This is a genomic window from Hahella sp. CR1 (assembly GCF_029813005.1).
Classification (GTDB): domain Bacteria; phylum Pseudomonadota; class Gammaproteobacteria; order Pseudomonadales; family Oleiphilaceae; genus Hahella.
The window spans coordinates 919,356-1,033,802 of record NZ_JAPELK010000001.1 but is presented as its reverse complement, the minus strand read 5'-3'; the positions used below and the strand labels follow the sequence as shown (position 1 = coordinate 1,033,802).

Here is a 114,447-nt window from a genome sequence, read left to right as displayed (position 1 = left end):
GCTTCGGCCATGGCGGGGCTGGACAGGCGGATGTCATAGCCAACCACTACTTTCTTAGCTCCGGTCACCTCAACATAGGCGCGGCCAATCCGCTCCGCGATGTCGTTATTCAGCTGGTCAGGCACGCGGCCTCTAATGTCATAGGCTTTGAAACAGCTAAGATCCATGAATGCGTTACTCCAGTATGTGTCTGTAAATATGGACTGCAATGAATATAAGACGATTGTAAAGTGGATATCGGGCCGTTGCACTGCGCCAAAAGGAATATATTTCCGCCGTGGAAATACCCCATAAACCTCATTCATGCAGGCATTCGAAGCGTTGCGTACAGTCGCCGCCGCAGTAAGTCAGGATAAGGTCGATACAACTGTTGGCGGCGGCGCGCACGCTCTCCGCAGCCATGTCGGCATGCCCCTGAAAAATCAATAAAATCCTACGGCTCGACGGCTGTAGACAAGTCTCCCTGGATTGTCGGCAATCCATCCTGCACAGCACCCGGTCAGCAGCGTCCAGATAGGCAAACTCCCCTACTGGCGCTCGCGCCTGATCCTCACTCCCCAAAGGAGCGAACATCTCTATGCCCCGGGTGATATCCAGACGCACGCCGCCTTCCAGCCTGTCGATATCATGAGCGCCAATGGAAATTCTTCTCTCCAAGGACATCAGGTTGTAGATATCCACTACCGGGCTGATCAACGGAATATCGCCATTGCGCCGCAGGGTTCCGATCAGGTTTTCCACAGAGACCGGGAAGCGTTTCCAGGATCGCGCCACCGACTCCTTTAACCGACGATAGCCGCCAATATGGGGGTCGGAGTCCAGATCACAACCCTGATACATGGCCATCGCCTGGGCCAATTTCACTTTTCTTAGCGCATGCAGATAAGGCGTGTAGTCCTTGTTATTCACATCCTCTAACGCCACAGCGACCACCTGCAAACCTAAATGCGCGGCGGCGCGGGTCATTTGAAAATCGACCATCCCTAGACTCCTTGTTGCTGGGCGTGCGTCAACGCGACGGTTGACTGGCGCAGGCCAAAAAAAGGCAGGGGAAAACAAGCCCGCCCTGCCTGATCGCTTCAATCTTCCCGGCGTTTTACATACACTTTTTTCTGCGCTCGCCGTGCGAAGGCGGCGCGCGCCATTGCATAAGCCATCGCGCCTAACGCCAAAGCTGCAAGGACGGATGCGCCGGGGCTATCGACAAAGTTGAAAGAGGCCGTTGCGCCTTGCCAAGTACTAACCAGACCTGATTGCATTGTCCACTCCTACTATTACGGTAGTGTTTTAAGCTCAGTAAAAAGCGCCCATCCCTCAGCGCGTCGATCCACAGCATCAATGCCAAGCTTCTATAATCGTTCAGCATAAAATATGCCACACCCTAAACTGCTGATTTAAAATAAAAAGCATCAGCCTGATGAGTCACAGACATCGTTATTGACGCCCTTATTCGCGCCACTCAAACGCCTGACGACTATCAAAGTGGTGCATAAATACGCATAAATAAAAGAAGGGAGACTTCCACAACCAATTCCAACGGCCAAATCAACGCACGACCAGAATCTTCACCATGGATCGAAAGAAAAGAAGAGAAATCAAGAAAAATCGCGTCAAACGCGATTCAGACATAGACAGAAAACGACAATCTACCTATCATATGCACCCTGTTTTGTTGAGTCTTAAACGGACTCCACATCACAACCTGCCCTAAAGCGCCCGTAGCTCAGCTGGATAGAGCGTTGCCCTCCGGAGGCAAAGGTCAGAGGTTCGAATCCTCTCGGGCGCGCCATTTTTATCCTCCTTATTTTCTCAAACGTCTGCACTGACTCCATTACCGCATTTCTTATTTCAGATACGCTCTTTCGTCTGCCCTGGCGGTCGCAACATGCTGTACAGAGTGAGTTCATTTTTTATTGTTGCTTCCTTATACACCCGAAAGCCAAACCTGAGATAAAAGCTGATCGTCTCTTTTGAACACTCAAGATATACCGGTAAGCCCTGTTGATCACAATGCTGCAAAACCGGTTTTATCAATCCCGTCGCAAGACCCCTTCCTTGCACGGCGGGTTTAGTACCGACCATAAAAAGGTACCAGTGCGCATACTTGGGGCGATTCTTTTGCTGTACGAAATGGAGCTGGGCGATACGCTTGGCAGCGGGCGCTAAACGATAGAGTAAGGTTGCGCAAAGTAATTCCTGATAGAAAAGACTTTGCCAGCTAACGCAGGGCTGTTGCCATAGACAAACGCTCTGATGAGTATGATCCGCGTACATGGTCCGCTGTTGAATGATGATCTTCGTGACCACGGAAATAAGAATTTTAAGTCGCGACATCCGCTTCTCATGGTCAGGAAACAGATAGACCATCGTCGGATCAGCGTAAAAAGCCTCGGCTAAGCTTTCGATAATTTTCTCAGAAGCTATATGGGGTGAGTGACTGTCTTGAGCGGCGCCGGGAGGTTCCATTTCCTAAACAGCTTGCTTTGAGCTGGCCGGTGTCGCTCTGAATATATGCAAAAGATTCAGGCGCAGCTCGGCAGGTTTTAATGGTTTATGCAGTAACTTATATCCGCTTTGCGCAGCCTCGCTAAGACGCTCCGGGGCGGTATCGCCACTGATTAGCAGTCCTGGAATATCATCATTCAGCAGGGCTCGAATGCTGTTGATCGCGTCAATTCCAGTAAGATTTTCCCGCAGTCGAAGGTCCGCGATAATCAGGTCAGGAATAAACCCTTTGCACAGTTCAAGCGCCTCACTCTTGGATTGGCAGCTTGATACATCGCAGCCCCAAGCCGATAGCGCTTTGGTCATCGCATGTCTGATATCAGCCTCGTCATCGATGAGCAGAACCTGCTTGCCGGATAGATTCTGATTGGGGAAATAATCGACGCAAGATTCTTGCTTCACCAAGTTCGGGTCACCCAATGGCAAGCTGAATGTAAACGTAGACCCTTGATTAATCTGAGAGTCCACGTTTATTTCAGATCCAATTAATCGAGTCAGTCGCTTCACAATAGAGAGCCCCAGGCCAAGCCCTTTAGTGCGATCCCGCTCCGGGTTATTGAGCTGGTAGAACTCATCAAAAATGCTTTCAATTTTATCCGCGGGTATTCCCGCTCCCGTATCCATCACGCGAATCGTTATCTGTTTGTCGTCATTGGTTTCCAGTAAAAGCTTTACTTCGCCGGTCGATGTGTTGCGTATCGCATTACTCATTAAATTCGCAAAAATACGCTTCACATGTTTGGCGTCGGAATACACCACAAGATCCGATCTGGGCAGAGTTAGCTGCAGCTGTTTGGCGCTGGCGGCCACGGTATATTCATAATGGATTTCCTTTAATAGTGCGCCCAAATAAAAGTGCTGCTTTTCGCAATGCACAACGCCCGCATCGAGCCTGGATATATCCAGCAAAGATTTGAATAAGGCCTCCAGGCTATGGACCGAAGTATCAATGTTATTCAGGATTTTCAGGTTTTTGTCAGGAGACAGCTTCAAGGCTTCAACAAAGTAACCGAGCGCATGCAGCGGCTGCCTTAAGTCGTGACTGGCGGAAGCGAGGAATTTGGATTTAGCCGCATTCGCCTTTTCCGCAATATCTTTTTGCTTTTCAAGATTTTTCAGCATATCGATATTTTCATAACGCAGCCGAAATGAGCTGTTAACTTCTGAATGAAGTATGGAGGCCAGCTTGATGCACATCAGATAGTATATGCACATCAGCCACTCCAGAGAGTGCTGATCCGCGTCCGGCGACAGAAATAATATACCGATATAAGTTAAGACAAAGGGGACGGAAAAGAAGAAGTACAATCTCAAATAAACCGCAATGGAGTTAATACACCCCGCCAGCAAACCACAGACAAGCGCAGACATCAGAGCCTGATGTCCACTTTCATCATAAAATATGAGTACAAAAGCGGTCCATACAAGACCAGAAATGAACGCAATAACAACACAAACATTCAAAAAACTATCGGTGGAAAACTCTTCTTCGTTTAGCGCTTGCTGATAATAAATATACTTAAGCTGGATGCTGACGCTTACAATGACAAATGCCAGACAAATCCAAAAAGTCAGATCCGACACTAAGTCTTTAAACGCCCAAAGCGCAATGATTACCACCACGCCATTAGATAAGGCGTTCACAGGCGACTGCCTAAGAATGGTTCTCGCCTGCTCTTTTACAATTAAGGCGTTATAATTTTCCTCACTTCCCTCAGCGCCCGCCGTCACATCAGGACTAAATAATTCCCATTTTCTTGGCATTTAACATACATTCCATGCGGTTGCTTGCCCTAAAAACATCAAACAGAGCACTGACATGCGTCTTGATTGTGCTCTCAGTGACTCCCATACGAGCGCCAATTTCTTTGTTGCTTAGCCCATCAGCCATGTAACTCAACACTTCTTTTTGTCGAGCGCTAAGGCTTTTGTGCACCGTCTCCGGCAGCGCCAACAGCTCCCGCTGCAACTCGGGGTTTAAATAGCTTCCTGTTGCGATGACTTCCTCAATCGCCAATTTTAGCTCGCCTGACTTTCCGCTTTTATGCACAAAGCCCGCCGCGCCTAGATCCAGGAAGCGCTTGATTAAGCATTTATCGTCAGTTGCGGAAACTAATAAGACCGGCGTCATGATTGCGTTATCGATCAATAACTCCAGCAAAGTCTTATCTTTATAGGTAGGCATATAAATGTCAGACAGCACGATATCGACATTGTTATCGTGACTTAATGTGGAAAATGCGGTGTCTACTTGCTCGTGGGCTTCGATTTGCAGCCCTATATGACTGAAAGATTGGGTTAGGAGTACGGATATACCCTGAATAAATAAAGAATGGTCATCAACGATGAGGATTTTCATTGCTTTGTAAAGATCCTTTTAACCCCATATCGCTTTCAGAGCGACCCACTTCCCTGACGCCGATCCCCTCCAGCGCCATCCTAAGGCTACAATTTCAAGCCGCCAAAGCAGCTATAAATCGCCATAAAAATTTCCTCCCCCGTTAGTACTAAAGTATGAACAGAACCGCCATATGTCAAAGTAAAATCAGCCATGATATTAAGTTTATTGCATCAGAATGGGGAAAAAATTGAAGAAATAAATTAGCCGATGGATTGCATCGTTATCAACCGAAAGAAGTGGATACTTTTTATAATCCATTAAAATTAAATATATCAATATCGAATATACGACTTGAGGCGCTTTAATAAGGCTTTAAGCCCAACTTAACGCCATTAGCATGCTCGCCACCTCTATTACTGCTCAACGTTATGCTGCGGAAGTATGGAGCCCGCTATTGCGCAAGCTCCATAGGTATGAGGGAGATAATCTGGAAAGGCTGCTTACCCTTTCGTCCTCGCGAACATTTCTTCAAATAAGGTTTTGGCCGGCTTCTGACTATCGATATTGTCTTGATTCAGCTCAAGATGGTTCTTAACGCACTTCAACATGGCGACGCGCTTTTTACGCTTGGCCTGTTTCTGTGGATTTCCCGATTTATTGTAAGCAGCGATGATGTCATCAATATTGAGGACATTGCCTCCGGCTATATGCACGCAGGTTCGCACTTTTTCCGCGACCATCCCGTCCGCGCCGCCAATCAGGTCAACAGCCAGGTCGCCAAAACTGCCAACAGCGACAACCAGCTCTCTACCTTCCAAAGACCTGAGAATCCTCTCTCTGGCTGCTGGCTCCACTACCACTTCAATATCGTGAGGAAAGATAGACCGATACTCATCCACCCCTTCAGACATGTTTCTGGGCGCTCTGGCGATATGCATCCAGGCCGCACAACCGCCAACCACATACCAGCCATCCGCACCAGCCCAGGTATTCATGTATGCGAAAAATTCGGGTATTCCATTTATTCTGTGAACTGACATTCCATAGATCCTTGTTAAGTTCGTAAGTGTTATTTTTATCGCATAGAGAGATACGCGTTATTCCCTATGCTTGTACGAGGATGGCGCTTTTCGTTCCGCTATCCCTTCACACTTTTTTCAAACGCGCCTATCTATGGAAATACCGGGGAATGGTCTGCACATAGGTATATTGGCGAGCAGACACCGACGTCTTCTCAATGACCCACGTCTGGATTTACGCAGCGCCAGACGTGGTTGCGCCCGCCTTCGCAGTTAATGTCTATACTTTCCTAATAACGCCCAAATAGAGGCGCTTTAGGTTGGCGGCCGCTTTGGCTTCCTTTTTCTAACTGCACGTTGAATTAGGCAAGAATGATATGAAAGCGTTAATTGTCAGTGTTGTTTTGTGTCTAATCACTTCCTTTGCTCAGGCGGAGAAGATTACTTTGGCGAACGGTGAATGGGCGCCTTATCTGTCTGAGAATTTGAAGCATCACGGATTTATGTCCCGGATCGTCAAGGATGCATTTGCAGAGGAAGGCATCGAGGTGGATTACGTATTTCTCCCTTGGAAACGTGGTTATGAGGACGCCAAAGAAGGCAAATTCGAAGGGACGTTGATTTGGGGTTATAACGATGAGCGCGCCAAGGACTTTTACTATTCCGACACCGTCGCGACATTGGGCACCTCTCTGTTTTATAACAAAGACAATCCCATCGACTGGAGTGCGCCGGAAGATCTGGCCAAATACAAAGTCGGCGGCATCATCGGCTACGCCTACGGGATTGAAGAGCTGGAGACTCAGGGCGTCGTCAAAATTGACCGTATCGGCAACGAAGAAGGCAACTACAAAAAACTCGCCGCCGGACGCCTGGATATCGTGCTGGAGGATACCGAGGTCGGCATAGAGAGCATCACCCGTTTCGGCTTTGGGGATAAGCTGATGCCCCATCCCAAAACCCTGGAGCCGCGTAAATACTCTGTTTTAATCAGCAAGAAAACGCCTAATGCCCAACACCTTCTCGACGCCTTCAATAGCGGTTTGAAGAAGGTGATTGCAGATGGCCGTTACGACAAATATCTGCAGGAATCCCGCAAAGGCGAATACAAATAACGCCGATCTTTGGTGTATTGCATTGGCGACCGCTTTCCGCTTTGATGACCCTATCAAGCATATAACAGATGGGGTCATCTGGTGGATTTAGTCAAAGCGGTGATACATGCAGCGGTGAAACAGGATCTGGAAGGCTTACGCCAGCTGTTTCAGGAGAACCCGGAACTTGACCTGAATACGCGCAGCCCATTCGCCGCCACGGAGCGCAGCACCCCGTTGATTATCGCTTGCGCCGCCGGAGACGCAGGCATGGTCGAGTATCTGCTGACGCAGGGCGCGGACGTGAATATCCAAGGTAAGCAGGGCGCCACCGCCCTGGCCATGGCGGTGGAATGGCGGCGCCCTGAACTTGTTGAGCGTCTGATGGCGGCAGGCGCGGACGTCAACCTCGCCATGGATGATGGAACCAGTCCGTTAATGAAAACCGCCGCCTATCACCTGCCGGAACTGGCGACGCGACTGCTTGGGCAAGGCGCAGATGTCAACGCCGCCCGCCATGACGGCTGGACATCCCTGATGCTCGCCGCCCACGCAGGCAGCGAAGAGATGGTGGCGCTATTGCTGGAGCGCGGAGCCAAGGTAAACCAGTCCGAAAGCAGCGGGCGCACGCCGTTAATGGCGGCCTGCTTTAAAGGACATATCCGTATCGTGGAAAGCCTGCTCGCTCATGGCGCACAGGCCGAGTTGCAGAACGCAGACGGCGCCACCGCGATGTCGGAAGCCGCCGAACGCGGGCATCAAGCCATCGTCGCCTTGCTGCAGGCCTCCGGCGCGCCCATGCAAGAACTCCCCTCCTCTTCTCTGGATTTGGCCAAAGCAGAAGAGAGGCGTCAGTACGCCGCCTTGTCCAAAAACGCGCAGAAAGACTTTAACGCCCTATTGAAATGGCTGACGACGAAAGCGAAGACCTGGGCCAAGAAGGTCGATCCCACACAACTTGACGCGGTTGATGATGACAGTGCCGAGAATATCTGGCTTTACTACCTTGCGGACAAACTGTACGAAAAGGTCGCCGCGCTCGACGACGCAACACAGCAGGAGTTGACGGCCTACGCCCGAGCCCTTCACGCCGTCGATCATGGCGACGGGATGCTCTCTTCCTACCTGAAGACCGTGTTTTTAGACATGCTCAAAGCTCTGGCGGCGCCGCAGCGATACACCAGCCTGTATCTATAACGCCCACAAAAAAGAAAACGGCCCGCCAGGGGCCGTTTTGCAATAAGCGGTAGGCGTAATCAGCCCAGTTCGCTGATGAACTTCTCCAATTTGTCCACCATCTTCGGCGAGCCGACGAACAGCGGGCAACGCTGATGCAGTTTTTTCGGCTCGATATCCAGAATGCGCTGGCCCGGATTGGCGATAGCCTTACCGCCGGCCTGCTCGATCAGGAACGCCATGGGGTTGCATTCGTACAACAGACGCAGCTTGCCTTCCGGATAACGGCTGGAGGTGGGGTACAGGTAAATGCCGCCCTTGATCAGGTTGCGGTGGAAGTCCGACACCAGGGAGCCAATATAACGGGAGGTGTAGGGGCGCTGAGTGGCCTCGTCTTCTTCCTGACAGAACTTGATGTACTTCTTCACCCCTTCAGGGAAGTGAATGTAGTTACCTTCGTTAATGGAATAAATGGTGCCGTCTTCCGGAATGCGCAAGTTCGGGTGGGACAGACAGAATACGCCGATGGTCGGGTCATAGGTGAAACCGTTGACGCCGTTGCCGGTGGTGTACACCAACATGGTGGAGGAGCCGTAGATGATGTAACCCGCGGCGATCTGCTTGTGCCCAGGCTGCAGGAAGTCCTCTTCGGTCACATGCTCGCCTTCCGGAGAAACTCTGCGATACACCGAGAAAATGGTGCCCACGGACACGTTAACGTCAATGTTGGAAGAACCGTCCAGAGGATCAATCAACACCACATATTTGCCGCCCAGGTTCTTGGTCTCTTCAAAGCGGACAAACTGTTCTTCTTCCTCAGACGCGATACCGCACACCACGCCCCGTTGCGCCAGCGCGTTCTTGAAGCGCTCGTTGGCGTACACGTCCAGCTTCTGCTGCTGTTCGCCCTGCACGTTTTCGTCGCCTGCGGCGCCGGTAATGTCGGCAAGGCCCGCTTTGTTGATTTCACGGTGCAGAATCTTCGCCGCCAGACGGATGGAGGAAAACAGCGAGGTCAGCTCGCCGCTGGCGTCCGGGTAGTCTTTCTGCCGGTCGATGATGAACTCGCCCAGGGTCTTAATTATTTCCATGATGGTTTCTCGTATGTAGAAGGAACATTTTGGTCTCTAGAGGTGTAAGGTCTATTTTTACTAACATGGCTGCAGAGATAAAGGGCGCAGTCGCCGACTTGGCTTTTTATTCGATGCCCGCTCCCCAGTCAGTCAGTGATTACCGCTAGGGTCTATGTCGTTTTGGGATCGCCTCCGCGCGCCTGAAATAGCCCGCAGCCCCAATATCCCAACCGGTGAACCGATGATTGAACTGAACGACCTGACCATGTCCTATGCGCTGGAGAGCCGTCGATTGAACGTGCTTTCCGGCGTGGACCTCGCCATCGCCGACGGTGAAACAGTGGCCATTATAGGACCATCCGGCTCCGGGAAGACAACCCTGCTGATCCTGTTGGCCGGTCTGGAGCAGCCGGAAAGGGGTGAAATCCGTCTGGACGGAGCGGCCTTATCGACGCTGGATGCGGACGGCCTGGCGGATATGCGGCGCGACAAACTCGGCATCATTTTCCAGTCTTTTCATCTGGTTCCCAGCCTCACCGCCCTCGCCAATGTGGCGCTGCCTCTGGATATCGCCGGGCGCCCGCAATCCCGCGAACGGGCCCGGGAAATGTTGGTGAAAGTCGGGCTGGCGCAACGGGAAGACCACTATCCCTCGCAGTTGTCCGGCGGTGAGCAACAACGCGTCGCCATCGCCCGCGCCCTGGTGCACGCTCCCAAACTGGTGCTGGCGGATGAGCCCACCGGCAACCTTGATCTGCACACCGGCGAAAAAGTCAGCGACCTATTGTTCGATCTCAACCGCGAAGCCGGCGCCACGCTATTGATGGTGACTCACGACGAAGCGATCGCCAAACGCTGCAGCCGGATGCTGCGCCTGCATGAAGGCAAACTGGTGGAGGAGCCTCATGCGCTTCCTGCTTGAGCTGGCCTGGCGCGACCTGCGCGCCAGCGGTCGGTCGCTGTGGGTGTTCTGCGCCTGCCTGCTGCTGGGCGTCACATTGGTGGCGGCGTCAGGTGGACTCTATCGTATGATCAGCGCCGCCTTGCTGGCGGATACCCGCATGCTGCTGGGCGGCGATCTGGAAGTGGACAGCAACGCGCCGCTGCCGCCGGCGACGTTGGACTGGATGCGCGCCCGGGGCGATATCTCTCTGGTGACGGAACTCGACACCATGCTGGGCGGACCGGATGGGTCATTTCTGCGGGTGGAGCTGCAAAGCACGGACGCCAACTACCCTCTTTATGGCGAGTTAAGCCTGGAGCCAGCTGCGGATTTGGCGCAAGTCACCGCCTTCGCCAATGGTCATTGGGGAGCGGCGATCGACCCCAGTCTGGCGAACAAACTCAACCTCCGCGTCGGCGATAAGGTCAAAGTCGGCTCACTGACTCTGGAAGTGCGAGCACTCACACTGAATCAGCCTGACCGTAATCTGAACGCCAATTGGCGGGGCGCGCCGGTATTGTTGTCCCAAGAGGCGCTGCAGGCAAGCGGCCTGATACAACCCGGCAGCCGGGTGGATTATGAATACCGCGTGCGCACCAGTACGCCCTCGCTGGCGTGGCGCGAGCAGTTTTATCAGGCCTTTCCCGAGCAACCCTGGGAAGTGCGCACCTTTGAAGACCGCAGCCGGCGCATCTCTGAGCGTCTGGATCAGATCGCCTCCGGCTTGCTGATTATCGGCTTCAGCACCTTATTCATTGGCGGTTTAGGCGTATTCAACAGTATTCAGGCTTACCTGCAGGGCAAACTGAAGACCATCGCCACGTTACGCGCGCTGGGGTTGCGCAATGGCAGACTGGCGGCGCTGTACCTGTTGCAGACCGGCATCATGGCGGGCGGCGCCAGTCTGGCTGGAGCCACATTGGGCGGAGCAATGGCCTTGCTTGGCGCGGAAGCCGCAGCGACGGAAATTCCCATCGCCGCCTCCGCCAGCGTGTTGGCCGCGCCCAGTCTGGCGGCCTTCGCCTTTGGCCTGCTGACCGCCTACGCCTTCGCCCTGCCCGCTATCGGGAAAGCCCTCGCCGCCTCTCCAGCCGCCCTGTTTCGAGGGACCGACGCCACAACTAACAGCCCCTCCTCCCTCTGGCGAATAGCGACCCTGTTGTGCGCCGGAGCGATTATCGCGCTGGTGCTCACCGCACTGCCCGATCCCTTGTTTGGCGTCGGCTTCGTGGCAGTGGTTGGGCTGCTGCTGGTATTGCTGGATATCCTGGTGCGTTTACTCAGGCGCGGCGCCATGGCGCTGGATCGTCATCCCGCTCTCAGCGGGCGTTTTACCCTGCGGCTGGCGGTCGCCAATCTGCACCGCCCCAATGCGCCACTACGAACATCGTTGCTATCCCTGGGCTCCGCGCTGACGTTGCTGGTGGCGTCCACACTGGTCGTAGCCGCGCTGGTGCGAGCCATTCACGCCACTATTCCGGAAGAATCTCCCGCGTTGGTGCTGTATGACGTTTTTCCCTATCAGTACGATGAGGTGGTCGCCGCCATACAAGGCCCCCACGAGGCCCGTCTCGACATGGCCCCGCTGGTGAGGTCGCGTATTCTCAGCATCAACGGCAGCCCGTTGAGCGAGCGTTTCAGCCAGGATCTGGAACGGCTGCGCGACACCCAGCAGGATGAATACAAGCTCAGCTACTCCGTCGATAACATCGACAACGTTACCGTCGTGGAAGGCGCCTGGTGGGCGGACGATGCGCCCCTGAGCGAGGCGGGGCTGCCCAATCTGGCCATGGAGGACCGGGAGGCGCGACAACTTGGTCTGCAACTGGGGGACATCATCCGTTTTCAGATCGAAGGCCGCGAGTTGGAAGCGGAAGTCGCCGCCATCTTCAGCCAGAAAGGCCTGCAAACCCGCTTCTGGTTTGAAGGCATCCTTGCTGACGGCGCCTTGGAGCCGTTCATTCATCGTTATGTGGGGGCCGCCTATATGAGCGATGCCGACGCGTTATCGGCGCAAAACCATGTCGCCCAGATCGCCCCCAATGTCATCACCGTACGCACCGCCGTCCTGCTGACCACAGCGCGGGAACTGCTGGCCAAGGCTGGCGCAGGATTGGCGGTAGTGGCTAGCGTCAGTCTCGCCGCCAGCCTGCTGGTGCTGACCAGCGTCATGGCCGCCGGACGCGCCCGCCAGGTTTACGACGCCACCGTGCTGCACTCTCTCGGCGCCAGGATGTCGGTGATCAAACGCGGCCTGCATATGGAATACGCCTTGCTGGCGTTGATAACGTCACTGTTCGCCGTGGCGCTCGGTTCCGCCATCGCCTTGCCCCTGCTGCATCTGCGCCTGAAACTGCCCTCTGAAGATCTCATCTGGCTAGGCGTCGTCACCGCATTCAGCGTCAGCGCCATTACGTTAAACCTGGGAGCGCGTTACTTAATGCGGCGTCTGCAAATCAAACCGGCCAGCCTGTTGCGGGACGCCTAGCCCGTCTGCTGCGGGACACGCCTAAGCAGAGGCGGATTTCGCTTTCCGCCCGATCCAGAAGGCCGCCAACGCCCAGCACAACGCCAGCCACGGAATCCAGGCGCAAGGCTCCGCCAGGGTATCCAGGGTTAACCCGCTGATCAGGCACCAACCGCCGGGAATTGGAGTCAGCCAGCGGGCGACGCCGCCTGACATCGCCACGGTGCCCCCCAGGGTCCCTATCGCCAAAGGGTCCGGCGTCATGCCAAACACTTCCGCGGCAATGAGCGGTCTGTCAAAGAGCAGCGTCGTCAATGGATGCGCCAGCAGAGCATAGAGAAACAGACCGGCTCCCAACCAGAAGCGCTTATCCACAAGTGGCGCAAACACCACCCGGTCTCTGAAGACGCCCAGCCAGCACAGCAGGACCGCCTGCGCCACAAACGCACAGGCGACATATTGCGCCGCCCAGTTGATAGTCGCATAACGCCGCCACAGAAAGGCCCAGGCGACGAATAACCAAAGCGCCATCAGGCTCAAACTGACCGCCCTGCCGCTCCAGACCCGCGGACGCGCCATCATCGCCAGCAATCCTGCGCCCGCCAGCAGAAACAGCCATTGCCAGGGCCACCAGGCCTGGTTGTATAACTCAAATAAGCGCCAATACACCCGACTGGAAAACAGCAGAAAATGTTCCGGGCGATAGGTCCACCATTCACTCATGCGAGCCGTTTCCGCACATCGTCCGCGATACGTTTGCGCTGGTTGGCGTCCGGGAAAGGCGGCGTCGCCGCAGCGACATTCTCGCGCACATGGTCCACCCGGGTGGTGGCGGGAATCACGCAGGTGACCGCAGGGTGGGACAGAATAAACTTGAGAACGAGCTGCGCCCAGGAAGTGACGCCCATCTCCGTCGCCCAGTCCGGCAGGCGCTCGCGTCGCAGACGTCGGGTCAGGTCGCCCTGCTGAAACGGCCGATTGACGATCACCGCAATGCCCCGCTCCGCCGCCAGCGGCAACAGACGTTGTTCTGCTTCGCGATCAAGCGGGTTGTAGGTGAGCTGCATAAAATCCAGAGGACGCTGGCGCATCGCCTGCTCCATGGCGTCATGCCGGCGGCCATGGGAGGTGGTGACGCCGATGTAGCGCAAATCACCGCGCTGCTTCATGGCCTGCAACGTATCCAGATGCGCTTCCCAGGACAGCAGATTGTGCACCTGCAGCAGGTCAAAACGGGGTTTGCGCCAGTGCGACAGGGAATCCGCAATCTGCTGCGGCCCGTCTTCGGCGTCGCGCAGCCAGACTTTATCCGCAGCAAACGCCTTATCGCTCAGTCGGGATTGCGCCAGGCCGTAGCCAATGGTGACTTGAGCGGAGCCATACATGGGAGAGGAGTCGATCAGCGCGCCGCCGGCTTGCAGAAACGCGTCAATAACGGCGGCGCTTTCGTTCAGCAACTGGCGGTCATTACCAACGTTGAAAGTGATCCAACTGCCCAGTCCGACGACGGGCAGCATTTCGCCGCTGGACGGTATTGGTCGCGCCAGCGGCGCGGCATCCGGTTTACGCGCCCGGATTGACGGCATCTGCGTCATCAGCGCCGCGGCGGCCATTCCCTGCAACAGCCTGCGTCGCGTCACATCCCCTTGCGCCATGCTCCCCTCCCGGCTTACGCCTGTGGATTAAGGTTCATAACAAGAGGATAAAACAGCGCGTCCGACGTGAACAGCGACGCGCTCAGATGATGAGTACGCAGGACGCGTCAGGGGCAGCAGCGTATGCAGCGAGAGGGGGAAACCTGACCGTACACCACGATATCGTGACTTTCTTCCAGGGGGTAAACCGAATAATACTCCGTGTCCGCAACCTTGACGGACTTTTCCCCCGCTTCAAAATACGCCTGTCCATAGTCGTACTGCACATTGCCGGAGCAATTCCAGAACTTATCGATATCCAGCCAGCCGGTCTGCCCATTGTCGCCGCCGCCGAACCAGCGACAGTCGCCGGTCACACTGATACGGCCCACCGTATCGCGACGTATGCGGCCATCAGGCATGCGTCGATCACCTTGCGCGTAGATCTCCAGAGGCGGGCATACATAGACTGCGCCGGAGCCTACTTCCATATCGCTCAGCAGGTCCTCGACGTAAGCTTTCAGGTCTGTGTAGCTGCTGCGCTCCATGATCAGCCCATCCTCGCGACTGGTCCTCACTTGCTCGGCGATGCTTTCTATACGCTGACGCACCGCCCGCGGCATTTCGTACAACGGAATATCGCGATCGATCCGGAGATATTCAAACAGCGAATCCACATCGCGCTTACTCGCCATCGCCGCCTGGGTCAGGCAGACAAGGCACAATAGGAAACGTTTTTTCACACTGATTTCCTCCTGAAAAACAGATCGACGTGAGACACCCCACTTCAGAAAAGTTAGTTCATAAGAGGAAAATTTCCCAACCCAGACGCTTGATTCCCCAACGTTTTACAAACCTGAGCGGCGTTAACCGGCGCGCCTGCTACACTTTTTATGAATGTTCGCCGACATCTAAAACAAATCTAACATCCATGCCGAGGCACAGCTATGATCAGACCTTTCCTTATTGCCGTATTGATCTCTGTCTTCACTGTTTCCGCTCGCGCAGAGACGATGGAAATCCGTCATGTCGCCCTGCGAGAGGGCTCTACGTTGGATCAGTACGCGCTCGAATTGCTCAAGTTTCTTGTCGCGCAAACGGGAACTGACGCGAAATTCATCTCTTTTCAGCCTTCCAGCGCGCAGACCCGCCGGGAAATGTTGCTGAAGGACGGTTCTTACGATATTGACTGGCTGGGCGCCACGGCGGAGATAGAAGAACGGGTGCCGCCTGTGCGCTTCCCCATTTTGCGGGGACTGCTGGGTCACCGGGTGTTCATCACCAACAAGGAAACCAGCGCCAAACTGTCTAAAGACATGACCTTCGATCAGTTAAAAGAGTTCAGCGTGGTGCAAGGCCAGGGTTGGGGTGACATTCCCATTCTGGTGGGCGGCGGTTTCACCAAAATGCAGACCAACTCAACCTTCGACAACCTGTTCAAGATGGTCGATGGCGGCAGGGCGGACCTGTTCCCCCGCTCCATCATCGAGCCTTATGGCGAGCTGGGGTCGCGCTGTAATCTGGGCGCGGACTATGTCTGTACTGACAAGAACATGATGGTGGACGACAAAATCCTGGTGGTCTACAAACTCCCCATGCTGTATTTCGTGTCGCCCAAGCGCCAGGACTTGATTAACGTTCTGAACACTGCCTTCACCGACCACTACGACGCCTTCCTGGAGTTCTTCAATAATCACCCGCTGGTGAAAGACTCCTTACAGAAAATGGAAGGCCGTAAGGTGTTTCACATAGAGGAAAACAAATCCCTCAGCGACGACACCAGCAATATCCCTGACAAATACTGGCTGTCACTCTGATTCATCGTTAAAACCAGCCAATCAGACGCAACACGAATAAAGGCGGGACACCCCGCCTTTTTTACGTATTCTGGTCAGCCTGCCGACTTACTTCTCAGGGCAGGTACACATAATCCAGGCTGAAGTTGGCCACACGGGACTTTCTCGACACAATCTTGAACTTATAGGCTCCCGCAACGCCTTCCGTGTCATAGCTGAGCTTTTCCGGCGCTTCGTTAGTGGCTGCGCTGGCCACCAGTGCGCCATCGGGATTGTACAAATACAAGTCCATATCGTTGCGTCTGCCGGAGAAGCGCAGTTGCGCGTCAATCTTCCCACCGGACACCGTCACTTCGTGGTAAACCGGTTCCCAGCCAATACTCCCTTCATACGAACCGGTCGTCGGTTGCGGCGGCGTTTCACAAAGTTTGAACGTCACCGGCACAACGCCATGGTTATAGTCGGCGATAGCGATCATATCCGGGCAGCCGTCGCCATCCGTGTCCGCCACCGCCAGTCCTTCTGGATCATAGTGGCTTGCGTAGGGAATACTCACGCGGATTTCCTCACCCAAACCATCCGGTCCGTTCAGATACACGCCCAAGGTGTTCCAACCGCCATGCAAAACCAGAATGTCATCGTATCCGTTGCCGTCCAGGTCCACGGCGCGCAGGGTTTCTGGAATGTCGTGGGAAGTCAGCTGTACCGGCGTACCCATGGCTCCGACCGAGTTCTGCGTATAAACCCACAGATACGTGGGCGAGTTGCGGCCTCTGGCGATCACCAGATCATCCTTACCGTCGCCATTGAAGTCGCCGGAAGCGATGCCGCTGGCGCTGTCGTTCAGGTCCAGATAGAAGGGCATGGCGGCAGTGAACGCATCGCCCCCGTCATGCAAATGCAGTGAAAAATCCGGCCCAGAGCCCTGTCCGGACATCACCGCCAGATCCATCACTCCATCGTGGTTGAAGTCTCCCAGCGCCTGATCGTTATAACCGCTGGCGTTGGTAGCCAAGGTGGTTTGATAAGCGATGGCGCCGTCGCCAGCGCCAAAATACTGCGTCGCCGGCGCGGACCAGGGCAGCCCGATCAGATCAGGTATGCCATCCCGGTTGATATCCACTGCATCCAGTGTGTCCGCCGCCGCAGAGCCAACCAGGGAGGTCTGGAAACCGCCCGCGCCGTCATGAGAAAGAATGGTCAGGCCCTGACCATGGCCGACAATAATCTCTTCTGCGCCGTCGCCATCCAGATCGGCGATTGACAGTCCGTTACGGTTGCCGGTGGCCTGATAGCCAATACGGGTGGGTTCGCCGAGACCGGCGGTGGTGGGATGAAAGACGAAAACGCTGTAGTCATTTTCTGCATCGAAGTAAAAAGAAGAAACCGCCACCAGCTCCATGTCGCCGTCACCGTCCACATCGCCAAAGCCGACGGCGTCGATCCAGGTTTTGCCGGGTTTGTAGGCGGCGCCGACCGTGAATCCCGAGTCCTCCTCGGCGGCGAATTTCATTGCTTCGACGGTGGCGAAGCGAGGGGCCAGCATGGGCGGAGTCAGGCGATCATCGCCCAGCGGGCGGCCGTATATATCCGTAGCGAGAGGCTGCGCCAGCACCGCGCCGGCCTCCAGCATGAGCGTCAATCCTATCAGCGGGGTTTTCATAATGGGTCCTCCTTTATGCGTTGATTCTCCCGCATCTGACCCGCTTCTCTCTTGTTTGTACTTCCAAGAGTGGAATGGGTGATGCGGTAAGCTCATCCTCGCAAGCAGTACGACCTTATATGTCGGATTCAGCGCCGACTATTTCACATTCCCCAACAGGCAGCAGGAGAAAGCAGGAAGCGTGACGACGCCATTGGCAACAGTAACTTCAGAAGCAAGTAATGGCTCACTCCAGCGGTTTCCAGGCAGGGCGAAAGTCTGCGCCTGAGGCGACAGGTTAAATATCCCTAATACCTGGCTATCGCCTTCTTTCCTCAGGATGACGAACAGCTCATCCGGGGCGTTCAGCAGCTCCGTGCGTCCCAGGCGCAGCTCCGGACGCTCTTTGCGCAGGGCCAGCGCCAGTCGGGTATAACCCAGCACCGATTCCGCCGCGTCTTCCTGTCGATTCGCCGCCGCCGCAAGATGTTCTGCAGGCAATGGCAGCCAGCTCTCCCCAACGCTGAAGCCGCCGCCAGCGACATCGTCGCGCCAGGGCATCGGCGTGCGGCAGCCATCTCGACCTTTGGCGTGCGGCCAGCCATTGATGCCTTCCGGGTCCTGCAACAGCTCATAAGGCAGGTCCGCCTGCGTCAGACCCAACTCTTCCCCCTGGTACACACAGGCTTTGCCTGGCAGCGTCATCAGCAAGGTCAGCGCGGTTTTCGCCAACGTCTGTTGCTGCGCCGGGGACGCTTCCGCCGCCCAACGGGAAGTCACCCGCATCACATCGTGGTTGCCCACGGCGAAGGTCAGTTTGCCGGGCCCTACCTCCGCCAGCACCGCCGTTACAATGTCCTTCACCATACGACCGCTGATGGGCGCGCCCAACAATGAGAAGTTGTAACAGGACTGCAGGCGATCTTCGCCCGCGGTGTATTCGGCGCTCACCGCCATGCCGTCGCCGCCTACCTCGCCGAGCAGAAAGCGACCGTCATAGCGATCCGCCAGCGCCCGCAAACGGATCAGGAAAGCCACCACTTCCTCATGCTGATTGAACGAGTGTCGATGGTGCTGCAAATGGAACGGATTGGCGCGCGCTGCGGCGGATTGCCGGAATGGATCATCCAGGTCCCGCGCCGGGTTATCCCTCAGTTCAGGGTCGTAAGCCAGGGTGGCGATGGCGTCTATGCGCAGGCCGTCCACGCCCCGTTTGAACCAGAACTCCGCCTGCGCCAGCATGGCTTCCGTCACCGCCGGGTTGCGGTAGTTCAGATTGGGCTGACCCGGCAGAAAGTGATGCAGATAGTACTGGGCGCGGCGGCCGTCCCAGGTCCAGGAGGGTCCGCCGAAGTGCGCGCGCCAGTTGTTGGGCGGGCTGCCGTCCGGCTTGGCGTCGCGCCACACATACCAGTCCGCCTTGGCATTGCTGCGGTCGGAGCGGCTTTCCTGGAACCAGGGATGTTCATCGGAAGTATGACAGGGCACCAGATCGATCAGCAGTTTCAGGCCGCGCTCATGCATCGCCGCCAGCATGCGGTCAAAGTCCGCCAGCGTGCCGAATATCGGATCAACGTCGCAGTAGTCCGCCACGTCATAGCCGAAGTCCTTCATGGGAGACTTGAAGAACGGCGAAATCCACACGGCGTCCACGCCCAGGCTGGCGATGTAGTCCAGCTTTTCCGTAATGCCGTTCAGATCCCCGACGCCATCGCCGTTGGAATCGCAAAAGCTGCGCGGATAAATCTGATAGATCACGCCGCCGTCGCTCCAATCCGAAGGCCGCATTTGTCCCTGCATTGCACTACTCTCCGCCATGGCTCGCACCTCATCTGCTTGAACGTAAACGATTAACTAAAATTGTTTCAAACAAAGCATGATTTTCTATATAAATATGAATAATCATGCTTATTACGGGATTTTCAGCGGATGCTAGGCAACGTAAACGTTTACGTCAACAAACTCAATCCAAGACGTTTCAGACAAATTTAAAGCTATGAAAACCACCATCAAAGACGTCGCCAAACGCACCGGCGTCTCCATCGCCACCGTGTCCCGGGTCATCAACGGGCTGGGGGGATACTCCAACGACACACGCAAAAAAGTGCTCTCCGCCATCGACGAAATGGGCTTTCGTCCCAACGCGGTAGCCCGCGGTCTGGTCAGTAAAAAAACCCATACTATCGGGGTCATGTTACCGGACGTTTCCGGCATGCTGGCGGCGGAGATCCTCAAAGGCATTGAGACGGTGGCCAAGGAGCAGCGCTATAGCGTCATCGTCTGCAACACCAATTATTCCGGCGACCGTTCTCAGGAATACGTGCGGACGTTGAAAGAGAAACAGGTGGATGGCGTGCTCGCCGTCAGTGAGTACATGACGCCGGAGAAAAGCAAAGCGCTGTTGAGTCTGAATCTGCCCGTGGTGCTGATTTCCACCCTCTCCTATTCCTACCCTTTTCCTTACGTAAAGGTGGATGACAAGCAGGCCGCCTACAGCGCCGTCTGCTATCTCATCGACAAAGGCCACCGCCGCATCGCCATGATCAGCGGCGACCGCGCCGACCTCATCGCCGGCGCGCCCCGCATAGAAGGTTATGTTCAGGCGCTGCGGGACCATGGTCTCAGCGTGGATGAATCACTGATTCGATTTCGGGCGGAATTTGAGTCTTTCGGATTTCACAGCGGCGCGCTGTGCATGGAAGGATTACTGCGGGACAAGCCCGGCCAGTTCAGCGCCGTGTTCGCCGCCAGCGACGAACTGGCGATGGGCGCGTTGTCCTGCGCTCACCGTCATGGCGTCCGCACTCCGGATGACCTGTCGATCATCGCCTACGACGACACCCGCATCGCGGAAATGGCGACGCCGCCGCTCACCGCGCTGCATCAGCCGCTGTTCGCCATGGGCAGCCGCGCGACGGAAATGTTGTTGGACATGTCCGCCGCCGGAACCCTGGAAGCCGAGAGCGTGATCATCCCGCACAAGATTATTGAGCGGGAGTCAGTCAAAGCAATCTGAGCCACCCCACACGCCCGACCGCCAAATATGGATCAGAAAGTGGAATGGATTAAAGAGTGGAATAGTGCCGGTAGATGCGGCCAAGCACTTCCAGATCGCCCATACTGGGGTTCCAGTCGCCGCTGACCACATGGCCGGGATCAATCTTGCAACCGCCGTAGCGGGTATTGTCGACGGAATCCAGCAGCCCCACCGCCTGATCCGCATACATCATGATGGATTTGGGATCGAAGTCGGTGCCATAGGTTTCAAACTTGCGGGTGCTGTTGCGCTTGTTCAGCTTGTAGGCGTCCAACGCCATTTTGTTGGCCCCCCAGGTGTGGAGCACGCTCTCGGGCGCATCATCGCGTTCGTGCTCATGAGCCAACCCCAAAGCATGTCCTACTTCATGGGGCAGCGATTTGATATTGGCTTTGCCATTAACCCCCAGCTTGGTGCTGGCGCCGGGAAAATACCCAATATCCGCAGAGTTGCTGGCGAAATTGAGGGTGGCCACGCCGTTACCCGCCGCGCCTACTTCAACGAATTTGATCAGCTGCGTGCCCCAATATTCCAGAACGCAGTGTTCCCAGCGGCGGAAAGTCGCGCGCACGGTCTGTACATATTCCCTGTCCAGCCCCTCGGGCACAAACACCTTCACCACGCCGTTCGGCCAGGGGCCGCCGACGTTGGTTTGACTCTCAGAGAACTTGCCGTCCCAACTCATGCGGTAAACCATCGCGGTTCCGCCGTTTCTTATACATCCCAATCCCATGATCCCGCTCCTTTTTAGTTATGGATCTTCAGAGTTTAGCTCGTCTCAACTCAATGTTGCCGAGACAACGCCAATCCAATTTCAATGCGATCCAGGGAGCGACGTTGGAGACGCCCTCCAGTCATGAGTAATTGTTATTTATTGTAATTCCGTCAGCCTGCGCCGCCCCACTGGTTGAACCAGACCAGCTCCTGCAACTCCTTGCGCTGGCTCCAGTTTTCCTGTTGCAGCATAGGCGCGTCATAAAATTTATCCACATGTCCCAGACACAGAATGGCGATGGGCTCGCTACCTTCCGGGCATTGCAGCAACGCGGCTAATTCGACAGGATCAAACAGCGACACCCAGCCCATGCCGACGCCTTCGCAACGGGCCGCCAGCCAGAGGTTCTGGATCGCGCAGCTGGCGGACGCCAGATCCATATCCGGCATGGTGCGACGACCAAAAATATATTTTTCACGCCGATCCGTAAGCATCACCACCAGCAATACCGGACACTCACGCACGCCCTCCACTTTCAGGCGCATAAACTCCTGGCCGCGTTCGCCCAACGCCTCTGCGGTCAACAGGCGCTCTTTCTCCACCGTAGCGGCGATATCCCGACGCAGGCTGGGTTCGGTGATGCGAATAAAGCGCCAGGGCTGCATGAAGCCCACGCTGGGCGCGTGGTGGGCGGCTTGCAGAATACGCTGCAAAGTCGCTTCGTCCACCGGGTCCGGCAGGAAATGACGCATATCGCGCCGTTCGTAAATTGCGCGATACACCGCCTGTTTTTCTTCGGGTGAATAGCCGCTGTCCGTCATGAGTCGCCTTATCTGTCAGCGAGGGCGGCGGTCAGTCTCCCTGCGAGACCGGCGTCCTCCAAATCAAAAAGTCCAAACCGTAAATACGCCAGCTCCGCATTCACCCGCCACAGGCGAATCAACACGCCCCGCTGCGCGCAACGTTCGAAAATCCGCTCAGCCTGCGCTGTCGGCGTCAACACGGACACAAACAGCGGCGTGCGCCGGCACTCCAGCGCTTCCTCGAAAACCGGCTGCGCCAGAATAAGCGCCTGCAGGTCGCGGCTCACTGAGGAGAGCTTTTCATGCATAGCCGCAATCCAGGCTTCATCGCGCAACGCCCGGGTCGCCACATATTGCGCGGCGCTGTTCACTGTCCAAGGACCAAGCCGACGCTGCAACACCTCTAACCAGTAAGGCGCGGCCGCCACAAATCCCAAACGCACTCCCGGCCATCCGAAAAACTTGCCGAATGAGCGCAACACCACAACGTTCTCCGGCAGGGTCTCGCCCAGCAGACTGGAATCTGTCTCCGCGTCAGCGAAGGCTTCATCCACCACCATCAATGCGCCCGTGGACTGCAGGCGCAACGCCAACTCACGCAGCGCCGCCAATGGCGTCCTACGGGCGGCGGGGTTATTCGGATTAATCGCCACCAGGACGCGCAAGTTTTCTGTCTGCGCCAGACGCGCCGCCGCGCCCGCCAGATCTCCCGCAGGGTAATGAATGATTTTGAAGCCTTGACGACGCCAGTGATGCTCATGTTCGCGATAACCGACGTCCGGCAGCGCCGCCACGCCGGGCGCGCAACAAGTGGGCAAGTGTTGAATCGCCCATTGCGTACCGGGAATCGCCAGCAGGGAATCGGTCCCGTAATAGGCGCTGGCGGCCTGTTGCAGCGCCGGGTCGGGATAAGGCAGACGTCGAAACACCTCTGCCGGAATGCTTGTCAGCGGATAGGGAAAGGGACTGACGCCAGTGGACAGATCCAGCCAGTCATCAAGGGCGATACCGTAGCGTTGGCTGTACTTTTCCAGGTCGCCGCCATGGACGGGAACCGGTTCTTCCGCCTGGAGCCCTGCATGGCCAGCCCCGTTGTCGAAATCGCTCCCGTTCATTCAGACCACTCCCCACAACCACAACGCGCCCGCTCCCAAAGCGACCATCGCCGTCCACAACGCCAGAGAGCGATTGATGAGCCCACAGGCGCGTTCAATGGATTGCGCCGTGGCGGCGTCGCCGCAGCCCAGTGAAGGACGATACTGCAGACTGCCGTGATAGGTCGCCGCGCCGCCGAGTCGCACCCGCAGCGCGCCCGCGCCCGCCGCCATCACGGGTCCCGCATTGGGGCTTTTCCAGTGTCCGCCCTGGGCGCGCCAGCATCGCAGGGCGCTGTCCAGCGCGCCGCAACAGGCGTAACTGAACGCCGTCAGTCGGGCGGGAACCCAATTCAACAGATCATCCAGCCGCGCCGCCGCCCAGCCGAAATAGAAATAACGCGTGTTTTTATAGCCCCACATCGCATCCAGGGTATTGCTGAGGCGATACATCACCACACCGGGAACGCCGGCGAGCAGGAACCAGAAAATGGCGGCGAAGATGGCGTCGTTGCCGTTCTCCAGAGCGGATTCCGTAGCGGCGGAGGCGATCTCCTCCTCCCCCAGTTCCGCTGTGTCGCGACTGACAATCATGGACAGACTGCGCCGCGCCGCCGCCGCGTCATGCCTGCGCAATGGCGCGGCCACCTGACGCACATGCTCCAGCAAACTGCGCCAGCCGATGGCGAGATAAAGCACGAAGGCGGAAAAGATAATGTGTCCCCAGCGGGAAGATTCGCTCCACTCGTTCGCGAGCCAGGCGAGCGCCGCCCAGGGCAAAATCGACGCCGTCACCGCCGCCGCGCCAAGCGCGCGGGTTGCTGTTGAAGAGAAGTCGGCAATGCGAATCGCTCCTTCCACCCAACCGGCGTAGCGCCCGAAACCAACCAAAGGATGCAGCCGGCGCGGTTCTCCCAACAGGGCGTCGAAAGACAGGGCGAGGACAAGAATCAGCAATGTATCCATTGGTCAGTATGCGCCAGGCTCATGATGAGGCGGCCTATTCTCACCATGGTCCGCGCGCATTGCAACCCGCTAACTTGTTGACTTCCCCTGCGTTCAGCCAATAGCATATCCCGCTGACCAAGGTGCTCGACCGCGAGATAATCGGGAAATCTGGTGCGCGATACGCTAATCCAGTGCTGCCCCCGCAACGGTAATCGAAAGTAATTTGCTAACGCCACTGTGTCGTCAGTTTTGACATGGGAAGGCGCAAATGTTGTGTCGAAAATGCTTCGACCTTTCGTAAGCCCGGAGACCGGCCTTGCTTTATCCACTGCAGTTCGTACGGGTAGGTGCGCAGATCATGCAAACTAAAAATCTCTCTCTTCCATTGCTGGCTTCCAATAACGCAGCGCTACAACTTATCGGCGCCATGTGCTTCGGCGGACTGATTCTGTTCGCAGTGGGCTTTCTGTCCATGGATGCGGCTCACAACGCCGCTCACGACACCCGGCACGCGTTTGCTTTCCCCTGTCACTAACAGTTACTGAATTCTGAGGCCCTGCCAGGGCCAGACGTTCGCCTGTCCGTCTTGACGCCGCACCTCATGTGCGGCGCTTGCGCGCATAGCGACGTCACACCGCATTGCATGAGGAAGAGACATGTTGTTTCAGCGTATTATCCTGGCGTCGCTGCTGGTTGGCCTGTTGGCTGGCGGGCTGCTGAGCGCCGTACAACACTCCCAGGTCACCAGCATTATTCTGGAGGCGGAAACTTACGAAGGCGGCGAGGAGCCTGAGCCGGTCGTAGTGGAAGATCACCAGCATGCGGCGGCGGACGCCCATCACTCCCACGAACACGACCACGGCGGCGCCGAAGCCGGCGGCCATCACCACGGCGACGACGCCTGGGCCCCGGAAGACGGCGTGGAGCGCACCCTTTACACCCTGCTAGCCAACGTGCTCGCCGGCATTGGCTTCAGTGCGCTGATGCTGGCCTGTATGTACGCCGCCAGACTCAGCGGCAAAGGCGGCGCAGGCTGGGGCGCGGGATTATTGTGGGGGCTGGCGGGCTATGGCGTGTTCTTTGTCGCTCCCGCCCTGGGGCTGCCGCCGGAGATTCCCGGTATGCAGGCCGCCGCACTGGAAAATCGCCAGTTGTGGTGGATCGCCACCGCCTTGGTCACCGCGGTCGGTTTCGCCTTGCTGGCGTTCGCGCCGAGATGGAAAAAGCTGGGCGGACTGCCCCTGCTGATTATTCCCCATCTGGTCGGCGCGCCGCACACCAATGCACCGGAGTTCGCCGCCTCCAACCCACAGGCTCTGCAAGCGCTAGAGTTGCTGCATCATCAATTCATTACCGCCGCCACCCTGACCAACGCGCTGTTCTGGGTGATCGTCGGGCTGGCCTGCGCCTGGTTCCTGCGCCGTTGGAGCAGCCAGGACGCCGCCCTGCAGGCGCGCTGAGTCAATGGACGTCGCCGCCCAGCCCGCCCTCGCCGCCTACCCTTTCGCCGCGGTTGTCGGCCAGCAACCGCTTAAAACCGCGTTGCTGCTCGCCGCCATCAATCCCCATCTGGGCGGCGTATTGATCAGCGGTCCCCGCGGTTCAGCCAAATCAACGCTGGCGCGGGGACTGGCGGATTTATTGCCGGAGGCGGCGGACAAGTTCGTCACCCTACCTCTGGGCGCGTCTGAAGAACGTCTGATCGGCAGCATCGACTTGCAACAGGCCATGGGCGAACGACGCGTACAATTTAATCCCGGCCTGTTGGCCAAAGCTCACGGCGGCGTGCTCTATATCGATGAAGTCAATCTGCTGCCCGACCCCTTGGTGGACGCCCTGCTTGATACGGCGGCCTCAGGCGTGAACTTTGTCGAGCGGGACGGCCTCAGTCACAGCCATCCGGCGCAGTTTATTCTGATCGGCACCATGAACCCGGATGAAGGCGAACTGCGCCCGCAGTTACAGGACCGTTTCGGTCTCGCCGTCACTCTGGATGAAACCTATGACGTTGAACAGCGTATGGCTATCGTGGAGCGCCGCCTGGATTTCGAACAGGACCGCGACGCGTTTCAGGCGCAATGGCACAACACACAGCAAGAGCTGCAGACCCGCATCGCCGCCGCCCGCCAACGTTTACCACAGGTTCTCTGCCCGACGGACATACAACGGGACATCGCCAGCCAGTGCCTCGCCGCTGGCGTAGAAGGCGTGCGCGCGGACATTTGCTGGCGCCGCGCCGCCATCGCCCACGCCGCCTGGAGCGGTCGCGACGAGGTCAACGCCGAAGACGTGGCGGCGACGCGCGCGTTCGCGCTTAGCCATCGCGCCAATCATCAGGATACGCCGCCGTCTTCGACCGGTTCGCCTCCCTCACAAGGAGGCGGCGGAGACGCCAGCGGCTCAGGGGGGGCGTCACCCTCCTCGTCCTCTGGCACCTCCGGCGACTGGGGCGCCATGCCGCCGCAATTGATGGCGGCGGACAAGCCGGTAACGCCGCAACTGCCTGAGATCCCAACGCGACGTTCACCGTCCTCCCGTCGCGACAAACAGCGCGGCGGCGCGGAGCAACGCCAGGGCGCGGCCCTCGGTCGCGCGCAACGCAGCCGGCAGGCGCTGTCCTCACGCCCGGACTGGTTCGCCACGCTGGTCCATCCCGACAATCGGGACGACGGGTTGCTCGAAATACGCTATCAACCCCGTCGCCAGAGTCGCGACACCTTGAACTGCGTCCTGCTGGACACCTCCGCCTCCACCCTGAGTCAACGCGCGCTGGCGCAGGCGAAAGGGGTGATTCTGGGACTGGCCCGACAAGCCTATCTGGCGCGGGAGAAACTGGCCGTGCTGGCGTTTGGCGCGCAGCGCGCGGAGTGGGTGATCCCCTGCCGGCGCGCGCCCAAAGATATCGTCGCCCTGCTTGACGATCTTCCCGCTGGCGGCGGTACGCCGCTGCGACAGGCGCTGCTGCATGCGCGCCAACTGCTGGCGCGGCAGACCCGCGCCAACCCGCATCTGACCTGCCGTACGTTGCTGCTGACTGACGGGCGCAGCCGCGATCCGCTGGACGATCTGACCTGGGATTCGCCCCTGTGGGTGGTGGATACCGAGCAGACCGCCGTCAGACTCAATCGCTGCCGACAACTGGCGCAACGCCTCGGAGCCGCTTACGCCCCGCTGGCCGCTGTGCGCGCCGCCCTGGAACACTAACGCCTCGGAGATACGACTGATGCTGGACGAAAACGAAAAACACCGCCGTCGCATGGCCAACAAGAAGCGCATCATTGACGAGCGCATCGCGCAAGCCCAGGAAGAGCGCGGCGTGCTGATCCTGCTCAAGGGCAATGGCAAAGGCAAAAGCAGCTCCGCCTTCGGCACCATGGCGCGCTCCCTCGGCCACGGCCATCGCTGCGCGGTGATTCAATTCATCAAGGGCCGCAACGCCACCGGCGAGTACCTGTTTTTCAAAGATCATCCCCGGGTGGACTTTCATGTCATGGGACATGGCTTCACTTGGGAAACCCAGGATCGCGAGCAGGACATCGACGCCGCGCGTCAGGCCTGGGCCCTGGCGGAGCAACTGCTGACGGACGGCAGCTATGATTTTCTGCTGTTCGACGAGTTGAGCTACATGGTCAAGTACGGCTACCTGCCGGTGGAGCCGATGGTCAAGGCGCTGCAAAGCCGCCCCCAGCACCAGAATGTGATGATTACCGGACGCACGATGGCGACAGAGTTGCAGGACATCGCCGACACCATCAGTCAGGTGCAGGATGAAAAGCATGCGTTCCGTTTGGGCGTGAAAGCGCAAGCGGGTATCGAATTTTGATGATGAGTGAAGATTGATGGAGAAAGCGCACTGATGCAGGCCCGTTGTCCCGCTCTGTTTATTTCCGCCATGGCTTCCGGCCAGGGCAAAACCACCGTCACCGCCGCCCTGGCGCGCTATCATCGCAATCAGGGACGCAAGGTGCGCGTCTTCAAGACCGGTCCGGATTACCTTGATCCGCAGATTTTGCAGATCGCTTCCGGCGCGCCGGTGGAGCCGCTGGATCTGTGGATGGCGGGTGAAGAATATTGCCGCGACCAGCTCTATCGCGCCGCCCGCGAAGCCGACCTGATCCTGATCGAAGGCGCTATGGGTTTGCTGGACGGCGAGCCCAGCAGCGCCGACCTTGCGGCCCGCTTCAACCTTCCCGTCGCCGTCGTGATCAACGCCAAAGGCATGGCGCAGACCACCGCCGCAGTGGCTTATGGACTCGCCAATTACCGGCGCGATTTCCAGTGTGTGGGCATTATCGCCAACGCCCTCGGCAGCGAGCGTCATCTGTCGCTGATCGCCGAGAGCCTGCCCTCGCAGGTTCCTTTGCTGGCCGGAATATTTCGCGATGACGCCATCGCCCTGCCGGAGCGGCATCTGGGTCTGGTGCAGCCTTATGAGCAGCAGGGACTGGAGCAGCGCCTGGATCAGGCCGCCGCCGCCATCGCCCATACGCCGCTTGCCAATTTGCCCGCCGCGGCCACGTTCAAGCCCGCGCTGATGCCCGCCGTCAGACCGATGCTCACCGGAGTGCGCATCGCCGTCGCCCGGGATGCAGCGTTCAGCTTTATCTACGCCGCCAACCTGCGTCTGTTGCAGGAAATGGGCGCGGAGGTGTTGTTCTTCTCTCCTCTGGAGGACAGCGAACCCCCGCCTGCGGATGCGCTGTGGCTGCCCGGCGGCTATCCGGAGCTGCACGCCGAGCGCCTGTCCGCCAATCAGGCCATGAAAGCGGCGCTGAAACGTTTTTATATGGACGGTCGTCCAATGCTCGCTGAATGCGGCGGCATGCTGTATGCGCAGGAAACGCTCACCGATCAGCAGGATCGTATTTTCGCCATGGCCGGACTGATTCCCGGCGCAGGGGAGATGCGCGCCAAGCGCGGCTGCCAGGGCATGCAGACAGCGCCTTTGCCGGAAGGCGACGTGCGCGCTCACGCCCATCATCACTCCCGCAGCCACGGAACTCTGCCGCCCATCGCCTATGGCCGCCGTCAGCGTCATCCCGCTCCCGGTGAAGTCATTGTGCGCAGCAAAGGCCTGACCGCCACCTATTTGCACCTGTTCTTCCCTTCCAATCCCGGCGCCGTGGCCAACCTGTTCCGGCCGGGCGCGACGGAAGCCTGAGGCATGTGGCGGGAGAGCCCCGAACGCCAGCAGCCGCTGCGCACAGGCCTGACCACCGGGACCTGCGCCACCGCCTGCGCCCTCGCCGCCGCCCGCCTGCTGCTGACCGGAAAATCCTGTGACGAATGCGAAGTCACCTTGCCGAAAGGCAAGAAAGTGCGTCTGCCCATCGCCGAGTGTCGCCGCCTCGACCTGCACAGCGCTTACGCCGTTACCGTTAAGGACGCCGGCGACGACCCTGACGTCACTCATGGCGCCCGGGTGTTCGTCATCGCCAGCCTGGGAACCGGCGCAGGAGAAGTGCGCTTCTCCGCCGCCGACGGCGTCGGTACGGTGACTCGCGATGGTTTGTCCCTGGCGGTAGGCGAACCCGCAATCAATCCAACCCCGCGCCGCATGATTCGCGAACATCTGCTGGAGCTGGCGGACGAATGCGCCTACAACGGCGCTTTCGATGTGGCGGTCGGCGTGGAGAATGGCGCCGCCCTGGCGCAAAAGACCATGAATCCGCGTCTGGGCATTGTGGGCGGGCTCTCCATTCTGGGAACCACCGGCATCGTGCGGCCGTTTTCCTGCTCCGCCTATATCGCCTCCATCCATCAGGGCGTGGACGTGGCCCACGCCAACGGTTACGACCACATCGCCGCCTGCACCGGCAACGCCAGCGAAGACTACGCGCGCCGTCACTACGGCCTGCCGGACATGGCGTTGATCGAAATGGGCGATTTCGCCGGGGCCCTGTTGAAATACCTGCGCCGCACGCCTTTGCGCCGACTCACGCTGGTGGGCGGTTTCGGCAAGATCAGCAAACTCGCCTGCGGGCATCTGGATCTGCACAGCAAGGCCTCGGAAATAGATCTGGGCTTCCTCGCCGACGCCGCCGAATCCCTGGGCGCCGCGCCGGACACCCTGGCCGCCATGCGCGCCGCCAACACCAGTATCGAGGCGTTGCGTCTGGCCGGCGACCTGTCCCTGGGCGATTTGATCTGCCGTCGCGCCTGGGAAAAAGCCGCCTACACCATGCATAACAGCATGCAGTTGGAAGTGGTGGCGATCGATCGTCAGGGCCTGCCGGTAGGCGCTTACGGGGGAGAAGACTTATGACTTTGCTGATACTTGGCGGCGTACGTGACGCCAAACTCTGCGCAGACCGACTGCACGCCCAGGGCGTCCCGCTGGTTTACAGCCTCGCGGGACTCCTGGAGCGCCACGACGCCCCCTACCCGATTATCAGCGGCGGCTTTGCGCGCTTCGGCGCAGACAGCGTCAGCGGTCTGGCGAACTACCTCCGCGACCATCAGATCATGGCGGTGGCGGACCTGACTCACCCTTACGCTGCAACGATTTCTTCCAGCGCCGTCCGAGCGGCGCGGCGCTGCGAGATTCCCTGCTGGCGCTATCAACGTCCGCCCTGGCGGCCGGGACCACAGGATCGCTGGATCGAAACGGACGGCGGCGACGATCTGTTGCGCCGCCTTGAAGATTATCGACGGCCGTTTTTCACCCTGGGGCGCAGCGCCTTTCCATTGCTGGCGCAGGCGGAGTCTCTGGGGCAGCCGGCGGAGCAGCGCTGGCTCATTCGCTCCGCGTTGCCGGCGCCCGCCATGCTCGCCTCCCAGGACGACCTGGACTTCATCCAGGCGCGCGGGCCGTTCGCGCTGCAAGAAGAGAGAGATCTGTTCGACGCCTTCAACGTGGACACCCTGGTCTGCAAAAACAGCGGCGGCGCAGCCACTGAGGCCAAATTACAGGTCGCCGCGGAGCGGGGCTTGCCGGTGTTCATGCTGCGGCGTCCGCCGACACCTGCGGCGACACGGGAGTTTGACGATCTGGAGCGCTTTATCGAGCACTGCGCCGCCATGACGCTCCCGCTTCGCCCATTGGATCAAACCTATAACAAACACTCTGATAGAGGGCCTTCCTGCGCCCGAGACAGCACACGAGAGGAAAACGATCATGTCCAACAGCGATAAACCCGCCATCTTATTTGTCGGGCACGGTTCTCGCGATAACGAAGCCGTGGAGCAGTTTCATCAGCTGACCAAACATTTTCGCGAACGCTTTCCGGACCGCCTTTGCGCCACCGGTTTTCTGGAGTTCGCCCGCCCGGTCATCGCCGACGGCGTGGATGAACTGGTGAAACAGGGCGCCACCCGCATCAGCGCCATTCCCGGCATGCTGATGGCGGCGGGCCACGCCAAGAACGACATTCCCAGCGAACTCAACACGCTGCAAAGAGAGTTCGAGGGCGTCAGCATCAACTACGGCGCTGAGCTGGGCGTGAATCCCAACATGCTGCGCGCCGCCCGCGACCGCATTGAGGAGGCGGAGCCGGAATTCGGCGAAGGCTACTCCCGCCAGGATACCCTGCTGGTGGTGGTGGGGCGCGGCGCTTCCGACCCGGACGCCAACTCCAATATCAGCAAGATCACGCGCATGCTGGAGGAAGGCATGGGCTTCGGCTGGGCCATCACCTGCTACAGCGGCGTCACCACGCCGCTGGTTCCCGATGCGCTGAAGCGCGCGCACGGCTTAGGCTTCAAGCAGGTCATCGTGTTCCCCTACTTCCTGTTTACCGGACGTCTGGTGAAAAAGATCTACGACTGGGCCGACAGCTATCAGTCCGAATATCCCGACGTGAAAGTAGTGAAAGCGCCTTACCTCAATGATCATCCGTTGATCCTGGATACGTTCGCCGATCGTCTGGAAGAGATCGAAAAAGGCAGCCCGAACATGAATTGTCAGATGTGTCAGTACCGGGTGCAGATCGTCGGCAACGAACACAAGGTGGGTCTGCCGCAGGAAGGTCATCATCACCATGTGCGTGGCATCGGCACCGATGGCGAACACAGTCATCATCACGATCACCACCATCATCATGACCACCATCACGGCCATGGCCATCACCACCATGGACATCACCACAGTCATGATCACGCTGATCACAGTCATGACCATGATGAGGAGAAATCCTGAGGGGTTATGCACTTCGACTACGATAAAGATCCCCTGGCCATTGAACGGGAAAGTTTCCGCCAGATTCGTGAGCTGACCGACCTGACTTCGCTGACTCAGGACGAAGCCCAGGTGGCGATGCGCCTGATCCACAGTTGCGGCGATCCGCAGATCATGGCGCAGTTGCGCTTCACTCCCGGCGCCGTGGAGGCGGGACTCGCCGCCATTCGCGCTGGCGCGCCGGTGCTGTGCGATGTGGAAATGGTGCGCCACGGCCTCACCAAACGCATGCTGGAGACGCCCGCTCACTGCTTTTTGAATGCGCCGGAAACACCGGATTTGGCCAAGGCTCGCGGCGAAACCCGCTGCATGGCGGCACTGGAATTGTGGCGCCCTCTGCTGGCGGATAGCGTCGTGCTGATCGGCAACGCACCCACCGCCTTGTTCCGTTTACTGGAAATGGTGCGCGACGGCGCTCCCAAACCGGCGCTGGTCATCGGCATGCCGGTAGGATTCGTGGGCGCGGCGGAATCGAAGGACGCGCTCTGGCGTCATTGCGACGAACTTGGTTTGCAAGCGATCGCCTTACTGGGGCGACAGGGCGGCAGCGCCCTCACCGCCTCCGCCTTCAACGCGTTATTGCGCATCAGCCGGGGAATTTACTTCTGATGAGTCAGTCCGCCTTGCATCGCCCTTTGGTGCATGTCATCAGCCTGGGGGTCGGCGAACGCGCCCTGCTGGGCGCCGCGGCGCAGGAAGCCTTGCGTCGCGCCGATCTGATCATTGGCTCTGAACGACAGTTGCAAACCGTGGCGAGCTATCCGCGCCAAGGCCGCACTGCGCCGCTGCCTTCTCCCTTCAGCGGACTGCTGGAGTTGCTAAGCAGCGATAGCGAACAGGAGATCGCCCTGCTGGCGTCCGGCGACGCACTGTTTTTCGGCGTCGGCAACTGGCTCAACCGCCATCTGCCGCCCTCGCAGCTGCGTTTCTACCCGCAGATTTCCAGCGTTCAGGCCGCCTGTCATGAAGTCGGGCTGGATGAGCATGACATGCAGGTGATCAGCCTGCACGGACGTCCGTTCGCCAGTCTGCGCGCTCAGCTGCGCAATCGCCGCCGCTATGCGCTGCTGACGGACCAGCACAGTCATCCTCAGGCGATCGCCCAGGCCTTGCAGGCATGGGGTATGCAGGATTCGACGTTGTGGGTGTGCGAGCAACTGGGTTATCCCGAGCAACGCATTCGCGAGTTTTCCGTTGCGGAACTGCTTGCTTCACCACCGGACGTCCACGCCCTGCATGTGACGCTGCTGCAGACCGCTGGTCCGGGCGGCGTCCTGCCTGAATTTCCCGGTATGGCGGACCAGGATTTCCATACTGACGGCGAGCCCGGCAAAGGCATGCTCAGCAAGCGTGAAGTGCGTCTGTGCATCCTGTCTTTGCTACAGCCTTGCGCCGATGATATCGGCTGGGACGTTGGCGCCGGTTGCGGCGGCGTGGCGGTGGAGTGGGCGCGCTGGAACCCGCGGGGACAGGTTTACGCCATCGAGCGCCACGAAGAGCGCTTGCGCCAGTTGCAGCGCAACCGCGAACACTTTGGCGTTGTGCGTAACCTGCACATAGTGGCGGGACGGGCGCCGGACGCCCTGGCGGACCTGCCTCGCCCCAATGTCGTGTTCATCGGCGGCAGCGATGGCGAGATGGATACGCTGCTGCGCCACTGCTGGGAACAGCTTCCCCCTGGCGGACGCCTGGTGGCCAGCGCGGTCACCGAGGACAGCAAAAGCCGTCTGCTGCAGTTTCAAACGCGCCTGCAGGACGGCGACGCCGAATGGACGCAAATCGCCGTCAGCCGGGGGGAGCCCCTGGCGGGACAATTATTGATGCGGCCGCAATTGCCGGTCACGTTAGTCAAGTTCAGCAAACGGACATCTTCTTCATGACGACACCCATATCCACCGGCGTGTTTTTCGGCGTCGGCGTCGGCCCCGGCGACCCGGAGCTGCTGACGCTGAAGGCCATACGCCGTCTGCAGCAGGCGGATGCGCTCGCATACATCGTCAACAGCGACGGCCATTCCCTGGCCAAGCAAATCGCATCGCCACATCTGCGCACTGAGGCGCAAACGCAACTGCCGATTCGCATCGAAATGTGCAGCGACCGGCGACAGGCGGAACAGGCTTATGATGAAGCCGCCGCCAGCATCGCCCGCTTGCTGGATCAGGGTCTGGATGTGGCGTTTCTGTGCGAAGGCGACCCACTGTTTTACGGTTCCTTCGCCTATCTGTTGGCGCGTCTCGCATCGCATTATCCCTGTGTTTCCATTCCCGGGATCAGCTCGCCCCAGGCCGCCGCCTCCGCTACGCTGCTGCCCCTGGCGTTGCAGCACGAGAATCTGGCGGTGATCAGCGCCCGCTGTCCGGATGCGCAGCTTCTCGACGCCCTGTCCCGCTTCGATAATCTGGCGATCCTCAAGGGCGGACGCAAACGCAGTCGGGTACTGGAACTGATCGCCGCCACCGGCCGCACCCGGGACGCGGTGTATCTGGAGCACCTCACCCAGACCCAGCAGCGCGTCGTGCGCGACGTGACCACCCTGGATGACGAGCCCGGGCCTTATTTCTCCATGTTTCTGGTGTGTCGCCGCAAGGGGGCGCAATGACGGCGATTATCGCCCTGACCCCGGCGGGACGCGCCCTGGCGGAGCGATTGCAGATCTTGTCGCCAACGCCAATGGCGTTGCACTACAAGCCAAAACCCTTTCAGGAAACAGCGCAGAGCCTGTTTCAGCAGGGCGAGCCGCTGATCTTTATCTGCGCCGCAGGTATTGTTGTGCGCACCCTCGCGCCGGTATTGCAGGACAAGTATCAGGACCCGCCGGTGCTGGTGCTGGATGAAAACGGACGTTTCGTCATTCCACTGCTTTCCGGCCATGAAGGCGGCGCCAATGAATGGGGACGCCAGATCGCGGAACGCCTCAACGCCCAACTGGCGCTGACCACTGCGCAGCCCTATCTGGAGCCAGTGTATGCGCTTGGCATGGGGTGTGAGCGGCATTGTCCGCTGGAGGCGCTGGAAGATTTGGCGGATCAATGTCTCGCGCAAATGGGGCTGATCTCATCGCAGATTCAAACCCTCGCCTCCATCGATATCAAAGCGGATGAAGTGGGTCTGATCGAACTCGCCCGCCGCCGCAACTGGACCTATCAGACCTGGAGTCCGGCGCAGTTGTCCGCGTTCGAGGGACAGTTGACGCAGAAGTCCGACATCGTATTCAGGGAAACCGGCGTTTACGGGGTGGCGGAAGCCGCCGCCCTCGCCTCCGCCGCCCGACTGAGCGGCGCGCCAGCGGAACTGGCGCTGCCCAAACACAAAAACCGACGCGCTACCTGCGCCGTCGCCCGCAGCTATTCATCGCGGAAGACAGAAGAATGAAACGACTTTATGTACTGGGCTCCGGCCCAGGTTCGGAACTGATGATCACACCCCAGGTGGAGCAGGCCATCGCCGCCAGCAGCGATCTGGTGGCTTATGGCCTGTATCTGGAGTTACTGGGTGAGCGCACCCGGGACAAAACCTTGCACGACCTGCCCCTGGGCGAGGAAATCGAGCGCGCCCGGCTGGCGCTGAATCTGGCCGCCGCCGGCAAGCCCACGGCGCTGATTTCCAGCGGTGACATCGGCATTTTCGCCATGGCGACCCTGGTATTCGAGCTGCTGGAGCGTCAGCTCAGCGGCGCCGAAACAGGCGCAGACGATCATGACTGGCGTCAGGTCGACATTCAGGTCATGCCCGGCGTCAGCGCCATGCAGGCCGCCGCCGCCAGCATGGGCGCCGCCCTCGGTCACGACTTTTGCGCCGTGTCCCTGTCTGACTTGCTGACGCCCTGGGAGACTATCGAGACCCGCATTCGCGCCGTCGCGGCGGCGGATTTCGTCATCGCCTTCTACAACCCGGTCTCCCGCAAACGTCGCTGGCAGTTGGCTCGCGCCAAGGAACTATTGTTACAGCGACGTCCCGCCGACACACCGGTGATACTGGGCCGCAACCTGACCCGTCAGGACGAGCGCGTCAGCGTCTGCACGCTGGCGGACCTGGATGTGGAGCAAGTGGACATGCTGACCCTGGTGCTGGTTGGCAGCAGCGCCACCCGCTGTTTTCAGAATGGCGACAAGCAATGGGTGTATACGCCGCGAGGCTACGCCCGCAAGCTCACCCAACCAGAGAGCGTCGCGCCATGACCGTGTATTTTATCGGCGCCGGCCCCGGCGACCCGGATCTGCTGACCATCAAGGGGCAGCGCATCATTCAACGCAGCCCGGTCATTCTTTACGCTGGTTCGCTGGTGCCGGAGGAAATCCTGGCGCAGGCGGACGCTGAGGCGGAGATCACCGACACCGCGCCCCTGAATCTGGATGAAATTCTGGAACTGATCGTCGACGCCCATGCGCGCGGACTGGATGTGGCGCGGATTCATTCCGGCGATCCATCCATCTATGGCGCTATCGGCGAACAAATACGTCGACTGCAAACGCTGGCGATTCCCTTTGAAGTCATTCCCGGCGTCACCTCAACCAGCGCCGCCGCCGCCATGCTGGGCAAAGAGCTGACGTTATCCGGGGTCTCCCAGACCGTCATCCTGACCCGCTACGCCGGCAAGACGCCCATGCCCGAGCGGGAGAACCTCGTCTCTCTGGCGCAACATGGCGCCACTCTGGCGATACATCTGGGCGTCACCCGCCTGCATCAGATTGTCGAGGACCTGACGCCGCATTACGGCTCAGACTGCCCCGTCGCCGTCTGTTATCGGGTGGGCTGGCCGGATCAGCAGCATATCCTGGGCACGTTAGCGGATATCGTGGAGCAAGTGCGCGCCGCCAAAATCACCCGTACCGCGCTGATTCTGGTGGGACGAGTGCTGGCCAGCGAGGACTTCAACGAGTCTTATCTTTACGACGCAGCGCAGGCGCATATCTATCGCCCCAAGGTCAAACCGGCGACGCCGCGGAAAGTGCGCCGCACTCAGGCGTAGAACACAGTAGCGGCCTGGTCAGGCGGAAAAGACGTTCACCTGGCGACGCCGCTACTTTTCGCGGTTAAAAAATGCGACTTCCTTTAGGGAAAACGAAACATTCATCGCCACTCCCCAAACAGACTTGAAACCCACCGCCACAATGTGACAAACATCACATTTGTACATTAAACATATATAACTAACTCATCCCTGATCTCGCCTTCGTGAAAGTCTATTTTCACTTCCAGTTGTCCGTTCTTTCTTTAGACTTCTGGTCAGACAAAGAATGGACAACGCCAAGCATTTTCAGCCGTCACGAAAAAGAGATATAAATACAAAATTAATTTAATAACAGCAACTTAAACATAAATAAAACTTTTAAATAAGAAACATCTAATTAAATAAAAAGTTAATTAGTCAGGTATATTTAACGAGTACGACAAGAGTCAAACAACCTTTAAAGGTCTAACCCATAAGACCAAGCAACAATTACTTATAAGCCTCTTACCCGCCTATATTCAACGGATTTAAGAAACAGGTGTATAAATACCTAGTTCTCCAGCCAAAACAAGTTTGCTACCTTCGAAACAACGACGGATTAGTCCCGCGACAGATAACTGAACTCTATGTTTTTCCTTAATAAATACTTAGGAAAACCAACGGTGTTGGATCACAGTGGTTTGTCGCAACCAAGGAACTGAACCGCCGGACGGTATGCGGGAGTCCGCATCGCTCTGGTAATCCAATCTCATGCCGAACAGAGCGGGAGTTCTTCGTCATACCGGACCGCGCCCAGCCGCAAAGTGTAGTCGGTCCAGCAGTTTATTGATCAGTCTTGAGCGTCAGGTACGGTTGATTCGAGCGTCTTGAAAATTAGCGCCTGCAATCGGGGTCCCCTCCCCAGCGGGCGAGTTATCGCGCATTCAGCATTAAATAAGGAGAACTAAATAATGCCTAGCGATTTAATTTCGTACGACGAATGGATGAAGCGGACTGCAGCCACGGGCAAGCCACGCAGTCGCCTCCTTAAACAGCTGGACAGCCACATCAAATCCTACGAGATGTTCGGCGGCGGCGCCGAAAGATGGTATCTGAATCAGAAGCTGGAGGAGTGGAAGAAGAGCAAGGGTCCCAACGGCGAATGGCGTAATAGCGTGCGCAACCGACACGGCGCCATTGAAGAGCTCAGTAAAAAGATGGCCGGACAAGGCCCTGAGCTGAACGACCTCAAAAAGGTTTATCAACGCGATCTGGATCACGCCCGGTTGGGAGCCGTCTACCTCTGGTCCCACACACATTTGCACGACACGCTGATCAGCGCCTTCGCCGCCGGAGCCATCAACATTGCTTCCGCCGGCATGCGCATGCACTCGGAAATCCTTACTTCCCACGGCCATACAGCAGCAGCCCAGAGTTTGACCAGCAAACGGGTGAACATGGGCTACGTGATGCTGCCGGGGCAAAAGATCATCGAAGCGGTGGAAGGGTCCGGTTATCTGGCGGAAACCGGCGCCAGTCGTAATGTATTCATGAAAGCGCTGCACTGGATTGAAGACTATTGCCGCAAACTGGTGGATGCGTTGAAGTCCAAGTTCAAAGACAAGGTGTCGCTGTCCATGACCGCCATCAAAACGGTCATCAAGGCGATTGTAGTGAAGTTCGCCTCCTCCGCCGCTCCTTACGTGGCAGGCAGTATGGACGTTTTCAAAGGCCTGGTGAACACCACCGATCACGCCGTCACAGCGGTCACTACCTGGTGGCGCGGACGTGGCGTGAATGTGCTGGAAGGCCATCCCCAGGTGATTTGCGACGCCCTGCGCATGCAGATGTGCAAAGGCATGGGCGCGGGTCTTTACGATGCGCTCAAAGGCGCGTTTTCCGCTTCCACGTTCATCATCGGCGGCATTACCGGCGCGGTGATGAATCTGGTGTTCACCTGTCTGGAAACCGTCACCCTGTTCATCTTGCGTTTGCGTGAAATCGCCCATATCCGCCACTTCTGCAAAGAGGCGCGCTCACACTGGAACGTTTACATCGGCTCGGGCAAAACCCGCGGCGTGCACCAGAACCCCATCCGCTTCAAGGACTGGTTCGAAGGCTATGTGGACAAGTCCGCCTTGATCGCCGCCTTCACGCTGAACAGCGGCATTTGCGGCGACAAGATGCACTTCCTGAATATGTTCCGCGATAACGGCTATGTGATTTCTCAGTATGAGTTTGACCGTGGCGTGAAGTACGTGGATACGTTGAAAACCTTCGCAGCGGAATACATTGGCAAGCAGAGTTATCTGTTCCACTCCAGCGACAAAATGGTCAATGGGTTGCTGGATAACGCCAAGAACTTCAATAACGGCGAGCATGGCAAGTTCCGGGAAATCCTGCTGAAAGTAGCTAACGCCTGACGCTCATCAGGTCGGCCCCTGCGCCGACCTTTGTCCTCCGTCCTGTTCGCAGCAAGACTGCTAATTCACGTCCTGACCTCTCCAGATTATCGCCTGCCAAAGCCTTCCCCTACCCAGACTGTTTCATCTTGTTTATCAGCCTGTTAACGAGTAATTTTAGCTCTGCGTCGGCGCCTTCGGGTCGGTCCTGCTGTGTCCGCCGCGCAACCTCAAGTTCAGGAAGCATAATTAAAAAATAATAGGATCAAGTATGAACAAATCATTTTTGCCGATAATTCTGGGCGTATTGCTGGCCGCGCTGCATTCGCTGAGTTACGCCAGGAGCGAAGCGGGGTTCACCATCCGCGCCGGGGATAAGGAGGCGCACTGGAGCAAAAGCCAGTTACTGAACCATCCCGCCAGACAAGTGCTCAATATCCCCCTTCTCAATTATCCCGACCAAAACATCTCCATTAACGCCGTTCCCATCTCCATATTATTGCAGGACATGGACCTGACCGACGCCTCCGTGCTCATTTTCACCTGCCTCGACGGCTATTCTGGCGTGCTGGAGAAGAAGTATCTGCTCAATGACAATCCTGACGCCGCCCGCGCCTATCTGGCGATTGAGCCCGATGATAAGAAGTGGCCGCCACTGCCCAAGGGCGCTAACACGTCCAAACAAAGCGCCGGGCCTTTCTACCTCGTGTGGAGCAACCCGGAGAAGTCCGCCATTCCTCCTGAGTTCTGGCCTTATCAACTGAGTTCGCTGGACGTGGAGGATGACTTCGCGCGCATCTTTCCGGCGCTTTTGCCATCCGGCCATCTCGCCGCCAACGACCCCGCGCGCAAAGGCTTTCAGGTGTACAAAGCGCGCTGCATGCACTGCCATCAGATCAATGGCCAGGGCGCAGCGAAACTGGGACCGGACCTGAACCAGCCGATGAACCCCACGGAGTACTTCAATGAAACCGCGCTCAAGCAGTTCATCAAAGACCCCACCTCCGTGCGCAAGTGGTCCGATATGAAAATGGTATGGGTGAAGGACAACATCTGGGAAGACGAGGAAATCGACGACCTCATCGCCTATCTGAAGCACATGGCGGAGAGAAAACCGGATATGAAACAGGCCTCTAACTGAGGCCTGAGATAATCCGACGCGGGAGGGTTAGCGCCCTTTGACGATGTACATGCCTTCGCTGCCGGGACGCGTCAGCTTGAAACCAAAGCGGGTGTAGAGTTCCGGCACATCCGCCATCAGCGTGATATAAGCCCCGTCCGGGGCTTCCCGTTGCAAGTACTCCATGATGCTTTCCATCACTTTCCGCCCGAGCCCTTTGCCTTGATGCTCCGGGTCCACGGCGACGTCGACAATCTCAAAATTCAGCGCGCCGTCGCCGACTACACGTCCCATGCCGACGCAGGTTTCCTGCAGCATCACGCACACGCCGAACAAACTGCGCGGCAGGCCTTTCACCGCCGCGTCCCGGGGTCTTGGGGACAAACCAGAGATTTGACGTAAACGCATGAAATCATCCACTTCCGCGACTTTCTCAACCACTTCGTACATGCAACTTCCTTACAGATTCCTTTTAGTTTTAGACAACGTCGGACTTATCTCCCATTGCGCGACCAATGCCGAATCGTTTTGATTTCTTCCGCCGGTATGCCCAGGGATTCCAAAAAATCCTGATGCGCTTCCGGCGACATGGATTCAAACTCCACATGCCATTGCCGCATGGCCGCTTCATCCAACCCCACCGCCGCCAGCATGGCCACCCAGCCCTGCTTGTCGATAATACGGCTTTTCTTGCGCCCCCGCTCAGTCTTCAAAATAGTGGCGATGACCTGTTGCTGGGCGCGCAGGCGCTGTATTTCCCGGTTAATCGACTGTAGACGCTGCTCAAGAATAACCTGCACGCCGTCCTGGGGTTGCGCCAGCACGTCGGCAATGTTTTCCAGAGGCAGTCCCGCCTCGCGATAAAACGCGATTTTCTCCATCCTGCTGAAATCCGCCTCGGAGTACAGCCGGTAATTGGCCTCGCTCCGGGCGCTGGGACTCAGCAGCCCGATAGAGTCGTAATACAGCAATGTACTGCGTGATACGCCAAATTTACGCGCCATCTGACCAATGGTGTACATGCATCCGCCTCATCATTTTGCCGTTCAATTAAAGCGGTCATAACGACCGCTTTGTGTTTCTAGTCAGTATCCTACAGGGCCCGGATGCGGTTTATTTCCTCCGCGGAAATCCCCAACCATTCCAACAGGCTTTGATGCGCCTGCGGATAACGGGCTTCGAACTCCCGATGCCAGCGCCGCATTGCATCCTCATCCAAACCCGCCGCCCGCAGAACTTCCACCCATTGCGCTTTATTCATCACAGTATCGCTCATGATTCCTCTCCCGATAGTTCAGTGAAAAACGTACAGCTGCGCAGCCGACGAAAGCTACTTTGAGGTATGAAGTTATAGACAGGTCAAGGGAGGAGTCGGCTATTCTTTTCCTTAAATCATTTTCCGTTGCAAGCAGAGAAGATTAAACCTTGTGGACGCGCTCAACGCACTCAGTCTGAGCCTGATCATGCTCGCCCTGGCGGCGATTCCCAGCTCCAGCGTGGCGCTGGTGGTCGCTCGTTCATCCGTGTCCGGCTTTGCTCATGGCGCAGCGGTGGCGGCAGGCGTGGTTTGTGGCGATTTGATATTCGTCTATCTGGCGATTCTGGGCATGACGGCCCTGGCGGACACCCTGGGAGGGCTTTTTCTGGTCATCCGCTATCTGGCGGGCGCCTATTTGATCTGGTTTGGACTCAGCCTGATCCGCTCGCGATCGGCCCTCGACTCTAGGTTTACAGCGTCTTCAAAATCTCGCCTGACGACCAGTTTCAGCGCAGGTTTGTTGCTGACGCTGGGAGATGTCAAAGCCATATTGTTTTACTCAAGCCTGTTCCCTGTCTTCGTGGACATGTCATCCCTAACCGCGCCCGACATAACCGCCATCATAGCGATCACCGTCATTACCGTCGGCGGCGTAAAGCTCCTCTACGCCCGCCTGGCGCAAAAGATAACCGCGAGATTTATTAACAGCCCCATGGCGAGCGCGGCCAAAACCACCGCAGGCGCGGTACTTGTGGGGAGTGGGGCTTATTTGATTGTGAAGGGGTAACTCGCCAGAATTTGGCGCTCCGGGTGCAAATTACAGTGCAGGTCGACAACTGACTCGAACTGAGACATGCCCTTTAAACTCATAATCAGGTTCAGTTGAGATAATGAAGCTTAAATGTTTTTCCTGGATTAGCGCTGTGTTTTTAAATGCTCGTGTCAGTTCATCCTCAATCTTGACGCCATCCACCTCAAACTCATCCACCACCTGATAGTTAATAAGCGCACTCATACAGGTACAGGAGGCAATGCTGTCATGCAGCGCGACATCCGCAAGCAGTGTAATGCGGTCGTCGTCTTCTTGAACCTTCGCAGGCTTAAGTTCAAGACATGCCTCCAATTTATTGGAAAACTGGAACCGCTCAATGGAGAGATCCGCACGATGCCCATTAGCCTGACAGGCTCCAACGCTGCCTATGGACGTGAATAGAAAAAGTATTCGTATGTATTTACTCATTATTCTTTCTCCAATGCGGGCCCTGTTAATCCTATCAGGGCAGAGCCTTGGTTCCTCCATAGGTTGAAGTATAAGCGTACGCAATTTTCAGTTTCATACTCTCTTTAAAACCTTTTGAGGCGTACTGTTTTAAACGAGTAAAGAACCGTGTTTCTACTTCGATGCACCCATGCGAGAAACCTTTGACTGAGTCATGTAAGTAGAAGCCCCCTCGAAAAATAGGAGCACAAATGGCTTTCGTGGCACTATCTGCAGGCTCAAACCTAACTCTATGCAACCCCCAATTCGCTACATAAGGCTCGCAATCCAGGTAAGGTGTTTTCGCCGCACTCCCTCTCGGAATACTTTGGATCTTCCATGATGGTTGGAGAGCACATGTCTTGGGGTCAATACTTGCCGGAGATGAGTCCATCCATAACTTCAGGGTATATATCCCGGGAGGCACAGGCCCATGCTCTTCAACACAAACATGGGCGGTTGATTGAAAGTTCCCAATACTAGGATGGTTCATTCCCGAAGTAGCTTTATAGCTCTCAGAGGCACGCCCATCCCCCGGATCGTTCCAATGCAATTGCTTACCATCATACAAAAGTAACTCAGCCATGAGCACCTCAGAAAAACTTAGCTTAAATAATTTCTAGAACCAATTCTAACCACGAATAATAGAAAGGTTCGATCATCCAATTGCACGATAACATTACAATTTTTCCTGTATGAAGTTCTTTTGTTTATTTAAGGAGAATTCTTTCCTATCTCTGGGTATTTCATAGATATAGCCATAAAACCACTGTCGATTCCAGCTAAGCTCAAACGACAAGGATTTATACTTCGCCGACTTTTTACGGCGGTTTGAGCTACACGTTTATTACCAGGGAATCGATTATGTCACTCCAGCTTTACGCGCATCCTTTTTCTTCCTATTGCCAGAAAGTGTTAACCGCGCTTTACGAAAACCAGACGCCGTTTGAGTTCTGTCTGGTCGCTCACGACGATATGGCGGCGTGGCGACGGCTTGAAGCCCTGTGGACGATGAAGCAGTTTCCTGTGTTGGTGGACCAGGGGATAACTGTTGTGGAGTCGAGTGTGATCATTGAGCATCTTGATCTTTATTATCCAGGGCCTGCGCCATTGATACCCAAAGATCCTAAAGCCGCCCTGCCCGTGCGCATGATGGATCGCTTTTTCGATAACTATGTCATGACGCCGATGCAGAAGCTGGTATATGACCACATACGGGAAGAAGGCGCTCACGATCTACAAGGCGTTGCGGAGGCGAAGCAAAAGCTGGATAAGGCTTATGCCTGGCTAAATACCACCCTGACGGGACGTGAGTGGGCGACCGGGGATACTTTCACCCTGGCGGATTGCGCCGCCGCGCCCGCTCTCTTTTACGCTGATTGGGCGCATGCAATTCCGCCCGAACACACCAGTTTGATTGCATACAGACAACGACTGCTGACGCGTCCTTCCTTCGCCAGAGCCGTGGAGGAAGCCCGCCCCTATTGCAAAAACTTTCCTCTCGGCGCACCGGACCGAGACTAAAAAAGCGTTATTCTCCGGGCATTTACAGAATTAGCTAATCTTGCGGCGAAGAGAGTCGAGATATTTTACAACTTGTCTCCTTTCGCCTTTCTCCTATATGTAACAGACCATTGGATTTACGCCTGTTTAGGCTTTTCGGCCTAGTTTGTGCTGTATTCCGCTTCGTTGACGGAAGTCAGCAACATTGATGTTGATAAATGACAGAAAGGAGATAAAGGCATGAAGCCGAGTAAGTATCCAACCCTTATCGCAGCCACTCTGGCGCTTTCTCTAAGCGGAGCCACACAAGCCTACCTGCTGACCGGAACCATTTACGATCACGTCGCCTCTGAAGCCGACTTCGAAGACGTCGTCAGCGGCCTTAAACGAGGCATGCTGGCTTCCACATTAGGCTCAGACGGATTACCTGATTATATTGGTACGGGCGGCTACGGCGGCGTGCAGAGCGCAGCCAGCTTCGACAACTGGTGGACTGATTCCCACGGTTCCAAGTCCGTGGACTTGAATCTGGCGGACAACGGAAGCGGCATGTACTCGTACAGCAATTCCGCATTCTTCCCTATCGACGGTGAGCTGTCCGGCAATGAAGGACGCAGCCACAACTATCACTTCGCCATGCACCTGGAAGGCAAAACCTCTTTCAAGGAAATGGACCTGTTTGACTTCACCGGTGATGACGACCTGTGGGTGTTTATCGACGGCAAACTGGTGATGGACCTGGGCGGCGTACACGGCCCGACCAATGGCCATTTCAGCGGCTCTGATTTACTGGGGCTGGGTTTGGCGGAAGACACCGTTTACGATCTCGATATCTTTTTCGCCGAGCGTCACACCACTCAGTCCAACTTCAATATCACCACCAGCCTGCGTATTGAGCCGCCGACGCCTGTCAGCGAATCTTCCGTGCTGGCGTTGTTCATGACAGGACTATTAGGACTGGGCATGCGGAGATGTTTCCGCAAATAACAATGCGCGCATTCTTGCTTTCACTTAAATAACGCACTCAGGCGGGTTAGTCAGTGAAAGCCAGAAACGACAAGGGGGAGCCTCTGGCTCCCCCTTTCTTTATCCGGGCAAATATAGAAGTTAGTCCGCTAACTTACTCCGAGCTGCTAACCTCCTGCGCGAAGAGGCCCTTGGATGAATGCTGCACTTCGTACTCCACATGACTGCCTGCGCGCAGCGTTTTATAGCCGTCTTTTCTGATGGCGCTGTAATGTACAAACACATCGCCTTCGGCGCTTTCAATGAAACCGTATCCCTTTGCGTTATTAAACCATTTCACCATGCCGGTAGTTCTTTCTCCTGACTGCATGATCTCTCCCTTTCCATGTTTAACTATGCGGCTTTGGTCGCGCGTGCTTCCTTAGCCTTATTCCTGATTTCACTGCGGGAGGCGCAGAGGCCTTTCCCGCGCAACTCTGCCGTCGGCCCTTCCCGGTCCGAACGACGATTAGGAGATCGATTATACTCCCTTCCACAAAATTGGTAAGAGCCAGAATTCTTTTGTCCTCAAAAGATTGACTCACCGATTTCACAAATCCAGCATATAGATTCTGAAAATTCTTAAAACGGGATATTTTTCGGATGATCAGCCATATCGACCATATTGTCCTCACCGTTGCGGATATCGAGCGTTCCGTTGCGTTTTATCAGCGCGTCCTGCAGATGGAGCCTGTCACCTTCGCCGCGGGACGCCGCGCATTGAAATTCGGCATGCAGAAAATCAATCTGCAGACCCTGGGACAGGAAACCCGTAATCGCGCGGGCGTCGGCTCTGGAGACTTGTGTTTAATCACCCAGTGGAAACTGGAAGACGTCATCGCCCATCTGCAGGCGGAACAGGTCGATATCGTGGAAGGCCCCGTCACCAAAAGCGGCGCGATGGGCGCGATTACTTCCGTCTATTTCAACGATCCGGACCTTAACCTGATCGAAGTCAGCGTGTACTCCCAATAGGCGCTCGCAGTGGAAGCTTACTTCAGCCTGTTTTTCATCGCCTTTCTGGCGGCGACGCTGGTGCCCGCCTATTCCGAAATCATGCTCGCCGGCCTGCTCACCGCTGGCTACGATCCAGCGTTGTTGTGGGTGTTCGCCACGGTCGGCAATACTCTTGGCTCCGTCGTTAATTGGGCGTTGGGGCGTTATCTTCTGCACTTCAAGGACCGGCGCTGGTTTCCCTTCAAGGAGAAAAACCTGGGCCCCGCGCAGGGCTGGTTTCAACGTTATGGCGTGTGGTCCCTGCTCATGGCCTGGGCGCCTCTGTTCGGCGACGCACTGACCTTCATCGCCGGCCTCATGCGTATACGTCTGCCCATCTTTGTTTTCCTCACTTTCGCCGGCAAAGGCGCCCGCTACGCCATCATCGTCGGCCTGTTCGATCAGTTCGGCGCCTACTTTCAAAACACAAACTGGTTCTGAGGCCAGGCGTCGCCATAATTCGTCATTTTTCCGCTAGGTTTTCGCCCGATTAAGTAGAGATAATGCCTCACTGATATCTCTATCCTGACCTTCAGATACGCATGCCGCCAAACGCATTATCCAGAACATCCCTGTTCAGCCCGCCGCTTTATCGCATTGGCGTTCGCGTGATTATCGCCACCCTTTTCCTGTGGCTGTTCAGCCCTGTCCTGGCCTGGATAGGAAACCAGATGCTGACGCCGGAAAACGAGTTCCATGTCCTCGCCTGTCTGTTACTGGTCGGCGTAGCGATCCATGCTTACAGGAGAAAAACATCTTCTGGCCATGGGCTGGCGTTTCAATGGCGCATGCTTCCCTTCGCCCTGCTGACGACCAGCTGTTTTGCGTATCTACTCAACGAGTACGTCACCGGCATTCATATCTTCTCCGCTACGCTGATGACAACCGCCAGTTACGGCCTGCTGGGCCTGTATGTCGCGCCCAGTCTCTGGCGCAGCGCGTTGATCCCCTGCGCATTGCTGATATTCGCACTGCCCTTTGAAGGTTATCTGGATATTTATCTTGGCTTTCCCCTGCGCCTGCTGTGCGCCGATCTGGCTGGAAACTTACTCTCTGCGCTGGGCGTTCCTCCCATGTCCAACGAGTCCATCATCCTGATTGAAAACAAAGCGGCGGTGGTGGATCTGGCCTGCAGCGGCTTGAAAGGAATCTGGGCGGGTATGATCTTTTTCCTGCTGCTCACCTGGTTGGAGCGCAAGGCGCTGTCCTGGCGCTGGCTTGCCGTCATGATGCTGTTTCTCAGCGCACTGATATTCTTCAACGCGCTGCGCATTACCGCCCTGGTGTATACAGATCTGGCGCTGGATGCGCCGCAGGTTGCGGATCACATTCATACAGCCCTCGGCGCACTGGGATTCGTGCTCTCCTGCGCCCTGGCCTGGCTCGCTCTGATCTTGGCGCCGTCGCGTCCTCAGGCGGACCAGAACAATGCGCCATCATCTTTCTCCCGTTTCTCTGGATCAGCCTCGACGGAGCCATCGGTTTGGCGTCGTAACGGGGAACTCGCCATTGCCGCTCTCCTGGTTCTGGCGCTGTTCGGCTATACACCGCACCCGAAACAGACGCTGGCGGACGCATCGGTCGACCTGCCGGCGCCGCCACAGTTCGCCGCGCAGGCGGCTCCCTTATCCGACATAGAAGCCGGCTTTTTTGATCGCAACGCCGCCACTGCCCGCAAATACCTGTTTTCCTGGCGGGACATGCAGGGCAGTTTGATTCTGGTGCACAGCCGCTACTGGAAAGCCCAGCACGATCCCCGTAATTGCTATCGATCCCAGGGCGTCAGCATTGATGATGAGAAAACCTGGGTGCTGCCGGACCAAAGCGAGATTAAATATCTGCGCCTCGACCAAGGCGCCCGCTCCGCATTTTATTGGTTCCAGTCCGCCGACAGGCAAACCGCGGATTATTCCTCCCGCGTCTTTTCCGCCTGGCGTGAACCAGAACAATCCTGGGTGATGGTCTCCGTCGCCTGGAACAGCATGATTTCTCCCGACCTTGCGGCGCAGGCGACAGCTTTACTGCGCCAACATGTTCAACACATCCTGACCGGAGCTGAGGCTTCCGGCGCTGAACGGAGCGACAATGGAAAATAAGAAGTTACCTGTGTGGATAGCGGTCTGCTGCTACCTCCTGTTCTGGTTCTGGAACCTGACCTACGCCGTGCTTGCGGGCGTCCTGATCATTCCCCATTTCACCATGCCCGCGATCACCGGCGCCTTCATCGGGCTGCACAGCGGGTTCACCGCATTGTTCGCCACCCTGTTGGTGGCGATACCGGCGCTCTGTATCGGATTGGGTTTCACGCGTTTCCGGAAAAATCCCACCGCGCTGATCAAACTGTTTTACGGCGTGGAAATGCCCATCATCTTTATCATGCTGAGCACAATGTTCCTGCTGCGCGAGCTCAATCCGGGCGTCACGCATGTGCTGATCAATATACTGATCGCCCTATTCGCCTATCTCGCCTGTCTGTGGGGCGGCCTCCACACTCGTTTCCCCATGTGGCTGCGACTCAGTCTCGCCATGACCATGCTGTTGACTGGACTGTATTGCGCGCTGCTGCTCGCGCCGTTCTTTATTCCCGCCACCGCAGGCTTCTTCGAATTATTGGGAGAGATCAAACTAAGCCACCTGGGTGATATTTTTAACTATCTACTCTTCCTGGTAGCGCTGATATGTGGCCTGTCGACTTGCGTGGTCTTTCTGGCGCTCCCCTTTGTGCTGATTTTCCTTTACATCCGGGAGTTTCTGCGTGAATGGCGCATTGCGGACGCCAGTCTTGGACGCGCCAAAGCCGGCGCTATCACAGCGGGAATACTGGGGCTAAACGCCGTCCTGTTCGCCGTCCTGAATCAGCAGCCGCAACAGGAAACATTTGAACGCATGGCGTTCCTGGACCAGCAATTCAGACCTGGCGAAACGATCCCCAGTATTCCGCGAGAAGAACACGACGCCTTGCGCAAAGGGCTGATCAACGCCTATCTGGCGCCCTATCGTTATCTATCGACTACCGAAAGAAACAGCGCCGTGTATGACGCTTACCTGGGCGCTTTTGACGATGCGGACCATGCTTTGGCGAAAGTATCACAAGCCGTCTTCGACTTTTTGGCGACGCCCTTTCTTTACGATGGAGCCTACTTCCACGAGGATAAAGAGCGCGCCGCCCGTTACTACCAGAAATTCTTCGACCAGCCCATCGAAAAAGGAGAACCGGAGGCGATTCTAAACGCCCTCAAAGCCACCTTCGACCAAGGCAGCCCCGCTGCCGGACTGGTGGACGTGCTAAACCGGCATGTATTGATCACCAACATGGCGATCACGGTCGAGCCGCAAGACGACAGCGCGCGTATTCGCATAGTGCAAACCCTGGAGAACCAGACCTACAACAATCATGAGGTCACGTTCCATTTCAGCCTGCCGGAAGAAGCCGCGTTAACGGGCCTATGGCTGAGCGACGATGCGACGGATCTGGACAAGTTTGTCTACGCTGTGGCGCCTCGCGGCGCAGCGCAACAGGTTTACAACGACGAAGTGAGCCGACGTATCGACCCCTCTTTGCTGGAACAGGTCGGCCCCCGTCAATATCGTTTGCGCGCCTTTCCCGTTCCGCCTCGTAGAGCCGAGTACAACCGCTCCATGGGCCTGCGACTGGGTACGGACTACGAGCTCAAACCGATGTATTTAACGGTGGAATATAAAACCACCCTGGACGACCAAGGCGCCTGGCCATTGCCTCAGCTGTTGGAAAAGCGCAACGCCTATTGGAGCGATCGAACTCAACGCACTCTCAACGGCCAGCCAATTCGCACTGAAGAGGATGCATGGCTCCCCACTACTGCACCGATGTCAGCGGTCGTCCTGCGCAAGCAGCATGACGCCGTCGTCGCTGGCCAGCGCGTTCGCGCCGTTCCCCGCACCGGCGCTGATGCGCAATGGAATATCCAAGCATCAACAACGCCTTACGCCATTCTTATCGACGGTTCTTACAGCATGGGCGAGCAGACGGAAAATGTAGCGGCAGCGTTGAAGCAACTACAACAGCTCGATATCGCCCACGAAATTTATCTGTGCCATACGCGCTGCCAGCCCATCAAAACCCTGCCGGCAGCCGAAGAGTTTTATGGCGACAGTCTGCCCATGAACCAGTTAGCCGACTGGCGCAGAAACGCAATGCAGGATTATGAGGCGGTAATGCTGCTGACCGACGCCGGCAGCTATGAACAGGAGTCCCAGGTCTCATTCAAAGCCACCCAGATGCCGCCGGTATGGCTGGTTCACCTGGGCGGCGCTCTGGCTTACGCCTACCGCGACCAGACACTGGACTTGCTCAAGCAGAGCCATGGCGGCGTCACTCAATCGCTACCGGAGGCGATCATCACCCACCAGTTCCGGCATGGACGAGCAGAAGACGGCTTGTTCGCCATCACCCCTCACTACCTTTGGTACATGGATGAAAACACCAGCGCCGAGGCGGAGAAAAACAGCGTGCAAAGTGGGGAGGACTTCTTTTCTGCTATCGCCGCACGCCGTTGGCTGGAATATCTGGCGCAGACCCGCGACACCTCCGATGTCCAGGTGCTGGATCAATTGCACGCGATCGCCAAAGCCGAACATATGGTGACGGACTACTCGTCCATGATCGTACTGGTGGAAGAGCGTCAGAAAAAAGCGCTGGAGGAAGCGGAGCAAAAGGCGGATCGTTTTGATCGAGAGGTAGAGACCGGACAAGAAGCTTTCAGCGCCCCGATGGACATGTTCAGCGCATCTCCGGTTCCTGAGCCTGAAGAGTGGCTGCTGCTGGGACTGGCAGGTCTGATGCTGGCGTTCGCCGCCCTGCATCGCAGACGCCAGTTCACGCTGCAGCCCGCCAGTCTTTAAAACGAAAACGCCCGGCTAATCCCGGGCGTTCTCTTATATTTCAAATCAGTTTTATTTGATCAATACGGCAGCAGCATGCCAACGCCAAACAACAACCCAATCACGACAACCAGCACCAGCAGCGAAATACCAAACGCCGCCCAATTCGAGATCATGGCGCCGCCGTTCGCCATATGATGTTCAACATCATCTCCCTGGTACTTCTTGGCGATCTGCATCATCGCCACCAACTGTACGACGGTGAACACCACGTTGACGCCAGGAATATCCGGCACAAAGAACGCCAATCCAAAGATCACCACTAACGCCAGGAGAGAGAACACCAAAGCATTGCGGGCCATATCTTCACGGCCAAGCTGCTTGAAGTTGTAAGAAAGGATAATGCCGCCGGCCAGAATAGTGCCGAAGAACGTCGCCAGCCCTACTGCGGGCAACTTATACAGGCGGTAATCACCAACGGGTTTGCGGCTATTGCGGCCGTCAATAAGGGAGGATTCCGGGGTTTTATATACTTCTTCCATTATCTGCTCCAAAACTCTATGCATGAAAAGGTTGGCGCTGGAAACAATGGAGGACGACGCCCATCGCGCGCCAAAGAAATGAAAGCGATGAAAGTGACGAAAACCCGTCCTGGGAAATTAAAAACTCCCAATCAAACAGAGCAAATAAAAAAGCCCGGCCGAAGCCGGGTGCAAGATAGGGTAGGTCAACCCAGGAGTAACCAGACGCCGACAACGATCAAGCCGCCGCCGAACAAAACTGCCTGAACATGCTGGCCAAGACCGCCAGTCAGGCGCTTCACCAGCACCGCGCCAGCAGCGATCCAGGCAAGATGAGTACAGATATTAAGACAGGCCAGCATCGCCGCCAGCCATAGCGCCCGCGCCGTCGCCCCTTCGCCTTGAGCGCCAAACAAGGAGAACATCAGGACCACCATCACCCACCCTTTGGCGTTGAGCAGTTGGATGATCAGGCCATCTTTGAAGCCAAGGATTTTGGGGGCGGCCGGCTCTCCAGACAGCGCAGGGCGGAAAAAGCAGTAACCCAGATAAAACAGATAACAGGCGCCCGCGGTGCGCAGAATGGCGTAGCTTTGCGGATACTCCTGCATCACCGCTCCCAGGCCAAACCCCACCAGCAATGATTTAAGAAGAAACACCAGATCGATACCCGCCATCAAGGGCAATGAGCGCTTAACGCCCAACTGCGCGCCAGAAGCGGCGAACACCACATTGGCGGGTCCGGGACTGAAAACAAGGGGGAACATGACGGCCAGCCAGGCCGCGATAAAACTTAACGACATAGATTTACTTCCTGCATTGACTCCAAAGCCGCCTACAGTCTCGCAGAGGCGACCAACAACAGGCGCTAATCTATGACGGAAGGAGAGAAGGGTTCTTGTACGAAATTGCGTTTGGCGAAACTGCCGGGGGTCACGCCATACACTCGCTTGAAATTGCGATGCAGATGACTTTGATCGAAGAAACCACATTCCAGAGCCGCCGTCAGCGGCTCCATACCCGCCTCCAACAGCCGTTTGGCTTCACGGGTTTTCAGCAATATCAGAAATTGATGAGGGGTCAGCGCAAAGCGTTGCTTGAAGGCGCGAATCAACTGGAAGCGGCTCATGCCGGTCAGCCCCGCCAACTCTTCCAGGGCGACATTGCGACGCCAGTGGTCATGCAGGTAATCGCGAATCCGCAGACAGCCTTGCAGATCCTGAACGCGCCTCGTCTCTTGTTCGCCGCCATCGCCATGGCGCTGGAAAAGCTGATGCAGCGCCGCGGTCAGCAATGAATCCTGAGCCAGAGAAAAGCTCTCCGTCTCTAACGCCTGATGCAGTTCCAGCAACAACGAAAAGACAGCCGGATCATCAATTACCGGACCCCGCAGAAAGGGCGAGAAACCATTGCGATGCTCACGCAGCGTTTCCCGCAGCAGGGCTTCTTCGAAATAGAACATGCGATAGCGCCAGCCGCCATCGCTGGCGGCGAAGCCGGTATGCGGCTCCGCAGGATTAATGGCGACGATCTGGCCACGGGGAATCACCACTTTGCCGCCGCGATAATCCAGTCCCTCAGCGCCTTGCAGAATAACGCCCACGGCAAGCTGGTCATGCCAGTGTTTGCTGAATGAGAAACGGTTAAACGCGGCGGAAAGCAACTCTACGCCCTGCACGCGGGGGCTCTCCCACAAGCGGGAATATTCTTTCACTTAGGCGCCTTACTGCGTCGGGACAAGGCGTCGTAGATCACGCCGGCAATCGCGCCGCACGCCAGAGCGCCGGCTAACGCGTAAATGCCCAGCAACAGATACATCAAGCCTCCTCCCGCCACGCTGGCCGCCGCCGAAGCGCAGCGCTTCCAGGCGGGTGCAATAAAGGTCGCGGCGACAACCGCACAAACGCCTACCAGTCCGGCGCAGACAAACCTTACCTGACCCGGCCAGGCGTCCCAACCTTCCGCCAGACAATCCCCGCCGCCATACATTTCAGGATCACATCCCCACTCGACGCGCAGGTTGTAGTAGATAAGCGCCAGCAACGCGCCATAGAGGACGCCGGCCACCCAGGCCAACGGAGTGCAGAGAATACGGACAATAGCAGTAGCGTTCACATCACATCCTTTTCAGGCAGGTCCTTTCGACGCTTAACGCTTGCAAGGTTAAGTCTGCTAAAGATGTAAATCTCCGGCGGTAAAGTCAATACGCGCCCGCCACGCCGGTCGTCATTCACTGGGCGCGAGGTATTGGCGCGCCGTGAAATCTACCCGCTATCCGGCTTGTCTCCATACGCTTTTATTCCCCTGGCGATCTGCGCTCCCCCACTCTAAGAGGATGAAAATCCGGGAGATTTGGCGCAGAATGCGACTCATTAATCGAGGCGCAGGAGTACGCGCCGCCGCATCTTAAGGAACACTGCAAGAGGCCCCAACGTGCAACTGAATAAAATTCCCGCCACTGTCGTCACCGGATTTCTTGGCAGCGGCAAGACCACCCTGCTGTCCAATCTTTTGAAACAAGCCAACGGCAAACGCATCGCAGTAATCGTCAATGAGTTCGGCGAGCTGGATATCGACGCCGACCTGCTGCGCAATTGTCCTCTGGATTGCGACGACAACGCCGCCACGCAAACGGATTCCGGCATTTACGAACTCGCCAACGGCTGTATTTGTTGCACGGTGGAAGAAGAATTTCTGCCCGTGATGCAGAAGCTGGTGGAGCGCCGCGATCAGATTGACCATATCCTGATTGAAACCTCCGGTCTGGCGCTGCCCAAGCCGCTGGTGCAGGCGTTCAACTGGCCAGACATCAAGCAGTTCTGCACTGTGGACGCAGTCATTACCGTGGTGGACGGCCCGGCTGTGGCGGCAGGCCGCTTCGCTCACGACCCGGAACGGGTGGAGCAACAGCGCCAGGCGGACGATAGTCTGGATCACAATCCCAGTCTGCGGGAACTGCTGGACGACCAGCTCAGTTCGGCGGATCTGGTGGTTATCAGTAAGAGCGACTGTCTCGATGAAGACGCCCGCGCACAGGCGCTGCAACAAGTGCAGGCGAAGCTGCCGGAGCGGGTGAAAACCCTGTTCGTCGCCAACGGCGAGGTGGATTCGCAAGTGCTGATTGGCCTGGAAGCCGCGACGGAAGAGCGCATCGAAGCCATCCACACTCATCATGATCATCACCATGACCACGGTCATCATCACCGCCACGCCCACGACGATTTCGACTCCTGCGTCATTACGCTGGGCGCCGTGGACAGCGACAAGCTCCTGGCGATTACCCGCGACCTCATCAGCGCCAATACGATCTACCGGGTCAAAGGCTTCGTCGCCAACGGCGATAAGCCCATGCGCCAAGTGGTGCAGGCAGTGGGCGACCGCATCGCCCATTATTTCGACCGCCTGTGGGGCGCTGACGAAGACCGTAAAACCCGTCTGGTGTTCATCGGTCAGGGCATTGACGCCTCCGCTCTACGTGACGCCCTGAGCGCGGCGGAAGTCTGAGCCCATGCATCTGCTGGCGGCGCAACCAGGCGGTTTCAATGACGGCGAAGGGATCGTCGATCTGCAACAAACGCCAGCGGATCTGGTGATTCTCACCGCGGCGGACGGCGCGCTTGCGCTGCTCGCCCAGGTGGCGGAGACGCTGCCGGATGATTATCCCAGCCTGCGGCTCGCCAACTGGATGCACCTGAGCAAACCAGCGGCGTTCGACCTCTATCGGGACCAGGTGCTGGACCACGCCAAAGTCGTGGTGCTGTCGCTGCTTGGCGGCGCGTCTTATTGGCCCTATGGACTGGAGCAATTGCAGGACTGGGCGCGGCGTCCCGGACGCACATTGATTGTGGTTCCTGGCGATGACAGCGAAGACCAGCAACTGCTGAACGGCGGCAACGTCGACGCCGCCTGCGCTCATCGCGTCTGGCGCTATTTGCGGGAAGGCGGACGCGGCAACAGTGAGCAGCTGTTTCGCTATCTTGCGACCACTTTTTTCGATTGGAACCTGCCTTGGCTTGAGCCGCAGGTTATCCCGCGCACGTTGATCTATCATCCGCACATCGCCGACGCCACCCTGCAGGACTGGCGCGATGAGTGGCGCGCAGACCAGCCCACCGCACTGCTGCTGTTCTATCGCAGCCACCTGCAGGAAGCCAATACCGCCATGTTCGACGGGCTGATTCGCGTACTGCAGGAACAGGGTTTGAACCCGCTGCCGCTGGCGGTAGCCTCCCTGAAAGAGGCCGCCTGTCTGGAAACGGTAGATCTGCTGTGCCAGCACAGCGCGGCTACAGTGATTCTCAACACCACCGCTTTCGCGCTGCAAAACACCGGCAACGCCTCTCTCTCATCAACGCCCACTGACTATACCCATCCACTGAGTGTCGACGTCCCTATTTTGCAGGTGATTCTGGCTTCCAGCAGTGAAGTGGACTGGCGCGAGCAAAGCGGCGGCCTGCGTTCCCGGGATATCGCCATGCATATCGCCCTGCCGGAACTGGACGGCCGGGTCATCACCCGCGCAGTGGGATTCAAAGACTCCGATCACTACAGCGAACGCTGTCAGCTGAATGTGGTGCGCTACGCGTTACAGGAAGAGCGCGCCCGCTTCGTCGCCGAACTGGCGCTGCGCTGGAGTCGTCTGAGCGCCAAGCCCAACGCCCACAAACGTATCGCCCTGGTGCTGGCCAACTACCCCACCCGGGACGGCCGCATAGGCAACGGCGTTGGCCTGGATACGCCACGCTCCACATTAAACCTGTTGCGTGGCCTGCAGGCGGCGGGATACCCGGTGTCGGATATTCCGGAAAACTCCGCTGCGCTGATCGAACTGTTGCAGTCATCCATCACCAATAATCCAGATACCCTTGAACTACTGCCTTGCCATCAAAGCATGGCCCTGGCGGATTACGAAACCTGCTTCAATCGCCTGCCGGAGAGCTGTCGACAGACTGTACTGGAGCGCTGGGGCGCGCCGCAGCAAGATCCGAAATGTCGCGCCGGCAGGTTGATGCTGTCCGGCGTCCGCTTGGGGGAAACCTTCGTCGGCATTCAACCTGCGCGGGGCTATAACATGGATCTCGCCGCTAATTACCATGATCCCGACCTGATCCCGCCTCACAGCTATCTGGCCTTCTACTTCTGGCTGCGCCACGCCTACGAAGTCGACGCCATCGTGCATGTGGGCAAACACGGCAATCTGGAATGGCTGCCGGGCAAGGGCGTGGCCCTGTCGGAGCAGTGCTGGCCGGATATCGCCCTTGGCCCCATGCCGCATATCTACCCTTTTATCGTCAATGATCCCGGCGAAGGCGCGCAAGCCAAGCGCCGCGCCCAGGCGGTGATCATCGATCACCTGATGCCGCCCATGACCCGGGCGGAAGTCTATGGCGAACTGGCGGAGCTGGAGCGCATGGTGGACGAGTATTATCAGGCCATGGGTCTGGATGCGCGTCGAGAGAATCACCTGCGCCGTGAAATTCTGCAGAAAGCCCGCAGCGCCAACGTGCTGGCGGAGCTGTCGCAAGCTGGCGCGGAACCGGACGACGACGCCGTGCTGCAGGAACTGGACACCTACCTCTGCGACATCAAAGAGGCGCAGATCCGCGATGGTCTGCATTGCTTGGGGGAACTGCCGGAACCTGCACAGATGCGCGACACTCTGACGGCGCTGGTGCGACTGCCTCGTGGCGAACAGCCTGATGATCGCGGCCTATTGCATGCGCTGGCGGCGGATATGCAGATGTCCGTCAACGGCGATGCCCCATTCGATCCCCTGCAACCGCAAGCCCGCCTCTGGCTGGGCGCACGGCCGCAGCCTCTGGTTGCGCTGCTGGAGTCAGTCTGGCGGACGGAACAGCATACGCGGGAACGACTGGAATTGTATGCGCAACAACTGGTTGAGCAATATGTTCTGAGTGATGCGCCGATAACCGCGCTGCGGGACAGCCTGCCCGGCGCCTCAGTCCTGCTCGCCTATCTGCAAACCGTACTGAAGCCTGCGTTGCAGCGTAGCGCCGACAACGAGATTCAACACAGTCTGCGCGCGCTGGCGGGACGCTTCGTGCCACCCGGCCCCAGCGGCGCGCCCACCCGCGGACGTCTGGATACGCTCCCTACTGGACGTAATTTCTATGCCGTGGACAGCCGCGCGATTCCGTCCAAAACCGCCTGGGAGCTGGGTCAGGCGTCGGCGGAGCAAGTGGTGCTGCGCCACCTGCAAGAGCATGGCGATTATCCCAGGCAAATCGGGCTGTCGGTCTGGGGCACCGCCACCATGCGCACTGGCGGCGACGATATCGCGCAAGCCTTCGCCCTGATGGGCGTGAAACCGGTGTGGGCGCCTGGCTCTCATCGTGTGGTGGATTTCGAAATCATCCCCGCGTTCTATCTGAACCGTCCCCGCGTGGACGTGACGCTACGGGTGTCCGGTTTCTTTCGCGACGCGTTCCCCAATGTCATCAAATTGTTCGACGCCGCCGTGCAAAAACTGGCGGAGCTGGAGGAGCCCGGCGACAGCAATCTCATTCAGCGCCATATCCGGGAACGGGAGGCGCAACTGACCGCCGCCGGCGCGTCAGCGCAAGAAGCCAGACGACAAGCGGGTTTCCGCGTCTTTGGCAGCAAACCTGGCGCATACGGAGCCGGGCTTCAGGGCCTGATCGACGAGCGTTGCTGGGAAACGCCAAACGATCTCGCCCGCGCCTACGTGCAATGGGGCGGCTACGCTTACGGTCAAAATGAGACGGGAGAAGAGGCCTTCGGCGCGTTCAGCTACCGCCTCGGCCAGTTGGAAGTGGTGATGCAAAATCAGGATAACCGGGAGCACGACATCCTGGATTCCGACGATTACTACCAATTCCAGGGCGGCATGACCAACGCGGTCAGCGTGCTGCGGGGCGATGCCCCCAGCGTCTATCTCAACGATCACAGCAACCCCTCTGCGCCGAAAATACGCACGCTGAAAGAGGAGCTTAACCGGGTCATTCGCTCACGGGTGACCAATCCCAAATGGATCGCCGCCATGCAGCGACACTCTTACAAAGGCGCTTTCGAAATGGCCGCCAGCGTTGACTACCTGTTCGCCTATGACGCCACCACAGGGTTGGTGGACGATTACCAATACGCCAATGTCAGCGACGCCCTCGCCTTCGACGCCGCCAATCAGGCCTTTATGCGCGAACACAATCCACAGGCGTTGCAGGAAATGGCGGAACGTCTGTTGGAAGCGATGCAGCGTGGGCTCTGGCGGGAGCCAGGGGATTATCGGGAGCGTATGGAAGCGCTGATATTGGAGCTGGATGAGCAGGCGGAGGGAAGTCTGTGAGCAGCAGGCGCATCTACGCGCCTGCCGGATTAATCACTTAGTCGACCTTTTTTTCCATCAAAATCAGATTGTCTTTCCTGTCGATCAGGGCGAAGCCGTGACGACGGTACAGATTTTTTGATGGATTACAGACGAAGGTTTTCAGGCGGACGGAGGGCAATTCGCGCACCCAGGCGGCGGTGAACGCTCTTTGGATGGCCTGGCTGCCAACGCCGAGATTGCGGTAGGCGGGCAGTACGTGCATGTCGCGCACGATGCAGGCTTCTTCGTCAAACGCCAGACGCAACACCCCGACTTTCTCTTCACGATAAAAAATATCGTAATTTTCGTGGTCGCCCCAGTATTTCGAAACCCGCTCCGGCGTCCACTCCACTTCATACTTGTTGAAGTACTCCGCCATACTCTCGCGGATCACCCGCTCGGCGAAGGATTTGTCATCGGATTCTCGGAAGTATACGTCCGTGTTGGCGTTCATAGGGACAAAATACTAGTGTTGTTGCGGTTAATGGGCCGCCGATAATAGCTTTTCTGCGCCTGCAACGCCACTACCCCAGGCTCAGAGCCCTGAAAATTAAAGGGGAAAGCGGCTTTTTATCATCTTTACGGTCTAAAACATCATCGCCAATCTAGACTCTAAGACCTAATACCTGAACATCGTTTATACAATCAAGATTGCAAGAATCATCTGACTCCCAGCTCGACACGAGACGATTCGCACTCTTCAGCTTCCACTCTCCGCAGCTGATCCCGCTTGTGATAACGCCCCACCACCCAGCTCAGCACCACAAATCCCATCAGGGACCACAACAGCTCCCAGCCATTGAACACCCAGGCGCCGACGAGAGCGACCAGACAGTCCGCTGCAAACAGGGTCTGCCCCGCCTGCAGGTCGTAACGATGCTCGGCCCAGACCGCGACAATATTCACCCCGCCCAGGGAAGCGCCATGACGCATGATCCAGGTCAGCCCCGCGCCAATCAGGCCGCCAGCGATCAACGCCGCCAACCATTGTGGCGTGGCCTGTAATGCAATCGACGCCATCAGCGCATCGCTCAACAGACTGACAAAAGCGATAGCAGCCAAAGACTTAAAGGTGAAGGAGCGCCCCAAGGTAAGCCACGAAAGCACAAAGAAGGGGCAATTCAGCAGAAAAAACAAGCCGCCGAAACTCAGGGGAATCCAGTGTTCGATGATCAGCGCCCACCCGGCGACGCCGCTGACCAGCAAATGCGAACTGTTGAGAAAAACCAGCCCTAAGGCTACGAGGGCGCAGCCCTCAACGATTGCCAGACCTTTACGCCACTGCACGGACATCTACTGCTCCTGTATGTATGTGAGGATCGCTCAATACGCCGCCGCGTCGATGCCGGGATCGCCGGCGCTGGCGCGGGTTGAATCAAAGGGGGCTTACAGCAATATCCGGACCAGCGCCAGGTTTCGCATCCAGGCCAGATCCAAACGCTTAACAAGTACAAAAAACGATCAACGCAAAGCCTTAAGAGCTATAATTTAAGAATCCGGCGGACAAATAGCTTTCTCACTATTTATCCGCCTGCGCCTGCTCAGTCAGGCGCTGCCTGTGCGTTAAAAAGATGTAGGAGGGCGAGAAAATGTCTATTGCCTACCGAGTCAGACAGTACCTCAACAATCAACAGATCTCCTATGACGTCACCCACCATGTTTATAGCGAAGGCGCAGTACAGACCGCCATCGCCGCCCATGTGCCTTTTAAGAACATGGCCAAGGCCGTGGTGATGGAGGATCATGAAGGCCGCCATCTGATGGCGGTGCTTCCCGCTATCAACAAAGTGCAGATGAGAAAGCTGGGCTCTCTCGTGCAGCGAGGCTTGAAGCTGGCGGATGAGAAGTCCCTGTCTTCCCTGTTCGACGATTGTTCCCTCGGCGCCATTCCCGCCGTCGGGCTGGCCTATCAGATGGAAACCATCGTCGACGACGAGCTGCTGCGTTCAGCGGAGTTATATCTGGAGGCGGGTGATCATCGGGATCTGATTCATATGAATCATCAGCAATTCGAAACGCTGGTGCGGGACTGCAAACATGGCGACTTCAGTGCGCCTATTGGCAGCCCCTCCGCTTTTCACATGTTCGGACGTTGGTGAACGCCGCGCGGGCGCTTAATCCTGCAGCCAGATCAACTGGTAAGAGCGCCCGTCCGTCTCATAGGCCAGCACGATAAAATCTCCTTCCTTGGTGACCTTCACAGGCGTTTCCTGCTGCGTCAACATGGCCGGCCCGACACCGCCTTCCATATCCAGCATCCAGTTGGAGCCGTCAAAATACAGCAGGCCGCTGCCAGTGTAGATATCACGCAAGCCCTGGTCATCGTAGGCGTTGAGCTCCACGAAGATCTGGTATTGGTCGACCTTGAGCGCGTATAGATCCATTCCGCCCACAAGATGCATTTGTTTGTTGTCGCGGGAATAACTCATGAGTTCATAACCGCCCGCCGTTAATAACGACGTTTTCGCTTGAATGGAAACCTGCGGCTGACTTTCCGACTGCGCCACGTCGGCGATTTTGTTGGAGGCGTCAGACATGCTCTCGATCCCCGCCGCCGGCGCCGGTAACTGGTTGAAGCCATATTGAGTGTTGTTGGTCAGTCGTGGAGCTAGCGCCATCCCGACACCCGCCAGCAACAAAACCACGGTGGGCGCGTTGAAGTTCGCGTAGATGCCCGTCTGCCGCGCTTCCGCGCCATGATTGGCGAGCTTGCCCCCGAAGAACAAAACGACGCCGCTCAACACCAGCAACACGCTGGCGATGGTGATGACAGCATTGAGAGTTTCCATAATCCTCAGCCTTTATATTGTTATTGTCGCGTCGGCGCCGTTCAGGAACACATCATCGCCTGTCAGGCGTCAGACAATTCGCCACTGATAGAGACTCTTGGTGATGTCTTATAAATTAGTCCTTTTTGTGACACAGTTCAAAAAATAATCACATAGAAGGCCAATAACGACACAAAGACGCGGGAAACGGTTACGAAGGGATTACAAAGACGCGCTGATTGCAGAGACCTGATCGATCAACGCAATCTGGAACAAAGGCAGCTTACGGCCAGGGAAACGGGTGGAGTCGGAGTAGCCGATCAGAATGGCGCCAAAGGTTTCGTAAAACCCGGCGGCGTTGGGATCGCCCTGAATCATCATCAGGTGATAACCAGATTGATAGGCCCACAGCACCGCATGCTCCATCAGAGCGCGACCGACGCCCTGACGCATATAGTCCGGGCGCACGAACAACGCATCCATCTCAGTACACACCGGGGACAGCGCGCGCAAAGAATAGAAACCGGCGATTTCGCCGCTGCGGGCGACCGCCGTATATACCGTGTGTCGGGACATGTAGTCTTCGGAATAGGTCAATTCCGCGCGGCAGGCGTCCATAAACGCCTGGGAGTAGCCCCAGACCGCCTTGCTTTCCATGGCGATCTCACTCAATACAACACACTCTTCCGAGAAGGCTCGCCTAATCTTCATTGCCGATACTTCACACCAAACCTTGGCGAATCGTTAGCAAAACAAGCCCCAAGCCGGCCCGTCCGCAGGAAGACGGAGCGGAACGGACCGGCGCAGGCAACTCTTTAATAATTCGGAATTTTTTTGAGGGGACCCTATAGTGACACATCCGGGCCCCGGAGTCTTAACAATATTTATGCTTATTTCGCAATCCCGCCGTCAGCGTGGCGAATCCGGCCAACCCCATCAGCGCCAAAGTAGATGGCTGCGGAACATAGGTCACCGGACCATTGTGATCAATCACCCACAGATTGCCGCCCAAATGCGAGAACAACCAGCGAATGGAGGCGACGTCTGACAACAGCAATGTGAACCAATACGGTTTGACCACCGGTTCGGCGCCAATGAAACGCGGCGCCCGCGCCTCCACCTGAAACATTTCCTGCACGTAGGCGTCCAGCCAGTCATCCGCCTCTCTCGACGCTTGCGCCTGACGCGGCTCATGCGGTCGATGTTCACTCACTGCAGCGCGACCTTGCTTAGCCATTTCTCCCGCCTGGATTTGCGACGGGGTCCAAGTCGCCTCTTCCGCTTCCCCGATGACGGAAGCCTGCGTCATACCAGTCAATAACAGAGCGCCCAGAAAACCAAGAAGTGTCACCTTTCGCATTAATCGTCTCCTCTTACATTCTGCGGCGCTACAACGGTTCAACAAAAACTGCTGATAAGTTTTCAAGTTTCATACCAGAAAACCTGAATAACGCGGGCAATCTGAAAAAGAAAACCAATTAGAATAATTTCTCTTTTAAAAACAATGCATTGAAAGAAAATAAAAAAGAGGAAACTACAATCAAAGCCAGCTTCGAGGCGGGAAAAGCCACGGGAAGTCCTAGGCAAGACTTACAAAACCGTTGCAATAAAGTAACTGGACTTTGCGGAAGGCCGCTGAAAACAGCGGAAACGCCCGGCTTAGCCGGGCATGGGGCGGTTGCAATACGGAAACGCCGAAGGGACCAAAAGTGTCAGAATCCCTCCAACACGATCTTGCCAATGGCGGCGTCGCTCTCAATCAGGCTGTGGGCGCGCTTCAGATTCTCCGCATTGATCTTGCCCAGATTCTGCTTCAGCGTCGTGCGCACTGCGCCTTCCTCCACCAGCTCCGCCACACGATTCAACAAGCGATGCTGTTCAATCATGTCCGCGGTTTCATAGAGCGAGCGGGTAAACATCATTTCCCAATGCAGAGACAGGCTCTTGCGCTTCAGAGGCATGATATCGATCGGCGTGGAAGGATCGTCGATCAAGGCCAGACGACCCTGCGGCGCCAGCGCCTCTACAATGCTGCTGTAATGCTTTTCTGTATGAGTCAGGCTCGCCACATGAGTCACGCTGTCTATGCCGATGCGCTGTAACTCTTCATGCAAAGGAAGACGATGGTCGATGACATGGTGCGCGCCCATGGCCAGCGCCCAATCGCGGGTTTCCTGACGCGACGCCGTGCCGATGATCACTGCGTCAGTCAGTTTGCGGGCCAACTGCAGCATGATGGAGCCCACGCCGCCTGCGGCGCCGACTACCAGTAAGCGGGCGGGACCGGCTGAATCGCTCTGCTTGCCGATCTCCAGACGTTCAAACAGCATTTCCCAGGCGGTGATCGCCGTTAAAGGCAACGCAGCCGCTTCCGCAAAGCCGATATTGGACGGCTTGCGCCCGACGATGCGCTCATCGACAAGGTGCAGTTCGCTGTTTGTGCCGGGACGGGCGATAGAGCCTGCGTAGTAGACTTCGTCGCCGGGCTTGAACAGGCTGGCCTGATCTCCCACGGCTTTCACCACACCGGAAGCATCCCAGCCGATCACCTTGTGAGCGTCTCCTTCCGCAGAAGAACTTCTGCGCACTTTGACGTCTACCGGGTTAACCGCCACCGCCTTGATCTCCACCAACAGGTCGCGGCCTTGAGGCTGCGGGTCAGGCAGGGTGATGTCCAACAGTGATTCCGGATGATCGATAGGCTGCGCTTGCAGATAACCAATAGCTTTCATGTTCGTGCTCCTGTGAAGGTGAATTCGGGGCCGTAATGCGGCGATGAGGCATTCTCTCTCATTGACTGTTAACGAAAAACAGCCTATTAGTTGTTTCTTTTTCAAATATTTTTTGAAAATGTCCTCTATCAACGATCTTACCGTTTTTCACCAGACAGCTTTGCACGGCAGCCTCACCGCCGCCGCCCGCGAGCTGGATATGACCCCCGCCGCCGCCAGCGCCGCCATCAAGCGCCTGGAGCAGAGCCTGGACACCGCCCTGTTCGTGCGCTCCACCCGCAGCCTGCGCCTTACCAGCGAGGGGGAGAGTTACCTGCTTCACTGCCGCGCGGCGTTGAACGCCCTGGATGCGGGGCGCCGGGAGTTACTGGCGAAGAAAGGCGAAATCAGCGGGACTCTGCGCATCTCTGCATCTTCAGATTTTGGGCGCAATCTATTGATGCCCTGGCTGGACGAGTTTCAGGCGCAATACCCCAATCTCGTGCTGCGCCTGGAGCTGACGGACCGGGTGGCGGACATCAATCGGGAAAACGTGGATATCGCCCTGCGCTATGGCGCGCCGCCGGACTCCAACCATGTCGCCTTCAATATCGTGAACACCCGGCGCATCATCTGCGGTTCGCCAGCGTATTTCGAACGCCATGGCGATCCATTGACGCCGCAGGATCTGCGCCACCATAACTGCCTGCTGTATCTGGTGGATGAGCGCGCCTATGACCAGTGGGGGTTTCACGACGGCGACCAGCGCATCAGCGTCAACGTCAAGGGTGACCGCATCAGCAACGACGCCGAAGCCGTCCACCGCTGGGCCGTCGCCGGCGTCGGTCTGGCCAATAAGTCCATGCTCGACATGAGCGACGACCTGCTCCATGGCCGCGTGCGCGCCACCCTGAGCCAATACGCCTGCGCGGAAATCAGCATGTATCTGGTGTGTCCAGGGAAGAAACAGGTGACGCCCGCCGCGCTTTTGTTGCGGGACTTTTTACGGGAGAAATGTTCTGCGGCGTTGGCGGCGGTGGAATAGGCGTGTTCCTACTCCTGATTCGGCTTTACGCTCTGGGAAGCCCTTCGACAGGCTCAGGGCGAACGGAGTGGTGGCGTGAATAAGACAAACGTGCAGTATTCTAAGGTCCGCTCGGTATTCAGAAGTACGCTCAGTTATCAGACGATAAAGTTGAGGCTCCATCTTGCTGCATAAACCGCTAAGCTTATAAATAAAAAACCGCTTATCAATCAGGACTTCCTCTCGATGGATACGCAATGAGCCCAATCTCCCCTCGCCGACCATTCCGCTGGCTCGTCGCCCTTGCGTCGGGTTGCTGCGCCGAACTCGCCTGGGCCGAGCAGGAAGCGGCGTTGAGCTGTCAGTATGCGGAAATCCAGCCCGGCGAGGTGGACTTCGATAACCCTCGCGAACAGCTAAGGCAGGAGCTGGGGTTAGCCATCCCGGAGGATGCGCAGATTGGCGAGGTCTATGTCTTCAATCGGGAGATTTTTGACGCCACTGACCCGGAAGAAGATCACTGGATTTACCGCACCGCCAACGCTTTACATATCCGCACCCGTGAAGAAGCCGCCCGTTACCAGCTTCTGTTCAAAAGCGGCGATCCCTACGACCCGCATGTCCTGCAGCAAAGCGAGCGCGCTCTGCGCGATAAATCCTACCTGTACAACGCCTGGGTGCGGCCCTTTCGCGTGTGCGGGCGAGTCGTGGATGTCGCCGTGGTCACCCGGGACTTATGGACATTACTGCCTGCGCTGGGTTTCAGTCGTAGCGGCGGCGAGAACACCACCATACTGGGCCTGACCGACGAGAACTTTCTGGGGTATGGCAAGCGTCTGGCGTTCAGCCACAAGAAAGATGAATCCCGCACCGGTTTTACCGTCGATTATCAGGACCCCAACCTGCTGGGCTCCCGCTGGACGTCCCAGTTAACGCTTTCGGAAAACAGCGACGGTTACCGCCGCGCCGCCCAGTTTGTGCGACCCTTCTATAAAGTCGGGGCCAACTGGTCCGGCGGCGTCGCCTACAACCGCGAGCAACTGACTCAAAAACTTTATTACCGGGGCGATAGCGTCAGCGAGTTCAAGCTGCGCCTGGAGAGTTACGGCCTGTTCAGCGGACACTCCATTGGCGGCGGCGCTTTCAACGACCATCGCCTGCTTTACGGCTACGAGTACGCCCATTACGACTTCTCCGAAGAAGCGGGAGAAACGCCCCCCGATCCCTTTCCCGAGGACCGCATCCTCAGCTATCCCTGGATCGGTTATCAGTACAGTGAGGACCTTTACTTCCAGACCTACAACTTCAATCAGATCCAACAGATCGAGGATATTCCCACCGGCCTGCAGTTATATACGCGACTGGGCTGGTCGTCGGAATCGTTCGGCGCCAGCGAGGATCAGTGGGTGCTGAAAAGCGGAATCAGCCGCGCGCTGCTTGCGGAACGCCTGCAATTCGCGGATATCCAGTTCGATCAGAGCGCTTATTGGAGCCCTTCGGGGGACCGGATGGAGAATATGGTCCTGGGTCTGCAAACCCGTTACCTGCGCACCGAATCCAAGCGTAAGAACAGCTGGTACGCAGCGCTTAATCTGGCTTACAGCAAAGGCCTGACTTCAGACTTGCAGCTCACTCTTGGCGGCGATAACGGCCTGCGTGGTTATCCTTTGCGTTATCAGACGGGGGATCGCAGCTTTCTGCTCACCCTGGAGCGGCGTTACTACTCCAACTGGCATCCGTTCGAACTGTTTCGCCTGGGCGGCGCGGTCTTCGTGGATATGGGACGGGCATGGTTTCCCGGCGAGGATAACGGTCCCAACAACGGCGTCCTGCACGATGTCGGGATCGGTCTGCGCCTGACTTCCAGCCGTATCCAGGTCACGCGCGTCCTGCACTTGGATATCGCCGTCCCGTTGGACCGGGACGAAGGCGGCGGAGAGGAAATCGACGGCGTCCAGTTCCTCATCCGCGGCCGGCAGACGTTCTAGCGCGGCTTAACTGCCGATGACTCCGCCATCGTCTTTGGTGATGATGACGGTGGAAGCGCGAGGACGCGCGGAGCCGCCGTCCGGCCAGTTGCTGGTGTAGCTGCCGTCGCCGTTTTTGCTGCCCGGATGCTGGACATTGACGAACATGGTTTTCAGGTCCGGCGTCGAGGTCACGCCGGTCACTTCGCAGTCCACCACGCCGGTGAAGAAGCGACGGATCTCGCGGGTGGACGGGTCGGCCGCGAGCATCTGATCGTTGCCGAATTCTTCCGTGCCGCCGGTGTCGGTCTGAATCCACAACACGCCGCGTTTATCGAACCACAGGCCGTCCGGGCTGTTGAACTTGTTGCTGTCGTCCAGCGTCACCAGCGCCGCGCTCTCACCCGGCGTCGCCGTGCCGGCGGGACCGCCCAGCACAAAGATATCCCACTGAAATGCGGTGACGGAATCACTGTTCTCGCGCCAGCGAATGATATGGCCATACTGATTATTGGGACGTGGATTCGCCGCGTCCACCTGGTCTTCCTTACGCTTGCTGTTGTTAGTCAGCGTAAAGTACGCCTCGCCAGTCGTGGGATGCACTGCGCCCCATTCAGGACGATCCATGGGCGTGGCCCCGACTGAGTCCGCCGCGGTGCGGGCGTTGATCAGGATATCCGCCTGATCCGCGAAACCATTCGCGACAGTCAGTCCGTTTACGCCATGAGACAACTCCAGCCATTCGCCGCTGCCGTCATCGTTAAACTTCGCCACGTACAGCTTGCCGTCGTCCAGCAGCGCGCCGCTGGCGGTGTCTGCGTAATAGGCTTGATTGGACACGTACTTATAGATGTATTCGAAACGGGAGTCGTCGCCGGAATAGCAAACGATCGGCTTGCCCTCTTCCACCAGACCGAAAATGATGCCTTCATGACCGAAGCGGCCCAGAGCGGTGCGCTTCTGCGGCGTGGAGGTCGGCTCGAACGGATCGATTTCCACAATCCAGCCGTAGGTGTTGGGCTCATTGCGATAGTCGTCCACAGCGCTGGCGCCTTTGCTGGAGGCGTCGAAACGTTCGTAGACATCCACGCCCGCAACGGTGTCCCAACCATAACGGGAACGGGTTCCCACACCATAACGGGAGAGATTGCGCGGCTTGGGATCATCACTACTTTTGAAGTAACCCGCCCAATTCTCTTCACAGGCCAGATAGGTGCCCCAGGGCGTATACCCCATGGAGCAGTTGTTCAGCGTGCCCCGCGCCAGGGTTCCGTCGTTGCTGTGTTTAGTGACGGCATAATTGGTTCCGCGCACCGGTCCACGCAACTCCATGTCGGTGGCGCCGGTCACGCGACGGTTGTACTGGCTGCCGTGGACGATATCCCAAACGCCAGCGGTTTTCTTGATGTGAATAACGCTGACGCCATGGGCGGCCACTTCTTTATGTACTTCCGCTTCAGGACGGACGCCGCCGACTTCGGTCGGGCCGTCAGGGTGTAGGAAGTCCGGCTCGATGTATTCGTGATTCATCACCAGCAGGCCTTCTTCGGAGTTGGAGCCGCCCTCTTTCACATCGATGGGGAAATAGTGCATGCCGTCATGGTTCATGCCTACCTGTTGCTCCTGATCGGCGCCGGTGTTGGTTCCGTCGCCCAGATAGTCTGGCAGCGCGCCGGTCAGCGGCGTGCCCCAGGGAACAAACGGCGTCGCCGTGTAGCCAGCGGCCACTTTCACTTCATTGGCCACACTGGTGGCGATCGCGGTGAAGCCCAGCAAAGGGCCCTGGTTGTCATCAGGGTCGCCGCCGTCGTTGTCGTTGCTGCAACCGATCAGCGACATGCCCAGCATGCCCGCCAACGCGGCGCTGACGCCGCCTTTGATGACGGTGCGGCGGGCGATGCGGGTTTCAAGCACGGAAGCGAAAGGGCGGTTTCCGGAAAAGTTGGTGACTGGATCAATTCCGGAGTTGTCGAATTCGAATTTTTTTATGTCGGACATACTCAAACCTCTTCTCATCAGAGTTCACTTCAGAACGCAGTGGGCCAGAAATACCGGAAAGAGGTGACAGCATGGTTACAATTAGATTTCATTACGGGAGAGGCAGTTAGGAGCCCTTCTCGTTCGATATCGGCGATACGCCGATTTTATGACGCCCGGCTTGACTCGGGCGACATGGAAGACCTTCGCTCCGGGTAGCGCTATTGCTCTAAAACCATAGAGGTTTAACATTTCATAAATTTACGGCGATATTCGCCGTAAAAGTTAATAAGGGTAAACTCTGTATAGTTGTGTTAGTTTATAAAGCATAGAATTTACGGCGAATATCGCCGTATATTTAGCAAACTATAAACCAACAAAGAGATTTTTGGGCTTGGATAAGGGTGTTACTTTAAAGGAAAGCGTAACGAAAGGCGCCTATAAGCAATTACTTAGAACGCTCCTGCCTTATGGCATGTTAGCCACCAAGAAGTGGCTAGCGGATCAAGGCTTAAGTGCTCATGCGCTAGACAACGCTGTTAAAACCGACACTTTATTATTGTTGGCTACAGGCGTTTATAGCCAGTATTCCCGCTCTTTGAGCTGGGAAGGTGTAGTCGCCTCTATGCAGCGCATGGAAAAAAGTAAAGGGGATAACGTACCCCCTGTTGTAGTCGGTGGGCTGACAGCCCTTTCTTTGTCTGGCTTATCACAATATCTGTCATTGGGCAGTAAGCCGCATATCCATTTATACGCGCCTGGTAAGTTACCGGCGTGGCTAACACGATTGTCGCTACCTGTAGAGCTTGAAGGACACAGCACTATCAAGCTATGGCCTGAAAGCCTGTTAGCCGATAAGACTTTCATCAAAGAATATGAGTGGACAGTGGAATTGCCGCCCGTATATTTCTCATGCCCAGAGAAGGCCATATTAGAGTTGTTGACGGACTTGCCAGAGGCGCTGACGTTTGAGCATGCCGATGAGCTAATGCAGGGACTAGTAAACTTATCACCTAGAAAACTCGATATACTTTTGAAAGCCTGTAAGAGCGTAAAGGTCAAGCGGCTGTTTTTCTGGCTGGCCAAACGTCAAGCCTACCCTTGGTTTAGCAAGCTGGACGTCGAAGACTACGACCTGGGATCGGGAAAGCGCGTTGTCGCTAAAGGCGGCAAACTGGATACAGATTATCTAATCACCGTACCGTCACATATGGTAACGGTAAGTAAAAGTTAGGATCAGGGATGGATAAAAACAGTAATTATTACAAACAAGTGCAGCTATTGATGCAGGTTTTGCCATTTGTCGCCAAACAAAAATGTTTTGCGCTCAAAGGAGGTACGGCAATCAACCTCTTTGTAAGAGAACTTCCGCGCTTATCTGTTGATATTGATCTGGTCTATCTCCCCATGAAGGGCCGTGATGAGGCTTTAAAGGATATTTGTGATGCATTGGGTGCAATTAGCGCAGATCTAAAAGCAGCGTTTAAAGACATAGAGCTAACAGAAGCCTATAAATCAAAACGCGATGCGCTACGTCTGATAGTTGCGCGAAATGGCATACAAATAAAAGTCGAATTATCGCCGGTATTGCGGGGCACGGTTTACGAGCCACAACTGATGGAAGTGTGCGCTGCAGTAGAAGATGAGTTCGGCTACGTCGAAGTGCCTGTGGTGGCCCTAGCTGATCTCTATGCTGGAAAAATCTGCGCGGCATTAGACAGGCAGCACCCAAGAGATTTGTTTGATGTTAAGTGGCTCTTGGAAAATGAAGGGCTGACGGATGAAATACGAAAAGCCTTGCTTGTTTATCTATCAAGTCACAATCGACCAATAGCCGAATTGCTCAGCCCACAGTATAAGGATATATCGGCCATCTACGCAGGTGAGTTTGCAAACATGGCCGAGACGAATATTCCTCTGGAAGAGCTGTTGGCCGTTAGAGAGCGCTTGGTTGAATTGATTCATCAAGGACTAACTGAAAGCGAGAAAGGCTTTCTGCTTTCGTTTAAAAACCGTAAGCCCGATTGGGAGCTACTTAACCTGAAAGGTGTGAGTGAACTTCCAGCCATTCAGTGGAAACAGATAAATCTGGCTAAAATGCCAGATAACAAACATAACCAGGCTTTAGAGAAGCTAAAAGAAGTTTTGGGCATGTGACTTGTGGCGCCAAGACATCCAAGATTTTGCTTTCCAGCGGCTTTTTCATGGACTTCAAGCCATCCTGAAGCTCAGGCTCAAACTCTCTATTCATGCCTCAAAGAGCAGCATGCAACACAAGGCGCCGAGGCAAAAACTACTTAAGCCCGTATTTTTCCTGCAACGCCCGAATCGTCTCTGCAGGCAACGCTGACTTTTGGCTATCAAGATAGACGGCGGCTTTGTCGCGACGTTCCATGCCGACCAGGGCCTGCACAATGCGTTCGGACAGTTCGGGGTCTTTGTGCAGTTGCGGATCGCTTTCCTGCGCCGTCACGCCAGCCTGGACGACGGTGAGGTAGTCTTTGGTCTCCAGTGCGGCCTTGCTTAGCAGCACGTAGCCTTCCAGCGTCAGTTCGATCTTCAGGGAGGTCGTCACCGCCTTCACCGCGTCGTCATAGCGTCCGCTGGCGTAGTAGGACTGCGCCAGGGTCAGTGGAGGAACAGACCAGTCGGGGTAGGCGTTGATGAGTTTGTTCATCAGTGATTCCACCGCTTCGAACGCCCCCTGCTGAATGCCTATCTCGGCGATTTTTATGTAGGGCCAGCGATTGCCGGGATCGAGTTTGACGCTTTGGTTAAACGCCTGCAGCGCGGCTTCGTTTTGTTGCAAGTCCTGGTAGATTTTCCCCAGCCAGTATTCATAACGGCCGTCTGTTTCGCCCAGTTCCGGCTCCAGCGAACGCCAGTAATCCAGCGCCTGTTGCGGCGACTTGATTTCACTCAGCTTCTCCACATAGGCCAGTACTTTTTGTTGATCAACGTCTTTCTCAACGCCAAAGGTCGCCGCAGCCCACAGCAGCGCAAACAAAGCCGCTATTCCGCGCAGACAAGAGACAGCGCCGATGCGGCTCAATGTCATTCTTTTCTTCATGCACTACTCCGTTTGTAAGTTCTCCGCGTTCTGCGAGGGACGTCGCCATTCGATTGGCAACTCAGACACAGGCGTCCTCGCTTCGCTCAATGGCGCATATTCAATACGTATCCGCTCGCCTTCAACCATAATTTTGGTCGGCGCCTGGTTCTCCGCACCCTCGGGCCCTCTGTCGATATCAACATTATCAATGGCTTCGGAACTGACGCCACCGCATTGATCGTAGGCGAGTTCACCGCGATACAGCGTCAAGAACTCAAGCTTATCCGCCCACTCTGACACGACATAATAAAGCTGATAAGCGTCGCCGTTCATTTCTTTGGAACTCAGCAGGCTGTATTGATCTGGAATAAAACATTTATCCGGTTCGCGGGTCGTCCAAAGATACGCCAGCGCCGTTATCGCCAGGAGCGCCAATATAAAAATGGTCAGAGACAGGTACTTCAGAAACTTCCACACGCTTGCTTACGCCCTTTGTGTTTTATCGCGCCGGTGAGTATAGGGTTAGCGGTTTGGATCAGTCTTTACTGGGGGTCTTTGGCTCTTTGGGAGGCCCTTCGACAGGCTCAGGGCGAACGGAGGTATTTAGTGGCCCGGTGGGCGAGAGTATGTGGAGTTGGGTGTTGTATTGGATCAGTCTTTATGAGGGTCTTTGGCGCTCTGGGAGGCCCTTCGACGGGCTCAGGGCGAGCGGGGGGTGGTTTATGTCTCCCTTTATTCGCGTTTTTTTCGTCTGGGGTCAGCTGCTGGCTATTCCCCTGTTCGAATAACTTTGGCATAAAGGCGCTGGTTTTAATGGGACAGCTTATCAGGAGTCTGACTTGCACTATGTCGATATGAGTAAAGTGGTGGAAACTTCCGCTTACTTAAAAACGCTTTCACAGGATAAAGACGATTTTTCCGAGCTGCTGCGCGCGGCGGGAGATGAGCTCGCTTTCTACAATTGGTGCGAGGGGATCCTGCAGTCTTATATCGGCATGTATACGCCGGGCATTCTGGGGGTGTTTCTTTTTCAGATTCGCCCGACGCGGCCGGAGGTGGATGAATGGGTCTGGGTGATTACCGGCGATTTGCCCACGGCTTATATCACCACGGAAGACGCGCCCAATGCCGCCTGCGCTTTGGATGGCTATATCGGAGCTATGGAGGAGTGGGTGGCGGCGGTGGAGCAAGGCGAATCGGTGCAGAATCTGATTCCAGTGAATGCGCCGCCAACGCCTGAATACGCACAAGCGTTGAAGGTCAGGCTGGAGCTGCTGGATCAACATATTCTTGCTGATTATCAGGATGATCTCGCGCAAACCGGAACGGCGGAATCATAAAGCAACGTCTGGAAGTGGGGGGAGTTGACGCTCTGGAAGGCCCTTCGACGGGCTCAGGGCGAACGGGTTTATCCCGTATACCCGCCCCGCGTTCTCGCTTGAAGCGAGGCAGGTGGGCTTAGACGTAGACTCTGCTCTCTCCGGTCCCAAACGCATGCAGCGTCACAACCCGCTGAATAACCTTGGCGATTTTCTTCCCGCCTTGGGCGGAGGGTTCAATGGGGGACTTGGCGGAGTAATCTCCCACATCCTGACAAAGATTTCGCAGATCAATGACAGGGAGCCGTCTGGCGATGGCTTCCTCCAGAATAATCTCATTGAACAGCGCCAGCCCGGCCAACGCTTCCGCCCCCAGGCCCGGAGTGTTGTTGTAAACGGTGCAGACCACCAGATTCGGGCTTTTTTCCAGCAGGGCTTCCAGCATGTTGCTGTAGTTGGAGCGAAAGGCGTCGCGCTCCCGGTCCATCGCGCGCATGGCCGCGCCGACGGTGTTGACGCGGGCGTCCAGAATGTTAATCACGCTCAGGGCGTCATTGCCGCCACAGCTCACGATGACGTGAGAGGCGTCGTCGGGAAAATCCACCAGTTGCTCCGACACATCCGTGGTGATGCTGCCGTCCACCGCGATCAGGGTCACCTTCACGTCGTCCCCAACCGCCGCCTGCAATTTCTCGACAACAGAGTCGCCTTCGTCAACGTAGGATGCATTATCAAAAATGGAATCGCCGACCAGAACAATATGCACCGGCGTATTTATCGCGCTTGCTTTAGCCATAACCCTGCTCAACTCGTCTCTCAGATGCCCACTACTAAAAGCCTTTTCCTTGTTCTCTGCTAAAAACAGATAGCCCACTATTCCCGGTTTAACCAGCGGCCGGAGGATTTACCCTTCGCGAATGCAGCGTATTTCTCAGAATAAACCGCCAATCACCAAGCCAGCTTTCTATACAGCTCCACCCTCAACATGGATAATTTTCCGCACAAAGCGAACCGCTTCAACCCGAGTATACGCCGGGAAAGTAGAACAGGAAAAAGTGAAATTTAATGACATCGCCGACAATTGCAAAGCCCATGTGGCTATCCGGGACAGAGTGTAAAGTCGGCATTCTCTATCTGGTGGCGATCGCCTACCCGGCGGGGTTGGTTTATGACGCCATGTATCGCGCATACGACCGCCAGAGCAGCCAGACCCGATGTTGGAACGGCTTCGACTCCCCTACCGCTGAAGTAATAGGCTACATGCCCGTCAAAGACGCCTTACGATACCTGACCGGCGCCTATTACATCGAGGAAGACTACCAGGCCGACGCCGCCATATTGCCCTGGCGCGACGGCGAACCAGACGCCAAAGCGCCCCAGATCGCCGCAGCCCCGGGCTCCTACGATATCCTGACCTGGGATGAAGAGTTCGGCTGGAGCACTCCCATCGCCTACTGTCGCGGGCATATCCCACTGGATGTATTTCTGAACGCAGTCGCCAGATATATTCCGTTGACCCGCAAGACTTGCTGTCGGCCTTAACGTTGCACTGTCAGGACACAACAACCCAATGACAAAACACTCCGCTTGGATCATTCACTTCAAAGCCTACATGGATGAGTTTTCGCTTATGAATTTGGACGGATCTGAATATATCGCGGGCATCATCATCGTCCCGGGAAATTCAATGAGGGCGGCGCTGGATGCGCTCGATAATTATCTGAGCGAGAACAGAATGTGGGTAATGGACGTTTCCAAATGCGAACGGTACGTTCCTGAAAACTTTACCGCTCCAACAAAAGAAAATCAGGACATCATAGAAGTCGCAGAATTCGTACTCGTCGACCAGCAAGCGGAATTCGTCACCGGCGCCAGTTCGAAAGTTCTGGAAGAAGAAGGCGAAGCAACCTAGCGCTGTTACTTCGCCGACTCCAGGCCAGCATTAGCAATAAACCAGACAGCCTCTTGCTCTGAGTTCGTCGAGCCATTCCGGCATTTGCAGCCGTTCTGACCAGCGCAGGTCCAGTTTGCAGAGGTTCTCCAACGACAGGATCGATTCAGGCAGCGTTTCCAAGCGATTTTTTCTGAGATCCAACAGACGCAGTTGTTTCAGTTCACCGATGGCGTCTGGCAGGCGCTCAATGGGGTTGTTGCGCAAATCGAGTTCTTCCAGTGACGCACAGCCCCTGATTTCATCAGGCAACGCCGTGATCTGATTGCCCTCCAGGAATAACTTACGCAGCTTGGTTGAACGTCCAACCGTCTTCGGCAGTTCAGTTAAGCAATTGTTCTGGAGGTACACTTCTTTCAGCGTTCGGGACAGGAAGAAAGAATCCGGCAAGGCGGCAAGCCCGCTGTTATACAACCTGAACTCCACCAGTGACTCAAAACTGAAATCTTCCGGCAACGCCTCCAGTGGGTTATCGCTCAGGTTAAGGTAAAGCAGCTTATCCAAACGCGTCAGTGAACCCGGCAGCGCAGCAATCTTGTTGTTGCTGGCGTATAAAAACTCCACGTCACGACAGTTTGCAATCGAACCCGGAATCTCGCTCAACCTGTTGTGCGCAATATCGATTAACTTCAACTTGGTCAGATTGCCAATCTCACTGGAAATCGCCGTTAATTGATTCTTACTGACATTCAAATCTTCAAGCTGAGTCAGGCTCCAGATCTCAGACGCAATCTCCGCGATTTGATTATCGAAGACGCTGAATTTTTTCAGGTTAGCAGCGAGTCCAATAGCATTTGGGATTTCGCTAATCCTATTTCCGTTCACACTAATTTCCCGTAAGGCGGAATAGTCTTCTATGACGGGAAACGATTGCAGCGATTCATTATTAACTGAAATGACGTTATTCACTTTTAGAGTTCCATGAGCTAAAAGGCGTATGGGAAAGGTAAGCGTTACGATAGCGTCGGTCTTCAGTTACCTCAAGCCCCAGCCAGTCTGGGGAAATAAAGGACTCATCAACACTATCAAGCTCTATTTCCGCCATCATTAATCCCTCATTTTCACCATGAAATACATCGACGGACCACTCTTTATGCGCTACGGACACTATATATCTGGTTTTCTCTATCGGAGAGCTATCTATAGCGGACACAAATAAGCGGTCTCCATCCGCAGCAGGAATGGCGTACTCAAACTCCTGACGTACGATGCCAGACTGATTGACTTTTATGGTGAGGTAATACTTTTCGTCTTTATTACGCAAACGCACTTCCTTAGTGTCGTCCAGAAACATATAACCCTGCCGGATTTTATGTACTGATTTGACCTGCATAAGATGCGGCTCAAAGCGCTCGACAAGAAACTTCCTTTCAATTTCCAAGTTATCCATTTTCATCCCTCTTGGGTTGCGACTTCTCTTAATTTCACTTCAAGCCTTACATACGAGAGCAGGCTGAATATCAGGGCTGCAACCGCCACCGCGGCAAAAAGATACTTTAAATTATCCCAATCGCCATTAGCGACAAACAGAGAAGCGACAATAGGGCCAAAAAACGAGCCAAAGTTGCCAGTATGAATATAGCCAGACTTAATCTCGATCATGTCATGCTCATTGAAGGCTACCAATGTCACCAGGGAGAAAACTGCGCCTTCAAACACGCCGAGAAACAGAAAATGGATGCAGTAATGGAGCGGAGATAAATTCTCCGTATCAAACAGGTAGGCCGCGTTAACGCCAATAAAAACCGCCGAAATAGCGATCATCAATAGCGGAGAGACGTTCCTGCTGATCAAATAAGAAGTCACCAGGACGGAGAGAACCCCAAGGAGGGTGCATATGAAAATAATTGAGGTCGCATAATCAATGCCTTCCGAGGCGTTCTCGGAAAGGAAAGAAGTAATCATGGACACACTTGAGATATACATCAGCGTAAAGCACAGAAACACCATCATGATGAGCTGATAAGGTCTGTGCGTCAGCAGCCTCTTGTATATGGAGAGTCCAAAACCGTCCGTATTCGCCTGGACGGGCGCAGCCTCGGCAGGCTTGTGGTAAACGCTCAGGTAGGCCGCCAGTAAGCAAAGGAGCATGAGTGAGTGCGCCAGGAACACGGCATCCCATGAAAAAATCGAGATAATATAAGGAAAAATAACGTTGGCGGCGGCGAAACCGACCCCAAACACAGCCCCCCATAACGCCATCACGACATTGGTGTTGTTCTTACACACTTTGAACAGGAGCGTAGGAATGGCGATCATCATCAGGATATTGGTGATCCCCTCCACTACCCTCAGAAAAACGAAAGCATATGATTCTGTTGTGAAGTACATAGCCAACGAAGCCAGAGACGCGACCACCAGAGACCGCGTCACAATGACTTCTACGCTTAGTTTTTTTACAAGACTCGCCAGATAAGCCCCAAAGAAAATGCCTATAAAGCTGATCATAGAAAGAATTGAGTTGGCTTCGACGATAGTCATTCCCATGTCTGATGAAAGATAGGGAACAATAATTGGGAACTTCGAGTATTGAAATACAACAACCACTCCCAACAAGAACAAAAAGGCAACCTTCACAAAAGAAACTCCTTTTCTACTTAGTAAACAGTAGGACTAACCCATACGCCATGCACAAACCAGTCACCAAATGATTGTATAGGCCGCTCTTTATATTATTATAAATCAGCTTTCCTACGCTCAAATAAACAGCAACCGCCATGACTGGATAATAGTAATTTAGAGAACGAATATCCTCGCCCAGGATAGTGAAGATAACAGTTAGCTGCGCTATAGCAAAGATCAAATATCCATACGCTATATTGCTACGCACTTTTCCCTTATCACTGTATAGATTTGAAGCAAGTATGGTAAGCAAAGCGCCTCCCATATTAGTCAATCCATGTATCAGCCCCATAATTGGAATATATGAGAAGAGAAAACGCGAAGCAAGACGGCCCATAAAAGCAGATGCTTTAACAGATAATCTCGAAATAGCCGTCAACACCATTCCCACACCAATCAGCGAGTATAGTACACTGGGCTCATCAAAACTAGCGGAAAAATATATCCCAATAGCAATGGTGGGAATAGATAATAATGGAAGGGTTAATTTCAGCTTATCGATTTGACGCCATGAAGTGCTTACTTGCACCGCACTGATGACTAAAGAGCAAGGTAAAAGTATAATTAACGTCTCTATAAACCCATAGCCCAGCATGAGTAGCGTAGGCGTCCCAAAAACCAACAAACCAACGCCCAATATAGATTGCACGATAGAAAATATTAAAACAACAATCACAACATCCATAACCACACTCCTTTATTTTACATCTATGCATCCGCTTTATAGTCACTCGCCACTTTGGTGACACTTAAATCATCCAAGTTAATTGCGCATAGATTTCCTCCCCAAACACAACCGTCGTCACAACATATGTAATAATCACCAATGGTCAAACCCAGCGCCGCCCAGTGACCAAATACAATCTTGTATCCTGCGTTTCTCTTCACATCTCTACACGCATACCAAGGGTAGAGATAATTGGGTTGAGATCCTGGCGCACTATTGAATAGGGTATTCATTTGGCCATTTTCATCTACAAACTTGACCCTGGTTAGCGCCTGTGCGGTATATATAAGATTTGATTCAAAGTCATTGTTCAGATGATCAGGCAACCCAATGCTATACATCTTGCGGAGAAGCCATTCATACCCATGCTCCGCTACGGATTTCTCCAGTAACATCACCTTTTTCCTGAGCTGACTGACCGGCCAGTTAAGCGGTACGCCCGCGTGCACCACAATGACGGCGCAGCCCTCATCCCAATGAGCAAATTTGGAGTCCTCAAGCCAGGCGACATAGTCCTTAACTCTAGGGCTGCGCAACAGCCTCTCCGTGTTATCCAACTTCTTCGGCGGAGCCAACCCATAGTGCGTCGCCAGAAGTTTCAAGTCATGATTGCCAAGCACCTTAACCACTGCATCGCCATACTCCATAAGCCGTTCTATTACTTCTTCGGAGGCGGGACCTCTACCAACCAGGTCTCCAGTAAGAATGAGCTTGTCATGGAGTTGGTTGAACTTAATTTCACGGAGCAAACGGTCCAACTCATTCGCACACCCATGAATGTCTCCGATGATATAAGTGCTCATGATTCCCTAACTTCCACTGTACTCCACACTTTTAACTCTCTCATTAAATCTACCTCCCTGATCCCTTCCTGCTCACAGCCAGACAGATGTATGGCGTTTCTTGATATGTTTATATCAATCCCGAATTTATCTTTATTTCTGTACAGAAATCCTCTTAATGAGCCTGGGTGACTTTCTTCCGGGTTCGTACTTCCTTGAAGAAAAAACTTCAATATTTCAAAGGGCGAATCCGAATGAAAAGTAAAGAAGATAGAGCGGCTTTTATCCGATATAAAATGACTAAGCTGAAGCGGGTAAAATCCATTGGCCAGAACTATTCTTCTTCCATCCAGGTCTGCTTCAACAACATAAAGCCCCTCTTCAATACGAACGGCTGGCTCACCACGACGCCAAAGCGCCATTAGGTGTTGGCTAGAGTAGCCTAAACTTTGTAACGACAGACTTCCGTATACCTCGCACTCGGAGCCGGATAGCACAACAATGCGCGTGTACAGCTCTTGATTTGCAGCGAACTCATTGGGGGACATGGATGCGTATACATAGGCTTTCTCATATACGCCATTTATCAAGTTATGTTCTTTTAAATAGCTGCCTGGGAGAATATGACAGCTGTCAATGCAAACACTGTATTTATCACAAAGCAGGTGGAAGTATGAAAATACCGCTTCGGTATTAATCAAACTATTCGCCAATTCCGGCTTCAAAATTATCAATCCATTTGAATCATCGAAGCCTGATTTTTTGTATAAATGAGATTTATGCTTGCACTTTATCTCCCTGAAACAACTCTGCAAAAATCCATTTTTACTCATAAAATTTAAGTCACCATTTCCAATGGCAGATGATTACACTCATTAAGCGCATCCAAGTGCCATCTAGAGCGACGCCATGTAAGTATTGTTAATGAGCAATTGTTTATCTTGTAGCAAACGGTGTCTGTACTATGAATCACTCTCAGAATAGTTTTAATCACACCTCCATGAGTAAAAAGGAAGACACCCTTACTTTCATTATTCGTAAGCTGTTTGAACACATCTTCAACAGTGCGCCTGAAATACAGATATTTTTGGCTATCGGAAAGTAACCGCTCATGTTCCGCCGGATGTGCGAAACCTGGCAGCTCGCTCGCCACATGAAAACTTGCTTCCTTCAATCCGGTAGCAATCGAGTAATTAACGCCAGCCGCGTTTACTGTCTGCACAGACCGAATCAACGGACTGCTATAAAACACGTTCTCCGTTTGGTTATCGTTAACGATTGCGGACAGCCTTCCCCCGAGCAGCAGCGATTGCCTGACGCCGAGTTCAGTAAGGGCGCTATCCTTACTGGCGCTCTCTCCAGTTTGCCACTTGGATTGACCATGCCTGATAAGATGTATTTTCATTATCTTCCCAAAGGTCAGCCGGACACGCATCGCGTCCGGCTATCGCCAGTTACTCTATTCCTAACGCTTCAGCCGCGCGCTGATACTTGATGTCATAGATAACCTTTGTTGAGAAACGCTGCTTCAAGCTATCCACCAGATAGTCAATCAGCTCGATAATGCGCACATCTTCAGAGATTTCTTTTTTGATTCTTGGATATATGGAGATTTCCACTTCCTGGAAGAAAGCCTTTCGTTCTCCATTAATATCCTTTCTGTAATCCATGACTCTGGATCGATCCAATGAGCAACGGAGTACGTCATACTCGTCAATTCGAACAAAGAACGTAGAACGGTTACCAAAGAGAACAACAGCTGGCTCCAGCTCATCGCCAGCGATATTAAACTCTCTGAACAAATACTTACCTGGCTGATCAAGCTCTTGATCCTTGAGTAAGTCTTTTACAATTTTGACGGACTCAGGACTGTATGGAGCCTCCTGAATTTGCTTTTTCTTCTCGTCCTGAAAAACATGACGCCGATCCAGCCTGTTACCATGCTCATTTTCCGGCATTTTAAAAGCGCAGAAAGCATGAGTGACTTTATTGCATGAAGTCCGTAAAAGCGCACCTGTCGGCAAGAGCTTATAATCTTTGGTGTCGTAGTAGACGGCGGTATTTAGAGGCGGATTATCCCTGACGCCTTCCTTTTCCAGAAAGCGCACGCCGTTGATGTATTTCGCCGCATCTTCAGCCACGAAGTCCAGCCATTCAAAATACTGCTCATCCGTCACGCCGTTCATATCAACTTTTACAGCAAGTTGATTAAATACGTTATGGCCCTTTTTTACTTCAAATACTGGTTGAGAGTTATCTATCTTCAGACTTTTCATGCTGATTCCAAAATCCTTCTTAGTTTATTTTCCAATTGCGCCGGGCTCATCATAGGAGTGTTATGCTCCTTGCCACGATCGGGGTAGAACGTGTTATAGGTATTTGTGAACTCCCTTTCTCTTGGGCCGCGCAGCACAAAGGTGCATAACGCTTCACCTTTTTCAGGAAAATTAACTCTGTGTGTAACGAGGTAATTCAGATAGTAGGTTTGTCCCTTAACATATTCCGTTTTAGCGATCTTGTTCAGTTGGGCTTCGCTTTCAAAATCACAGGTATGAATATTTCCTGTCTTTGAAGGCATATACTTATATTTACGGAATGTTTTCAGCTCTACTGACTCTTCATCCGCCTCAATGAAATTATCAGAAGAGAGTTTTCCTCTGAAAATATGAGACCAAAAGCTGAATCGATGATTATGAACCAACTCTTCATGCCTTTTAGAGTCGTCCAGATTTGGGTTCCAATTGTGTAGGGTCAACCTGTACCCTCTTGGGTCAGGGTTATCTACTAGTACTATTTTGTCGAAGTGATTGACGTGCTCGTACGAACGGCCCGCGATTTTCTCCAACAATTCTTCAGAGTCCAGAATCTCCAGCAGCATACGCTCTGGGATATTTTCTTTAACAAGCCCCTTCATAAAATCCAGGTTAGACTTTATGGTCTCGTCAGTACTCACATCCTTTGGTAGGTCAAGTAGTCTCTCGGCTACTTCATCTATAATTGATAGCTCTGTTAACTGCACAATATTCCCTTAACTTAACATTGGCGCTTTATTATTTAAAAAATAAAACGCTAGCTTACCTACATCCATATTCAAAAATATGGCGTCCATAGATATCCGCATCAGTAGCGGGCGGAGTGTATTAGATATAAACCCCTTATATAAAAAGGAATTCAATATGTATTATTATCATCTCCTTCGTGAAGCGTAATGTCCCTGCTTCGTCAATGAGTGCATTATATAAAAGCGTAACGACACATCAGTGCAATGACGTTGAATTTATGTGATTTTCGTTATTATTTTTATGCATCTTTATGCCTTCATCTATATAAATGAAGGCAAGCATTCGAGATGTACAGGGTTTGGAAGAAGCAGCACAAAACTTGCCCAAGCTTGTTGCCTCCTCAAGGAGGAACCCGCAAAAAGGCTAGAACGACTTATTAGAATTAAGCGCTGAGTCTGTCAGCCACGTGACGATGTTTTTCAGGCGAACGTCACCCCGGAACGAATCTTAGTAAAATCTCTCCAACTTTCCCGATGCAGCGCAAATCAAAGCGTGGACTTCACTCGCAGACGGCCGATGCGTGTATCCAATACCTATCAAGAGCAGAACCGAAGACGCTGACATCAATACCGTCAGCCCAGCTCCTACGCCAAAGAGAGCAACCAATGTTCCCGCCAGTATTGGAACTGCCATAGTTCCAAACGTATTAATCCGTTGATTGAGACTGTTAGCACGAGAAAAAAGAAGCAAGAGCAATAAACCGCAACATGCTGGCGTTAACCGGCATCCGAATTATTTCTTCAGGCAATCAATCTATTAATTTCACCAAATATGATCACCTATCTCCTTTCATCACCCACAGATTTAAATACCACAACAATATATCCGCACAAAGATTCGATAAGAAATTATTGAATAGTTCACAAGCTGGCTTTCTATACATTGTATTTTAAAGGCAACATAATAGGGCTTTCCATTGATGATAAGCCCAATGAATATCGATGCGATCGGCTCCGAAAATACTATGAAGCGTTACCCTTTTCACTAATGAAGAATTCTTTCAGTCCAAAGTGGAAGCAAGGCGAACCTGAGCAAGGAGGGGTTTATTACGTACTCGCCGTTCAGTATCCAGCAGGCCTCGTTTACGACATTAGTTTCCGGCAGACTGACCCTGGTGGCGACAGCTATTGGGTCGGTTTCGATTCTTGCGCTGCGAGAACACTTGCCTGGATGCCCGTCGCTGAGGCTATTGCGCTGCTTACAGGCGTACTCGATCCATCAGAGAAGGTAGAAAGTCCGGGAGCTATCATCCAGTGGCGATACGGAGAGCCTGACCGTAACATCTCCTCTCTGGCGGCCCTCAGATATATGTACGATGTCATAAGATGGGATAATGATTACGGCTGGAGCGTACCCTTATCCCACTGTGACGCTCACATTCCGCTTCGGGATTTTCTCGTGGCAGTGAGTAAACACATTCCATATAACCTGGCGGATAGTAATCATAGCGCCACCATGAAAACCGTGTTTCTTCCCGACGAACTCATTGCACAATTAAAAGCCATTGCCGAAAGCGACAACTATCCTGAAGTGACGCGTATTCTAAACAAGCCCTCACCCAGTGATATGGAAACGGCTGACACTATGACTGCGATTAGCCTTACCCGTGAGGAAGCTCAAGCGCTTGCAAATGTAGCGATAGTTGAGCGTATGAAAGCGGAGTTGAAGTATCCCTACTGGAGTGATGACCATCCCAAGTATGATGAGGCTCATGAAAACGAGTTCTTTGAAATCCAGGCAGGCTTATTTGGGAAGCTCATTCATTACTTAAATGAGTTTGATATAAAGACAAGATAATGACATCAATGCAAGCCGTTAGTTTTTCTGTTCTCATGCTTATTACGCCTGTCGCTTTTTGTGCTGAAGAAGCCCAGTGCCACTATAAAGCTTCGTTTGTTAAGGAGGCGGCCGTAACAGATAGCAGTGTGGCGCTTTCACACTGGAGCACAGAACGAGACAGAAAAAGCGATGAGTATATAAAGCGACTTTATCTTGTGTATAAAAATGGCGATATCGCCGTTATAGAACACAAATACTGTGACATGTATAACTTTGAGGTCAGTTATGCTTTCTACAGTCAGAATCCAGCCCCCACAAGCCAGTCCATTGGGCAAATCATCGCAAAGCATGCTCAATACGCTCAGCTCACGCCATCCTATTCGCCCTCGCTGAGCAGCATAGTGACATCCGAGTTGGAGAAAAACGCTTTTGATGGTCAAAAGCCTCTCTCACTTGGGTTGCCTCAAGAACCACTCACCTTCGACGACTTTGTCGAATACAGCGTTTCCTTTTTGCCGAATAAAGAAAGCAACATCCTGCAATCAAGCCTGAGCTTTTATATGGGCATTGGCGGAGCTGATTAAGCCCGATTCTTGGGGTATGAAGTGGCGGCTCTGGGGCGCTGTTGGATGGCGCTTTGCTTATCCAACCTACGGTGATTGGGAGTTAGAGACTACGTAGTGCTCGTCAGCGGATTAGATAAGCCCAAATGGAGAAAAACGCCCTGCCTATCGTAGAGGTTCAGGGCGTTTTCAGGATTGAGCAATGTCAGCGGCTTAGTAGTTAACTCCCGCTTGGCAGTGGGGCGCCGATGGGTTGCATGTCGAGGAGGATATTTTTTGCTTCTTCTTTCCATTGCAGAGGCAACGAATAGTTGGGGAATCTGAGCGCCAGAACCGCCCCCTCATTGAGTAGAGCGCGCACGTTTTCCGGCATTTCCTGGTCCAGTTCCGCGCAGCCTTCGGCGTTTACTAAACCACTGAAAGCAAGCGATTCAACTTCGCCCAGTGCTTTGTGCGCTTCCAGACGCCAGCTCGAATTTTCTCCGATGTTGAATTGCTCTCCATGAGGCTGACTGAATCCCAGTCCGCAGGCCTTTAGAATGATCGGCAGTGAAGGGAGAGGCTGAGCTGTTCGTTTTTGATCACGCAAGAATTTCCCCCACATCAAGCGGGCTTCAGGCGAGTTCAGCGATATGTAGTTATAATCATCCGGCTTGCGCAGGGCCTCCAGCCGTTTGAGGCCTTGTTCCAGCTTATCTATGTCGGTTTCGTATCTGAGTTCCTCTTCCAACAGACTTCTGGCGGGCTGGCGGGCCGCTTCCAGCCCTAGCAGGGCGGCTTTCTCGTAGTGAATCAACGCCTGTTCTCTATCGCGCTCTTCCTGACCCCATCCCATTTCCGCGATGCGGGCCAGATGATAGTGGGCCACCGGCTCGTCCTGCGCCGCGCTTTTGGTGAAGGCGGATTGGGCTTCCGCGTAGTTTTTCTCATCAAGCATTAGCACCCCATAGTTGGTCCATGCCTGCCTGAGGTCTCTGTCCATCCCCTTCTGCAGCCACTCCACCGCCTGCTTTCTCAAGGCGGACGAGTCAAAACCATCACGTTCTCCCGGCAATAGATGCCTGGACATCTGGTAAGCGCGCACATATTGCCGGGAAGCTTCGAAGTCATATCCTGCGTCCGGCGCCGATTCATGCGCCTTGGCGTAGTAATCGCCGGACTTGAGAATGTTGGGAAGCACGCCCGCCACGGCGTACACAGAGGTAGGATCGGGCTCGTTATACGCAGCCGCGAGGTTAATATACGTAGGCATCTTCAACCCCCGCTCCAATGCTTCCTGCAAAAGCGGAATAGCGGCCTTGGGCCGCTTGGCGTCAATCTCCATCACGCCCAGGTTATGGCTGGCTCGCGCAGAGCCTTTCTCCCGAGCCTGTTGATAAAAAACACGAGCCTGTTCGCGGTCCTCCTTAACGCCTTTTCCCAAGTCGTAAGCTTTACCAAGCAAAAACAAAGCGTCTGCGTCGCCCTTGGCCGCCGCCTCATGAGCCTGAGAAAAGAATTCTTCATACTGCCCGCTCTTGAACAACTCTTCCGACGTTGCAGCTAGGGCGGAACGCCCGCCGGCGCCACTAATCAGTAATCCACACAGCAGTCCGGCCAAATAATGTTTTTTCATATGCGGTTGTCAAAGTATTACTCGTTGAGTGAAGGGAGATCAGGCTCCGGAAAATGGGGAAACGCTGTGATGTTATCCGAGCGTCTTCCCGAAAGAAATATAGCGATAACAACGCCTAAAGTCCGTCGTGGAAAGAAACAAACAGGCATCACCGGAAGGCGAAAAATATATCGCGACATGTGAGAAAAACTGTTGGATGGCGCTTCGCTTATCCAACCTACGGTGACTGGGGGTTCAGAGCATCAATGCTTTACGCCGTAGCTCTCGCCAAGCGGATTGGATAAGTCCGAATGGAGAAAAATGCCGGTTAGTTCTGACTCCCTGTAAGCTTCGGCGAAGGCTTCATTACAAAATATGCCCTGGAAGGTATCCAGTTCCGTTCGGAATATAGGAAAGCCGCCAACCTTGGACTCGTCAAAGGCGATGTTTACCAAGTTTTGATTTGCATCGTACGCCGTCAAACGCCGATCCACGCCATCTACTTCTTCCGCTGTTCGCAAAGGGTTGAACAGGTAACCGTGGGATTCATCGAAGTTAACCGGCAAGAACTCCCCTGCTTGGGCCAAAAGGCCGCTCAATGTGTTGTACGCCTTTTCGTTAAAGAAAAGTCGACCGTTTCTGGCTGCTATATCTGGGATAGTTTCAACGCCGCTGTCTGTCGCTTTGAATCGGATACTTAACGGTTTCCAAATAGCGCTGTAAGGCACAGGAAAACGCTTGATATGAAACGGGTATTCACGACCCAGCTTTTTCAGGACTTCGCCCGTGGGAATCTCGAAAGTTAAATAGGATTCCTCATGGATAATACGATATATAGCCACATTTATGCCTTCCATCTAAAATTTCACAGAATTATATGCCTACCATCAAAGTTAATCATTTTTAACATTAAACCAAGCCAGCTTTCTATACATCATCCGACACACACAAGATAATCAAAAATCGTTGTCAAAATAGATATGAATTTCGAAGTTCAAAATCATCTTATACACGCTTAAAGGATTAGTCACTATGACCGACAAGACAAAAAACGAAACCCCAAATAAGCCAGCTTACGTACCTCGTTTTAAGCCAACCCCTGAAAATATAAAGAAAGTCGCTGATGCATTCGAAAGAGCAAGAAAGGATGCAGAGAAAAATGGACACAAGTGGACCATGATTGTTTACTAAACACAGGGAAGTAATTGATGAGCAAGGCTAAAAAGGTTTGGCTTAGTCCACAGATAAAGAGCCAGTTCCAAGCAATTCCAGAGCTTCAAGACTTAATAAGGGATTTTATCGAGTACAAGAAAGAAAACTTAAAATTCAATGACACAAATAACTATATAAACATTAGATATCTTATCGGGAGGGATGTCCCTTATGACAAAGACCCTCTTAAGCTAGAAGATACATACCACGCACATATTCTAGAAAAAGGCTCTCCCTCGCATCTGAAGGCGACAAGAAGATACAACGTTAACAAACAAGTAGACTGGACAAGCAATTACGCCCTAGTATACTGCACGCTTTGGTCAGAAGATAAACTTCCACATAAAGAAAGAAGCGCATTTGGAATACTGGATTTCTGGCTTGATGCGCATGGCCAGCTCAATACAAATTCTAAATTTAGACTTCAAGAAATGGTTGATGAGTTTGAAAGAGCGGTAAATAAAGGAGAGACAATGCTATGGTAGCTTCAAATAGTGAAGTCAATTGGCGCCAGGGCGCTCCAGAAAAAGGCGGTATTTATTATGTCTCCGCCATCCAGTACCCAGCAGGCACTGTTTACGATGTTCTCTTTTGGCAGGTTGATCCAAGTGGAGATAGTTACTGGGTGCCCTTCGACTCCAAAATCGCCAAGGTAGTCGGCTTCATACCCGTTTCTGAAGTCATAGGCGCCTTCACTGGTGTTCTAGATCCTTCTGATGGTTCTAAAGTTCCAGACGCCATTATCCAATGGCAATATGGCGAGCCAGATCGCACAAAACCTTGTCTTGCCGCCCTTCGCTATATGTACGACGTGATGACCTGGGATGAGGAGTTTGGATGGAGCGTTCCTTTGGAGCACTGCGACGCTTATATTCCCTTGGATGAGTTTTTAACGAAAGTCGCCGATCTCCTGCCTTTTGAAGATAAGAACCAGTAACATAAGCACAATGTTGGATGGCGCTTCGCTTATCCAACCTACAGTTATTGCCATACACGCCCAGTTGCTTCCCTGGGCGCACGCCACGCATTCTTAAAAGAACATCTCTATCACTGACGACGCCGAATTTTCGTAGGTTGGAAAAGCGAAGCGCCTTCCAACATTCGGAGTAGCTCAAATCCCCCTCCCCTACAAAATCCCATTCTCCATAAAACTAAACTCCTCCATTCCTCCAATAATCACATGGTCCAGCACTCGTACTTCCAATAGGTCAAGGGTGCGTTTTACTTCTCGGGTGAGGCGGATGTCTCTTTGGCTTGGGCGGGCGTTTTGTGAGGGGTGGTTGTGGGCGAGGATGACGGCGGCGGCGTTGAGTGAGAGCGCCTTTTTGGCGATTTCGCGGGTGTGGACGGTGGATTCGTTGTAGGTGCCCCGGAACATCAGATCGAATTCGATAACGCGGTGCTGGTTATCCAGAAACAACACGCCGAAGGCTTCGTGTTGGAGTTCCGCCAGATTCAGTTTCAGGTAGTCGTAGGCGAAGCGAGGGCTGGCGATCACTGCGCCGGGCTCGCGCAGGCGGGCGGCCAGGATGGTCAGTGCTTGTTTGATAATGCGATTGCCCTTCATTTGATTTGCTCCATTGGGGCTGGAAAACAGTTTGGAGCAAATTTACCTCAAGCTTTGGTTCACATGTGAACCTCTAATCTCAAACCTATGAAACCTTGATAATTGGGTTTTTATTCGCAATCCCAAAAGGGATATGAACCATTGGAATATTTTTGCCCTCTGAGTTTAAGTGGCTCCGCTGGTCGTCAAAAAATACATGAGGCCGCAGCACAGATAAAATTCTCTCTTTCTTCATCCCTCCTAAGAAGAAAGTCTGATTAGAACTAACACCCCAGTCTTCGAGGGTAGTAATTACCCTTTCATGAGAAGGAGCATTTCTAGCTGTCACTATTGATGTTTTAATAATTCTCTTATAGTTCCTATCTTTCTCCCTCTTTTTATCTTCAAGTTTTTGAATAAAAGAAAGTTTTTTGAACAAATCAGCTAAAGGTCCAGGCTTATGAGGAATATGAGAATTTGCTACTTCGTAGGCATGAAAGTCAGATAAGTCTTTTCCCTTAAACACAGCCTCAGACTCATCGTCGGCAATTACCCCATCGAAATCAAAAGCAATTCTAAGTTCATCATCGCCTTCATCATCTTCTACTTTGGTCGGTAATACTGTCCCAGCTGGGTGGCCTGATTCAATAGCTTTTATTACATCCGTTTCGTCCGCTGACAAAAATAGTGACGCATTAAATGCAGGTATATACTCATAGGGAGACTCACCTTCCATGAAGGCTGCCCTTGATATATCAAGACCATAACACTGAATTGATCTAAAAACTCTTTTTCCAGTTGCAGCAGAGTTTCTAGACAGCAATACAACCTCTACAGGTTTAGTCCGTGAAAATCTTTTATTAATACTTAGAAATCTCCTTATAAGAGGAAACGCCACTCCCTTCCCTAGAACTCTATCTATGTTTTTCTCTTGATATTTCTTATATTTTTTAGGCCCTTTTTCAACAAATACAGCATGCGACTCAGATAGGTCAAACAATGCACTTGAAGATACAGCTATTACAAATTTCTTATCTATCGGATAAGGCATTACAATCAGCTCAATATATTTCAATAAATCCAATATTATTGCTCTAACGCTTTTCTCCCCATCAAAACCCACTAACCTTCATACTCTTCAACACCAACTTCCAGTTCTCCATTTGGGTTCCCTCCAGGTTCAGTCTGCTGACCATGTAGTACAGACGCTGTGTGGCCGCGCCGTTGGGGGCGGTGGTGAAGCGTTGTTTTAGCCAGTAGGGGGGGATGGATTGGTAGTAGAGGGTGGCTTTTACGCTGAGGGCGCTGGTGTTGACGCCGGATGGCAGGGTGACTTTGTAGGTCAGTGCGTCCTGGCCTTTGAAGCCGGGGCCCTGGTCCTGGTAGTCCGGGTCGTCGCCGACGCCGTGGGGGTCGGTGGAGGCCATGAATTGCTCCATCACCTGCCCTTCGGGTTTGAATACGGTGGAGACGCGCCAGCCTTTGGGTAGCAGGCGGTTGTCTTTAGGGCTGTAGACGCGGTGGACGAAGCTGGTGGTGAATTCGTGTTGCGCGTTCTGGTTCAGCTCTTCGTAGATCTGCACCTGATTCTCACGGGTGATCAGCTGATAATGCGGCTGGTAGGCGTCCGGGCTGGGCAGGAACTCGGTTTTCAGGGGGATGCCTTTGCCGTCCACGATCACGCCAACGGAGTTGGTGCGGCCGGAGCCCCACACCACTTTGTCGCCGTCCATCACCAGAAACTCCAGGAAGGCGCGGCGGAAGGCCACGCCGCTGGGGAAGCGGTGGCCGGTTTTGTTGGTGAGGGTGACGTTGGCGGTGAGTACGCCGTTGCTGACGCCCTCCACTTTCACGTCGATATCCACCGTCTCCTTCTGCGCCTGCAGAATCATATTGTCGATAGCCAGATCCACGCCGTTGTCCGCGCCGGTCATGTAGTCGGTTTTATCCACGCCGAGAATGTCCGGGAACTGATCGAACATCTCCAGCAGGAACACGTTCAGGCCCACATGTTCATGACGGTTGTAGTCCGGACGCAGGGGAATATCGATGTCTTCCAGCGGCAGGGTGTGCTCCGCGGCCGGATAGTTGGCGTCCTGAATCGTGGCGACCTGGGTGACGAGCTGATCGATGTCGATGCTACCGTCCAGAGTTTCAAATCCGCCCGGCATGTGGCAGCCCTGACAGCTCTTGAAGTCCGAGTTGGGGTCGTTCTCGCCCTGGGCGAAAGCGCTGTTCTGCCATTCCAGGAAAGTGGCCTGCTCGATGGTATGAGAGTAATCCTTAAACGCCGGATTGGTTTCGGCGGCGTCCAGCACCGGGTAGGGATTCTGGGTCATGCCGATATTAGGCAGGTTGATGGTGTGGCAGGTGCCGCACATCTGCGAATCCTTCATGAAGCCATTGTGCACGGGCTTCACGCCCAGCACGTCTTCCATGGGGCGGGTGGAAACATCCTTGAACGGGCCGTAATACTCATCATCCGGTCCGCGTTCGAAGCGCCCGGTGGAATTGTGGAACAGGCCAAACGCCAGTTCTTTCGGCGTCAGGGGCGTCAGCCAGTCGGGATTGGTGGGATTCCAGCTCGACACCTGCTCAGCGGAAGGCTCGTTGATGTGATGACACACCACGCAGCTAATGCCTTCCCGCGCCAGCTCACCATATTTGTGATAGGCGTAGTCCGCAGGTTTCGGCTCCGCGGCGGAGAGCACCTGGGTGAGATAGAAATAATCCACCTTGAAGTTGGGATCGAGGGCCGGATCGACCGCAGCGTCGATTTCCAACTGACGCTGCCCCATGGCGCCGTGGCAGCTCAGACAAGTGTTGGTGATGGCGGTTTGCGTATCGGCGACGCTGCCTTTCAAGGGCGTGGGGGTCATCATTCCGTCCGCCGCCACATACGCCATTTCGCTTTCCAACTGCGCATGGAAAATGGGATCGCGTCCGGCCAACCCCATGGGCGACCAACGCCACTCCCCGTACTCGGAGACATTAAAGCCGTCGCCGTAATTAGGACCGGTCTGCAGAAACATGGTGACGCCATATGGCAAGCCGCCCAGGCCGCCATGACAGCCCAGGCAGTTACTGGAGGTGATGAACGCTTCCGCGCCATCGGGACCGGGCACGACATGGTCGGCCCACTGCGACGGGAAAGGTCTCACCTTTAGATAGACGCTGCGCGCCAACTCCGGAAACTGCTTCAGGAACGCGCTGTTCGGATTAGGCAGGGCTTCGTTCTTCATTGGCAGCGCGGAGAGCTCCGCCTGCCCCATATGATGGCTGAGGAAGGCCTGCAGACCGGGTACTTCAGAGTCTTCCCAGGGGCGTTGCAATTCAGGAATTTCAAACACCGACTGGGCGTAGGGATCGTCTTTCAACAAAGACAGGGGGTAACTGCTCAGATGATCGGGACTGCGCCAGGACGTATCGACGAAAAAGCGCAGGGGATATTCTTCCGGCAAGAAGCCTTCAACATTGCGCAGCGCGCTGAAGGTGAACATATTCTCCGCCGAACCGTGACAGCGCAGGCAGGGCGCGCCAAAACTGGAGTACGGCGCGTGGCTGTAGTTGTCCAACTGGCTGTCCACCGCTTCCGCAATGGTCTGCCCTTCTCCCGCGCCGCTGGGTCCCGCCCAGAACCAGCCATCCTTGGAGCCGGCTTTATCACGCACCATTACCGACCAAGCGGTGAGCAGCTTGCCGAGCATGGCTTCATAGGCGTCGGGGTCGGCCTGATATTTGGGGTCTTTGGCGAGATCCTGATAGAGCACGCCGGGCGCGGTGTACATCTCCTTGACGATTATGGCGCCGTCAGGGATATCGCCCTGGCGGCCGCCCTCCAGCCAACGCATGACTTCCGGCGAGTAGAAGATGCGCACGGCGGGATGAGTGCCGAAATATTCGTTGCGGATGAAGGGACCGGTGTCGCGCACGCCCTTGTCGTGCTTCCAGCCGAGCTTTTTGTAATCGAATTTCAGTAGCCAGGTGTAGAGGACTTTTTCATAGTCCCGCAGAGGCATGCTGGTGGGTAACGGGAGATCGGCGGGTTGACCGTCGGACTGACTGGCGGATTGCGACCTGGGCGGGGAGCTGGCTCCCGACTCCGGCGTACGACAGCTGGTGAGCAGCAACGACAGGCAAACAGAAACGCCGCCGACGAGGGTCAGAACATCCTTACGCATAGCAACCTCCTCGCTATGTGAGCGCAACGCGACGGTCAACGCCGACGTCACGGCTCCTTTGCACCCATGGCAAACACTTTTTATCCCGACAACGCGCCGTTGCGGGGCCAGTCGCGCTTCATCCGATGCATCCCCCCTCCAGGATGTCGGCGACCTGACATTACAAAAGTTTTAGACCAAGTTTGAGATTACGCAAGGCGGGAGATAACGGGGAAAAGGTGGGGAGGCCCCGCCGCGCAGAGCGATGAAAATGCGCGGCGAACGGCCTGGGGAGGCGTTTACTCGTAGTCGACAGCGGACGGATTTCTTTCGAAATAGCGTTTGTAGAAATTTATGTAGTTGTTGTTGACTTTCATGGCGGTGATTTCGTCATAGCCCAGTTCCGTCGCTTCGTCGTCCCACAGTCCTTCACCGTCGAAGCCGTTGGCGAGCACGTAGTCGTCGCTCACTTCCGCCAGTTTACCCATCAGGAACATGGGGTCCTGGGGATTTTCGTCTTCCAGAATCAGGTAATCATAGCGTTGTCCCAGGGTGGACAAGGTCGTGCGCCAGTTGCTCAGGTCGCACTGAATGTCGAACTCCACCTTCTCGTAGAGCCCCTCTTCCTTCAGCATTTGCGTCTGCAGGATGTTGATTGCGCCCATGTAGACGTCGGTGATGTCGCCCATGCGAATCACCATCAAACCGTCGAGATTGAAGTCATACACGTACTGCAACAACACCAGCTCGTCGGAGTAATCCAGTACGAACGCCTGCAGGCAGTTTTCGTCCACTTCATCCCGCTCGATGGAGACCAGGGTTCCGTTTTCTTTGGCTTCTTTGATTTCTTCCAGCATAAGTTTTCTCAATGTTAGCGAGGACAGGCGCGTGAGTTATTTCGAGCGCCCGTCGTAGTGATTCACTTTTAACGCGTCCAGATCCACCCCTTCCAGACAGCGGGCGTTAATCGCCGCCATCTTGGCGCCGGAGGGGTCGGTTCCCTCTCCGAAGGGATGAATGCCGCAGGTAGGGCAAAACCGATGCTGGATAACGTGTGTGTTGAAGGTATAGGTGCTCATGGCGTTCTCCCCGGACGTCAGCGTCAACTGCGACCGCGGCACAAACCACAACAACGACCCTTTACGGGAACAAATGGAACAATTACACGCCAAAACTTCCGTCAGTTGGCCTTCGACTTCAAACGCGATATTGCCGCAATGGCAGCTGCCCTTGTAGTTCATAGTGGCTCCTTGGGTTGTGTTGCGATCAATCTCTATTCAGTTATCCAGCCAGACGTTGCGCAACGCCCGGATGTATACGGAATGAGGCTCGTCTTCATCCACGTAAAGAAGGCCATCCTCCTGCAAAACGCCTTCCTGAACAAGTGTTGCGATGACAGCATCGGTGCGATCGGGGTAGGCGAGATAATCTTTACGCTGACCGGAGCGAAACGGCCAGTCGTCATAAGTGTCGGAAACAAACTGAATGTCGTCGCCGATGTTATTCATCAGATACCAGCACACCATGGTCGCCGAGACGGGATGGCCGACGATTTCATTTTGCGTACTGACGGGAAGATGGGCGAACGTGATGCGTTCTTTCTTGGTCTGGTTGATAAGTTCGTAACCGACGGACATAGGCGCTCTCGTAAAGATTGTTCTGGCAGGCGGAGCTTCCCCCACCCCGCTTCCGCAGAAGACGAGGAGGAGGAAAGCTGTTTCAGCGCATCGCGCCGACGCTTAGCCTAACAATCCAGGCGCATGCCGACTACAGCAAGCGCAGGAAGGCGAACACGTCCAGGAAGCTGATGCGGCCGTCTTCGTTCAGGTCGTACTGACGGTTGTCGTCATTGATCGGACGGAACAGTTGCTTCAGCAGCATCAACAGGTCGCGGCCGTCTACGTCGCCATCGCCATCAAAGTCGCCTTTCACTTCCTCTTTGACGCCATCGAGGCTGATTTCCACGATGACCGGGTCATGGTCGGAAGAGCGATACGCATCCGGGCTGTACAGGTTCAGCACCTGAGCGTCGGTTTTGAACTCCACGTTGTAGTCCAGCACCTTCGGCTCATCGCCGTTGATGTGCCACTCGGAAACGCCAACCACTTGCGGTGCGAGCGACGCGCTGGCCAAAGCGTGATCCAGATAGCCGGTTTCACCGGAGAAAACGTAGGAATAGGCTTCGTCGCCGATCAGTTCCGCAGGCATGTTGTGATAGCCCTGCGCCTGCAGCGCCGTGATGGGGTCTTCCTTGGCGTAGGCGTTAAGGTCGCCGATGATCAGCACGTCCGCGTCTTCGGCGCCGGTAGGATCGCTCGCCAGCCAGTCCGCCAGCGCCACCGCGGCTTCGCTACGCTTGGCGTTGTAGCAGCCCTGGCCGTCGCCTTGATCCTGGTTGTCGCCTTCCGCGTTGGTGCAGCCTTTGGATTTGAAGTGGTTGACCACCACGGTGAGTTTGCCGTCGTTGTCGTTCAGGCTGAACGTCTGCGCCAGAGGCTGACGGTTGAAGTCATCGAACGGATAGCTGCTCAAGGTCTTGGCGGCGCCGGCAGGCGTCACTTTGTCGGCCCTGTAGATCATACCCACTGCGATTGCGTCGCCGCCCAGGGACGATAGCCCCGGATTGACGATGGCGTAATTGCCGCCCGCCGCATTCAGACGGTTGACCAGATCCTGAATTGCGGAGTCTGCGCCATAGCCGTCGTTTTCAATCTCCATCAGACCCACAACATCCGCGTCCATGGCCATTAAGGCCGCCACGGTTTTCGCCGCCTGACGCTCCAGCTCTTCCGCTGTGGAAGCGCCGCGAGCCGTCGGGAAGCCGCCGCCCTGGCCATCGCCATTGAAGAAGTTGAGCACGTTGAAACTGGCCACTTTCAGGTTGCCAGCGCCCGTGGTCGCGGGCGCCTCAGTGCGGGGATTTTCCGCTACAAACGCTGGCGAAACGGTGGGATACATGCGGTATACGGAGAAGCTATAGCTGATGACGCCGGTGAGTTCGTTCACCTTGTCGCCCACACGCAGGGTGTTCAGCGCGCTCAGTTCCGGCGCGGGGAATGGAATCACCGCCGGATTCTGTTTGGTGCTGCCGTCGTCCAACACCAGCTGGTTCAGGGCGTTGGCCGCCGCCACCGCCGCCGCAGCTTCTCCCGGCGTCGCTAAATGCGTAGGGATATAACGACGGCCATTACCCAGCAAGACCTCGCCGTAGCGGCCCAGGTTGTAGACTTCGTTGACAGTCCAGGGCTGCGCGGAAGTCACCAGCATGCCTTCCACTTTCTCCAGCGCGTCGGCGCTGTCCAAAGGCAGGGACACCTGCGCCGGAGTCACCCGGTTGTCGCCGCCACACACTTTGATCGCCTGCACCGCGTTGACTTCCGTCAGGTCGTGGTATTCGGTCACCGTGCCCAGCACCCGCACCTTCTGGCCCACGCTCACGTCCAGCACAGAAGCGTCCGCGTACACCAGCACGCCTTCGGAGGTCTTGTCGTTACCGTCCTGATCCGCGTCTTCTTCCTGCACGAAGAAGCCCTTCTGTTCATCCGCCCCTTGCAGGTCCGCGGTCACGACCGCTTCCAGCACTACCTGCTGGCCGTTCAATGGCGAACTGGCGCCGTCGCCCTGAATCGCGCTGATCAAAGTCGCGGGATCGCCGCACTCGCCGATTTCACCTGGCTCGCCGCCCGGATCGGTGGGACCGTCGCCATAAGCGCCCAGGCCGTCAAAGGTGTCGTTGGGATAACCGTCCCATTGCAGGGTGGGATCGTAGGCGTCGTAGGGATCGCTGTCCCCGGCTTCCACGTCGGATTTGCGACGCATCGTGTTGTTAGCGGTGCTGACGTCGCCAGCGCCCCACTCACTGCCGGGGTCCACGCCGATCTGGCCGATGGAGTCCACCGCCGCGCCGCCTTTCAGCAACAGGATGGCGTCATCGCCGTTGAAAAAGCCGCCGCCGCTGGTTAGATCCGCCTGCGCCAGAATCGCCGGATCGGCGCTGCTGTGGGCGATGACGTAGACGTCTCCCGCCGCCAGGGTTCCACTGAGATTCAACGTCACGCCTGCACTGGAGGAGCCGTTAAAATACATCTGCACTTCATAGGCGCTCAGGTCAACGTCAGCGCTGGTTCCGTTATAGATTTCCAATGCTTTGTTGTTGCTGGAGCCTTCCACATACTCAGAGAAAAAGAGGTCCGCCGCTGCGTGGGCCGCGCCGGTATGGAGCATCGCCATACCCAATAACAACGCGGATACCTTGAACCTTGGCTTGGTAGTCATGTTTGTTCCCTTTTTACTTTATTTTTTATCGAGTTATCCCCACCCGTTTTCTCTAACGGGCAGGCTTAGTCTAGCTTATCGGCGGACGGTGATTATGCGATCTGATCCGGATTCCGGATATTTACCTTGAGACGCGGACGCAGATAGTTGCGACCGCCAGGCGCTCCAGCCTGGAAATCATCGAACCGTCGGGGAGGAAGTCATTTCCGGGAAAACCTGTCTAATGAAACAGGAAACCGGTGACAGGTTTACGCGAAACAGATGACAAAAATGTGACGAACTATCCGCAAAATCAGAGGATTAAGGCCAGAGGTTAAAAGTCAGAGGATAAGAGAGAAACGCAACTAGCGCTGCGGATATAGAGATATAGAAAAGAAGGATGAGGACACGAGAAGCAAAGGACGGCCTGGCCGTCCCCTATAACGCATATTCCTGATAAAGACGGTCCGCCACGCCATGCATGATGCCATGTCGGGCGGCCAGACGTTTGCGGTCCTTGTCGTAGCCGCCGCCGATCACGCAGGCCACCGGCACATCACGCTCCAGACACTGGCGGATGACATATTCATCCCGCTCCGCGATATCCGCGTCTTTGAGATGCAAATGTCCCAGCACATCGTCGTCGTGCACGTCGACGCCGGCGTCGTACAGCACAAAGTCCGGCTGGGTCAGGTCGAAAATATAAGGCAGCCAGTGCTCCATGGTCTGCATATAGGCGCGACCATCGGAGCCGCGATCCAGCTCGATATCGAAGTCGCTGTGGGCCTTGCGATAGGGGAAGTTCTGGCGGCAGTGGAACGAGCAGGTAAAGATGTCGGCGTCGTCCGTCAGAATGCGGGCGGTGCCGTCGCCCTGATGCACATCGCAGTCGATGATCAGCACCCGCGAGGCTTCGCCCCCGCGCACCAATACCCGCGCCGCCACCGCCAGATCGTTGAACACGCAAAAGCCGCTGCCGTGATCGTAATGCGCATGATGGGTGCCGCCCGCCAGGTGCGCCACCAAGCCGTATTTCAGCGCCAGTCGCGCGGTCAGCAAAGTGCCGCCCACCGCCCGGAAAGTTCGCGTGCAGACGCCTTCCGACCAGGGCAAACCAATCTGGCGCATGTGCTTGGGGGACAACTCGCCGTAACGAAAATCGCGCACGTAATCCGCGCAGTGCGCCAGGGCGATGTCTTCCTGAGTCGCCGCTTCCGGCGCAAACAGATTGGCGTCCGTCAGCACGCCCTCAGCGCGCAGAAACTCCGCCAACAAGCGAAACTTCTCCATGGGAAAACGATGACCGGCGGGAATTTCAGGACTGTATTCGGGGTGATAAACCAGCGGAACCTTTGCCATACAACCAATATCATCTCTTGCGGGCGGCGCATGCGCCCAAATCAACTTGAAACACCCTCGTCCTTCCCCCATCTAGCATAGAGTTCAAACATTCAGGGCGATAAAGAAATGAGCGATACATTACAGGTTGTCTGTCCCCATTGCGACACCACCAACCGGGTTCCCGCAGCCAAACTCACCGCCGGCGGCAAATGCGGCCGTTGCAAGCAACCACTGTTCGCTGGACATCCCGTCGCTCTAGGACAGAATAATTTCGGCAAGCACCTGCAGACCAGCGACCTGCCTCTGCTGGTGGATTTCTGGGCGCCCTGGTGCGGCCCCTGCAAAATGTTCGCGCCGATTTTCGAGCAGGCCGCCGCGCAACTGGAGCCTGCAGTACGTTGCGTGAAAGTGGATACGGAGAGCAACCCGCAACTGGCTCAACAATTCCAGATCCGCAGCATCCCCACCCTGGCGATCTTCAAAAAAGGCGTGGAAGTCGCCCGTATTTCCGGCGCACTACAGGGTCCGCAACTGGTTCAGTGGGTGCGGGAGAATTTGTAAGCCACTCCCTCGCAATTTCACACTTTCCCTTCGCTCCTGTTTTTTGACGGGAGCCTTGTCTTCCCTTTCCAAGCTTAAAAAACCGCCTGTCTAACTATTGATCTAACTGGTCAAAAAATATTTCCTTTTTCATATTTCTGAAAAATCAATCAGTTATATTTTCTCGTAAAAAAATACGGAATATTTTGACGCATTTCATAAAAAGTCAGCGCTTACTATTGCATTGTCCCGCGGGAACGCATATCCAATGTCTGCAGGCTGTTTTATCGCCGCGCACATTGAGAAACTAAACTAATAAGAAGAACTCAGAGTCGTGACTACCAAAAATATTATCTGGATGGTTGCCGTTCTATCGATATGTCTGTCTAGCAAAGGATGGTCTATGTCTATTTTCGATATCGGAAAGGTCTGTCTCGCTTCGCAAATGTCGGCTGTCGTCACCCTCAACGGCGAACCCATCGCCGGCGCCCAGGTGCAACGTACGCTGACCTGGGGCAATGACGAAAACGCCGTCGAAGAAACTTCCACCGACGCCCAGGGCCGCTTCCAATTTCCCGCATATTATTCCCGCACTGTATCCAAATACTTACCAGGCCAGCCCGTCATTCATCAGAAAATGATCATTCGCCATGACGGTCAGGAATACCTCGCCTGGACGACCAGCAAACTGAATTTCGATGAAGATTCCGAACTCGGCAAGGACGTCAAGATTCGTCTTAAATGCGACCTCGCCGACGAGGAGTCAGTCAAGGAAGGTCGCTCCTATGTAGTCAAAGGCATATGCCAATTGGAATGACCGCATAACCAAAACAAAAGTAGTCATTACAGGGGAAATCAGTCGTGGCAGTTCTAACTCCATCTGAAGCGGCGTACGCTGCAGAGCGTTCGTACCGCATCATTCATGAACGAGACGTCAGTCTTTTCGGTAATAAGCTGACGGGAAAATTCGCCCTCAACAATGAGTCGCGCTTCGAAGGCGTCGCCGGCGCGTCCATTTTCAAATATCGGTCCGGTTTCGGCCTCGCCGCCCGGGGCGTGAGCGATACCTGTAACGAGTTCCGCGACGACGCATTTATCGTCACCCGCGGCACCGACGCCACCAACTTCCGGGACATACTGACGGACGCGCACACCTCCGTGCAGCGCTCCAGCAGCGGCAACTTCGTACATACCGGATTCAACACCACCTACAAGTCTTTCGAACAGGACATCCGCAAGTTCTTTCAAGGCTACAATCCGCGGCGGGTGCATTGCGTCGGGCACAGCCTGGGCGGCGCATTGGCGTCATTGATTGCGGAGTGGCTGGTGGAAAACAACGTGGCGGAGCCGGTGCTATACACCTTCGGCAGCCCACGGGTGGGCTCATCCGGCTTCGCCTCCAACCTGACCCGCCAGGTGAACGCCGCGAATATCTATCGCGTCGCCCACAGCACCGACCCGGTGCCCTGGGTGCCGACCTGGCCGTTCTATCACGTGCCTAACCCGGGAACGGAATGCTTCATCGATTGCGGGATGAACTTCGCTTCCAAGAACCACCTGATGGACCACTATATTGATTCTGTGGAAGGTAAAACCTGGGAGTCCCTGAAAATCAGACAACCCAGCGCCAGCCTGACGGACGACGTCGAGAAGTGGCTGAAGTCGGACGGCCCCATCTCCTTTACCGTGAACTCCTTCAATATGATCAACAAAGCGTTGATCTGGGTATTGAAGAAAGTGCTGCACGGCGTGGGCATTGGCCTCAACGTCGCCCTGGCGGCGGGGCTGACCGTCATGGACCAGTTAGCAATGCTGCTGGATCAGGCGGTGCGCATGGGCAAAGAGATGGCGGGACTGGTGGAGCGTCTGATTCTGAAGATGCTCAATGCGGTGGGTTACGCGATTTCCAAAGTGGAAAGCATCACCGTGAATTTCCTGCGCTGGACCCTGAAGGTATTCACCTCCTTCATGTACAACCTGGCCCGCAGAGCGGCGGACGCCGTACGCCTGAGACTCTAGTCCGCCCGCGTCACCGATGCGTCCGTCCCTGTGGACGGGCGCGTTAACGCATACAAGCTGGCGTCTACTTTGCCGGCATTGGCGTAGATGCGCAGGTTACCGCCCATGGCGTTCACTTCCGTATTGGTAGGATTCTGGTACAACGCCGCGCGAAACTGAGGGTATTGAATATCCGGGTCGCGCAATAGCCCGTGACGAAGACAGAATTCGAATAATCCAGGAAGAGAAAACACCAGCTCATCCCCTTCCTCCCGCAACATGCCGTCAGACTCCGCAATCCAGCCGGACAGGATGGCGTCTCCATGCAGATATCGGCGAAATACCGCCAAAATGTCAGAAAATAAGGCCATTTTCTCCCCTTTTCTCTCTCATCCTTTCGATGTCCGCTAATGACGCTCAGTTCCTCCCCCGCACTCCTCCGGCGAATCCCTGGCGACGAGGGAGCAGACCTGTCGTTTTTGCGGTTATTCTGCCCAAAACACGGCGGCTATTTTGCCCAAAAGGCGAAGCCTTGTCCGCCAACGAATAATAACTCCATATTCCCTTTTACCTTCAGGCGGTAACCCTATGTCCAAATCCGTATTGGTCGTCGGCGGCGCATCTTTCAACACTCTGATTCATTTGGATAACTTCCCGCAACCCCAGCCTCAGACCCTGCTCGCCAAAGGCAGCTATCAGGCGGTCGGCGGCACTGGCGCCGGCAAAGCATTCAACCTTAAACAGTTGGGCATGGATGTGCGTCTGCACATGATTCTCGGCAAAGACGAAGCCGGCCACGCCATTCTGCGGGAATGTCGGCGCCGCGATCTGCCCTGCATCGTCGAACTGATCGATCAACCCACGGAACAGCACACCAACCTGATGGCTGCGGACGGCGGGCGCATTTCCATCTTCACGCATCCTTCCGCGGACGAGGCGCCGCTGCATTGGAGCGATCTGGACCCGGCGCTGAAGCAGTGCGATATCGCCGCCGTCAGCATTCTCAACTACACCCGGCCTGTGTTGACGCGAGCGCGGGAGCTGGGCAAACCGCTGTGGATCGATCTGCATGATTACGACGGCGTTAATCCCTATCACGATGAGTTTATTCAAGCGGCGGACGCGCTGTTTCTGTCCAGCGATAATTTTCCAGACTATCGCGCGTTCATGGCGCAACAAGTGGCCGACGGCAAGGACTTTGTCGTCTGCACCCATGGCGCACGCGGCAGCACGGCGTTGGACGCTGAGGGGAACTGGTATGAGCAGGATATTGCGGAAGGGTTTGAGCTGGTGGACAGCAACGGCGCAGGCGACGCCTTCTTCAGCGGTTTTCTTTATGGCTATTGTCAGGGCTGGGACATGCGCCGCCGTTTGCGGGCGGGAACCCTGGCGGCGGCGTTCTGCATTACGTCCACGCAGCTGGCGTCAGACCTGCTCTCAGCGGCGGCGCTGAAGCAGGACCATCTGTCCGCGCAGGATCAGAACTGAGCTTTCAGTGACAGGTAATAACGGCGACCGTCTTCATTGATTTCATAGCTCTGCTCGCGATCCACCTGTTTGTCCGCCAGGTTCAGCACACCTGCGCCGACGGAGAAGTGCTCGCTGATCGCGTACAGGGATTGCAGGTCGAAGGTGGCGTATTCCGGCAGCTTGATCAGCTCGGACCCATCCCGGGAAATGTAAGCGTACTGCTCGCCCACATAATTGCCGGTCAACCCCAGATCCCATTGATCGCTGACGGACCAGCCCAGTTTCACTGTGCCGGAGTGGCGCGGGCGATATAGCAGAGGCTTGGCGTCCTGACCGTCGCTGACATCCTTGGCGTCCAGATAGGTGTAGCTGGCGCGCACATCCAGATCCGTCGTCAGGTTATAGCGGAATGACGCCTCGACGCCTTCCGTCTTCACTTTGCTGACGTTCTGGTAGGCGAATATCGGGCGTCCGTCAGGCAGGAAGCCGACAAAGTTATCGAAGGTCGGGGCCAGGACCGGATCGCGGGTGCGGCTGGAAATGTCGATCATATCCTCGATATCGTTGCGGAAGACGGTAAGCCCGCCGCCCCATTCGGAATAGTCGAAGCGCACGCCGATTTCCTTGCTTTCGCTGGTTTCCGGCTTCAGTTCGTCGGAACCGACGATATAGCATCCCGCCGTGGCGCTGCCACAAGAAGCGGAGCCCCAGTTAGGGCTGTTCTGCAATAGCGTCGGCGCGCGGAACGCCTTGCCCCAGCCGCCTTTCACGCTGATTTCATCGCTCAGCAGATACACCAGATACGCCCGTGGGCTGTTGTGGTTGCCGAAGTTTTCATGATGATCCAGACGGTTGCCCAAAGTCAGCAACAGGTCGTCCCGCAACATGAACTCGTCTTCAATGAACAGCGCCTGTTGTCTGACATCAGTGGAGTCGGATTCGCCGAAGGAATCCGTCCCCGGTCTGCCCGTCAGCGTAGAGGGATCTTTCAGTTTTTGATAGCGCGCCTCCGCCCCCAGGGTCAGGGTTTGCGCCCAGGCGTCGATAGGCAACGTCACCCGGCCGTCGATGCTGGCGTTGTGCGCCTTGTTGGGGTTGCTCTGGCCGCCAATGTTGCCGGTGTTGTTCTCGATGCGATCGCCATACACCTTGATTTCAGTATCGCCGAAGCTCCATTTGCCTTTATGGGTCAGCGCCACGCCGAGGCGGTCGAGATCCTGTTCATCGTGCTCCCGGGAGGAGCTTTCCAGCGCCAGACTGACATTCTGCGTATCGCTGGCGGCCCAGGTCAGTTCGCCATTCAGCGCGTGGTTGTCGTTCCTGGCGAAACCATCCAGCGGTTCGCCTCCGCTTTCCGGGTCTGGGTTCACTGCGCCGTCAGCTTCGCGGCGATCCACACTGCCGTATAGCTTCACGCCCAGGCTTTTCTCCGCCAGCGGACCGCTGACATAAAAGCCCAGCTTGCGGCTGTCGCCGGCGGCGCTGTCTTCCTGCACAACCGTATCCACCGTAACCGAGCCATGCCACTGCTCGCTCACCGGTTTGGTGATGATGTTAATCACCCCGCCAATGGCATCGGAGCCATACAGCGAAGACATGGGACCGCGAATCACTTCGACTCTGTCGATGGCTTCAACGGGAATCCAGCCGGTGTCGAAGTCATTGCCGCGAAATACCGCCGAGGTGCTGTCCACGCGACGTCCATCAATCAGCATCAACACATAGGCGCGATCCAGGCCGCGCAATTGCAGAGTGCGGCGGTTGGCGTTGCCGCTCACAGTGACGCCCTCAATCTCCCCCAATGCATCCACCAGATCATGCACCGGTTTCGCCTGCAGTTCTTCACCGCTGATAACACTGACGCTGGCTGGCGCCGTAGCTTCATCCTGGCCTTTGCCGGAGGCGGTCACCACCACCGGCTGCAATAACTGGGCGCTCCCCTGCGTTTCCGCCGCGGTGGCGGAGGCGGCGGCAAGACCGCAGGTTCCGTACAACGCCAGAGAGCGAACGAGCATACGATGCGAACTGTTTTTCATGACTGCTGTTACCGATAAAAACTGAAATGGAATATTGCGAAGCAAACCGCGCCGGGGCGCGTCTTCGGAGGCGACGTCGGAATGACAGCGAAAATCAGGCGACTCCAGAAATGGAAGTGCGTCAGAGTCCGCAAGCGCTGCGGGAAGCGGAGTGACGGCGCGCTGTCCTTACGAGCGGGGCCAGACTATTGCAAATGAGAATCATTGTCAAATGACAATAAATCGTCTTACAGGTAGACTCTTTTCTCCTGTAGAACAAGCGACTAGCTCCAAAGGTATTAGACGACTCGTGAACCCGCACGCCTCCGCACTTCCCGTCCACGAACCTGCAACCCCTGCGTTGGCGGCGTTGCTGAGGCGACACCAGATCGTCGGAATCGGCGACGCCCATGGCGTGGAGGCGATCCTGCAATGGCTAATCGACAGTTTGCTGCGTCCGGATATCGCAACGTGTCTGGACACCATCGTCGTCGAGTTCGCCGCCGCCCGCAGTCAGCCTCTGTTGGACGCTTATATCTCCGGAGAACCTGGACTTGAGAACAAGATCGATGCAGTTTGCGACGATACCCTGCACTTTTGCGCCTGGTTCGCCGATGTTTACCGACGCTTTTTCCACGCGGTGCGACAGATTAATCAGCGCCTGCCCACACCCGGTGTGCGCGTACTGGCGGCGGACCCGCCTATCGACTGGCGCGCCGCCGACGCTGGGCGCCAGTGGCGAGAGGCCAACCAGCGACGGGAAGCTCACTATCAGGCTTTGATAGAGCGGGAGGTCATTGCGCGCAATCGACGCGCGCTGCTGGTCTTTGGAGCGTTTCATTTGCTGCGCAATTGCCCTGCGGACAGCCTGCAGGCATTGAACGGGCCGCCCCTGGCCAGTCGTCTGCGCGGCGTCGAACCTGCGCAGTGTTTCTATCTCTGGCCGCACTTTGGTCATCGGCCGGAGGTCGATGCGGTAAGGGAACGTGAAGGATGGTCTGCGCCAGCGCTGGTGCGCAACGACCTCAGCGAGCTTGGCGCTTTGCCGTTTGGCGCGCTCAGCAACCGGGCTCCTTCTCTCGTCAAGCGACCTGTGCAAGAGCTGTTCGACGGCTACCTGTTTCTCGGCTCGGTCCGTAAGCAGACCCACTTCCCTCGTCAGAAAGACGGTCCGGGCTGGCAGGCTGAAATGCGCCGCCGCGCCAACCTGCTGCCAACACCAGATCGCGAGCGCTTTTTAGACGCCATCGCCGCAACCTAGGACGGTCAAAAAACGTTTTTTAACCTGACTCTGTCAAACAATCCCTGCTATCAGTGTTGGCTGATCACGACTAACGATCTATTGCAAATAATAATCAATATCAAATAATATTGATTTTCTTTCGCGAAGACGGACGATCTGTCCGCACCCCTTGCGAGGCGCGCCGCTCCTGTCTGGCGGTACGTAAATCAGGCCTGAACTTGTCATTTTCCATCCCATGGGACAAGAAAATTTCTCTTCAAATGAGAATTATTTTCATTTAGATTATATTTTACATTTCTTAACGCGGGGCGGCTCACCTGTTCTGAGGAGCAGCCTGTCTGATAACCAGTCACCTAAGGAGCAGGCATGAATGACTTGACGTTGCATCTGGAACCACAGGCGGATGATCAAGCGTTTCTCCAATTGCTGAAAAAACATCTGACGGAAACTCCTTTTTTCTTCTCCTCACCCCGGCAAACCCTGATGACCGCCGGCGTCTTCGCCCGTCTGGGCGCGGGAGACCTGAATGAAGCCATCCCCGCCGCCCTGCGCGAGGCCAGGGAACAGGGAATCGAAGATCCTATGGTGGTCGGCGCTGCTCCTTTCCTGCCTGGGGAAGCGCCGATGCTGACAGTGCCGACCCGATCCTGGCGTCGTCGCGACGTGGTTTCCGGACGCACCGGCGTCATCACCGATTTCGGGACTTATGAGGCGAAAGAAGTACCTTCCGGCGCGGGCTACAAACAAAGCGTGAACAGCGCTTTGGAGCATATCCGCCGCGGCGACATCAGCAAAGTGGTGCTGGCGCGCTCTCTGGAGCTGCGCGCTGAGCGCCCGATCGACATCGTGCAGTTGCTTACCAATCTGCGCCGCGCCAATCCGAAAGGATATAACTTCGCCGCCAATCTGGCGGATGCGGCCCATCCCCGTCGTTTTCTGGTGGGCGCCAGCCCGGAACTGCTGGTGTCGCGCAGCGGCATACGCGTGTTCGCCAATCCGCTGGCGGGTTCTGTGGCGCGCAGCCCGGATCGTAAGGAAGACGCCCGTCGCGCCGGGGCGCTGCTGCAATCGGAAAAAGACCTGCATGAACACGCCGTGGTGATCGACGCGGTAGCCAAAGCGCTGGCGCCGTTCTGTCGCAACCTGGATGTGCCCAGCACGCCTTCGTTGACGCAAACGCCGACCCTGTGGCACCTGTCCACGGAAATCACCGGCGAGCTGATCGATCCGGCCATTACTTCCTATGCTTTGGCGCAGGCGCTGCATCCTACGCCCGCCGTGTGCGGCTATCCCACAGAGCGCGCTCGGGAATTGATTGGTGAACTGGAGCCCTTTAATCGGGGCTTTTTCACAGGCATGGTCGGCTGGAGCGACGCCTCCGGCGACGGTGAGTGGGCCGTCACCATCCGCTGTGCGGAAGTGGAAGACCGTCTGCTGCGTCTTTACGCAGGCGCAGGCGTAGTCGAAGGCTCCGACCCTCAGAAAGAGCTGGACGAAACCTCCACCAAATTAAAAACCATGCTGAACGCCATCGGCCTCGACAGCCACGCATCCACACCTGTCCGCGTGGAGATCGCCTGATGTCCGCGAGCATGGAGCAGCCGCAAATCGAACTGACGCCCTGGCCTGCTGCAGAGGCTGAGCTGTATCGCGCCGCCGGCTACTGGACCGGCGACGATCTGGGAAGCATTCTGAGCCGCGGCGCTCAGGCGTTCGGCGACCGCACCGCGGTGATCGCCGGCGAGCGTTCCTGGACTTATGGCGATCTTAACGCCAGGGCGGATCAGTTGGCATCAGGATTAAATACCCTCGGAATTACTCCGGGTTCCAAGGTCGTGGTGCAACTGCCTAACATCGGCGAATTCATTGAAGTGATTTTTGCGCTGTTTCGCCTGGGGGCGGCGCCGATCATGGCCCTGCCCACCCACCGCTACGCCGAGATCAGCTACTTTTGCGAATTCGCCGACGCTGTGGCCTACATCGCCCCAGCCAAAAGCGGCGGATTCGACTATCGCGATATCGGCGGGAAACTGAAAGACGAGCGTCTCGTGCAGCATGTCATCATCGCCGGCGATGCGGGCGACTTCGTCCCTCTCGACGGTTTATATCAAGCGCCCGGCGCGTTACCGGAGATTGATCCGTCCGCCATCGCGCTGATGCAGTTGTCCGGCGGCACCACCGGCATGTCCAAGCTGATCCCGCGCACCCACGACGACTATCTGTACAGCGTGCGCGCCAGCGCCGAGATCTGCGAATTGTCGCCGCAGACCGTGTATCTCTCTGTGCTGCCCGCCGCGCATAACTTCCCGCTCAGTTCTCCCGGCGTCCTGGGCGTCCTGTATGCGGGAGGAACCGTGGTGCTGTCCGAGTCCGGCGCGCCGGATATCGCGTTTCCATTGATCGCCCGTCACCGGGTCACCATGACCGCCATGGTGCCGCCACTGGCTCTGGCCTGGATGACCGCCTGCGACAATCTGAAGAACGCCGGCTCGCCGCCAGATCTGTCCAGCCTGCAGGTATTGCAGGTGGGCGGCGCCAAGTTTACCGAAGAAGCCGCACGCCGCGTCACGCCGGTCCTAGGCTGCAAGCTGCAGCAGGTATTCGGCATGGCGGAAGGGTTGGTGAACTACACCCGCCTGGATGACGACATCGACACCGTCGTCACCACCCAGGGTCGACCCATTTCGCCAGCGGATGAAGTGCGCATCGTGGACGAGGACGACCAGCCGGTAGCGCCCGGCGCTACCGGGCTATTGCTGACCCGCGGCCCCTACACCATTCGCGGCTATTTCAAGGCCGCGGAGCACAACGCCAAATCCTTCACCGCTGACGGCTTCTATCGCACCGGCGATGTGGTGCGCCTGACTGACGCCGGTTATCTGGTGGTGGAAGGTCGCGCCAAAGACCAGATCAACCGGGGCGGTGAGAAAGTCGCCGCGGACGAGCTGGAGAACCATTTGCTGGCGCACCCGCTGGTGCATGACGCCGCCGTGGTGGCGATGCCGGACCCCTACCTTGGCGAGCGCACCTGCGCCTACGTCATTCCGCAGACTCATGCCGCCGCGCCGGGGCAACGCCCGCGCCCGCAGGATCTGCTCAAATTTCTGCGCGAGCGCGATCTCGCCGTGTTCAAGATCCCGGACCGCATCGAGTTCGTCGACGCCTTCCCCAAAACCCGTCTGGGCAAAGTGGACAAGAAGGCGTTGCGGCAGATGATCGCGGATAAGATCGCGCCACCCACCATGGCTTAAACCAGAACAAGATTTAGGTTGATAAGGACCCCTATGGCTATTCCAAAAATCGCTGACTATTCCCTGGCGAACGCATCCGCCCTGCCAAGCAACAAGACCGACTGGACCATTGATCCGTCGCGGGCGGTGCTGCTGGTGCACGACATGCAGCGTTATTTCGTTAACTTCTACAATCTGGACGGAGAGCCCATGGGCCCTCTGCTCGCCAATATCCAGACGCTGAAGGCGGCCTGCAAAAAAGCCGGCGTGCCCGTGGTGTACACCGCCCAGCCTGGCGACCAGACGCCGGAAGACCGCGCGCTGCTGACGGATTTCTGGGGAACCGGTCTGGCGGCCGATCCCAACCTGACCGATATCGTGGCGGAGCTGGCGCCGGAAGGCGACGACATCGAATACGTGAAATGGCGCTACAGCGCGTTCAAACGCACGCCCCTGCTGGATTACATGCGTGAAAACGGCAAAGACCAGCTGATCATCTGCGGCGTGTACGCTCACATCGGCGTGCTGGCGACCTCACTGGAAGCCTTCATGCTCGACATCAAGCCTTTCGTGGTGGCGGACGCCGTCGCCGACTTCTCCGAGCAGGAGCAGAAAATGGCGTTGAACTACGTGGCGCAGCGCTGTGGCCACGTCGACGCGCTGGAAGTGGTGCTGGCGGCGCTGAACGGCGCAACCACCAACGCCGCACCCTCGACCGCCGAGCCGTTGAGCCTGGAAGCCCTGCGTCGCGATGTCGCCGCCATCTTGATGATGAGCCCGGAAGACGTGGACCCGGAAGAGAACCTGATGTACATGGGCCTGGACTCCATCCGCGTCATGTCTCTGCTGGAAAACTGGCGCGCCCGCGGCGCTGACATCACCTTCGTGGATCTGGCGGAGTCGCTGACCATCAATGAATGGTGGCGCACCATCGAGCCGCGCCTGACGACGGAGGCCTGAGATTGATGACCACTCCGGCCGAGACGTCGACCAAAGGATTGTCCGCCGCGCAGAACGGGATATGGCTGGGTCAGCAGATCAACCCCACCAGCCCCATGTACAACGCGGCTGAATATGTGGAATTACGCGGACCGCTGCGCATCAAGCTGTTTGAGCGCGCGTTGCGCCAGACGCTGATCGAAGCGCCCGCGCTGCACGCCACCTTCCATTCCGGCGCCAGGGAAACGGCGCAACGTCTGCACGCGCCGGAGTTCGTCCTGGTGCAGAAAGATTACAGCCATTTCGAAGCCCCGCTGGAGCAGGCGCGCCTGTGGATGCTGAGCGATCTGGCCGCCACCGTGGACCTGTCGCAAGGGCCGCTGTTCACCCAGGCTCTGATCAAACTCGGCGACGACCACTACTGCTGGCATCAACGCATCCATCACATCGCCTGCGACGGTTTCGCCTTCGCCCTGTTGTCGCAAAGGGTGGCGGAAATCTACAACGCCCTGGCGGCCAACCCGGAAACAGACCCCGCCACGGTGGGACGCGCCTTTGGCGACTACGATAAAGTGCTGGAGGAAGACCTGCGCTATCGCCAATCGCCGGCGTTCGCCAAGGACCGGGATTTCTGGGCGGGCTATCTGGAAGACCAGACGCCCCCCGTCAGCCTCAGCCGCTCCAATGCGCCCATCGCCGACATGGCGACGCGGGTGGAGCGCAGCCTGCCGGCGGAGCTGATCAAGCGGCTGCAAACCGCGGCCAGCGCAATCGGAGCCACTTGGTCGGATGCGCTCACCGCCGCCACCGCCTATCTGATCCATCGCCGCACCGGCGCCCGCGAAGTCACGCTGGGCGCGCCGGTCATGGGACGCATGGGCTCCGCATCCCTGCGCGTGCCCGCCATGGTGATGAATATTATTCCGCTGCGTCTGCAGATCGCTGGCGTGGAGTCCTTTAAAGATCTGGTGCAACTCGCCGCGCAGCAAACCCGCATGACGCGCCTGCATCAGCGCTACCGCTACGAACAACTGCGTCGCGACCTCAATCGCGTGGGCGGCGATCAACGCCTGTTCGGCCCGGTAGTGAACATCATGCCGTTCGACCGTCATGTGGAGTTTCAGGGCTGCGTTTCCCGCACGCATAATCTCTGCGCCGGTCCGGTGGAAGACCTGTCCTTCGCCTTCATTCTGAACAAGAACGGCGGCTTGCGTTTCGATCTGGACGCCAACCCGAACCGTTACAGTCAAACTGATCTGCAGGACATTCAGCAGCAAATGCTGACATTGCTGGAGCAGGCCGCGGCCGATATGGAGCAGCCCATTCAGGTTGATCGCGCCGCCCTATCCTGGCTGCAAGGCCCCACCACCAGCCAGGCGCCGCAGCCTGTTCTCAACGCCCTACGCCAATGCATTCTGACGACGCCGCAAGCTATCGCCCTGCAGGCGAACGGACGCTGCCTCAGCTATGAAGAGCTGGGCCAGCGCGTCGCCGGACTCGCTGAACGCCTGCGACAATCTGGGGTGAATCCGGGAGATATCGTCGCCCTGGCGCTGCCTCGCAGCGAAGGCGCTATCGTAACGGCGCTGGCGACCTGGGCCGCCGAAGCCGCATTCGTTTTTCTGGACCCGGCCGCGCCCATCGCCCGCAATCGTTTGATCATTGAAGACGCCCGCCCCGCGTTGGTGGTGACGGAGGACGCGGACTCCGAGCTAAACATCGACGCCAACTCGCCGGTAGTGAGCCTGGCGGCGTTATCCCAAGACGCGGTCAGCAACGCAGCGCTATGGTCTGAGTCGACAACACAAGCGGGGCCCGCTTACCTGATCTACACCTCCGGCTCCACCGGCGCGCCGAAAGGCGTGGTTATCGGACATCAGGCTCTGGCGGAGTTCGTCGCCGGCGCCATCGACGCTTACGCCGTCACAGCCTCGGATCGGGTGCTGCAGTTTGCGCCGCTGCACTTTGACGCCTGCATCGAAGAGATTTTCGTCACCTTGGCGCAGGGAGCGCGCCTTATTCTGCGCAATGACGCTATGTTGGAATCCGCTCCGCGCTTTCTGGAGCAATGCCGTCAATGGGGCGTGACCCTGTTGGATCTGCCCACCGCATACTGGCATGAGCTGGCGTTCGGCTGCGCCACCGCATCGCTGGAACTCCCATCCAGTCTGGGCGCCGTCATTATTGGCGGTGAAGCGGTATTACCGGAGCGGGTGGCGCAATGGCGCGGCTGTTTCGGCGATCGCATCGCCCTGTACAACACTTACGGTCCCAGTGAAGCCACGGTAGTCGCCACCAGCGCGGACCTCAGCGCTGACGCCGGCGTCATCACCATCGGCCAGCCTCTGGGCGGACGCGCCGTCGCTGTAGTCAATCCACAGATGGAGCTACTGCCGCGGGGCGAAGAAGGCGAACTGCTGTTGCTCGGCGGCGGATTGGCCGACGGCTACCTCAACCTGCCGGAAAAAACCGCGGAAAGCTTTATCCAGATGCATTTCCCCTGGGCCAAACAGCCGCAGCTCGCTTATCGCAGCGGCGATCGCGCGCGCATCAATACACAGGGCAATGTCGAGTTTCTGGGACGTTTGGATGATCAAATCAAGATCAGCGGCCATCGCATCGACCCTCTGGAAATCGAGTCTGCGCTCAGCGCCCTGCCCGGCGTGCAGGAAGCCGCCGTCACCCTGAGCCAGCAAGGCAATGGCGTGAAGTGTCTGGTGGCGCATCTGGCGGGACAGTCCTACGCCATCGCCGAATTGCGTGAAGCGCTTAAATCCAGGCTGCCGGCGGCGATGACGCCATCCGCGCTGGTCATACATGAGCGCCTGCCCAAAAACGCCGCCGGCAAGGTGGACCGCAAACAGCTCAACGCTATCGAAACAGCCTCCGCAAGCGACTTGCCTCAAGCTGAAGTCAGCGCGGAACAGCAACTCATCATTG

General features: G+C 55.8%; 111 protein-coding genes, 1 tRNA gene and 1 riboswitch (2 of these 113 running past the window's edge). Of the genes, 54 read left to right on the top strand and 58 right to left on the bottom strand.

The genetic code is table 11. The annotated features are described in order from the left end of the window. The 3 genes from ONV78_RS04675 to ONV78_RS04665 form a co-directional block, all read right to left on the bottom strand. Positions 1-167 carry the beginning of a phosphomannomutase gene (locus tag ONV78_RS04675; protein ID WP_279501492.1) on the bottom strand. Its footprint begins 1,180 nt before the window's first position, so 167 of the gene's 1,347 nt are visible here — the first part of the coding sequence; the start codon lies at positions 165-167; its stop codon lies beyond the left edge, outside the window. Between the two features lie 130 nt (positions 168-297). Then, entirely contained in the window at positions 298-981 is a 684-nt protein-coding gene (locus tag ONV78_RS04670; protein ID WP_279501491.1) for a phenylalanine--tRNA ligase beta subunit-related protein, read from the bottom strand. 98 nt (positions 982-1,079) lie between these two features. After that, positions 1,080-1,259 carry a hypothetical protein gene (locus tag ONV78_RS04665; RefSeq protein ID WP_279501490.1) on the bottom strand — a complete coding sequence of 60 codons (180 nt, stop codon included), beginning with the start codon at positions 1,257-1,259 and terminating at the stop codon, positions 1,080-1,082. Positions 1,260-1,712: 453 nt separating this feature from the next. Between ONV78_RS04665 and ONV78_RS04660 the strand changes: the two genes are divergently transcribed. Continuing rightward, positions 1,713-1,789, top strand: a tRNA-Arg gene (locus ONV78_RS04660). A 59-nt stretch (positions 1,790-1,848) separates the two neighbouring features. On the opposite strand, the gene ONV78_RS04655 is transcribed toward ONV78_RS04660, so the two are convergent. The 4 genes from ONV78_RS04655 to ONV78_RS04640 form a co-directional block, all read right to left on the bottom strand. Continuing rightward, positions 1,849-2,466, bottom strand: coding sequence for a GNAT family N-acetyltransferase (locus ONV78_RS04655; RefSeq protein WP_279501488.1), 618 nt, complete (start codon positions 2,464-2,466; stop codon positions 1,849-1,851). A 3-nt stretch (positions 2,467-2,469) separates the two neighbouring features. Next, positions 2,470-4,269 (bottom strand): hybrid sensor histidine kinase/response regulator, encoded by a 1,800-nt coding sequence (locus ONV78_RS04650; RefSeq protein ID WP_279501487.1) that lies wholly within the window; start codon positions 4,267-4,269, stop codon positions 2,470-2,472. Continuing rightward, positions 4,244-4,864: a response regulator transcription factor gene (locus ONV78_RS04645; protein WP_216737576.1), complete on the bottom strand. Its 621-nt coding sequence runs from the start codon at positions 4,862-4,864 to the stop codon at positions 4,244-4,246. Before ONV78_RS04645 ends, ONV78_RS04650 begins: the two co-directional genes overlap by 26 nt. 482 nt (positions 4,865-5,346) lie before the next feature. Continuing rightward, entirely contained in the window at positions 5,347-5,886 is a 540-nt protein-coding gene (locus tag ONV78_RS04640) for a hypothetical protein (protein WP_279501483.1), read from the bottom strand. Between the two features lie 356 nt (positions 5,887-6,242). On the opposite strand from ONV78_RS04640, the gene ONV78_RS04635 reads away from it, so the two are divergent. Then, complete coding sequence (locus ONV78_RS04635; protein WP_279501482.1) at positions 6,243-6,980, top strand: transporter substrate-binding domain-containing protein; 738 nt, start codon at positions 6,243-6,245, stop codon at positions 6,978-6,980. 81 nt (positions 6,981-7,061) lie between these two features. Further along, positions 7,062-8,156: an ankyrin repeat domain-containing protein gene (locus tag ONV78_RS04630; protein WP_279501481.1), complete on the top strand. Its 1,095-nt coding sequence runs from the start codon at positions 7,062-7,064 to the stop codon at positions 8,154-8,156. 59 nt (positions 8,157-8,215) lie between these two features. Here the strand turns inward: ONV78_RS04630 and fbp are convergent, their stop codons facing one another. Then, entirely contained in the window at positions 8,216-9,226 is a 1,011-nt protein-coding gene (fbp, locus tag ONV78_RS04625) for a class 1 fructose-bisphosphatase (protein ID WP_279501480.1), read from the bottom strand. Between the two features lie 223 nt (positions 9,227-9,449). Here fbp and ONV78_RS04620 point away from each other — a divergent pair, with 223 nt between their 5' ends. Further along, on the top strand, positions 9,450-10,130 hold the full coding sequence (locus tag ONV78_RS04620) for an ABC transporter ATP-binding protein (protein WP_279501479.1): 681 nt from the start codon (positions 9,450-9,452) through the stop codon (positions 10,128-10,130). Further along, positions 10,114-12,639 carry an FtsX-like permease family protein gene (locus ONV78_RS04615; protein ID WP_279501478.1) on the top strand — a complete coding sequence of 842 codons (2,526 nt, stop codon included), beginning with the start codon at positions 10,114-10,116 and terminating at the stop codon, positions 12,637-12,639. Before ONV78_RS04620 ends, ONV78_RS04615 begins: the two co-directional genes overlap by 17 nt. A 21-nt stretch (positions 12,640-12,660) precedes the next feature. Here the strand turns inward: ONV78_RS04615 and ONV78_RS04610 are convergent, their stop codons facing one another. From ONV78_RS04610 to ONV78_RS04600, 3 genes are all read right to left on the bottom strand, one after another. After that, positions 12,661-13,341, bottom strand: a complete 681-nt coding sequence (locus ONV78_RS04610; protein WP_279501477.1) for a DUF6064 family protein — start codon at positions 13,339-13,341, stop codon at positions 12,661-12,663. After that, on the bottom strand, positions 13,338-14,273 hold the full coding sequence (locus tag ONV78_RS04605) for an aldo/keto reductase (RefSeq protein ID WP_279501476.1): 936 nt from the start codon (positions 14,271-14,273) through the stop codon (positions 13,338-13,340). The genes ONV78_RS04610 and ONV78_RS04605 overlap by 4 nt, the downstream gene beginning before the upstream one ends. Positions 14,274-14,380: 107 nt before the next feature. Next, positions 14,381-14,995, bottom strand: coding sequence for a hypothetical protein (locus ONV78_RS04600; RefSeq protein WP_216740065.1), 615 nt, complete (start codon positions 14,993-14,995; stop codon positions 14,381-14,383). Between the two features lie 204 nt (positions 14,996-15,199). Here ONV78_RS04600 and ONV78_RS04595 point away from each other — a divergent pair, with 204 nt between their 5' ends. After that, positions 15,200-16,069 carry a hypothetical protein gene (locus ONV78_RS04595; RefSeq protein ID WP_279501475.1) on the top strand — a complete coding sequence of 290 codons (870 nt, stop codon included), beginning with the start codon at positions 15,200-15,202 and terminating at the stop codon, positions 16,067-16,069. A 94-nt stretch (positions 16,070-16,163) separates the two neighbouring features. On the opposite strand, the gene ONV78_RS04590 is transcribed toward ONV78_RS04595, so the two are convergent. Then, positions 16,164-17,711 carry a VCBS repeat-containing protein gene (locus tag ONV78_RS04590; RefSeq protein WP_279501474.1) on the bottom strand — a complete coding sequence of 516 codons (1,548 nt, stop codon included), beginning with the start codon at positions 17,709-17,711 and terminating at the stop codon, positions 16,164-16,166. A 138-nt stretch (positions 17,712-17,849) separates the two neighbouring features. Further along, complete coding sequence (locus ONV78_RS04585; RefSeq protein WP_279501472.1) at positions 17,850-19,508, bottom strand: alpha-amylase family glycosyl hydrolase; 1,659 nt, start codon at positions 19,506-19,508, stop codon at positions 17,850-17,852. Between the two features lie 178 nt (positions 19,509-19,686). Here ONV78_RS04585 and ONV78_RS04580 point away from each other — a divergent pair, with 178 nt between their 5' ends. Next, on the top strand, positions 19,687-20,706 hold the full coding sequence (locus ONV78_RS04580; protein WP_279501471.1) for a LacI family DNA-binding transcriptional regulator: 1,020 nt from the start codon (positions 19,687-19,689) through the stop codon (positions 20,704-20,706). A 49-nt stretch (positions 20,707-20,755) separates the two neighbouring features. Here the strand turns inward: ONV78_RS04580 and ONV78_RS04575 are convergent, their stop codons facing one another. From ONV78_RS04575 to cbiB, 4 genes are all read right to left on the bottom strand, one after another. Then, positions 20,756-21,460, bottom strand: coding sequence for a M12 family metallopeptidase (locus ONV78_RS04575; protein WP_279501470.1), 705 nt, complete (start codon positions 21,458-21,460; stop codon positions 20,756-20,758). 152 nt (positions 21,461-21,612) lie between these two features. Beyond that, positions 21,613-22,263: a 5,6-dimethylbenzimidazole synthase gene (bluB, locus tag ONV78_RS04570; RefSeq protein ID WP_216740072.1), complete on the bottom strand. Its 651-nt coding sequence runs from the start codon at positions 22,261-22,263 to the stop codon at positions 21,613-21,615. 8 nt (positions 22,264-22,271) lie between these two features. Continuing rightward, on the bottom strand, positions 22,272-23,360 hold the full coding sequence (cobD, locus tag ONV78_RS04565; protein WP_279501469.1) for a threonine-phosphate decarboxylase CobD: 1,089 nt from the start codon (positions 23,358-23,360) through the stop codon (positions 22,272-22,274). Then, on the bottom strand, positions 23,361-24,305 hold the full coding sequence (gene cbiB / locus ONV78_RS04560; protein WP_279501467.1) for an adenosylcobinamide-phosphate synthase CbiB: 945 nt from the start codon (positions 24,303-24,305) through the stop codon (positions 23,361-23,363). 103 nt (positions 24,306-24,408) lie between these two features. After that, positions 24,409-24,621: riboswitch (cobalamin riboswitch) on the top strand. A gap of 24 nt (positions 24,622-24,645) precedes the next feature. Between cbiB and ONV78_RS04555 the strand changes: the two genes are divergently transcribed. The 16 genes from ONV78_RS04555 to ONV78_RS04480 all read left to right on the top strand — a co-directional run bounded on the left by ONV78_RS04555 (position 24,646) and on the right by ONV78_RS04480 (position 40,936). Continuing rightward, complete coding sequence (locus ONV78_RS04555; RefSeq protein ID WP_083769893.1) at positions 24,646-24,822, top strand: CbtB domain-containing protein; 177 nt, start codon at positions 24,646-24,648, stop codon at positions 24,820-24,822. A 121-nt stretch (positions 24,823-24,943) separates the two neighbouring features. Beyond that, positions 24,944-25,747, top strand: coding sequence for a CbtA family protein (locus ONV78_RS04550; RefSeq protein WP_279501465.1), 804 nt, complete (start codon positions 24,944-24,946; stop codon positions 25,745-25,747). Between the two features lie 4 nt (positions 25,748-25,751). Then, the gene (locus ONV78_RS04545) at positions 25,752-27,491 is read left to right on the top strand and encodes an ATP-binding protein (RefSeq protein WP_279501464.1); all 1,740 of its coding nucleotides are present in this window, start codon (positions 25,752-25,754) and stop codon (positions 27,489-27,491) included. A 19-nt stretch (positions 27,492-27,510) separates the two neighbouring features. Beyond that, positions 27,511-28,110: a cob(I)yrinic acid a,c-diamide adenosyltransferase gene (cobO, locus tag ONV78_RS04540; protein ID WP_279501462.1), complete on the top strand. Its 600-nt coding sequence runs from the start codon at positions 27,511-27,513 to the stop codon at positions 28,108-28,110. A 33-nt stretch (positions 28,111-28,143) separates the two neighbouring features. Beyond that, complete coding sequence (locus ONV78_RS04535; protein ID WP_279501762.1) at positions 28,144-29,448, top strand: cobyrinate a,c-diamide synthase; 1,305 nt, start codon at positions 28,144-28,146, stop codon at positions 29,446-29,448. Positions 29,449-29,451: 3 nt separating this feature from the next. Next, positions 29,452-30,552, top strand: a complete 1,101-nt coding sequence (locus tag ONV78_RS04530) for a cobalt-precorrin-5B (C(1))-methyltransferase (RefSeq protein WP_279501460.1) — start codon at positions 29,452-29,454, stop codon at positions 30,550-30,552. Then, positions 30,549-31,421, top strand: coding sequence for a precorrin-6A/cobalt-precorrin-6A reductase (locus ONV78_RS04525; protein ID WP_279501458.1), 873 nt, complete (start codon positions 30,549-30,551; stop codon positions 31,419-31,421). Before ONV78_RS04530 ends, ONV78_RS04525 begins: the two co-directional genes overlap by 4 nt. Further along, positions 31,405-32,424 (top strand): sirohydrochlorin chelatase, encoded by a 1,020-nt coding sequence (locus ONV78_RS04520; protein WP_279501456.1) that lies wholly within the window; start codon positions 31,405-31,407, stop codon positions 32,422-32,424. The genes ONV78_RS04525 and ONV78_RS04520 overlap by 17 nt, the downstream gene beginning before the upstream one ends. Positions 32,425-32,430: 6 nt before the next feature. Next, positions 32,431-33,072: a precorrin-8X methylmutase gene (locus ONV78_RS04515; RefSeq protein ID WP_279501453.1), complete on the top strand. Its 642-nt coding sequence runs from the start codon at positions 32,431-32,433 to the stop codon at positions 33,070-33,072. Continuing rightward, entirely contained in the window at positions 33,072-34,343 is a 1,272-nt protein-coding gene (cbiE, locus tag ONV78_RS04510; RefSeq protein ID WP_279501451.1) for a precorrin-6y C5,15-methyltransferase (decarboxylating) subunit CbiE, read from the top strand. Before ONV78_RS04515 ends, cbiE begins: the two co-directional genes overlap by 1 nt. Beyond that, positions 34,340-35,062, top strand: coding sequence for a precorrin-2 C(20)-methyltransferase (gene cobI, locus ONV78_RS04505; RefSeq protein ID WP_279501450.1), 723 nt, complete (start codon positions 34,340-34,342; stop codon positions 35,060-35,062). The genes cbiE and cobI overlap by 4 nt, the downstream gene beginning before the upstream one ends. Next, entirely contained in the window at positions 35,059-35,835 is a 777-nt protein-coding gene (locus ONV78_RS04500) for a cobalamin biosynthesis protein (protein WP_279501449.1), read from the top strand. The genes cobI and ONV78_RS04500 overlap by 4 nt, the downstream gene beginning before the upstream one ends. Beyond that, a complete protein-coding gene (gene cobJ, locus ONV78_RS04495) occupies positions 35,832-36,641 on the top strand; it encodes a precorrin-3B C(17)-methyltransferase (RefSeq protein ID WP_279501448.1) in 810 nt (269 codons plus the stop codon). The genes ONV78_RS04500 and cobJ overlap by 4 nt, the downstream gene beginning before the upstream one ends. Further along, the gene (cobM, locus tag ONV78_RS04490; RefSeq protein WP_279501760.1) at positions 36,638-37,432 is read left to right on the top strand and encodes a precorrin-4 C(11)-methyltransferase; all 795 of its coding nucleotides are present in this window, start codon (positions 36,638-36,640) and stop codon (positions 37,430-37,432) included. Before cobJ ends, cobM begins: the two co-directional genes overlap by 4 nt. 932 nt (positions 37,433-38,364) lie before the next feature. Next, positions 38,365-39,816, top strand: coding sequence for a hypothetical protein (locus ONV78_RS04485; RefSeq protein WP_216740085.1), 1,452 nt, complete (start codon positions 38,365-38,367; stop codon positions 39,814-39,816). Between the two features lie 250 nt (positions 39,817-40,066). Then, positions 40,067-40,936 carry a cytochrome c gene (locus ONV78_RS04480; protein ID WP_279501445.1) on the top strand — a complete coding sequence of 290 codons (870 nt, stop codon included), beginning with the start codon at positions 40,067-40,069 and terminating at the stop codon, positions 40,934-40,936. A 27-nt stretch (positions 40,937-40,963) separates the two neighbouring features. On the opposite strand, the gene ONV78_RS04475 is transcribed toward ONV78_RS04480, so the two are convergent. The 3 genes from ONV78_RS04475 to ONV78_RS04465 all read right to left on the bottom strand — a co-directional run bounded on the left by ONV78_RS04475 (position 40,964) and on the right by ONV78_RS04465 (position 42,191). Then, positions 40,964-41,365, bottom strand: coding sequence for a GNAT family N-acetyltransferase (locus ONV78_RS04475; protein ID WP_279501443.1), 402 nt, complete (start codon positions 41,363-41,365; stop codon positions 40,964-40,966). Positions 41,366-41,409: 44 nt separating this feature from the next. Next, positions 41,410-41,937 (bottom strand): MerR family transcriptional regulator, encoded by a 528-nt coding sequence (locus ONV78_RS04470; protein ID WP_279501442.1) that lies wholly within the window; start codon positions 41,935-41,937, stop codon positions 41,410-41,412. Positions 41,938-42,008: 71 nt separating this feature from the next. Next, a complete protein-coding gene (locus ONV78_RS04465; RefSeq protein ID WP_216739345.1) occupies positions 42,009-42,191 on the bottom strand; it encodes a hypothetical protein in 183 nt (60 codons plus the stop codon). A gap of 151 nt (positions 42,192-42,342) precedes the next feature. On the opposite strand from ONV78_RS04465, the gene ONV78_RS04460 reads away from it, so the two are divergent. Beyond that, positions 42,343-42,960, top strand: a complete 618-nt coding sequence (locus ONV78_RS04460) for a LysE family translocator (protein WP_279501439.1) — start codon at positions 42,343-42,345, stop codon at positions 42,958-42,960. Between the two features lie 30 nt (positions 42,961-42,990). On the opposite strand, the gene ONV78_RS04455 is transcribed toward ONV78_RS04460, so the two are convergent. Both ONV78_RS04455 and ONV78_RS04450 read right to left on the bottom strand, forming a co-directional pair. Beyond that, positions 42,991-43,413 (bottom strand): DUF2195 family protein, encoded by a 423-nt coding sequence (locus ONV78_RS04455; protein ID WP_279501437.1) that lies wholly within the window; start codon positions 43,411-43,413, stop codon positions 42,991-42,993. 34 nt (positions 43,414-43,447) lie between these two features. Further along, positions 43,448-44,017, bottom strand: coding sequence for a hypothetical protein (locus ONV78_RS04450; RefSeq protein WP_279501435.1), 570 nt, complete (start codon positions 44,015-44,017; stop codon positions 43,448-43,450). Between the two features lie 278 nt (positions 44,018-44,295). Between ONV78_RS04450 and ONV78_RS04445 the strand changes: the two genes are divergently transcribed. Together ONV78_RS04445 and ONV78_RS04440 are read left to right on the top strand one after the other, a co-directional pair. Continuing rightward, positions 44,296-44,955, top strand: coding sequence for a glutathione S-transferase family protein (locus tag ONV78_RS04445; RefSeq protein WP_279501432.1), 660 nt, complete (start codon positions 44,296-44,298; stop codon positions 44,953-44,955). A gap of 219 nt (positions 44,956-45,174) precedes the next feature. After that, positions 45,175-45,921 carry a fibro-slime domain-containing protein gene (locus ONV78_RS04440; RefSeq protein WP_279501430.1) on the top strand — a complete coding sequence of 249 codons (747 nt, stop codon included), beginning with the start codon at positions 45,175-45,177 and terminating at the stop codon, positions 45,919-45,921. Positions 45,922-46,054: 133 nt separating this feature from the next. Here the strand turns inward: ONV78_RS04440 and ONV78_RS04435 are convergent, their stop codons facing one another. Continuing rightward, positions 46,055-46,270, bottom strand: coding sequence for a cold shock domain-containing protein (locus ONV78_RS04435; protein ID WP_127973940.1), 216 nt, complete (start codon positions 46,268-46,270; stop codon positions 46,055-46,057). Between the two features lie 272 nt (positions 46,271-46,542). Between ONV78_RS04435 and ONV78_RS04430 the strand changes: the two genes are divergently transcribed. The 4 genes from ONV78_RS04430 to ONV78_RS04415 all read left to right on the top strand — a co-directional run bounded on the left by ONV78_RS04430 (position 46,543) and on the right by ONV78_RS04415 (position 51,816). Then, entirely contained in the window at positions 46,543-46,914 is a 372-nt protein-coding gene (locus tag ONV78_RS04430) for a VOC family protein (protein ID WP_279501429.1), read from the top strand. 9 nt (positions 46,915-46,923) lie between these two features. Next, entirely contained in the window at positions 46,924-47,376 is a 453-nt protein-coding gene (locus tag ONV78_RS04425; RefSeq protein ID WP_216739340.1) for a YqaA family protein, read from the top strand. Between the two features lie 101 nt (positions 47,377-47,477). Then, positions 47,478-49,031, top strand: a complete 1,554-nt coding sequence (gene xrtO / locus ONV78_RS04420) for an exosortase O (RefSeq protein WP_279501426.1) — start codon at positions 47,478-47,480, stop codon at positions 49,029-49,031. Beyond that, entirely contained in the window at positions 49,021-51,816 is a 2,796-nt protein-coding gene (locus ONV78_RS04415) for a TIGR02921 family PEP-CTERM protein (RefSeq protein WP_279501424.1), read from the top strand. Before xrtO ends, ONV78_RS04415 begins: the two co-directional genes overlap by 11 nt. Before the next feature lie 59 nt (positions 51,817-51,875). Here ONV78_RS04415 and ONV78_RS04410 read toward each other — a convergent pair whose 3' ends face one another. The 4 genes from ONV78_RS04410 to ONV78_RS04395 form a co-directional block, all read right to left on the bottom strand. Then, complete coding sequence (locus ONV78_RS04410) at positions 51,876-52,337, bottom strand: hypothetical protein (protein WP_216739337.1); 462 nt, start codon at positions 52,335-52,337, stop codon at positions 51,876-51,878. Between the two features lie 185 nt (positions 52,338-52,522). Next, entirely contained in the window at positions 52,523-53,119 is a 597-nt protein-coding gene (locus ONV78_RS04405; protein ID WP_279501423.1) for a LysE family translocator, read from the bottom strand. A gap of 65 nt (positions 53,120-53,184) precedes the next feature. Next, positions 53,185-54,030, bottom strand: coding sequence for an AraC family transcriptional regulator (locus ONV78_RS04400; protein WP_279501421.1), 846 nt, complete (start codon positions 54,028-54,030; stop codon positions 53,185-53,187). Further along, the gene (locus tag ONV78_RS04395) at positions 54,027-54,431 is read right to left on the bottom strand and encodes a hypothetical protein (protein WP_279501418.1); all 405 of its coding nucleotides are present in this window, start codon (positions 54,429-54,431) and stop codon (positions 54,027-54,029) included. The genes ONV78_RS04400 and ONV78_RS04395 overlap by 4 nt, the downstream gene beginning before the upstream one ends. A gap of 318 nt (positions 54,432-54,749) precedes the next feature. Between ONV78_RS04395 and cobW the strand changes: the two genes are divergently transcribed. Together cobW and cobN are read left to right on the top strand one after the other, a co-directional pair. Further along, on the top strand, positions 54,750-55,820 hold the full coding sequence (gene cobW, locus ONV78_RS04390; RefSeq protein ID WP_216739334.1) for a cobalamin biosynthesis protein CobW: 1,071 nt from the start codon (positions 54,750-54,752) through the stop codon (positions 55,818-55,820). A gap of 4 nt (positions 55,821-55,824) precedes the next feature. Next, positions 55,825-59,640: a cobaltochelatase subunit CobN gene (cobN, locus tag ONV78_RS04385; RefSeq protein ID WP_279501415.1), complete on the top strand. Its 3,816-nt coding sequence runs from the start codon at positions 55,825-55,827 to the stop codon at positions 59,638-59,640. Positions 59,641-59,677: 37 nt separating this feature from the next. Here cobN and ONV78_RS04380 read toward each other — a convergent pair whose 3' ends face one another. Together ONV78_RS04380 and ONV78_RS04375 are read right to left on the bottom strand one after the other, a co-directional pair. Further along, positions 59,678-60,115, bottom strand: coding sequence for a GNAT family N-acetyltransferase (locus tag ONV78_RS04380; RefSeq protein ID WP_216739332.1), 438 nt, complete (start codon positions 60,113-60,115; stop codon positions 59,678-59,680). A 206-nt stretch (positions 60,116-60,321) separates the two neighbouring features. Beyond that, positions 60,322-60,954, bottom strand: a complete 633-nt coding sequence (locus ONV78_RS04375) for a YitT family protein (protein ID WP_279501413.1) — start codon at positions 60,952-60,954, stop codon at positions 60,322-60,324. A 296-nt stretch (positions 60,955-61,250) separates the two neighbouring features. Between ONV78_RS04375 and ONV78_RS04370 the strand changes: the two genes are divergently transcribed. Then, a complete protein-coding gene (locus ONV78_RS04370; protein ID WP_279501410.1) occupies positions 61,251-61,760 on the top strand; it encodes a YbaK/EbsC family protein in 510 nt (169 codons plus the stop codon). 15 nt (positions 61,761-61,775) lie between these two features. Here the strand turns inward: ONV78_RS04370 and ONV78_RS04365 are convergent, their stop codons facing one another. The 4 genes from ONV78_RS04365 to ONV78_RS04350 form a co-directional block, all read right to left on the bottom strand. Then, positions 61,776-62,450, bottom strand: coding sequence for a hypothetical protein (locus ONV78_RS04365; RefSeq protein WP_279501409.1), 675 nt, complete (start codon positions 62,448-62,450; stop codon positions 61,776-61,778). A gap of 201 nt (positions 62,451-62,651) precedes the next feature. Next, positions 62,652-63,140: a GNAT family N-acetyltransferase gene (locus ONV78_RS04360; RefSeq protein WP_127973954.1), complete on the bottom strand. Its 489-nt coding sequence runs from the start codon at positions 63,138-63,140 to the stop codon at positions 62,652-62,654. A gap of 163 nt (positions 63,141-63,303) precedes the next feature. Further along, positions 63,304-63,789, bottom strand: coding sequence for a hypothetical protein (locus ONV78_RS04355; protein ID WP_216739327.1), 486 nt, complete (start codon positions 63,787-63,789; stop codon positions 63,304-63,306). 352 nt (positions 63,790-64,141) lie between these two features. Next, positions 64,142-65,161 carry a zinc-binding alcohol dehydrogenase family protein gene (locus ONV78_RS04350; protein ID WP_279501405.1) on the bottom strand — a complete coding sequence of 340 codons (1,020 nt, stop codon included), beginning with the start codon at positions 65,159-65,161 and terminating at the stop codon, positions 64,142-64,144. Positions 65,162-65,279: 118 nt separating this feature from the next. Here ONV78_RS04350 and ONV78_RS04345 point away from each other — a divergent pair, with 118 nt between their 5' ends. Both ONV78_RS04345 and ONV78_RS04340 read left to right on the top strand, forming a co-directional pair. Then, complete coding sequence (locus ONV78_RS04345) at positions 65,280-66,185, top strand: LysR family transcriptional regulator (protein WP_216739325.1); 906 nt, start codon at positions 65,280-65,282, stop codon at positions 66,183-66,185. A gap of 236 nt (positions 66,186-66,421) precedes the next feature. Next, positions 66,422-68,152 (top strand): BamA/TamA family outer membrane protein, encoded by a 1,731-nt coding sequence (locus tag ONV78_RS04340; protein WP_279501402.1) that lies wholly within the window; start codon positions 66,422-66,424, stop codon positions 68,150-68,152. A gap of 6 nt (positions 68,153-68,158) precedes the next feature. Here ONV78_RS04340 and ONV78_RS04335 read toward each other — a convergent pair whose 3' ends face one another. Next, positions 68,159-70,129: a PhoX family phosphatase gene (locus tag ONV78_RS04335; protein WP_279501400.1), complete on the bottom strand. Its 1,971-nt coding sequence runs from the start codon at positions 70,127-70,129 to the stop codon at positions 68,159-68,161. A gap of 373 nt (positions 70,130-70,502) precedes the next feature. Between ONV78_RS04335 and ONV78_RS04330 the strand changes: the two genes are divergently transcribed. Both ONV78_RS04330 and ONV78_RS04325 read left to right on the top strand, forming a co-directional pair. Then, entirely contained in the window at positions 70,503-71,342 is an 840-nt protein-coding gene (locus ONV78_RS04330; protein ID WP_279501398.1) for a type IV toxin-antitoxin system AbiEi family antitoxin, read from the top strand. Positions 71,343-71,350: 8 nt separating this feature from the next. Further along, on the top strand, positions 71,351-72,265 hold the full coding sequence (locus ONV78_RS04325) for a nucleotidyl transferase AbiEii/AbiGii toxin family protein (RefSeq protein ID WP_279501396.1): 915 nt from the start codon (positions 71,351-71,353) through the stop codon (positions 72,263-72,265). A gap of 136 nt (positions 72,266-72,401) precedes the next feature. Here the strand turns inward: ONV78_RS04325 and ONV78_RS04320 are convergent, their stop codons facing one another. Continuing rightward, positions 72,402-73,178, bottom strand: a complete 777-nt coding sequence (locus tag ONV78_RS04320) for a hypothetical protein (protein ID WP_279501394.1) — start codon at positions 73,176-73,178, stop codon at positions 72,402-72,404. A 3-nt stretch (positions 73,179-73,181) separates the two neighbouring features. After that, entirely contained in the window at positions 73,182-73,637 is a 456-nt protein-coding gene (locus ONV78_RS04315; RefSeq protein WP_279501392.1) for a hypothetical protein, read from the bottom strand. 362 nt (positions 73,638-73,999) lie between these two features. On the opposite strand from ONV78_RS04315, the gene ONV78_RS04310 reads away from it, so the two are divergent. Beyond that, a complete protein-coding gene (locus ONV78_RS04310; protein ID WP_279501390.1) occupies positions 74,000-74,500 on the top strand; it encodes a hypothetical protein in 501 nt (166 codons plus the stop codon). A gap of 118 nt (positions 74,501-74,618) precedes the next feature. Here ONV78_RS04310 and ONV78_RS04305 read toward each other — a convergent pair whose 3' ends face one another. Then, positions 74,619-75,275, bottom strand: a complete 657-nt coding sequence (locus ONV78_RS04305; protein ID WP_279501389.1) for an SGNH/GDSL hydrolase family protein — start codon at positions 75,273-75,275, stop codon at positions 74,619-74,621. A gap of 269 nt (positions 75,276-75,544) precedes the next feature. Here ONV78_RS04305 and ONV78_RS04300 point away from each other — a divergent pair, with 269 nt between their 5' ends. Continuing rightward, positions 75,545-76,021, top strand: a complete 477-nt coding sequence (locus ONV78_RS04300; RefSeq protein WP_279501388.1) for a hypothetical protein — start codon at positions 75,545-75,547, stop codon at positions 76,019-76,021. 28 nt (positions 76,022-76,049) lie between these two features. Then, entirely contained in the window at positions 76,050-76,391 is a 342-nt protein-coding gene (locus tag ONV78_RS04295) for a hypothetical protein (protein WP_279501386.1), read from the top strand. A gap of 30 nt (positions 76,392-76,421) precedes the next feature. Here ONV78_RS04295 and ONV78_RS04290 read toward each other — a convergent pair whose 3' ends face one another. From ONV78_RS04290 to ONV78_RS04250, 9 genes are read right to left on the bottom strand one after another with little or no spacing between them, the layout of a single operon-like run. After that, on the bottom strand, positions 76,422-77,339 hold the full coding sequence (locus tag ONV78_RS04290) for a leucine-rich repeat domain-containing protein (protein WP_279501384.1): 918 nt from the start codon (positions 77,337-77,339) through the stop codon (positions 76,422-76,424). Then, positions 77,332-77,820 (bottom strand): CYTH domain-containing protein, encoded by a 489-nt coding sequence (locus ONV78_RS04285; protein WP_279501382.1) that lies wholly within the window; start codon positions 77,818-77,820, stop codon positions 77,332-77,334. The genes ONV78_RS04290 and ONV78_RS04285 overlap by 8 nt, the downstream gene beginning before the upstream one ends. Positions 77,821-77,822: 2 nt before the next feature. Then, the gene (locus ONV78_RS04280; RefSeq protein ID WP_279501380.1) at positions 77,823-79,007 is read right to left on the bottom strand and encodes an MFS transporter; all 1,185 of its coding nucleotides are present in this window, start codon (positions 79,005-79,007) and stop codon (positions 77,823-77,825) included. Positions 79,008-79,023: 16 nt separating this feature from the next. Continuing rightward, positions 79,024-79,737, bottom strand: coding sequence for a TSUP family transporter (locus tag ONV78_RS04275; RefSeq protein ID WP_279501379.1), 714 nt, complete (start codon positions 79,735-79,737; stop codon positions 79,024-79,026). A 23-nt stretch (positions 79,738-79,760) separates the two neighbouring features. Further along, positions 79,761-80,582 carry a symmetrical bis(5'-nucleosyl)-tetraphosphatase gene (locus ONV78_RS04270; protein WP_279501377.1) on the bottom strand — a complete coding sequence of 274 codons (822 nt, stop codon included), beginning with the start codon at positions 80,580-80,582 and terminating at the stop codon, positions 79,761-79,763. Continuing rightward, positions 80,579-81,394, bottom strand: a complete 816-nt coding sequence (locus ONV78_RS04265; protein ID WP_279501375.1) for a hypothetical protein — start codon at positions 81,392-81,394, stop codon at positions 80,579-80,581. The genes ONV78_RS04270 and ONV78_RS04265 overlap by 4 nt, the downstream gene beginning before the upstream one ends. Positions 81,395-81,399: 5 nt before the next feature. After that, positions 81,400-81,966, bottom strand: a complete 567-nt coding sequence (locus tag ONV78_RS04260; protein WP_279501373.1) for a histidine phosphatase family protein — start codon at positions 81,964-81,966, stop codon at positions 81,400-81,402. A 49-nt stretch (positions 81,967-82,015) separates the two neighbouring features. Continuing rightward, a complete protein-coding gene (locus ONV78_RS04255; protein ID WP_279501371.1) occupies positions 82,016-82,837 on the bottom strand; it encodes a hypothetical protein in 822 nt (273 codons plus the stop codon). Then, on the bottom strand, positions 82,834-83,580 hold the full coding sequence (locus ONV78_RS04250) for a hypothetical protein (RefSeq protein ID WP_279501369.1): 747 nt from the start codon (positions 83,578-83,580) through the stop codon (positions 82,834-82,836). Before ONV78_RS04250 ends, ONV78_RS04255 begins: the two co-directional genes overlap by 4 nt. Before the next feature lie 925 nt (positions 83,581-84,505). Here ONV78_RS04250 and ONV78_RS04245 point away from each other — a divergent pair. Together ONV78_RS04245 and ONV78_RS04240 are read left to right on the top strand one after the other, a co-directional pair. After that, the gene (locus ONV78_RS04245) at positions 84,506-85,420 is read left to right on the top strand and encodes a hypothetical protein (RefSeq protein WP_279501367.1); all 915 of its coding nucleotides are present in this window, start codon (positions 84,506-84,508) and stop codon (positions 85,418-85,420) included. Then, on the top strand, positions 85,420-85,986 hold the full coding sequence (locus ONV78_RS04240; protein ID WP_279501365.1) for a hypothetical protein: 567 nt from the start codon (positions 85,420-85,422) through the stop codon (positions 85,984-85,986). Before ONV78_RS04245 ends, ONV78_RS04240 begins: the two co-directional genes overlap by 1 nt. A 199-nt stretch (positions 85,987-86,185) precedes the next feature. Here the strand turns inward: ONV78_RS04240 and ONV78_RS04235 are convergent, their stop codons facing one another. Both ONV78_RS04235 and ONV78_RS04230 read right to left on the bottom strand, forming a co-directional pair. Continuing rightward, on the bottom strand, positions 86,186-87,580 hold the full coding sequence (locus tag ONV78_RS04235) for a hypothetical protein (RefSeq protein ID WP_279501363.1): 1,395 nt from the start codon (positions 87,578-87,580) through the stop codon (positions 86,186-86,188). A 242-nt stretch (positions 87,581-87,822) separates the two neighbouring features. Further along, on the bottom strand, positions 87,823-88,401 hold the full coding sequence (locus tag ONV78_RS04230) for a hypothetical protein (RefSeq protein WP_279501361.1): 579 nt from the start codon (positions 88,399-88,401) through the stop codon (positions 87,823-87,825). Between the two features lie 190 nt (positions 88,402-88,591). Between ONV78_RS04230 and ONV78_RS04225 the strand changes: the two genes are divergently transcribed. From ONV78_RS04225 to ONV78_RS04215, 3 genes are read left to right on the top strand one after another with little or no spacing between them, the layout of a single operon-like run. Further along, a complete protein-coding gene (locus tag ONV78_RS04225) occupies positions 88,592-88,750 on the top strand; it encodes a hypothetical protein (protein WP_279501360.1) in 159 nt (52 codons plus the stop codon). A gap of 17 nt (positions 88,751-88,767) precedes the next feature. Further along, a complete protein-coding gene (locus tag ONV78_RS04220; protein WP_279501359.1) occupies positions 88,768-89,256 on the top strand; it encodes a type II toxin-antitoxin system YafO family toxin in 489 nt (162 codons plus the stop codon). Beyond that, on the top strand, positions 89,250-89,708 hold the full coding sequence (locus ONV78_RS04215) for a hypothetical protein (protein ID WP_011400235.1): 459 nt from the start codon (positions 89,250-89,252) through the stop codon (positions 89,706-89,708). Before ONV78_RS04220 ends, ONV78_RS04215 begins: the two co-directional genes overlap by 7 nt. Positions 89,709-89,897: 189 nt before the next feature. On the opposite strand, the gene radC is transcribed toward ONV78_RS04215, so the two are convergent. The 8 genes from radC to ONV78_RS04175 form a co-directional block, all read right to left on the bottom strand. Beyond that, positions 89,898-90,338, bottom strand: coding sequence for a DNA repair protein RadC (gene radC / locus ONV78_RS04210; protein ID WP_279501358.1), 441 nt, complete (start codon positions 90,336-90,338; stop codon positions 89,898-89,900). Between the two features lie 85 nt (positions 90,339-90,423). Beyond that, positions 90,424-91,440 (bottom strand): 5'-nucleotidase, encoded by a 1,017-nt coding sequence (locus ONV78_RS04205; protein WP_279501357.1) that lies wholly within the window; start codon positions 91,438-91,440, stop codon positions 90,424-90,426. Then, positions 91,430-94,498 carry a hypothetical protein gene (locus ONV78_RS04200; RefSeq protein ID WP_279501355.1) on the bottom strand — a complete coding sequence of 1,023 codons (3,069 nt, stop codon included), beginning with the start codon at positions 94,496-94,498 and terminating at the stop codon, positions 91,430-91,432. Before ONV78_RS04200 ends, ONV78_RS04205 begins: the two co-directional genes overlap by 11 nt. A gap of 278 nt (positions 94,499-94,776) precedes the next feature. Further along, entirely contained in the window at positions 94,777-95,334 is a 558-nt protein-coding gene (locus ONV78_RS04195; protein WP_279501353.1) for a hypothetical protein, read from the bottom strand. 36 nt (positions 95,335-95,370) lie between these two features. Then, complete coding sequence (locus tag ONV78_RS04190; RefSeq protein WP_279501351.1) at positions 95,371-95,718, bottom strand: GFA family protein; 348 nt, start codon at positions 95,716-95,718, stop codon at positions 95,371-95,373. A 36-nt stretch (positions 95,719-95,754) separates the two neighbouring features. Next, entirely contained in the window at positions 95,755-96,114 is a 360-nt protein-coding gene (locus ONV78_RS04185) for a hypothetical protein (RefSeq protein ID WP_279501349.1), read from the bottom strand. A 130-nt stretch (positions 96,115-96,244) separates the two neighbouring features. After that, the gene (locus ONV78_RS04180) at positions 96,245-98,752 is read right to left on the bottom strand and encodes an ExeM/NucH family extracellular endonuclease (protein ID WP_279501348.1); all 2,508 of its coding nucleotides are present in this window, start codon (positions 98,750-98,752) and stop codon (positions 96,245-96,247) included. Between the two features lie 417 nt (positions 98,753-99,169). Next, the gene (locus ONV78_RS04175; RefSeq protein ID WP_216739298.1) at positions 99,170-100,090 is read right to left on the bottom strand and encodes a histone deacetylase; all 921 of its coding nucleotides are present in this window, start codon (positions 100,088-100,090) and stop codon (positions 99,170-99,172) included. A gap of 108 nt (positions 100,091-100,198) precedes the next feature. Here ONV78_RS04175 and trxC point away from each other — a divergent pair, with 108 nt between their 5' ends. From trxC to ONV78_RS04160, 3 genes are all read left to right on the top strand, one after another. Further along, positions 100,199-100,633 (top strand): thioredoxin TrxC, encoded by a 435-nt coding sequence (trxC, locus tag ONV78_RS04170; RefSeq protein ID WP_216739297.1) that lies wholly within the window; start codon positions 100,199-100,201, stop codon positions 100,631-100,633. Positions 100,634-101,015: 382 nt separating this feature from the next. Continuing rightward, complete coding sequence (locus ONV78_RS04165; RefSeq protein ID WP_216739296.1) at positions 101,016-101,429, top strand: carboxypeptidase-like regulatory domain-containing protein; 414 nt, start codon at positions 101,016-101,018, stop codon at positions 101,427-101,429. A 44-nt stretch (positions 101,430-101,473) separates the two neighbouring features. After that, entirely contained in the window at positions 101,474-102,631 is a 1,158-nt protein-coding gene (locus ONV78_RS04160; RefSeq protein WP_216739295.1) for a lipase family protein, read from the top strand. Here ONV78_RS04160 and ONV78_RS04155 read toward each other — a convergent pair. Next, positions 102,628-102,981 (bottom strand): hypothetical protein, encoded by a 354-nt coding sequence (locus ONV78_RS04155; protein ID WP_279501343.1) that lies wholly within the window; start codon positions 102,979-102,981, stop codon positions 102,628-102,630. The two genes, ONV78_RS04160 and ONV78_RS04155, sit on opposite strands and share 4 nt — an antisense overlap. A gap of 217 nt (positions 102,982-103,198) precedes the next feature. Between ONV78_RS04155 and ONV78_RS04150 the strand changes: the two genes are divergently transcribed. Further along, positions 103,199-104,098, top strand: a complete 900-nt coding sequence (locus ONV78_RS04150) for a PfkB family carbohydrate kinase (RefSeq protein ID WP_279501341.1) — start codon at positions 103,199-103,201, stop codon at positions 104,096-104,098. On the opposite strand, the gene ONV78_RS04145 is transcribed toward ONV78_RS04150, so the two are convergent. Then, a complete protein-coding gene (locus ONV78_RS04145; RefSeq protein ID WP_279501339.1) occupies positions 104,089-106,116 on the bottom strand; it encodes a TonB-dependent receptor in 2,028 nt (675 codons plus the stop codon). The genes ONV78_RS04150 and ONV78_RS04145 overlap by 10 nt on opposite strands. A 289-nt stretch (positions 106,117-106,405) precedes the next feature. On the opposite strand from ONV78_RS04145, the gene ONV78_RS04140 reads away from it, so the two are divergent. The 5 genes from ONV78_RS04140 to ONV78_RS04120 form a co-directional block, all read left to right on the top strand. Next, the gene (locus ONV78_RS04140) at positions 106,406-107,356 is read left to right on the top strand and encodes a hypothetical protein (RefSeq protein ID WP_279501337.1); all 951 of its coding nucleotides are present in this window, start codon (positions 106,406-106,408) and stop codon (positions 107,354-107,356) included. 348 nt (positions 107,357-107,704) lie between these two features. Continuing rightward, positions 107,705-108,919, top strand: coding sequence for an isochorismate synthase DhbC (gene dhbC / locus ONV78_RS04135; protein ID WP_279501335.1), 1,215 nt, complete (start codon positions 107,705-107,707; stop codon positions 108,917-108,919). Next, positions 108,919-110,589 carry a (2,3-dihydroxybenzoyl)adenylate synthase gene (locus ONV78_RS04130; protein ID WP_279501334.1) on the top strand — a complete coding sequence of 557 codons (1,671 nt, stop codon included), beginning with the start codon at positions 108,919-108,921 and terminating at the stop codon, positions 110,587-110,589. Before dhbC ends, ONV78_RS04130 begins: the two co-directional genes overlap by 1 nt. 33 nt (positions 110,590-110,622) lie before the next feature. Continuing rightward, positions 110,623-111,528 carry an isochorismatase gene (locus ONV78_RS04125; protein ID WP_279501333.1) on the top strand — a complete coding sequence of 302 codons (906 nt, stop codon included), beginning with the start codon at positions 110,623-110,625 and terminating at the stop codon, positions 111,526-111,528. A gap of 5 nt (positions 111,529-111,533) precedes the next feature. Further along, positions 111,534-114,447, top strand: partial view of an amino acid adenylation domain-containing protein gene (locus ONV78_RS04120; protein ID WP_279501331.1) — the 5' portion only. It continues 1,409 nt past the right edge of the window; only the first 2,914 of its 4,323 coding nucleotides appear in the window; the start codon lies at positions 111,534-111,536; its stop codon lies off the right edge, out of view.

Bases quoted from the DNA above. Each gene is read 5' to 3' on its own strand.
- ONV78_RS04670 (WP_279501491.1), bottom strand. From the start codon at position 981: ATGGTCGATTTTCAAATGACCCGCGCCGCCGCGCATTTAGGTTTGCAG.
- ONV78_RS04665 (WP_279501490.1), bottom strand. From the start codon at position 1,259: ATGCAATCAGGTCTGGTTAGTACTTGGCAAGGCGCAACGGCCTCTTTC.
- ONV78_RS04655 (WP_279501488.1), bottom strand. From the start codon at position 2,466: ATGGAACCTCCCGGCGCCGCTCAAGACAGTCACTCACCCCATATAGCT.
- ONV78_RS04650 (WP_279501487.1), bottom strand. From the start codon at position 4,269: ATGCCAAGAAAATGGGAATTATTTAGTCCTGATGTGACGGCGGGCGCT.
- ONV78_RS04645 (WP_216737576.1), bottom strand. From the start codon at position 4,864: ATGAAAATCCTCATCGTTGATGACCATTCTTTATTTATTCAGGGTATA.
- ONV78_RS04640 (WP_279501483.1), bottom strand. From the start codon at position 5,886: ATGTCAGTTCACAGAATAAATGGAATACCCGAATTTTTCGCATACATG.
- ONV78_RS04635 (WP_279501482.1), top strand. From the start codon at position 6,243: ATGAAAGCGTTAATTGTCAGTGTTGTTTTGTGTCTAATCACTTCCTTT.
- fbp (WP_279501480.1), bottom strand. From the start codon at position 9,226: ATGGAAATAATTAAGACCCTGGGCGAGTTCATCATCGACCGGCAGAAA.
- ONV78_RS04620 (WP_279501479.1), top strand. From the start codon at position 9,450: ATGATTGAACTGAACGACCTGACCATGTCCTATGCGCTGGAGAGCCGT.
- ONV78_RS04615 (WP_279501478.1), top strand. From the start codon at position 10,114: ATGCGCTTCCTGCTTGAGCTGGCCTGGCGCGACCTGCGCGCCAGCGGT.
- ONV78_RS04610 (WP_279501477.1), bottom strand. From the start codon at position 13,341: ATGAGTGAATGGTGGACCTATCGCCCGGAACATTTTCTGCTGTTTTCC.
- ONV78_RS04605 (WP_279501476.1), bottom strand. From the start codon at position 14,273: ATGGCGCAAGGGGATGTGACGCGACGCAGGCTGTTGCAGGGAATGGCC.
- ONV78_RS04595 (WP_279501475.1), top strand. From the start codon at position 15,200: ATGATCAGACCTTTCCTTATTGCCGTATTGATCTCTGTCTTCACTGTT.
- ONV78_RS04590 (WP_279501474.1), bottom strand. From the start codon at position 17,711: ATGAAAACCCCGCTGATAGGATTGACGCTCATGCTGGAGGCCGGCGCG.
- ONV78_RS04585 (WP_279501472.1), bottom strand. From the start codon at position 19,508: ATGGCGGAGAGTAGTGCAATGCAGGGACAAATGCGGCCTTCGGATTGG.
- ONV78_RS04580 (WP_279501471.1), top strand. From the start codon at position 19,687: ATGAAAACCACCATCAAAGACGTCGCCAAACGCACCGGCGTCTCCATC.
- ONV78_RS04575 (WP_279501470.1), bottom strand. From the start codon at position 21,460: ATGGGATTGGGATGTATAAGAAACGGCGGAACCGCGATGGTTTACCGC.
- bluB (WP_216740072.1), bottom strand. From the start codon at position 22,263: ATGACGGACAGCGGCTATTCACCCGAAGAAAAACAGGCGGTGTATCGC.
- cobD (WP_279501469.1), bottom strand. From the start codon at position 23,360: ATGAACGGGAGCGATTTCGACAACGGGGCTGGCCATGCAGGGCTCCAG.
- cbiB (WP_279501467.1), bottom strand. From the start codon at position 24,305: ATGGATACATTGCTGATTCTTGTCCTCGCCCTGTCTTTCGACGCCCTG.
- ONV78_RS04555 (WP_083769893.1), top strand. From the start codon at position 24,646: ATGCAAACTAAAAATCTCTCTCTTCCATTGCTGGCTTCCAATAACGCA.
- ONV78_RS04550 (WP_279501465.1), top strand. From the start codon at position 24,944: ATGTTGTTTCAGCGTATTATCCTGGCGTCGCTGCTGGTTGGCCTGTTG.
- ONV78_RS04545 (WP_279501464.1), top strand. From the start codon at position 25,752: ATGGACGTCGCCGCCCAGCCCGCCCTCGCCGCCTACCCTTTCGCCGCG.
- cobO (WP_279501462.1), top strand. From the start codon at position 27,511: ATGCTGGACGAAAACGAAAAACACCGCCGTCGCATGGCCAACAAGAAG.
- ONV78_RS04535 (WP_279501762.1), top strand. From the start codon at position 28,144: ATGCAGGCCCGTTGTCCCGCTCTGTTTATTTCCGCCATGGCTTCCGGC.
- ONV78_RS04530 (WP_279501460.1), top strand. From the start codon at position 29,452: ATGTGGCGGGAGAGCCCCGAACGCCAGCAGCCGCTGCGCACAGGCCTG.
- ONV78_RS04525 (WP_279501458.1), top strand. From the start codon at position 30,549: ATGACTTTGCTGATACTTGGCGGCGTACGTGACGCCAAACTCTGCGCA.
- ONV78_RS04520 (WP_279501456.1), top strand. From the start codon at position 31,405: ATGTCCAACAGCGATAAACCCGCCATCTTATTTGTCGGGCACGGTTCT.
- ONV78_RS04515 (WP_279501453.1), top strand. From the start codon at position 32,431: ATGCACTTCGACTACGATAAAGATCCCCTGGCCATTGAACGGGAAAGT.
- cbiE (WP_279501451.1), top strand. From the start codon at position 33,072: ATGAGTCAGTCCGCCTTGCATCGCCCTTTGGTGCATGTCATCAGCCTG.
- cobI (WP_279501450.1), top strand. From the start codon at position 34,340: ATGACGACACCCATATCCACCGGCGTGTTTTTCGGCGTCGGCGTCGGC.
- ONV78_RS04500 (WP_279501449.1), top strand. From the start codon at position 35,059: ATGACGGCGATTATCGCCCTGACCCCGGCGGGACGCGCCCTGGCGGAG.
- cobJ (WP_279501448.1), top strand. From the start codon at position 35,832: ATGAAACGACTTTATGTACTGGGCTCCGGCCCAGGTTCGGAACTGATG.
- cobM (WP_279501760.1), top strand. From the start codon at position 36,638: ATGACCGTGTATTTTATCGGCGCCGGCCCCGGCGACCCGGATCTGCTG.
- ONV78_RS04485 (WP_216740085.1), top strand. From the start codon at position 38,365: ATGCCTAGCGATTTAATTTCGTACGACGAATGGATGAAGCGGACTGCA.
- ONV78_RS04480 (WP_279501445.1), top strand. From the start codon at position 40,067: ATGAACAAATCATTTTTGCCGATAATTCTGGGCGTATTGCTGGCCGCG.
- ONV78_RS04475 (WP_279501443.1), bottom strand. From the start codon at position 41,365: ATGTACGAAGTGGTTGAGAAAGTCGCGGAAGTGGATGATTTCATGCGT.
- ONV78_RS04470 (WP_279501442.1), bottom strand. From the start codon at position 41,937: ATGTACACCATTGGTCAGATGGCGCGTAAATTTGGCGTATCACGCAGT.
- ONV78_RS04465 (WP_216739345.1), bottom strand. From the start codon at position 42,191: ATGAGCGATACTGTGATGAATAAAGCGCAATGGGTGGAAGTTCTGCGG.
- ONV78_RS04455 (WP_279501437.1), bottom strand. From the start codon at position 43,413: ATGAGTAAATACATACGAATACTTTTTCTATTCACGTCCATAGGCAGC.
- ONV78_RS04450 (WP_279501435.1), bottom strand. From the start codon at position 44,017: ATGGCTGAGTTACTTTTGTATGATGGTAAGCAATTGCATTGGAACGAT.
- ONV78_RS04445 (WP_279501432.1), top strand. From the start codon at position 44,296: ATGTCACTCCAGCTTTACGCGCATCCTTTTTCTTCCTATTGCCAGAAA.
- ONV78_RS04440 (WP_279501430.1), top strand. From the start codon at position 45,175: ATGAAGCCGAGTAAGTATCCAACCCTTATCGCAGCCACTCTGGCGCTT.
- ONV78_RS04435 (WP_127973940.1), bottom strand. From the start codon at position 46,270: ATGCAGTCAGGAGAAAGAACTACCGGCATGGTGAAATGGTTTAATAAC.
- ONV78_RS04430 (WP_279501429.1), top strand. From the start codon at position 46,543: ATGATCAGCCATATCGACCATATTGTCCTCACCGTTGCGGATATCGAG.
- xrtO (WP_279501426.1), top strand. From the start codon at position 47,478: ATGCCGCCAAACGCATTATCCAGAACATCCCTGTTCAGCCCGCCGCTT.
- ONV78_RS04415 (WP_279501424.1), top strand. From the start codon at position 49,021: ATGGAAAATAAGAAGTTACCTGTGTGGATAGCGGTCTGCTGCTACCTC.
- ONV78_RS04410 (WP_216739337.1), bottom strand. From the start codon at position 52,337: ATGGAAGAAGTATATAAAACCCCGGAATCCTCCCTTATTGACGGCCGC.
- ONV78_RS04405 (WP_279501423.1), bottom strand. From the start codon at position 53,119: ATGTCGTTAAGTTTTATCGCGGCCTGGCTGGCCGTCATGTTCCCCCTT.
- cobN (WP_279501415.1), top strand. From the start codon at position 55,825: ATGCATCTGCTGGCGGCGCAACCAGGCGGTTTCAATGACGGCGAAGGG.
- ONV78_RS04380 (WP_216739332.1), bottom strand. From the start codon at position 60,115: ATGAACGCCAACACGGACGTATACTTCCGAGAATCCGATGACAAATCC.
- ONV78_RS04375 (WP_279501413.1), bottom strand. From the start codon at position 60,954: ATGTCCGTGCAGTGGCGTAAAGGTCTGGCAATCGTTGAGGGCTGCGCC.
- ONV78_RS04370 (WP_279501410.1), top strand. From the start codon at position 61,251: ATGTCTATTGCCTACCGAGTCAGACAGTACCTCAACAATCAACAGATC.
- ONV78_RS04365 (WP_279501409.1), bottom strand. From the start codon at position 62,450: ATGGAAACTCTCAATGCTGTCATCACCATCGCCAGCGTGTTGCTGGTG.
- ONV78_RS04360 (WP_127973954.1), bottom strand. From the start codon at position 63,140: ATGAAGATTAGGCGAGCCTTCTCGGAAGAGTGTGTTGTATTGAGTGAG.
- ONV78_RS04355 (WP_216739327.1), bottom strand. From the start codon at position 63,789: ATGCGAAAGGTGACACTTCTTGGTTTTCTGGGCGCTCTGTTATTGACT.
- ONV78_RS04350 (WP_279501405.1), bottom strand. From the start codon at position 65,161: ATGAAAGCTATTGGTTATCTGCAAGCGCAGCCTATCGATCATCCGGAA.
- ONV78_RS04345 (WP_216739325.1), top strand. From the start codon at position 65,280: ATGTCCTCTATCAACGATCTTACCGTTTTTCACCAGACAGCTTTGCAC.
- ONV78_RS04340 (WP_279501402.1), top strand. From the start codon at position 66,422: ATGAGCCCAATCTCCCCTCGCCGACCATTCCGCTGGCTCGTCGCCCTT.
- ONV78_RS04335 (WP_279501400.1), bottom strand. From the start codon at position 70,129: ATGTCCGACATAAAAAAATTCGAATTCGACAACTCCGGAATTGATCCA.
- ONV78_RS04325 (WP_279501396.1), top strand. From the start codon at position 71,351: ATGGATAAAAACAGTAATTATTACAAACAAGTGCAGCTATTGATGCAG.
- ONV78_RS04320 (WP_279501394.1), bottom strand. From the start codon at position 73,178: ATGAAGAAAAGAATGACATTGAGCCGCATCGGCGCTGTCTCTTGTCTG.
- ONV78_RS04305 (WP_279501389.1), bottom strand. From the start codon at position 75,275: ATGGCTAAAGCAAGCGCGATAAATACGCCGGTGCATATTGTTCTGGTC.
- ONV78_RS04300 (WP_279501388.1), top strand. From the start codon at position 75,545: ATGACATCGCCGACAATTGCAAAGCCCATGTGGCTATCCGGGACAGAG.
- ONV78_RS04295 (WP_279501386.1), top strand. From the start codon at position 76,050: ATGACAAAACACTCCGCTTGGATCATTCACTTCAAAGCCTACATGGAT.
- ONV78_RS04285 (WP_279501382.1), bottom strand. From the start codon at position 77,820: ATGGATAACTTGGAAATTGAAAGGAAGTTTCTTGTCGAGCGCTTTGAG.
- ONV78_RS04275 (WP_279501379.1), bottom strand. From the start codon at position 79,737: ATGGATGTTGTGATTGTTGTTTTAATATTTTCTATCGTGCAATCTATA.
- ONV78_RS04270 (WP_279501377.1), bottom strand. From the start codon at position 80,582: ATGAGCACTTATATCATCGGAGACATTCATGGGTGTGCGAATGAGTTG.
- ONV78_RS04265 (WP_279501375.1), bottom strand. From the start codon at position 81,394: ATGAGTAAAAATGGATTTTTGCAGAGTTGTTTCAGGGAGATAAAGTGC.
- ONV78_RS04260 (WP_279501373.1), bottom strand. From the start codon at position 81,966: ATGAAAATACATCTTATCAGGCATGGTCAATCCAAGTGGCAAACTGGA.
- ONV78_RS04255 (WP_279501371.1), bottom strand. From the start codon at position 82,837: ATGAAAAGTCTGAAGATAGATAACTCTCAACCAGTATTTGAAGTAAAA.
- ONV78_RS04240 (WP_279501365.1), top strand. From the start codon at position 85,420: ATGACATCAATGCAAGCCGTTAGTTTTTCTGTTCTCATGCTTATTACG.
- ONV78_RS04235 (WP_279501363.1), bottom strand. From the start codon at position 87,580: ATGAAAAAACATTATTTGGCCGGACTGCTGTGTGGATTACTGATTAGT.
- ONV78_RS04225 (WP_279501360.1), top strand. From the start codon at position 88,592: ATGACCGACAAGACAAAAAACGAAACCCCAAATAAGCCAGCTTACGTA.
- ONV78_RS04220 (WP_279501359.1), top strand. From the start codon at position 88,768: ATGAGCAAGGCTAAAAAGGTTTGGCTTAGTCCACAGATAAAGAGCCAG.
- ONV78_RS04215 (WP_011400235.1), top strand. From the start codon at position 89,250: ATGGTAGCTTCAAATAGTGAAGTCAATTGGCGCCAGGGCGCTCCAGAA.
- radC (WP_279501358.1), bottom strand. From the start codon at position 90,338: ATGAAGGGCAATCGCATTATCAAACAAGCACTGACCATCCTGGCCGCC.
- ONV78_RS04200 (WP_279501355.1), bottom strand. From the start codon at position 94,498: ATGCGTAAGGATGTTCTGACCCTCGTCGGCGGCGTTTCTGTTTGCCTG.
- ONV78_RS04195 (WP_279501353.1), bottom strand. From the start codon at position 95,334: ATGCTGGAAGAAATCAAAGAAGCCAAAGAAAACGGAACCCTGGTCTCC.
- ONV78_RS04190 (WP_279501351.1), bottom strand. From the start codon at position 95,718: ATGAACTACAAGGGCAGCTGCCATTGCGGCAATATCGCGTTTGAAGTC.
- ONV78_RS04185 (WP_279501349.1), bottom strand. From the start codon at position 96,114: ATGTCCGTCGGTTACGAACTTATCAACCAGACCAAGAAAGAACGCATC.
- ONV78_RS04180 (WP_279501348.1), bottom strand. From the start codon at position 98,752: ATGACTACCAAGCCAAGGTTCAAGGTATCCGCGTTGTTATTGGGTATG.
- ONV78_RS04175 (WP_216739298.1), bottom strand. From the start codon at position 100,090: ATGGCAAAGGTTCCGCTGGTTTATCACCCCGAATACAGTCCTGAAATT.
- trxC (WP_216739297.1), top strand. From the start codon at position 100,199: ATGAGCGATACATTACAGGTTGTCTGTCCCCATTGCGACACCACCAAC.
- ONV78_RS04165 (WP_216739296.1), top strand. From the start codon at position 101,016: ATGTCTATTTTCGATATCGGAAAGGTCTGTCTCGCTTCGCAAATGTCG.
- ONV78_RS04155 (WP_279501343.1), bottom strand. From the start codon at position 102,981: ATGGCCTTATTTTCTGACATTTTGGCGGTATTTCGCCGATATCTGCAT.
- ONV78_RS04150 (WP_279501341.1), top strand. From the start codon at position 103,199: ATGTCCAAATCCGTATTGGTCGTCGGCGGCGCATCTTTCAACACTCTG.
- ONV78_RS04145 (WP_279501339.1), bottom strand. From the start codon at position 106,116: ATGAAAAACAGTTCGCATCGTATGCTCGTTCGCTCTCTGGCGTTGTAC.
- dhbC (WP_279501335.1), top strand. From the start codon at position 107,705: ATGAATGACTTGACGTTGCATCTGGAACCACAGGCGGATGATCAAGCG.
- ONV78_RS04130 (WP_279501334.1), top strand. From the start codon at position 108,919: ATGTCCGCGAGCATGGAGCAGCCGCAAATCGAACTGACGCCCTGGCCT.
- ONV78_RS04125 (WP_279501333.1), top strand. From the start codon at position 110,623: ATGGCTATTCCAAAAATCGCTGACTATTCCCTGGCGAACGCATCCGCC.